General features: G+C 33.6%; 80 protein-coding genes (1 of these 80 running past the window's edge). 43 read left to right on the top strand and 37 right to left on the bottom strand.

The genetic code is table 11. The features are described 5' to 3' along the window. A protein-coding gene (locus QWY92_RS18630; RefSeq protein ID WP_290274391.1) for a porin family protein crosses the window boundary here: on the bottom strand, positions 1–232 show its start. Its footprint begins 419 nt before the window's first position; 232 of the gene's 651 nt are visible here — the first part of the coding sequence; the start codon lies at positions 230–232; its stop codon lies off the left edge, out of view. 103 nt (positions 233–335) lie between these two features. Here QWY92_RS18630 and QWY92_RS18625 point away from each other — a divergent pair, with 103 nt between their 5' ends. Next, positions 336–458 (top strand): hypothetical protein, encoded by a 123-nt coding sequence (locus tag QWY92_RS18625; RefSeq protein ID WP_290274388.1) that lies wholly within the window; start codon positions 336–338, stop codon positions 456–458. 129 nt (positions 459–587) lie between these two features. Further along, a complete protein-coding gene (locus QWY92_RS18620) occupies positions 588–2,108 on the top strand; it encodes a GH3 family acyl-acid amido synthetase (protein WP_290274385.1) in 1,521 nt (506 codons plus the stop codon). A gap of 7 nt (positions 2,109–2,115) precedes the next feature. On the opposite strand, the gene QWY92_RS18615 is transcribed toward QWY92_RS18620, so the two are convergent. The 8 genes from QWY92_RS18615 to QWY92_RS18580 form a co-directional block, all read right to left on the bottom strand. After that, the gene (locus tag QWY92_RS18615; RefSeq protein WP_290274383.1) at positions 2,116–2,682 is read right to left on the bottom strand and encodes a hypothetical protein; all 567 of its coding nucleotides are present in this window, start codon (positions 2,680–2,682) and stop codon (positions 2,116–2,118) included. Between the two features lie 56 nt (positions 2,683–2,738). Continuing rightward, complete coding sequence (gene cls / locus QWY92_RS18610) at positions 2,739–4,160, bottom strand: cardiolipin synthase (RefSeq protein WP_290274380.1); 1,422 nt, start codon at positions 4,158–4,160, stop codon at positions 2,739–2,741. A gap of 115 nt (positions 4,161–4,275) precedes the next feature. Further along, positions 4,276–6,531 (bottom strand): translocation and assembly module lipoprotein TamL, encoded by a 2,256-nt coding sequence (tamL, locus tag QWY92_RS18605; protein WP_290274378.1) that lies wholly within the window; start codon positions 6,529–6,531, stop codon positions 4,276–4,278. Further along, complete coding sequence (locus tag QWY92_RS18600; RefSeq protein WP_290274376.1) at positions 6,528–11,537, bottom strand: translocation/assembly module TamB domain-containing protein; 5,010 nt, start codon at positions 11,535–11,537, stop codon at positions 6,528–6,530. Before QWY92_RS18600 ends, tamL begins: the two co-directional genes overlap by 4 nt. Before the next feature lie 438 nt (positions 11,538–11,975). Continuing rightward, positions 11,976–12,287: a Dabb family protein gene (locus QWY92_RS18595; protein WP_290274374.1), complete on the bottom strand. Its 312-nt coding sequence runs from the start codon at positions 12,285–12,287 to the stop codon at positions 11,976–11,978. A gap of 27 nt (positions 12,288–12,314) precedes the next feature. Then, positions 12,315–13,559 carry an FG-GAP repeat domain-containing protein gene (locus tag QWY92_RS18590; RefSeq protein ID WP_290274373.1) on the bottom strand — a complete coding sequence of 415 codons (1,245 nt, stop codon included), beginning with the start codon at positions 13,557–13,559 and terminating at the stop codon, positions 12,315–12,317. 11 nt (positions 13,560–13,570) lie between these two features. Further along, the gene (locus QWY92_RS18585) at positions 13,571–16,750 is read right to left on the bottom strand and encodes a DUF7133 domain-containing protein (RefSeq protein ID WP_290274369.1); all 3,180 of its coding nucleotides are present in this window, start codon (positions 16,748–16,750) and stop codon (positions 13,571–13,573) included. Positions 16,751–16,781: 31 nt separating this feature from the next. Beyond that, the gene (locus QWY92_RS18580) at positions 16,782–17,342 is read right to left on the bottom strand and encodes a 3-keto-disaccharide hydrolase (RefSeq protein ID WP_290274367.1); all 561 of its coding nucleotides are present in this window, start codon (positions 17,340–17,342) and stop codon (positions 16,782–16,784) included. A 339-nt stretch (positions 17,343–17,681) separates the two neighbouring features. On the opposite strand from QWY92_RS18580, the gene QWY92_RS18575 reads away from it, so the two are divergent. The 9 genes from QWY92_RS18575 (at position 17,682) to QWY92_RS18535 (ending at position 27,976) form a co-directional block, all read left to right on the top strand. Further along, a complete protein-coding gene (locus tag QWY92_RS18575) occupies positions 17,682–18,824 on the top strand; it encodes an AraC family transcriptional regulator (RefSeq protein ID WP_290274365.1) in 1,143 nt (380 codons plus the stop codon). A 296-nt stretch (positions 18,825–19,120) separates the two neighbouring features. Then, positions 19,121–19,531, top strand: coding sequence for a response regulator (locus tag QWY92_RS18570; protein ID WP_290274364.1), 411 nt, complete (start codon positions 19,121–19,123; stop codon positions 19,529–19,531). Beyond that, positions 19,532–20,071, top strand: coding sequence for a heme NO-binding domain-containing protein (locus QWY92_RS18565; RefSeq protein ID WP_290274362.1), 540 nt, complete (start codon positions 19,532–19,534; stop codon positions 20,069–20,071). Further along, a complete protein-coding gene (locus tag QWY92_RS18560; RefSeq protein ID WP_290274360.1) occupies positions 20,071–22,047 on the top strand; it encodes a PAS domain-containing sensor histidine kinase in 1,977 nt (658 codons plus the stop codon). Before QWY92_RS18565 ends, QWY92_RS18560 begins: the two co-directional genes overlap by 1 nt. Before the next feature lie 2 nt (positions 22,048–22,049). Beyond that, on the top strand, positions 22,050–23,183 hold the full coding sequence (locus QWY92_RS18555; RefSeq protein ID WP_290274358.1) for an FIST signal transduction protein: 1,134 nt from the start codon (positions 22,050–22,052) through the stop codon (positions 23,181–23,183). Continuing rightward, positions 23,183–24,256 (top strand): sensor histidine kinase, encoded by a 1,074-nt coding sequence (locus QWY92_RS18550; RefSeq protein ID WP_290274356.1) that lies wholly within the window; start codon positions 23,183–23,185, stop codon positions 24,254–24,256. The genes QWY92_RS18555 and QWY92_RS18550 overlap by 1 nt, the downstream gene beginning before the upstream one ends. Continuing rightward, positions 24,237–24,560, top strand: a complete 324-nt coding sequence (locus QWY92_RS18545) for an Hpt domain-containing protein (RefSeq protein WP_290274354.1) — start codon at positions 24,237–24,239, stop codon at positions 24,558–24,560. The genes QWY92_RS18550 and QWY92_RS18545 overlap by 20 nt, the downstream gene beginning before the upstream one ends. 10 nt (positions 24,561–24,570) lie before the next feature. Further along, a complete protein-coding gene (locus tag QWY92_RS18540) occupies positions 24,571–25,281 on the top strand; it encodes a LytR/AlgR family response regulator transcription factor (RefSeq protein WP_290274352.1) in 711 nt (236 codons plus the stop codon). Between the two features lie 109 nt (positions 25,282–25,390). Then, entirely contained in the window at positions 25,391–27,976 is a 2,586-nt protein-coding gene (locus QWY92_RS18535) for a DUF6923 family protein (protein WP_290274350.1), read from the top strand. Positions 27,977–28,702: 726 nt separating this feature from the next. Here the strand turns inward: QWY92_RS18535 and QWY92_RS18530 are convergent. Continuing rightward, positions 28,703–30,763: a tetratricopeptide repeat protein gene (locus QWY92_RS18530; RefSeq protein WP_290274348.1), complete on the bottom strand. Its 2,061-nt coding sequence runs from the start codon at positions 30,761–30,763 to the stop codon at positions 28,703–28,705. Between the two features lie 187 nt (positions 30,764–30,950). Here QWY92_RS18530 and QWY92_RS18525 point away from each other — a divergent pair, with 187 nt between their 5' ends. Both QWY92_RS18525 and QWY92_RS18520 read left to right on the top strand, forming a co-directional pair. Beyond that, the gene (locus QWY92_RS18525) at positions 30,951–32,204 is read left to right on the top strand and encodes an oligosaccharide flippase family protein (protein WP_290274345.1); all 1,254 of its coding nucleotides are present in this window, start codon (positions 30,951–30,953) and stop codon (positions 32,202–32,204) included. A gap of 118 nt (positions 32,205–32,322) precedes the next feature. Beyond that, positions 32,323–33,540, top strand: coding sequence for a glycosyltransferase (locus QWY92_RS18520; RefSeq protein ID WP_290274342.1), 1,218 nt, complete (start codon positions 32,323–32,325; stop codon positions 33,538–33,540). Here QWY92_RS18520 and QWY92_RS18515 read toward each other — a convergent pair. The 3 genes from QWY92_RS18515 to QWY92_RS18505 are packed head-to-tail and all read right to left on the bottom strand — an operon-like array spanning position 33,533 to position 39,344. Next, entirely contained in the window at positions 33,533–35,044 is a 1,512-nt protein-coding gene (locus tag QWY92_RS18515; protein WP_290274340.1) for a glycoside hydrolase family 2 TIM barrel-domain containing protein, read from the bottom strand. The two genes, QWY92_RS18520 and QWY92_RS18515, sit on opposite strands and share 8 nt — an antisense overlap. Next, the gene (locus QWY92_RS18510) at positions 35,038–36,255 is read right to left on the bottom strand and encodes a hypothetical protein (protein WP_290274337.1); all 1,218 of its coding nucleotides are present in this window, start codon (positions 36,253–36,255) and stop codon (positions 35,038–35,040) included. Before QWY92_RS18510 ends, QWY92_RS18515 begins: the two co-directional genes overlap by 7 nt. Then, positions 36,255–39,344: a putative glycosyltransferase family protein gene (locus QWY92_RS18505; RefSeq protein WP_290274335.1), complete on the bottom strand. Its 3,090-nt coding sequence runs from the start codon at positions 39,342–39,344 to the stop codon at positions 36,255–36,257. The genes QWY92_RS18510 and QWY92_RS18505 overlap by 1 nt, the downstream gene beginning before the upstream one ends. Positions 39,345–39,522: 178 nt before the next feature. On the opposite strand from QWY92_RS18505, the gene QWY92_RS18500 reads away from it, so the two are divergent. The 8 genes from QWY92_RS18500 to QWY92_RS18465 all read left to right on the top strand — a co-directional run bounded on the left by QWY92_RS18500 (position 39,523) and on the right by QWY92_RS18465 (position 46,784). Continuing rightward, entirely contained in the window at positions 39,523–40,710 is a 1,188-nt protein-coding gene (locus tag QWY92_RS18500; protein ID WP_290274333.1) for a response regulator, read from the top strand. Between the two features lie 241 nt (positions 40,711–40,951). Further along, a complete protein-coding gene (locus tag QWY92_RS18495; RefSeq protein ID WP_290274329.1) occupies positions 40,952–41,581 on the top strand; it encodes an SDR family oxidoreductase in 630 nt (209 codons plus the stop codon). A gap of 135 nt (positions 41,582–41,716) precedes the next feature. Beyond that, positions 41,717–42,622 carry a YihY/virulence factor BrkB family protein gene (locus tag QWY92_RS18490; RefSeq protein WP_290274328.1) on the top strand — a complete coding sequence of 302 codons (906 nt, stop codon included), beginning with the start codon at positions 41,717–41,719 and terminating at the stop codon, positions 42,620–42,622. Positions 42,623–42,729: 107 nt separating this feature from the next. Beyond that, the gene (locus QWY92_RS18485) at positions 42,730–43,770 is read left to right on the top strand and encodes an AI-2E family transporter (protein WP_290274326.1); all 1,041 of its coding nucleotides are present in this window, start codon (positions 42,730–42,732) and stop codon (positions 43,768–43,770) included. A 155-nt stretch (positions 43,771–43,925) separates the two neighbouring features. Continuing rightward, complete coding sequence (locus QWY92_RS18480) at positions 43,926–44,567, top strand: NADPH-dependent F420 reductase (protein ID WP_336622108.1); 642 nt, start codon at positions 43,926–43,928, stop codon at positions 44,565–44,567. A 50-nt stretch (positions 44,568–44,617) separates the two neighbouring features. Beyond that, a complete protein-coding gene (gene hpf, locus QWY92_RS18475) occupies positions 44,618–44,917 on the top strand; it encodes a ribosome hibernation-promoting factor, HPF/YfiA family (RefSeq protein WP_290274323.1) in 300 nt (99 codons plus the stop codon). A gap of 118 nt (positions 44,918–45,035) precedes the next feature. Then, on the top strand, positions 45,036–45,344 hold the full coding sequence (locus QWY92_RS18470; RefSeq protein ID WP_290274321.1) for a hypothetical protein: 309 nt from the start codon (positions 45,036–45,038) through the stop codon (positions 45,342–45,344). Positions 45,345–45,389: 45 nt separating this feature from the next. Further along, positions 45,390–46,784 carry an NAD-dependent succinate-semialdehyde dehydrogenase gene (locus QWY92_RS18465; protein ID WP_290274318.1) on the top strand — a complete coding sequence of 465 codons (1,395 nt, stop codon included), beginning with the start codon at positions 45,390–45,392 and terminating at the stop codon, positions 46,782–46,784. Between the two features lie 153 nt (positions 46,785–46,937). Here QWY92_RS18465 and QWY92_RS18460 read toward each other — a convergent pair whose 3' ends face one another. Further along, complete coding sequence (locus tag QWY92_RS18460; RefSeq protein ID WP_290274315.1) at positions 46,938–48,293, bottom strand: NAD-dependent succinate-semialdehyde dehydrogenase; 1,356 nt, start codon at positions 48,291–48,293, stop codon at positions 46,938–46,940. A gap of 199 nt (positions 48,294–48,492) precedes the next feature. On the opposite strand from QWY92_RS18460, the gene QWY92_RS18455 reads away from it, so the two are divergent. The 13 genes from QWY92_RS18455 (at position 48,493) to QWY92_RS18395 (ending at position 56,953) form a co-directional block, all read left to right on the top strand. Next, positions 48,493–48,822: a YtxH domain-containing protein gene (locus QWY92_RS18455; RefSeq protein WP_290274311.1), complete on the top strand. Its 330-nt coding sequence runs from the start codon at positions 48,493–48,495 to the stop codon at positions 48,820–48,822. 14 nt (positions 48,823–48,836) lie between these two features. Beyond that, the gene (locus QWY92_RS18450; RefSeq protein WP_290274308.1) at positions 48,837–49,184 is read left to right on the top strand and encodes a hypothetical protein; all 348 of its coding nucleotides are present in this window, start codon (positions 48,837–48,839) and stop codon (positions 49,182–49,184) included. Further along, positions 49,184–49,390 (top strand): DUF6327 family protein, encoded by a 207-nt coding sequence (locus tag QWY92_RS18445; protein WP_290274305.1) that lies wholly within the window; start codon positions 49,184–49,186, stop codon positions 49,388–49,390. The genes QWY92_RS18450 and QWY92_RS18445 overlap by 1 nt, the downstream gene beginning before the upstream one ends. A gap of 240 nt (positions 49,391–49,630) precedes the next feature. Then, complete coding sequence (locus tag QWY92_RS18440; RefSeq protein ID WP_290274301.1) at positions 49,631–50,080, top strand: ferritin-like domain-containing protein; 450 nt, start codon at positions 49,631–49,633, stop codon at positions 50,078–50,080. A 167-nt stretch (positions 50,081–50,247) separates the two neighbouring features. Beyond that, positions 50,248–50,409 carry a DUF1328 family protein gene (locus tag QWY92_RS18435; RefSeq protein ID WP_290274298.1) on the top strand — a complete coding sequence of 54 codons (162 nt, stop codon included), beginning with the start codon at positions 50,248–50,250 and terminating at the stop codon, positions 50,407–50,409. Positions 50,410–50,489: 80 nt separating this feature from the next. Then, the gene (locus QWY92_RS18430; RefSeq protein ID WP_290274296.1) at positions 50,490–50,681 is read left to right on the top strand and encodes a hypothetical protein; all 192 of its coding nucleotides are present in this window, start codon (positions 50,490–50,492) and stop codon (positions 50,679–50,681) included. A 118-nt stretch (positions 50,682–50,799) separates the two neighbouring features. Beyond that, positions 50,800–51,144: a hypothetical protein gene (locus tag QWY92_RS18425; RefSeq protein ID WP_290274293.1), complete on the top strand. Its 345-nt coding sequence runs from the start codon at positions 50,800–50,802 to the stop codon at positions 51,142–51,144. A gap of 272 nt (positions 51,145–51,416) precedes the next feature. Further along, complete coding sequence (locus QWY92_RS18420) at positions 51,417–51,968, top strand: helix-turn-helix domain-containing protein (protein WP_290274290.1); 552 nt, start codon at positions 51,417–51,419, stop codon at positions 51,966–51,968. 15 nt (positions 51,969–51,983) lie between these two features. Next, positions 51,984–52,430 carry a response regulator gene (locus QWY92_RS18415; RefSeq protein ID WP_290274287.1) on the top strand — a complete coding sequence of 149 codons (447 nt, stop codon included), beginning with the start codon at positions 51,984–51,986 and terminating at the stop codon, positions 52,428–52,430. Between the two features lie 182 nt (positions 52,431–52,612). Beyond that, entirely contained in the window at positions 52,613–55,180 is a 2,568-nt protein-coding gene (locus QWY92_RS18410; RefSeq protein WP_290274284.1) for an ATP-binding protein, read from the top strand. Between the two features lie 402 nt (positions 55,181–55,582). Continuing rightward, positions 55,583–55,729 carry a hypothetical protein gene (locus QWY92_RS18405; RefSeq protein WP_290274281.1) on the top strand — a complete coding sequence of 49 codons (147 nt, stop codon included), beginning with the start codon at positions 55,583–55,585 and terminating at the stop codon, positions 55,727–55,729. A 21-nt stretch (positions 55,730–55,750) separates the two neighbouring features. After that, on the top strand, positions 55,751–55,897 hold the full coding sequence (locus QWY92_RS18400) for a hypothetical protein (RefSeq protein ID WP_290274278.1): 147 nt from the start codon (positions 55,751–55,753) through the stop codon (positions 55,895–55,897). Positions 55,898–55,921: 24 nt separating this feature from the next. Beyond that, positions 55,922–56,953 carry a helix-turn-helix domain-containing protein gene (locus QWY92_RS18395; protein ID WP_290274275.1) on the top strand — a complete coding sequence of 344 codons (1,032 nt, stop codon included), beginning with the start codon at positions 55,922–55,924 and terminating at the stop codon, positions 56,951–56,953. 138 nt (positions 56,954–57,091) lie between these two features. Here QWY92_RS18395 and QWY92_RS18390 read toward each other — a convergent pair whose 3' ends face one another. The 3 genes from QWY92_RS18390 to QWY92_RS18380 all read right to left on the bottom strand — a co-directional run bounded on the left by QWY92_RS18390 (position 57,092) and on the right by QWY92_RS18380 (position 59,643). Continuing rightward, on the bottom strand, positions 57,092–57,553 hold the full coding sequence (locus QWY92_RS18390; RefSeq protein ID WP_290274273.1) for a hypothetical protein: 462 nt from the start codon (positions 57,551–57,553) through the stop codon (positions 57,092–57,094). Between the two features lie 309 nt (positions 57,554–57,862). After that, the gene (locus tag QWY92_RS18385; RefSeq protein WP_290274272.1) at positions 57,863–58,888 is read right to left on the bottom strand and encodes a T9SS type A sorting domain-containing protein; all 1,026 of its coding nucleotides are present in this window, start codon (positions 58,886–58,888) and stop codon (positions 57,863–57,865) included. Between the two features lie 116 nt (positions 58,889–59,004). Further along, a complete protein-coding gene (locus QWY92_RS18380) occupies positions 59,005–59,643 on the bottom strand; it encodes a hypothetical protein (RefSeq protein WP_290274269.1) in 639 nt (212 codons plus the stop codon). Between the two features lie 422 nt (positions 59,644–60,065). Here QWY92_RS18380 and QWY92_RS18375 point away from each other — a divergent pair, with 422 nt between their 5' ends. Next, on the top strand, positions 60,066–60,740 hold the full coding sequence (locus QWY92_RS18375) for a hypothetical protein (protein WP_290274266.1): 675 nt from the start codon (positions 60,066–60,068) through the stop codon (positions 60,738–60,740). A 122-nt stretch (positions 60,741–60,862) separates the two neighbouring features. Here QWY92_RS18375 and QWY92_RS18370 read toward each other — a convergent pair whose 3' ends face one another. The 20 genes from QWY92_RS18370 to QWY92_RS18275 all read right to left on the bottom strand — a co-directional run bounded on the left by QWY92_RS18370 (position 60,863) and on the right by QWY92_RS18275 (position 109,622). Next, the gene (locus QWY92_RS18370) at positions 60,863–61,354 is read right to left on the bottom strand and encodes a Dps family protein (RefSeq protein ID WP_290274263.1); all 492 of its coding nucleotides are present in this window, start codon (positions 61,352–61,354) and stop codon (positions 60,863–60,865) included. 155 nt (positions 61,355–61,509) lie between these two features. Beyond that, complete coding sequence (locus tag QWY92_RS18365) at positions 61,510–62,610, bottom strand: DUF748 domain-containing protein (protein WP_290274259.1); 1,101 nt, start codon at positions 62,608–62,610, stop codon at positions 61,510–61,512. Between the two features lie 10 nt (positions 62,611–62,620). Continuing rightward, positions 62,621–64,066: a DUF748 domain-containing protein gene (locus QWY92_RS18360; RefSeq protein ID WP_290274256.1), complete on the bottom strand. Its 1,446-nt coding sequence runs from the start codon at positions 64,064–64,066 to the stop codon at positions 62,621–62,623. A gap of 36 nt (positions 64,067–64,102) precedes the next feature. Further along, positions 64,103–64,513 (bottom strand): arsenate reductase family protein, encoded by a 411-nt coding sequence (locus QWY92_RS18355; RefSeq protein ID WP_290274254.1) that lies wholly within the window; start codon positions 64,511–64,513, stop codon positions 64,103–64,105. A 262-nt stretch (positions 64,514–64,775) separates the two neighbouring features. After that, positions 64,776–73,118, bottom strand: coding sequence for a T9SS type A sorting domain-containing protein (locus QWY92_RS18350; protein ID WP_290274251.1), 8,343 nt, complete (start codon positions 73,116–73,118; stop codon positions 64,776–64,778). Between the two features lie 28 nt (positions 73,119–73,146). Continuing rightward, positions 73,147–79,545, bottom strand: a complete 6,399-nt coding sequence (locus tag QWY92_RS18345; RefSeq protein WP_290274248.1) for a leucine-rich repeat domain-containing protein — start codon at positions 79,543–79,545, stop codon at positions 73,147–73,149. Between the two features lie 649 nt (positions 79,546–80,194). Next, entirely contained in the window at positions 80,195–81,757 is a 1,563-nt protein-coding gene (locus tag QWY92_RS18340; protein WP_290274245.1) for a sulfatase-like hydrolase/transferase, read from the bottom strand. Positions 81,758–81,769: 12 nt separating this feature from the next. Next, complete coding sequence (locus tag QWY92_RS18335) at positions 81,770–84,124, bottom strand: glycoside hydrolase family 95 protein (protein ID WP_290274242.1); 2,355 nt, start codon at positions 84,122–84,124, stop codon at positions 81,770–81,772. 452 nt (positions 84,125–84,576) lie between these two features. Beyond that, positions 84,577–85,626: a glycoside hydrolase family protein gene (locus QWY92_RS18330; RefSeq protein WP_290274238.1), complete on the bottom strand. Its 1,050-nt coding sequence runs from the start codon at positions 85,624–85,626 to the stop codon at positions 84,577–84,579. Between the two features lie 86 nt (positions 85,627–85,712). Then, positions 85,713–88,256, bottom strand: coding sequence for a glycoside hydrolase family 2 protein (locus tag QWY92_RS18325; RefSeq protein WP_290274237.1), 2,544 nt, complete (start codon positions 88,254–88,256; stop codon positions 85,713–85,715). Between the two features lie 73 nt (positions 88,257–88,329). Then, complete coding sequence (locus QWY92_RS18320; RefSeq protein ID WP_290274233.1) at positions 88,330–89,304, bottom strand: family 43 glycosylhydrolase; 975 nt, start codon at positions 89,302–89,304, stop codon at positions 88,330–88,332. Between the two features lie 301 nt (positions 89,305–89,605). Continuing rightward, complete coding sequence (locus tag QWY92_RS18315; RefSeq protein ID WP_290274230.1) at positions 89,606–91,105, bottom strand: sialate O-acetylesterase; 1,500 nt, start codon at positions 91,103–91,105, stop codon at positions 89,606–89,608. A gap of 193 nt (positions 91,106–91,298) precedes the next feature. Then, a complete protein-coding gene (locus QWY92_RS18310) occupies positions 91,299–92,522 on the bottom strand; it encodes an efflux RND transporter periplasmic adaptor subunit (RefSeq protein ID WP_290274226.1) in 1,224 nt (407 codons plus the stop codon). A 4-nt stretch (positions 92,523–92,526) separates the two neighbouring features. Next, positions 92,527–96,861: a CusA/CzcA family heavy metal efflux RND transporter gene (locus QWY92_RS18305; protein WP_290274223.1), complete on the bottom strand. Its 4,335-nt coding sequence runs from the start codon at positions 96,859–96,861 to the stop codon at positions 92,527–92,529. A gap of 235 nt (positions 96,862–97,096) precedes the next feature. Then, entirely contained in the window at positions 97,097–97,408 is a 312-nt protein-coding gene (locus tag QWY92_RS18300; protein WP_290274221.1) for a DUF6660 family protein, read from the bottom strand. A gap of 17 nt (positions 97,409–97,425) precedes the next feature. Then, positions 97,426–98,217: a 4'-phosphopantetheinyl transferase family protein gene (locus tag QWY92_RS18295; RefSeq protein WP_290274219.1), complete on the bottom strand. Its 792-nt coding sequence runs from the start codon at positions 98,215–98,217 to the stop codon at positions 97,426–97,428. Beyond that, entirely contained in the window at positions 98,210–102,193 is a 3,984-nt protein-coding gene (locus QWY92_RS18290; protein ID WP_290274217.1) for a non-ribosomal peptide synthetase, read from the bottom strand. Before QWY92_RS18290 ends, QWY92_RS18295 begins: the two co-directional genes overlap by 8 nt. 309 nt (positions 102,194–102,502) lie before the next feature. Beyond that, entirely contained in the window at positions 102,503–105,373 is a 2,871-nt protein-coding gene (locus QWY92_RS18285) for a BspA family leucine-rich repeat surface protein (protein ID WP_290274215.1), read from the bottom strand. Between the two features lie 179 nt (positions 105,374–105,552). Further along, entirely contained in the window at positions 105,553–107,088 is a 1,536-nt protein-coding gene (locus tag QWY92_RS18280) for a YifB family Mg chelatase-like AAA ATPase (RefSeq protein WP_290274212.1), read from the bottom strand. A gap of 1,280 nt (positions 107,089–108,368) precedes the next feature. Then, positions 108,369–109,622, bottom strand: a complete 1,254-nt coding sequence (locus tag QWY92_RS18275; RefSeq protein WP_290274210.1) for an alginate export family protein — start codon at positions 109,620–109,622, stop codon at positions 108,369–108,371. A gap of 502 nt (positions 109,623–110,124) precedes the next feature. On the opposite strand from QWY92_RS18275, the gene QWY92_RS18270 reads away from it, so the two are divergent. The 8 genes from QWY92_RS18270 to moaC form a co-directional block, all read left to right on the top strand. After that, a complete protein-coding gene (locus tag QWY92_RS18270) occupies positions 110,125–111,303 on the top strand; it encodes a molybdopterin molybdotransferase MoeA (protein ID WP_290274208.1) in 1,179 nt (392 codons plus the stop codon). Position 111,304: 1 nt separating this feature from the next. After that, positions 111,305–111,643 (top strand): winged helix-turn-helix domain-containing protein, encoded by a 339-nt coding sequence (locus QWY92_RS18265; RefSeq protein WP_290274205.1) that lies wholly within the window; start codon positions 111,305–111,307, stop codon positions 111,641–111,643. Positions 111,644–111,726: 83 nt separating this feature from the next. After that, complete coding sequence (locus QWY92_RS18260) at positions 111,727–112,467, top strand: sulfite exporter TauE/SafE family protein (protein WP_290274202.1); 741 nt, start codon at positions 111,727–111,729, stop codon at positions 112,465–112,467. Between the two features lies 1 nt (position 112,468). After that, a complete protein-coding gene (mobA, locus tag QWY92_RS18255) occupies positions 112,469–113,047 on the top strand; it encodes a molybdenum cofactor guanylyltransferase (protein ID WP_290274199.1) in 579 nt (192 codons plus the stop codon). Further along, entirely contained in the window at positions 113,038–113,271 is a 234-nt protein-coding gene (locus QWY92_RS18250) for a MoaD/ThiS family protein (protein WP_290274197.1), read from the top strand. The genes mobA and QWY92_RS18250 overlap by 10 nt, the downstream gene beginning before the upstream one ends. A gap of 17 nt (positions 113,272–113,288) precedes the next feature. Continuing rightward, a complete protein-coding gene (gene moeB, locus QWY92_RS18245; protein WP_290274194.1) occupies positions 113,289–114,383 on the top strand; it encodes a HesA/MoeB/ThiF family protein in 1,095 nt (364 codons plus the stop codon). Positions 114,384–114,387: 4 nt separating this feature from the next. Further along, positions 114,388–114,831 (top strand): molybdenum cofactor biosynthesis protein MoaE, encoded by a 444-nt coding sequence (locus QWY92_RS18240; protein ID WP_290274192.1) that lies wholly within the window; start codon positions 114,388–114,390, stop codon positions 114,829–114,831. A 28-nt stretch (positions 114,832–114,859) separates the two neighbouring features. After that, positions 114,860–115,343, top strand: a 484-nt coding sequence (moaC, locus tag QWY92_RS18235) for a cyclic pyranopterin monophosphate synthase MoaC (RefSeq protein ID WP_290274189.1), incomplete at its 3' end; no start/stop codon positions are given.

Raw genomic sequence — 115,343 nt, 5'->3', positions numbered from 1 at the left:
CAGGTTGAATGGCTAAGAAATCGGTTATCGGTAACATAACAAACAAACCGGCATTAAAACTTGTTAATACGTTATTATCATCTACATCTTCTGTGTACATGTTTGAAAAGTTAGCACCACCTTTTATTCCGAATTCCGCTTTTGGCGCATCATTAGATTGTGCATGTGCCACTGTGCATGTTGCCCCAATAGTTAAAAATAAAGCTGCAAATAATTGAATTTTCTTTTTCATAATAATTAAAATTTATTGTTTATTTTTCTTACTACAAAGTTGCAACAAGTCTTCAAGTTTTATATTATATAATTTTTTGAATGTTTTACATAATTACCGTTTTATGCTAATAAATTTTATTGAAAACTCAGAAATTATCATTTCAGTTAATCAAAAACTCAATAAAGCACACCACAGTAATAACCGAGGTTTACCTTTATTACAACTTAACTTTACCGATTTATAAAAAATATTAATGAAGAAGTTGAGTAACAAAAAAACACGCCATTAACCCTTAGCTTTTTTTTGTTAAATATTGATTACAGCAATCAGAGATCAGTAAAAAACATCTCTCAATTTATTTAAAATTAAATTTATGAATATAATAGGTAACCTAATAAAAGGCACGATCGATTTAACAGAAAAGTTAGTAACTGAAGCAAGCCATTCAGAAAATCAAAAAAAAGTACTAAAGCATCTATTGAATACTGCTAAAGATACTGAATTTGGCAAGTTTTATACTTTTGATACTATTTTAGAAAGTGATAATCTTGAAAAACGTTTTGCGAATGGAGTTCCTTATTTTGATTATAATCAAATTAATGAAACGTGGTGGCAAAAACTTCACGATGGCAAAACCGATGTTACATGGCCAGAAAACCCCGATTATTATGCATTAAGCTCTGGTACAACAGGAAAAACGAGTAAGCGTATACCCGTTACTAAAGATATGATAGACAGTATAAAATCGGCCGGAATTGCACAAATTATAGCATTAAGTCATTTTGATTTGCCAGCCTCATTTTTTGAGAAAGGCATATTAATGTTAGGAAGTTCTACCGATTTGGTTGAAAAAGACAATCATTTAGAAGGCGAAATTAGCGGTATTAGTGCTAGTAACATTCCAACATGGTTTCAAGGCTATTATAAACCAGGAGAAACCATTGCCCAAATAGACGATTGGGATGAGCGCGTTAGAAAAATTGCAGAAAAAGCCAAAGATTGGGACATAGGCGCCATAAGCGGGATTCCTTCATGGATTGAACTGATGCTTAAAGAAGTTATTACCTATAATAAGGTTGAAAACATACACGACATATGGCCAAACTTAGAAGTCTATACATCTGGAGGAGTCGCTTTTAGTCCTTATGAAAAAAGTTTCAACGCTTTATTAGGCAGACCGATTACTATTATAGACACTTATTTAGCTTCCGAAGGTTTTATTGCCTTTCAAGCAAGACCAGAAACCGACGCCATGCAATTGGTAACCGATGGTGGAATTTATTTTGAATTTGTTCCTTTTAAACCAGAATACATCAATCCAGATGGCTCTCTAACCCCTGATGCGCCTTCTCTAACTATAGACGAGGTAGCATTAAACCAAGATTATGTACTTATTATTAGTACCGTTTCTGGTACATGGCGTTATATTATTGGTGACACAATTGAATTTACCGATATTAAAAGAGCTGAGATTAAAATAACAGGACGTACCAAATTTTTCTTAAATACGGTAGGCTCACAACTTTCTGTAAATAAAATGAACGATGCTGTGAAGCACTTGGAAGATACCTTTAATGTTAAAATAAAAGAGTATACTATTTGTGCAAAACGATATGATGATGAGTTTTACCATAGTTGGTATTTAGGAATTGATGATGATGTAGATACTAATTCATTCTCTAAAACATTGGATGATTTTTTACAAAATGCAAATAAGAATTATCGTGTAGCACGCAGCAAAGCTTTAAAAGGAATTAAAGTGAATACTGTACCTACCTCGGTATTTTATGATTGGAATGCAGCTAATAAAAAGAAAGGTGGCCAAGTTAAAATGGAACGCGTTATGAACGAAGATAAGTTTGAAGTTTGGGAAACCTTTGTAAAAAAGCAGTAATAATGGCTTAACTAGAAAGCGTTGCCTTTTCTTCCCGTTCGTCTACTATAATCATAATTTCTTCTGGCGAAAGATAATAACGCTTTATTCTATTTTTATAAATTTCAGAAAAACCAGCTTCATTTAAAATGAAGTTTTTGGTTGCCAAAATATAAGTTTCCATGCCGTGCAAAACAGCAAAAGTATCTGCTCTACGCTCGGCATTTTTCATAGATTTTTCTGAAAACAAATAGCCTAAACCAAACCCAATTAAATTGAATCCGCTTCTATGTTGGTAATCCATAATATGCCCTAACTCATGTCCGAGCCATCCAATAAGCACTTCCGAAGGCATGCCTTTTGTGTCATAAATGGTATCTCCAATTATAAAACTCTCACTAATTAATACCTTATACTTTCGTTTAGACTTACTGCGGAATACACTCCAAAATGTGGGTTGCGCCTGCATTGTTGATTTTCTAATCTTACTTTTGAATTTAAATTCTACAGCCACGTCTTCAAGTTCTGGATAATGTGATAAAGCCGTTTCTGCTTCAATAGCAATAGATTTTGGATATATATGTTGTGCATTCAAAGTCAATAGGTTTAATGTTAATAAGAGAATGAAGTAGATTTTTGTTTCGGATTGAATCATAACAACGGACTGAAAAATTTAACAAGACCTTCCAAAAACTTTTGACTTTTCGGTCTGTTTTTAAAGGTTTCGTAGGATAATTTAGTAGCATCGGCGCATTCCAATTTAAATTCCTCCAAAATTTCAGCAGTAATCTTTTTATCGTATATCACAGCATTTGATTCAAAATTATGTTCAAAGCTTCTATAATCAAAATTACCAGATCCTACCGATGCTATTTTCCCATCGATAATTATAACTTTACTATGTGAAAAGCAATCGCGTAAAAAGATATTAATACCGACTGATAAAAATTCTTCAAAATTAGAAAACATAGAATATGTTACCAATGTAGAATCCCCTTCTTTGGGAACTAATAAATTAACTTCAATGCCACTTTGTGCCGCAATAATCAATGCTTGCAATACTGCACGGCCAGGAATTAAATAGGGATTGGCAATAAAAATACTAGTTTCAGCCAGATTGATCATGGCGATATACTGTTGCATGATAACAGGTTGATTTGAATCCGGTCCGCTAGTTACAATTTGTACTGGTGAAGTTCCTTGCACTTTTTGTGCTGGCAGATACTTAGCATCGAGAAGCAATTCTTTTTTACTCGCAAAATGATAGTCTTTAACAAAAATACGTTGTAAACTATTTACAGCAGGACCTTCTAATTGTAGATGCAAATCTTTCCAAACACCTAAGTCGGATATAGGCTTAATATAATTATCAGACACGTTAGTACCACCAATAAACCCAACTTTGCCATCGACAATAATTATTTTACGATGATTTCGATAGTTTAAGGTAAAAAGAAGGTTTCCGAATCTAATAGGCATCATAGGGTAGGCTTTAACACCAATTTCACGAAAACGTTTTTTCAACCTACCACTAAAAGAAGAACTTCCAAAGGAATCATAAATCATTCTTATTTCTACCCCTTCCTTTTCTTTTCTTTTAAACAATTCATAAAATTTATCCTGTAACTCCCCTTTTCCAAAAAGGTAATACTGCACATGTATAAATTTTTCAGCTTCTGAAATCGCTTTAAAAATAGCATTAAAAGTTTCTTCACCATTATTAAGCACGGCTACTTTATTTCCTTCAGAAGCATATAAATTGGTGCCATTAAAGATTAGTTTTGAAAGTTTTTTTGATTGTGTTGATGAAAAATCGCATTCTAATTCCTCGTGTAACTTATCTTCATTATCTAAATTATAGAGGTCTTTTATTTCAGATTTTTTCAGCCTGAAAAATTTAAACTTCCTTCTATTAATTCCAAATAAATAATATAATAGCGCGCCAGCAAATGGAAAAACGATTATTGTAAATAACCAGCTTAACGATTTTGTGGGCCTTGAACCATACATAATAACATTATATATAGCCCATAAGCTTGATAAAGCATATAATATGATGAGTATATTAGACATATAGTTAAATGTAAGGCTAAACTCGTATATTTCAAAAAAGTTGGATTCTTTGAGGTATTTTAATATCCGATTGGATTAAAATTGAGAAGTAAAATGCAGCTAGCTTAAAGATTGTTTAAAAAGGATAGCCAATAGCAAAATTAAAAATACCATCTGCGGGTTCAAATTTATAGGTGCTGGTTTGATTAAATTCCGGTTTATGAACAGGCGCAGCCCAATCTAAACGGAGTACAAAACTTTGTATATCTACGCGCAAACCAAAACCTGTGCCTATAGCGAGTTCGTTTATAAAATTTGACGAAAACGTTCCGCCCACTAATTCAGTATTCTCGTTACGCAACCAAACATTACCGGCATCAACAAAAAAGGCGCCTTTAAGATAAGAGTACAATGGAAAACGATATTCTATGTTTGCTTCTAATTTTATATCGCCCGATCTATCAAAAAAGGAAGTAGTATTCGTGCTTTCTGGCGTGTAGGTTCCTGGGCCTATTGATCGTGTGCTGAAAGCTCGAATACTATATGGTCCTCCAGAAAAAAATTGTCTTGAAAATGGTAATACATCAGAATTTCCGTACGCATAACCTAAACCTCCGTATAATCTAGTCACCAAAGATTGCTCGTTTCCTAAATTAAAATTTACTCGGGCATCGACATCTATTTTTGCATACTGCGCAAATTCAACACCAAGAATTGTTTTCTTATCCTCGGCATTGTTTGAACTCGCAAATAAACTTAAAGTATTTCCTGCTAAATCGATATTTGAAGTAAAGAAAAAAGTATGTTTCTTACTTGAACTCCCCATTTCATTGTAGGTGAAATTATAAGTTAGACCAGAGATAAGTTTTTGGTCAAAACTATTTTTAAGAAAAGGATTATCATCTAAAATAGCATCAAACTCTGGAGTGCTATTAGATAGTCTAATATAACTCGTGCTTATTGGATTTATGGTATGATACACATAATTATTGCCATTCCATTGATACCCAAAACTCGCATTAAAACTACTTAAAGTATACAATTTACTTCGATTTAAGTATTCAATTCCAGTACTTATTTTAGTCTTTGGTATGGTATATTGAAACTGTTCGGACAACTTCATAGGAAATAATAATCGTGGAAATATCAAATCTGCAGACAACCTTAGTTGCGTACTACTCAACCCTGTATTTCCGCTAACATTTCCCCCGCTTTGGGTTTCGTAACCTACTTTACCTGTTATTTTCAAAATCTCACCACCTTTAAATAGGTTTCTATTGGTATAACTTAACGCTAACGCTGGACCCGTAAAGCCACTAGATTTTGTATTCGCTTGCAGTTCTGCACTCAATGCCCGTTTATTCAATGGCGATAGATATACATTAGTATTTAAATACCCTAAGGTATCTTGTTCTGCAACTTCTTTTTCATCGAACTGTACATTTACAAATTTGTAGGTTCCAATGGATGACAAGCGTTTACTTGTTGCTCTAAATTTTACAGGATCGTAAAGTTGCCCTTTTTCAAAAAGGATGAATGGGCGTAATCGTTTTGATTTAAAAAATATTGAATCCTGTAAAAAGTTTACACCTGCAACTGTAGTGGTATCTACCTGATTTGTTTTTTCACTTAGAGCATATTTGGTGTGTACATTTACAGGTCCTAATTTATAAGGAATTAGCGCTTTTTGTGGCACATTTTTCTTTAAGCGTAAGTACAGATCAAACCGTCTCGTTTTATACTGATTAGTGTCTAACTCAAAAATTAAAAAATCGGCATTGAAATTATAATACCCCTGCGATTTTAGCTTATAATCAATACGTTCTCTTTCTATTTTAAGCTTAGCCAGATTAAAACGTTCTCCTTTTTTTAAAACAGATTCATTTAGCGTTTTTTTAATTTCTTTATAAATAGCCACGGTATCTGAATCTAACTGAAATGTTTCCATTTTAAAAGGTTCTTTCAATTTAACAGTATAGACTACCTCACTCTTTTTAGTTCCTTTTTTAATTTCTGAATTTACGGTACTGTAGAAAAAACCTAAATTTTCTAATCTATTTATAATTAAGTTTTCCGTTTTAGAAACATCAACGCTAGATTGATAAACTGGCGCTTGTCCTATTTTTTTATCGATGAAGCGATACAGAAATCCGGGCTTGCCTTGTTCTACTTTATATCGTGCTAATAATCCTAATTTTGAATCATTGGGTTGCGGACTTAATACAGCTTGTAATTCTTCTTCAACACTCTTAATTTCTTTTATTTTTTCTTCCGAAGCCATTTTAAAAGTAGCTCCGGTATAAAGTGTTTCATTCTCGGGTATAAAACGTTTTATACCACAAGAGTACATTAATAATAGAATTGTAAAAATGAAGAAAATTTTTAATCTCATTGTTCAGTATGCTCTTTTATAGGTTGCGTTTCTTTCTTTTTATTAGAAACTTCTTCTTCTACTGCTTTAGCAAAAAGTTCTTGGAATTTATTAAATTCCTGATTAAATATTAAAGCAATACCTGTGAGTATAATTTGCCCATCAATAACACTTTCAAATTCATTTTTTCGGTAAGCTTTTAATCGCCATCGGCCATTATCATCGAACAAATATTGAATATTTACAGTACCTACCAGCGGTGTTGTTTCACCAGCATTTTGCGAATCTTCTTGTACATCTACACCGCTGCCTACCTCTACAATAAGTTTGTCGTTAAACAACCTCTTTTTAGCATTAACTTTTAATTCCGTTTTATTAGACGGTGCATCTCCTTGATAATCGACATAGCTGTCTATTCCAAAATCTAACTCAATTCCTGAATTCCCCAAAAGCTTATTTGAAAAATTATTAAGCTGATCTGAAAGTACGTTATTTACGTTGTCTCTAGCAATGGATAATGACCCACCACTACTGCCGTCAGTACTAGATGATGGAAAAAACTGATTGAGCACCAATAATGAAAACACTTGTTTATTAAGCTCTTCTTCCTGAGTGTTCAATTGTTGTACTTGGCTGTAAACAGCACCTCCTAATTCGCCTTGTTTATCTTCTGGAATATCCAAATTAAACGAAATCTCAGGTTTTAAAAGTTCACCATCTAAATTGAGGTACACTAGAAACGGAAGCTTTTGACGGAACTTTTCTGAATTAGAAGCGCTTTCACCTGTAAGCTGACTCGCCATTAATCCAGAAGCCGATGTTTCCACTTCATAAATAGCACGAATATCCATATCTGCTTCTAACGGGTTGCCACGCCATACAATATTACTCCCATCAGCGATATCGAAACGTTTTTTTATGAGATTATACAAACTGACTTCGTAATGTCCATCGGCCACTTCATACTTCCCAGATAGTGACATATCACCATTTTTAGAAATTCCAAAATTGAAATTACCAGCGCCAGAAACCGATAAATTATCACCCGAACGTTCATCTATAACAATGGTAAAAACAGCCTTCTTTGCAATGCGTAATTGCACATCGATATCATACCCTTTTAATACTCCCGAAGATGTTAGACTGTCCGTTTGTCGTGTTAAAATATCATCAGGATTTTTCTTATTTACAAATAATACGACACCTTCCTTTTCAACAATATCAACTTGATCTTCCGGAATAATATACGTAAAGTTTGAAGCTTCATTTATCATTAAATCCCCGCTCACTATAGGCAAGTCTAAATTACCTCCAATAGTAATATCGGTATCAAGATTTACTTTACCATAAAATAAATCATTGTCGGCCTTACTAGAGTTGAGCACCTCTATATTTTTAGATTTAAGCGTTAATGCAAACTCAGGGTTTGTAAGGGTTTCGGTGTTGACTTTCCCATTAAGAATAAACGGATTTTTATTGATATCCAGCATTTTGAAATTATCAAAATAAACTCCCGTATTGTCTAATCGTATGGTTTCTTTTGGAAAGGTAAATGCCGCGTTTAAAGCGTTTATAGTTGCATTCGATCCATTAAAATGAATACCACCTAAAAATTCAGGTGCGCTTGTAGTCCCTGTGACTTTTACATTTCCAGAAAGACTTCCACTTGTGTTGGAAACATAGGTGCTCATAATAGGCTCCATAGCCTTTAGATTAAGACTTTTTAAGTCTATATTAAAATCTAAAACAGCAGCAATAGGGTCTGCCTCATAAGTACCACCGATATCAATATTTAAATTATCACCGGCTATGGCTAAATTTAAGTTATAAGCCGCATTTTCTAATGATTTTGCACTCAAGGTTAAATTACCTAACGGAATTTCCATGGCGCGCAGATTAAACACCGATGCGTTAGCAACAATACCGGTTTCTGCAAAAGGATTTTCAATAACAACTTCTCCATTAAGACTACCAGCAACAATTCTTTTTTCTTGATTGAATAAGGTGGTTAAGGTGCTTAGTTTAAACTCGTTAAATTGAAACCCAATATGAGATTTTGTTTGATTAGGAAGCGATGTGCTTATTGTAATCTTCTGGTCTCCGTTATATAAACTAAAATCTTCAACACTTAAAAAATCAGAAGCCATAACTATTTTGTTTTCTGAAAGCATCGTCCATTGTAATTTATTTAAAATTAAATCTTTCGGATTAATATGAACTGAAATAGTATCGCCTGATTTTTTAGTTTCAGAAGCAATATGTAGCAGAGTTTCATCACTATTCATGGCTTTAAAATCTGAAATCAAAACCTTTTCTTTTAAATTTCCGGTCAATGCTATTTTCTTAACCGCAAGTGATCCTGCACTTAAATTACCAACATTAAAATTAAAATCTAACTTATCTTTTTCAGCTTCTAATACAATATTTAGACTATCTATTCTATTGCCCCCATAAACCATGTGCGGCGCATTAATTTTACTAGATAGTGTATTTAAACGCTCATTAAAATCTATTCGTATTTCTACAGGTTCTAAAGTTTCTAGCTCAGAAAAAAACAAATCTTTAAAAATAGGAGCTTGTTGTATGGTACCATTAAACTGCATTGTTACTGCAGACGTATTATCTTTTTCTTCGGAAATGGGCACATCATTAAAGTAATTCTGAAATTGCTCTTGCATCGCAGTTGCCAAACTTGTTACATCTGCATTTGCTATTAAAGATGCCGTTACAGGATTACTGGCAATATTAAAACTGGTGTTTTTTTCGTTTAAAACACCTTCAAAAGAAACATCTCCAAGAATATATGGCTTTTTGTTTTTTACAGCAACAACTTCTGAAATTTTTCCATCTAGGCTTATATTAGTGGCATCATTTCCAGTAATATCTAAAACCACTTTAAACTTAGCTCTTGTATCTTCTTCTGAAACACCTAAGGCTTTAAAATTGACACCATGTACATCCAAAACCGACTGAAATTTTGAAGCTACAGAGTCTAACTTAACTGTGGTTAAAAAATCAACATCTAAATTGGCATCCTTAAAATTTAAACTAATATCACCGTTACCATTTGTAATTTCTCCATTTAATTTCAGGTTTGAAAAATCGTAGTTATTGTATTCCAGTTTTCTAAAATCTGAAGTTATTGCAGCATCTAATGTATTTAGATCTGTTCCGTTACCATTAATTCTCGTCGTAAATGAATACGTGCCTAATTGATCATTATTAAGAATTTTTCCAAGTTCTAATTTTTCAACATCTATAACACCATCAAAAGCCATGGTATTCGTGTTTTTTAAATTTACTTTAAGGTTAATGGTGCCTTGTGTTGTACTTAGATTTAGATTTGTTTTAAAATCATCCAACTTTCCTTTAATATTTCCTTGAAGACGCAGCGTTTCTGGCACATCTACACCTAATTCTTTTGAATTTATAAATGCGGTAGCATCTTCTTTTGTTGTAGCAAAATCTATCTGTTGAATATTCAAATTCAAATTTTCAGTTTCTAAAACATTTGCTACTGTACCTCCCAATGTAAGCCGCGTATTTGCGCCCCAATTAAGATTGGTTTTTGCAATGGTAAAATTGTTTATTTCTCCTTCTATATTTACGTTTCCTGTTATATTCTTTTGAGAAAACGCAACTAAAGCTTCATTATTTTTAAGCTGTGGCGAAAAGAAAAAAGCATCACTCGCATTCATTTTAAGAATTGATAATTGGCTAGAAACTCGGCTTTTATCCGGTGTATTTAGGAAGGCATTAAAAGAATCATATTTCAAGTTAACAGCTCCATTAATACTATTAAATTTTGTAGCTATTGCCAGTTTATTTAAACCTAGTGATGTATTGCCTACTTGAAGTTGTGTTGCTAAATTTTCTAACTGAAAACCACTTCGTTCTTCAAAAGAAATCTCAGTAATAGAACCTAGAATACTTTGTGGTTTGTAAGCTATATTATTCGCCTTAAAATTGAAAGTGCTCAACTGAATGTCTTCTGCATTAAATACCTTTTCTTCTGAAATAGTATTTCCGGTTTTTGCTGCAATTTGATTATTTTCAAAATCCATATTAGTTATTGAAACCGTCCAACTTGGCCACTCAAAAGCTTTTGACTCCACAGTAGATTCTTCAACAACAGTTTTAATTTGTTCAAATTTGATTTTTGATTGCTTTAAGTTGATTTCTGCAATTTCTAATTCTTGTTTAGTTAAATCTAGAAGTGGTAATTCTAAACTAAAATCATCTAAATAGACATTCATATTCAAATCATCTGGATCTGATTTATAAGAAATATTCGACTTTTTAACATCTATATTTCCAATAGAAATAAAGGGCAATTTTGATGTGGTTTCGTCTGTGCTTTCTGGGAGTGATTTTGTTTGATGATAACTTATTAAAGCATCGTTAAGTGAAATCTCATCTATATTAAAGGTGTTTGTTTCTAGGTCTAAGTCGTTAGCTTCAATATCAAAAGCATTGAATTTTATACCGCTCTCTATGCCCATAACGGCATCATTATATCCAACCTCAAAATCTTTTAAATGTATTTTACCTAGTGCAATTTGCATAGGTTTACTATCTTCTTTTACTGCGCTAGTGTCTTGTGAAACTAGAGCATCGATTAAAAAATCATAATTAAATTTAGTGATACTATCCTTTCTATGCACATTAACTTTAACGCCTTCCCACTCTAACGACTTTAAGTTAAATGCTGTTCCCTTAATTAAAGGCATTATGGCAATAGAACTTTCTAACTTTTTAGAAAAAATTAAGGTATCGCCTTTTTTGTCTTCTAGGTAAAGGCCTTTTAATAAAATATTTCCCGAGAAAGTGATATACAACTTTTCAATTTCAACTTTAGTATTGGTCTTTGTAGATATATACGACGTGGCTTTAGAAACAATAATATCTTGCCCCCATTGACTTCGAACAAAAAGTATAAGTGCAACAAAAAACACTACTGTAAAGAGCGCTAATCTCCCGAGTATTTTTAAATAGAAAGCTTTATTATATGGCTTTTTTTTGTTCATTATATTTCCTAAAGTAGACTTTTATATAAATTTTATTTCTTAAAATAATTGCCGGTTATACATCTTCTAAAATTTAGAGCCTCCAACTATAATACGCTCCAAAAATGATAATTACTTTACGAATTACAAAAGATATTAACTTCTGTTTTTTTAATCTTAGGAGTATCGATCTGTATAACTTTAATTATTCTAGACGAAGATATTACTTTTTCCTTTTGTATATCATTCTAAGTTTGCTGTTGAATGAGTAGACAATGTGAGATTTAAAATTAGAAAATGAGAGCACTTCTATCCCTTTGAACCTTTTAAATATCAATGCATATTGCATCAATTTTTATAGAAAGGCCCTTCTTTAATTAGGTGGAAAGTTATAGTTTGAAATAAAAGAATGTAGCTTATAAAGTTATATCACTACAAAACGTTTAGTCGTAAGTCCGGCTAAACAGTTATTTTTTTAACATTAAAATCGAACACAAGTACCCGTTCTAGTTTTGGAATAACCAAATCTTTCACTTTTTCGTGTATCGGATGTGGTAAATACGCTTCTCTAGCTTCCGGGCTATCAAAAGTCATTATAAAACCATGGGTATAATTATCGTTAAGCCCTTCGGTACTATCGTAAGGCCCATACTCCATATCTAATAGTCCTGGTATTTTTCCAACCATCAATTTCATAGTCTCAAAGCAGTTTGTTATTTCGCCATCACTAATTTCTGCTTTAAACTGAAATACCCCAAAATGTCTAGTCATAACTTTATTGTTTTAGATCTACTTTTTTTAATTCTGAATAAAAGCAAATACTCCCTTTTTGTTTGCTGTTACAATATCTATTTTCCCATCATTATTCAAGTCTCCAGTAGAAATTTGTCTACCTACACCTGAATCATCGTCTATTTTATAAGGCGCAAGTTCTACAGAACCATCTAAATTCCTAACAGTCTTGAACCAATATAAAACCGCTGGGTCTTCCGAACCAGGATCCCGTCCATTGTGCGCGTAATAACATTTTCCTGTAACAACATCTAGTATGCCATCATTATCCAAATCTGCACATGCAAGTGCATGCAATTGACTAAAACTAACCCCATACGGATTGTCTTCTGTTTTATCAGTCATTATTTTATGTTCCTTAAAAGAAATCTTCTTATCATCATTTTGTTGCTCAAACCAAGAAAACCCATAACCATGTCCGTTCATAGCCGTTACAACGTCGGTATCACCATCACCATCTACATCATAAACGAACATTTGCGCCCCGCCTTTACTAGATGAAAAAGGGTATGAATGGTACTTCCACGGTGTCAATCGATCCCAATTTTTAGGTTGTTCCCACCAGCCGGTTCTTTCAATCACATCAACAAGGCCATCCCCGTTAATATCGCCAGCACCTAAACCATGAGAATACTTCGAAAAACGCTTTGGATCATGAAGACTTATCGGTAATACGTCCCAATTTAATTCATTGCCAGAAGAAGGAATTCCAATGGTGATATACCCTTTGCTAAAAGCTAAAAGCTCTTTTTTATCATCTCCAATGATATTTACAAATGATGGAGACTCATGACATACATTTTCTTGGGCGTTATATTGTATTGGTTCTATCGAGATGCTTGAGCTTGGCACAGGTTTTTTACCCGGATTTTCAACCCATTTACTATTAGTTCCTGGTAATCCTATTCGCAATAAATCTATCCATTCGTCGGTGTCAAAATGATCAGGAAATGTGAAAAAATTATCAGCATAACCTTTTAAACCTGGGCCAGAAATCGGAAAATATTTTACCGGTACGTATGCAAAAGATTCTTTAAAACTAGGACCTTTCCACCATAAGGCTCCAGCGATGATATCCATATAACCATCATTATTTATATCTGCAATAGAAGCGCCTTCAGTTATGTATTTATCCAACAATTGTATTTTTTTGAAAGATACGTTTGTTTTTGAAGGCTCTTTTATTTGAGCATTCATCGAAATAGAAATCAAACACAATATCGGCACTATAATATTTTTTAAAGAAACCATTTATATATCGTTTATTTTAATGTTTTGATATATGCGAGCAAGTTTGAAACCTGTTCATCAGTATAACCATCTATAAGCCCTTTTATCATAAAAGATCGTCCACCGATAAATCCTTGCTTCATGATATCTTTAGATTGAATAAACATTTCGCCACCACCAATAAATCCTAAAGTTGTACCTCGATCATCTTTCTTCACCAAATAACCTTCCGCTTTTGTTCCGTCTTTATTAGTAACACTATAAACAGCATAGGAAGCTTCCATAGCAGCATCCGGATCTAATATAGCTGTTAACAAAGCTTCATTTTCTCGCATAGCCGAACCATCTAGTGCCGGAGCAAACTCGTATCCTTTATTGCCCACTGAGTGACATTGCAAACATATTTGAAATAAATTTTCACCAGCTTTTGGATCGCCTCCTCCCTTTTCAGCCAAGGTCATGTACTTCTTAAGTTTCGCTTCAAACCCTTTTCGTTCTTCATTTAATCGATGTTCAACATCCTTCATTAAAGCTATACCCGTTTCATTTTTCGCATTGATTTGAAGTACTTTTTCAGCACTAGAAATATCAAAAGCATTCCCTTTTAATACACCATCCTTGTAAGATTTTTTAAGAAGCTCGGCACCTGCTTTACTTCCTGAAATTTCTTTTGTAATAGCACGCAGCTCCCGTTCGTCAAGATTTGCTGCCCAACTTTTTAGTCCAGCAACAGCCTCTCCCATATTTGCTTTCGAAAGTCCTTCTAACGCAGACGCTCTTAAACGAATGCTTAGCTTCTCGTTATCAAACAATTGCTTAAGAACTTCTTTATTGTCTTTAGGTTGATTTTTAATTGCTCGTAAAACTAATCCAAGTGTTTTTTCTGAAGATTTATCATTCGCTAAATGAACGACCTTATTTTTAAGGGTATTAATCTTTAGTTTGCCCACTGCTTCTAATCCAAGGTTCTGTTCCAATACATCATCACTTTCCAACAAATCTTGAATTGGTTTCGTTAATAAACGTGTTAATTCATCAGATTGCATCCGCCCAATATTATTCAATACAAATGAAACATGCGTGGCTGCTTTATTTTTTTGATGCAGCACCGGCTCTACAGCTTTTGAAATAGCCTTATTCCCTAACATTTCAGATACAATAATGAAGTTTGCCTTGTCTAATTCTTTATAATCTGCTTTTTTCCAAAGGGATAAAAACGTTCTTTCTTTTTCCTGTTGAGGCAGTGCTTGACTTGCCCAAATAAGATTGGACACATCATACTCCCCTGCTTTAGATGAATTCATGAATGCATAAAGTTCTTTCGGATACAACTCTAATGCTTTACGGGCTAAATAACGTTCAAAATTACGTTCATAAGCACCACCAAGCGCATTTCCTTCAAGTGGCGGTTTACAGGCATCAACCAAAAGCGCTATGATTTCAGTATTTGCCACAGCCGCTTGATCCAAGGTTCTCAATACCTGAGACCTCACCATAACATTAGTATCTACAGACGGCTTTTTTAATAGTTTAGCCAAATTTTCTGCAGAAAGCGAAAACGACACCAAAGCACGAACTGCTTCCCTTCTCAAATTATCTTCAGTAGAATTAAGTAAATCCATCATAAGTGCTTCATTATAATGTTTTATTCCTTCCAAAGACCATAGTGCCGCAATACGAGTAACCTCATCTTGATTTTTATCAGCTGCTAATGCAATCAAATCATTAGCGAGTATTTTAGTTTCTTCAATAGGTCGATCTGTTATTTGATGCCAAGCCGCTTGTTTAGCCCAAAAAGATGGCGATTTTAGATAACCTACAAGTTCATTTGTTTTCAATTTATAGAAATCGGGTATTTTAACCGGCTGTTGCGATTTATGACGAATACGCCAAATACGTCCATGTGATTTATCGCGGTCGGGATGTGTTGTTGAAACTTCGTTATGCGACACTATTTTATTATACCAATCTGCAATGTAAAGACTTCCGTCCGGTCCAAACTCCATATTAACGGGTCTAAACCAATCGTCTTCCGAAGATAAAAAATCAGGAAGATGTTCTGAAGAAACAGTACCATCAGGGTTTCTTATAATTCTAACGGCATTAATAGTGCTACTTATAGGGTTCGCCAAAAAGGCTACATTTTTCCATTCTTCAGGAAATGAACCTGCAGTATCCTCAACAAAGGCAAGTCCTGAAATACCAGTCCCTCCCACACGAAATGAATGTACTTCCGGCATCCAAGGCTGATACGGACGTATACGTTGACCTCCAATTCCTGAAAAACCTGTACCTACTTCCATGGGGGCCACAGAATATCCTTTATCATTGGCTTCGCATCCGAACCATTGTCCATTATTACGCATTTGAAACCCCCAAATATTATTGAGCCCAGAACTTACTATCTCTATTTTTTTTGCATCCAAAGAAAAACGCGCTATTTTACTGTAGTCAATCCGTGTTTTGGCATCACTTACTAGTGAAGAAACCTCTCCTTTATTTAAGGCGCCATGGCTAAAATGAATCCAATCGCCAGGACCTCTTTTCATGGTGTGTGCCATAGTATGGGTATCCGTATAGCCAAAACCAGTAAACATAGGCGTTCTCGTGTCTGCTTTTCCGTCGTTATTAGTATCACTTAAAAAAAACAATTCAGAACCCTGAGCCACATAACTTCCGTTTTTATAAGGTAAAATCGATTGAGGTATCGCCAAACCATCGGCCCAAGTATTTACTTTTACTGCATTATCATAAAGACCAGAAAGTACCAAGATTTTATCATCTCCCTTAATATTCCCCTTATACAAATCTGAAATTCGTTTAAAATTAGGGTTCTTCTGTTGTGCAACAGGGTCTTCTATTAATTTCATTACTTCTCTAAAAGGAATACCAGCAACGGGATCTAGAGGATACATTTTTGCTGTCTGAGTCCATAGTCTTCCACTATCGTCAAACGTAAGATCGATGGGATTAACAATACCATCTTTCTCACTAGCCACAAGTTCTATTACGAAACCATCTGGAACAGTAAAGCCCGCGAGTTCTTCTTCTGGAGAATAGACTTCTGTTCTTGCAGATTGTGTTTTTTTTGTTAGATTAAATATTGTTCTGGTGTTATCTTCCTCTTTATATTTATCAGTTTCCTCGCCACATCCAACATTGAAAAACACCACTATGCAACTCAAAAAAAACAACTTACTTCTATTCTTCATTATTTAAAAATTTCGTTTGAATATTAGCCTTCTAAAGCTTTGTTATGGTAATATTTTTAACTTCTATTTTAGCATTTCCTCCTTTATGTAATTGGAAAGCGATAACTCCTTCTGAAGGAATATCTTTATTCAGTTCTTGATATTCAGTTGTTTTTACACCGTTAATATAAAGCTCGTGTACATCGCCTTTACAGCGTACAATATAGCTATTCCAACCATCGTCGTTGAGCAACTGTTTTAATACACTCATGTCTCCGTCTATCAACTTTTTTCGACGGTGTTCATCATAAATATCTCCCCAATAGCCTTTACCTATATCGGCTTGATAACCAGAAATTTTGTTTCCTTCAACAATAGAACGGTACTGGATTCCGCTATTAATGAGTCCTAAATTATGGTCTCCTGTCAAACGAAAAAGGCATCTCAATTCGAAGTCTTTATAAGTTTCTTTGGAACTCAAATATGTATTCACCGGTATTTTCTGTTCTCCAGTTCCACCAACCAAAGTACTATCAGTCACAGTCCAAAAATGTTGATTATCTGGGTTTACAGCTTTCCACTCATTTAAATTAACGACGACTTCCTTACTCACTACCTGACTGAGACAAGTCTGCGTTAGAAAAACAAGAAAAAAGCAACAACTATATTTAATTAGATTCGACTTCATATATTATTATATTATTTTCAATATTAAAGTTTAGTAAATATTTCTATTGGATTGGGCAAAAACATCCAAGGTATATTTTCATCATTATAAATGTTCTAATTTTATATCTAAACATCATGTCTTTCTGATGGTAATTTCAATATACATTTATTGAAAAACAGATAAATCAAAATTAGTAAAATGAATGATTTAACAAATATACATGAGAAAGGGCTATGTTGTTTATAACATTATGCTGTTCTTTGTAGATATATTACCATCAGCATGAGCGAAAAAGTTGCCCTTTTAATAGAAACATCAAATGCCTACGCAAGAGGCCTTTTAAGAGGTATTCATGCCTACATTAAGGAAAACACGCATTGGTCTGTTTTCATGGGGGAATTTAGCAGAGGGGAATGCCACCCAGAATGGTTAAACGACTGGAAAGGCGACGGCATAATTGCTAGAATAGAAAATCCACAGATGGCTAAAATTATTCAAAAAGCAAACCTCCCCACTATTGATGTTAGCTCGGGTCGGTTTATACCATCTATTCCATGGGTTGAAACAGATGATAAGGCCATTGCAAAACTTGCATTTGAACATTTGAGAAGTTGTGGTTTTAAAAATTTTGCATTTTGTGGAGTTCCCTACAACTGGTCATACTGGCGTCAACACCATTTTAGTGAGATCTTAAAAGAAAAAAACTATAACCTATTTGAATATCATTTTTCAGAAAAAAATGCTGGTGTAAAATGGAATACGCAACTAGATCTCCTTTCCGAATGGCTAAAACAACTCCCCAAACCCATTGGTATATTTGCACCATACGATAACCTGGGAAGACAAATTATAGAAATTTGTCAATTAACCGGTATATATGTTCCAGAAGAAGTTGCTATTATAGGTGTGGATAACGACGAACTTATCTGTGATTTATGCAAACCAAGACTATCAAGCATCCAAACGGACCCTTACCGAATTGGGTATTTATCTGCAGAATTACTCAACCAAATAATGACTGGCAAAACGTTGTCTAGTACCGAAATTAGAGTAAAGCCTATACAGGTTATTCAAAGGAAATCAACCGATATTAAAGCTATCCATGACCCTATAATATCCGAAGCACTTCACTATATTCATGAAAATGCATTGAAAGGCACACTAACTATTGACGAGATTATAAAAAATATACCAACCTCTAGAAGAGTATTTGAGGCGCGGTTTAAAAAAGCTATTGGCAGAACTCCTTTTGAAGAAATATTACGATTAAAAATAAATCGAATAAAAGAATTACTGATAGAAACAGACATGTCTCTTTTAGAAATTTCAGAAAGAGCAGGAATTGAGCACCAGAGTTATATGGGCTATATTTTTAAAAAAGAAATAGGTATTTCTCCTAGCATTTACAGGAAACAACGTCGATAGATTTTTTTGAAACAGTAATATTTTTCTTTTCTTAATTCATTCTTTCTTCTCTTTTGAATGTGATAAAAACAAAACTATTTAAACGTTACGTTTAGTTTTTTTCTGGTTTTTAAGTGTCATCACCATTTAAATTAACCTTCATAATACCGCTCCATTTCTACCAATAAACAATCATTACAAAACCATTCGTCTATACCTATCTCCCATTAATCTACACTTAATTTAAACTTAACTAAAACATCTCAAAATAAAAATCAATAGTAATATCTTTAATCATAAAAAAAACCTACATAAAAATGAAAGCTCTCAAAATACTATTAATAGAAGATGATATGATTGAAATTATGAAACTGAATAGAGCTGTTTCATCTCTCAAACTTGATCATAAAATTATTGAAACCAATAATGGTGAAGATGCTTTGACATTTTTAGAGAAAAAAGAAGAATTACCTGACATAATTTTATTAGATTTAAACATGCCAAAAATAAATGGTATCGAATTTTTAAGTATTCTTAAAAAGGATGACGTATTAAAATATATACCTACTATTATTTTAACCACATCTAGTAATCAAAAAGACTTATTAGAATGTTATCGAATTGGTATAGCCGGTTATGTTTTAAAACCCTTAAAGTATGAAGAGTACGTATCTAAAATCGAAAAACTTTTGGCCTACTGGAGTATTAATGAATTAAAAAACATATAAATGAAAGGCATCGTTTTTACCGAATTCTTAGATTTAGTTGAAAACAAGTTTGGCTTGGCAATGGTTGATAAAATAATCCACGAATCAAACCTCGAAGCAAATGGCGTTTACACTGCGGTTGGTACATATAAATTTTCGGATATGTTACAACTTTTACAACATTTAAGCGCTAACACAAACATTTCAATAGATGATTTATTACTAGTCTATGCCGAACACTTTTTCAGCGTACTTGCACAAAGTTACCCAGGTTTAATAGACTCTTACAAAGACCCCATAGAAATGCTGGCTTCTATTGAAAACCATATACATATTGAGGTTAGAAAAATATATCCAGATGCAGAGTTACCTACTTTTGAAGTCTTAGAAAAAACAGATAAATCGCTCATAATGATTTATAAATCTAGCAGAGCCATGCACTATTTTGGTCTTGGTTTAATGAACAAAACTTTCGAGCACTTTAATGCCACAGCAACTATTGAGCTAGAAAAAATTAAAGAAGACGGTACCGAGGTTAAGTTTATAATTAAGCAAGACTAATGGATCAAGACCAAATAGACATACTAAAACGAGCCTTAGCAAGAGAACGTGCCGCTAGAAAAGAAGCAGAAAAAATTCTAGAAAGCAAAGCGGCCGAATTATACCAAGCCAAGCAACAGTTAGAAAAATCGTATTCGGAATTAGAGCTTTTACTCGATAAAAAAAACTCACAATTACAAGGTGTTTTTGAAAACATTGTAGATGCTTATTTAATTATGGATTTATCGGGAAGTATTTTAAAAATGAATGATGCCGCCGTATCCTTATTAGGTTTTGAAAACGATAAAGTGGACGTTAACCTCATGAGTATGGTAAACCCAAAGGACTATGAATATGTGTCAAACTCATTTCAGGAATTATTTCAAAAGGGTACATTAACAGATTTTGAAATTAAAATAAAAACTAATCTCAATTTAGAAAAATTACTACACATCAATGCCAGTATTATTTACGACAACGGTAAAGCTGTTGCTGCACAAGGCATTATACGAGATATCACAAAAGATAAAGAAGCGGAGGAACGCCTCGTGGAATCTGAAAACAGATTATCTACTTTAATTTTAAACTTAGATAGTGGTGTTGTATTAGAAAATGAAAATCGAGAAATTGTACTAACAAATAAGAAATTTACAGAACTTTTTAATATTGATATTGCCCCAGACGCCTTAAAAGGTGTCGATTGTAAAGCAGCCTCTAAACAAAACAGTGTTCTATTTAAAAACCCAGAACATTTTATAACAAGAATGCATGATATTGATAAGAAAAAAGAAGTTGTCTTAGGCGACGAACTAGAAATGGTTAATGGCCGAATCTTGGAACGCAATTATATTCCTATCATTCAAGGCAATAAATCGAAAGGATACTTATGGACATTTAAAGATATTACAGAACAAAGAAACTATAGAAAAAGTTTAGAGGCAGAAAAAGAAAAATACTCTAGCATTATCTCTAATATGAATTTAGGACTTGTAGAAGTTGATACTAATGATAAAATTTTGATGATAAATCAAAGTTTTATGAACATGACGGGGTATACTAAACAAGAACTTATAGGTTTTAAAGGAGCCGATATACTCCCCCATCAGGAAGACAAAAGTATTATTGAACAACAAATTAATGAAAGGAAACTCGGAAAAACGGAATCATACGAACTTAGAATAAAAAATAAACAAGGACAAACCAGACATTGGCTAGTAAGTGGCGCTCCAAACTACAACCTTAAAGGCGAAATAATTGGTTCTATTGGTATAAATTTCGATATTACAGAAATTAAAAACCTTCAGCTTCAAAAAGAAAGTTTATTAAAAAAACTAGAAAAAAGTAACGATGAATTACACGAGTATGCCCATGTGGTATCTCACGATTTAAAATCGCCCTTGCGCAGTATTAATGCTTTAGTTAGTTGGTTAAAATCAGACAATAAAGACAACCTAGATGCTGCTAGCCTACAAAATTTAGCACTTATTGATGATACCCTAGAAAAAATGGAACAACTTATTACAGATGTTTTACACTACTCAAGTATAGGTTCCGAAAGTACCGAAAAAGCAGACATAGACCTAAGCCTTTTGGTTAACGATTTATTAAAAACCTTATATATTCCGGAGCACATAAATATCAACATCCCAAATACGCTTCCGGTAGTTATAGGTAATAAAACCAAACTCCAACAACTTTTTCAGAATCTAATAAGTAATTCTATTAAATTTATAGATAAAGAGGTTGGTAATATTGAAATTGGAATTAAAGATTTAGACACACATTATCAGTTTTTTATTAAAGACAATGGTATTGGTATTGATAAAAAATTCCATGATAAAATATTCAAAATATTTCATGTTTTAAATAAAAGTAAAGATTCTACAGGAATAGGCTTATCTATTGTAAAAAAAATCATCGAATTACACGAAGGAGAAATTTGGTTAGAAAGCGAACCAAAAGTAGGTACAGTATTCCATTTTACATTAAAAAAATAAACATGAAAACAGTTCAATTACAAAAACATAAGAATAAAAACTGGGAATATTTAACTTCAAAACAAGAATTAAAAAATCCATTAGTTTTGGCTTTTGGAAATAGATACCTATTAGAAAGTCCTACTATTTATAACGAAATAAGAACTCTTTTTCCCGACGGACATATTGTATTCGGTTCAACATGTGGCGATATTGCGGGTAATACGGTTGATGATGAAAGTATTTCAATTACAGCCATAGAATTTGAAAAAAGTACCTTTTCAATAAAAACAAGCAATATTCTAAATACCGAAATGGATAGCTTTAAAACTGGAAACAATCTTATAAAACAGTTTCCTTCAGAAGGCTTAAAATTTGTTTATGTTATTTCCGAAGGTAGTTTTGTTAATGGCAGCCAATTAACAAAAGGCATGAATGCCGCAGCAGAAAACGCGACTTTAATTACTGGAGGCCTTTGTGGAGACGAAGCCCGTTTTGAAAAAACCTTAGCATCATACAACGAAAATCCAAAAGAAGGAGAGCTTATCGCTATAGGCTTTTATGGAGAAACATTAGAGGTTACCTTTTCAATTCATGGCGGCTGGACTCCTTTTGGCCCCGAACGTATTGTTACAAAATCAAAAGGTAATATGCTTTATGAGCTAGATAATCAACCCGCATTAGATTTGTATAAAAAATATTTAGGTGATAAATCTAAAGAATTACCAGGCGCAGCTTTACTGTACCCATTAAATGTTAAATCTTCAGACGAAAGTCAATCTATTGTACGAAGTATTTTAAATATTGATGAAGCAGAAAACGCCATGATTCTAGCCGGAGATATACCCGAAAATTCCAAAGTACAACTCATGATGACTAATGTTGATAATATTGCGAATGCGTCGGAACGTGCCGCAAGACAAGCTTTAGAATTAAGAGCCAAAAAACCCGAATTAGCCCTTTTAGTAAGTTGTATTGGTAGAAAACTTGTACTAGACCAGCGCGTTGAAGAAGAAATTGAAGAAGTAGTTAATGTGGTTGGTGATGATATTACCATTTCAGGATTCTACTCATACGGAGAAATTGCTCCCTTTCATGGCGAAAACAACTGTCAGTTACACAACCAAACCATGACTATAACGCTAATAAGCGAATAATGAACTCATTACTAAAACGTCAAATTCGAAAATACCTCACCGACGCCCAAACTACGGATAAAAATCTAGAACAATTTCTAGATGCTGTTGATAGATCGTACAATAATTTTGACGAACAATTTACCATGCAACAGCGCGCCATGGGCATTAGTTCCGAAGAATTGTTTCATGCCAATCACCAATTAAGACAAGAAACAGAAGGACAACAAGAAGTTATTGATAAATTAAAACGCGTTATTGAAACGCTTAAATTTTACGAGCTTCCAGAGCACACCAATACCGATAATTTAGATTTAGACGAGCTAAAACTTGTTGATTATATAGATAATCAAACCAAAGAAATTATTAAAATTAATAAACAACGCGAAAAACTACTAAGTGAGTTGGCTCACCAAAACCAAGAACTGAACGATTATGCGCACATGATTTCTCACGATTTAAAATCTCCTTTACGTAGTATATATACGTTAACAACATGGTTAAAGGACGACTATGAAAATAGTATTGATGCAAAAGGAAAGGAAAGTCTAAAACTAATTAGAAGCAATGTTGAAAAAATGGATTTACTTATCAATAGTATTTTGGAGTACTCTACAATTAATAAAACTGAAACCACATTTTACAATGTAAGTATAGATAAATTAATAGACGACATTGTAAACACTTCTGCCGTTCCTAATCATATTTCTATTTGTAAAAAACAAACGCTTCCCATGGTTAAAGGCGATAAACACCGATTACACCAATTATTTGAAAACTTAATTTCAAATGCCATAAAATATAATAATAAAGAAAAAGGACTTATTGAAATTGGCTTTAGCGAAGACGATACTTTTTGGAATTTTTATATAAAAGACAATGGAAAGGGAATAGACAAAACATATTTTCAAAAAATATTTAAAGCTTTTAACAAATTAGAAAATAATCCAGAATCTACAGGAATGGGCTTAGCCTTGGTGAAAAAAATCATACAAGTTTTTGGAGGTACTATTTGGCTAGAATCGAAACTAAAGGAAGGAACAACATTTTATTTCACACTAAAAAAAGAACCGCATGGAACAGGAACAACCTAACTTATCATACATACACAACATGTCGGGTGGCGATAAAGCCTTCGAACAAAAACTGATCGACATTATAAAATTAGAATTTCCGCAAGAAAAAGAAGTGTATTATGATAATCTTGTAGCTAAAAATTTTAAACAGACAGCAGAAAATGTGCACAAACTTAAACATAAAATTAGTATTTTAGGCCTTGAAAAGAGTTATGAAATTGCTGTAGCATTTGAAGAAAACCTTCTGGAAGGCCGTACCGACTTATTCCAACAGTTCGAATCTATTTTAAACACCATAACTAATTACCTACAAAAGATTTAAATAGGCATTTATGAACTGTATTATTATTGACGACGAAGCCACCGCAAGAGCTATAATTAGCCAATTATGCTCGAATGTAGACAGCCTTAACGTTCTAGAAGAATTTCCTAATGCCATCCAGGCCATTAAATTTTTAAACCAGAACCCCGTCGATTTAATATTTTTAGATATCCACATGCCCGAATTTACGGGCTTCGATTTTATTGAAACTATAAAAAACCCGCCCAAAATTATACTCACCACATCCGATGCTAATTTTGCAATACAAGCTTTTGAATACGAATGCATTGTAGATTATTTGGTAAAACCTATTACGCTCGAACGTTTCCAAAAAGCCATCCAAAAAGCTGAAAGTGTTTTAACAAAAGTGGCCGAACCTATTGTTTCAGAAAAAGAAGTAGCAACCTCTGGCAATCACCTTTATATAAACATTGACCGCCGTCTTATTAAAATAGACATTCCAAGTATTTACTTAATTGAAGCTAAAGGCGATTATATTCAAGTAAAAACAGAAGACAAAAACCATACAGTACATTCTACCTTAAAAAAAATACACGAAAAACTACCCGAAGATTTATTTATAAAAGTACACCGTTCCTTCATTATCAATATTAAAAAAATCGTTGATATTGAAGATAATAGCGTCCTTATAAAAAAAGATGTTATCCCGGTAAGCCGATCAAACCGACCAGAATTAATGAAACGCTTAAACCTACTTTAATCAATTAACTTGTAAAAGACACCATTCGTCTACACTTAATTTTCGTCCACCGAAAATTAAATTTCAGAGCCTCTTAGTATTCTATTTTTGTGATATAAATAATCGTATCATGAAAAAATTACTACTCTTACTTATCTTTGGTTACACTACAGTACAAGCTCAAGATATCCCTTTTAACTGCGATTTCAATGCGTACCTTTTTCAATATAACGATGTTTATGCAGTAGATTTAGCCTCTGGAAATTCTTATACTGTAGCCACCGATGTTACCGAAGGTAATATTAACGCTACGGCATACAATCCAGCCGATGGTTTTATTTGGGGTTCGTTAACAAGTCCAGACAAAACCATAGTACGTATTGGAAAAGACTTCAAAACAAAAACATTCTATATTGATGAGTTACCATCTACAAATCGTTATGTTGGAGATGTAAGTGCTAAAGGCATTTACTACTTGAAAGGTGGCGGAAAAACATATTACAAAATAGATTTAAACCCAGAATCAGATAGTTATTCAAAATACTTAAGTACCGCTGATTTATCTCAAAACATTAGTGTTCACGACTGGGCATTTAATGCTGTAGATGGTTTTTTATATACTGTAGAAAGAAAAACAAACATATTATTCCGTATAAATCCAGAAAATGGAACCGTACTGTCCTTAGGAATTGTACCTATATTATCTAATTTAGATTACACCTATGGTGCTGTTTATTTTGATGCTAGCGGACGTTTTTATGTATCGGCAAATCAAACAGGTACTATTTATGTAATTCAAAATGTACAAGATTTAACAGGTACCAATAGTATGGAATCTAACCTATTCGCCTTTGGGCCTTCGAGCTCTCAAAACGATGGTGCCCGCTGCCCTACTGCCCCTGTATTACAAGAAATTTGTGATAATGGTATTGATGATGATGGAGATGGTTTAATAGACTGTGAAGATCCTTCGTGCTCAGGATACGCAGGTTGCCCAGTTATAGAAACCACCTCTTCTTCTAGTGCAAACGCCGGAGGTTTAGAAAGTAACAACAGATTATCAGAACAAATTAGCAAACGTAACTTTAACAGAACAAAAACCAGTTATAAATTTGATCAAACAACAGCTAAGCCTTTAATGAAGTCGAATACATATGGTAGAGCTACTTCAGGAAAAGCAACGATACAATTATCAGATTTTGTGCCTTTAGAAATTATTAATGAAGACAGTGTTATCGAGTCTTCTCCAAAAGATTTAATTGGTATTACCAATGCCACCGAAGTGTACTCGGTAGATTACATGAGAGGATCTCAAGCTATAGCCTCTATATTAGTTCTTGAAACTGAAAAAGGTGTTTACGAGCATACAAAATACATTTGCGACAGGTTATTAGGAGCCGAATTAGTTTCTGTTTCTACCATCGAAATTAAAGAACAACAATTTATAAAAGCACTTATTAAAAATATTGATGGTTCTTTAGAATTTGTTTTAAGCTTATCGGCAAAACCAACCAATAACAATACCAATTTCGGAATTGAAAGCCACTGGAATATAGATAAATATGAAAACAATGTGAAATTTTACAACTTTCAAATTTGGTCTAATTCCTTAGATGATTTAATACACCTTGGTGAAGAAGTAGTTACCTTATTAGATATAAAAAAGCCTGTTACAAGCTATAATAACTCAACACCACCAACGGTATTTGTAAAAAAAGGAAAATACTTTAACGGAAAGTTGAACCTACAAATAGTAAACACCAACAGAAGCACATCTGTAGCGTTCGACGGAGGCTTAAGAATGACAGAAACCGATGGTGTAGAAAACGTATCGTCTACCATAGATTTAAATGGAAATTATATTTCTAATGTAGAAGTAGATGCTGGTAGTCTTTTTGATATTGGTTTTAGAATTGGTGATGGTATAGCTACACCAGACGATTTATTTATGTCTGACGGACCTTGGGGATATGATGATGCTGCACCTAGCACTACCGTTACAAACTACACCGTAGACACTAACGAAAACACATTTAATGATAACGATTACGCAGTAGAACGTAACATTAATTTACAGGCTACTACTAGCGAATACATTGCAACCTACAGAGCTTTAACGCCAAAGTTTAACCCAATAGATTTAACAGCATATAATAGTTTTAACTTTCAAGCTAAAGGTACGGGAACTATGATAATACGATTAGTAAAAGAAAGTATCGGCGCTTGGGAAATGCAATACAAAAGCACTGTAAATCTTACGGAGACATTATCAGATTACAGCATCCATTTTTCGGAATTTGAATCGAGTAATGGTGAGCCATTCGAAGTAAACGACATAACTACAATTGTATTTACTATGCTGGCTGAAAATGGAGAAAAAACCATTAAAGAAATGACTTTAGAGCAACTTCGTTTTACCACTGCCGTAAGTTTATCTATTGCTAATGTTGAAAACAACGCATTATTAAGTCCTATTGCAGTACCTAACCCTATGATCACTAGTACTAACATACATTTTACAACGCAACAAGCAGAAACTGTAACACTTTTAGTGTATAACCAATTAGGCGCTCTGGTAAAACAAATACCTTTTGAAGCCGTCGCTGGTAAAAACGCCATCCTTTTAAATAGAAATAATTTGTCAACCGGGCTTTATTTCTGCAAAGTAAAAAGCAACCATGCGCAATACGAAATCACAAAACTACTCATGGAATAATTAATAGCAAATTACCCTGTAGTATGGCAAAAGACGAAAGTTTTTTGCCATTTTTGTTTTAATAACAAAATACTTTTCATGACATATAATCTTCTTTTGGTGAGGATTAATATTTAAATCATAAATTAGTTTTTTAATAGGCAAGCTTTCTACATAAATACATTTTACACCCGCTTTTGAATTACAAAATAGTATCTGATTCTATTACATATTCAATTTCTTACATTCATTAACAAACATGCACAAGATCGGCTTGCTAAAAAACATATCACGAACATTTCAAAAGCTTATGTTACGCGATGGGTCATTATTTAACAATAATACTATTATTGGCTATAAATAAAATAACCGAATGACTTAGGTAGTAAAAAAATAGTAATTAAAATAGATGAAACTAAAATGATAAAAAGCCCCCCTTTTTGGAAACCAAAGTTAACTTCTGAAGCTTTTTTCGGTGGAACGGATTTTAAATACAAACATGGGACGACAATAATAATTTGGTTGAAGTTGAAGTTGAAGCCAAAAGAAGCGCATGGCAGTACTCTAATCCGGTAACTTAATGGAGAAATTAATTTGCCTGTAATAATTTTTCAGCATTTAGATTTCCCTTTCCTATTCTAGCAAATACCTTTACTTTTTTCCTACTAGAACCCGAAAACATTTTATATAATAATGGCTATCGATATTCGAAACAAGCCATTAACAGTAGGATAATATTCAAAATAACTACTTCTTATAAATATGAGTATCAAATAAATACCATTTTAAACGCACCCCCACTTCAGTAAAAGTAAAACCAGCCGCTGTTGCAGATGCTATATTACTTCGTGTTCCGAAAAAGTTAGCCATGCAACGTTCAGAAAATTTATAACCTAACTTCCCTTGTATTCTATAGGTGCTTTGGCTGCTATCATTTTCAATATATTGCAAACCTGTTGCTGCTGTTAGCTCGTAAAACCATTCTTTTGGTTTACTAACCACTTCATCTTTAATTAAATTAACAAATACCTCGGCAGCATTAAATTTTTCAGGACTAAAATAAATGGTTGGTACTTGGTTTTTAAACGTAATGTATTGGTAATTTAAGCCCGCTTTTAAACCGGGTTTGCTCAAAAGATTATAATATAGGGAAGTGAAAAGTAAATTCCGGCTATTATCATCGTTTTGCGACGTGTAATAATATTGCGTAAACCAGCCCAAGTTAAAATTTGTACTTAGGTTATAGTTGGCGTAATAGTGATTCATAACAATTTCCCGATCTAATAAATCGGCATTAAAGCTTTGTATTTCACGTTTGTAACCGATATCTAAAGTTTGAAGTTTAAAAGGTTTTATATTAAACGATACATCGGCTAATAGCTGTGAATAATCATTGGTTTCTGCCTTTGCAGAAGATATTCCTGCAGAGCCTTTAAAAATGATATTATTAAGTAATTGATAAGATAAACCAACAGATGCATCGTTGGATGTTGCTTTATTATTGGTAATTGCATTACTGGTAGTTCTATAATTATAATTTCCTAAAAGTTTAAATTTTATAGAAAGTGGAAACTCTACAGTATTTTGAAGAGAAAATGCTTCGTTATCTCCATTATCAAAACTATAGCTTGCTTTCCCCTCATAAAAAGGTGTAAAAGTGGTATTTAATGTTTTAATAAAGTTGGTCGCATCTTTTTGGTTATCGTAAAACGTTAAGGTGTTCTCTGCCGATTGATACGCTTCAGCATAATAACCTAGGGCTTTTTTAGCATTAGCCTTTCCTAAATTACCATCAAACGATGTACTATCGTTTACCAAAATTTGATTATAATCTGAAATACTCTTTTTGAAATCACTTTTGTAGATATTTAAAGTGGCGCGTAAGGCCAGCAACCAATTTTCATTAGGTTTACTTTCGATTAAATTAGAGATAAGTGTATTTGCCGATTTAAATTTCTTGTTCCAAATTAAGGCTTGTATGTAACGCTCTGTTGTAGGTTGTATGAACTTTACATTAGTATCTGCATCTAAACTTTGAAAAGCTTGCTCACTTAATACCAAAGCGTCTTTTTCTTTACCATCTAAATGAGACACTAATGCCAAACCATTTAACGAAATCCATTTGTTTTCTGGAGTCTCAGCTAATAAATTGTATATTTTTTTAGCATCCTCTAGCCTGTTTGCGATTAAATATAAATTTGCTAAATTGGTTAAAGTGTCCGTATCATTATCAAAAATTTTCAGGTTTTCTTTTAAAAGTGCTTCGGCTTCATCAAGCTGTTGCGCTTGTTGCTTTTGATAAGCATAGCCCAAATACATATATTTTTTAGAGGTTAATGCATTAGGGTTTCCTGGTAAAACGTCCAAAGCTGTATTTACATAAACTAAAGCGTCGTCGTATTCCTTTAAGTTAGATAGTGTATTGGCATAACTTAGTAAAGCAGGAAAATTTTTAGGATCTTCCGTAATTAAAGCCTTGAAATATGTTTTTGCGGTATCAAATTTTTTATTCCAAAGTAAAGATTCTCCGTAATTAAGCTTAACCTCAAAATCATTTGGAAAATCTTTTAATAAATCTATAAAAAGTGTTTCTGCTTTTTCCGAGTTGTTATTTAAGCCAATAGCTCTGCCATAACATAAGCGTGCTGTTTTGTTTTCTGGAAAGTCTTTTAATATGGTTTTAAAAAAAGATTCTGCTTGTTGGTATTTACCTGTTTCTAAGTAGGTAAAGCCTTCTTGCATATCTTGCGAAAAACCGAAAAAGGAGAAAAAAACGATTACTAAAAAGGAATAAAATTTGAGTGTCATTGGTTTTTATTTAGGATACTGCAAGTTAAGCATTCGTTTTAAATCATTCATCTACACCAATCGTCTTCTCATCGAAATATACTCTAGTTTAAGCGTTTATTGCGAGATATTTGTTCCAGAATTAAAAATATAAAGCCACAAATTCATAATTAGTCAAGCGTAGATTAATTTAAAAACACATCATAAAATGCAAACTATTTCTATTTCAAAATTGAAAAAAATATCTCCAGAGCAATTATTCATGCTTAGTGTTTTAGCGGTAAACGGTGGGAATTATTTATACAACCTTATTTTGGGTCGCTTATTAGGACCATCAGAGTTTGCTGATGCTGCTGTACTTATTACATTTTTGTTGGTGCTGTCTTTTGCAGCCATGACCTTCCAATTGGTTACGGCTAAATTTTCTGTTATTTTTGAAAACAATGTATTGCGAAATTTTATTTCAAAAGTTTATAAAAATGCCCTTATAGTCGGAATCGCTCTAGGTGTTTTAATTATTGTACTCGCAAAACAACTACAGTTACTTTTTAATACATCATCGTCTAATATGTTTATCATTTTTGGTATTGGTGTGCCGTTATATTTTATGATGAGTGTTAATAGAGGCGTTTTTCAAGGTAAGAAACAATTTAAAGCCTTATCTATAACTTATCAAGGTGAAATGTTAAGCCGTCTTGTTATTACTTTAGGGCTTATTTTTATGTTTAACATTCAGTCTTCCGTAGTTATTGCCATCGGCATTCTAATCTCTTTTGTTTTCGGGTTAGTGCCTTTTAAAACCAAGCATATTTCATTCAAAAAAACCTTTATTGATTCTTCTAAAAGCAAACAAGTTAGAAACTTTTTTATACTCACTGCCTTTTACGAATTAACTCAAATAATTATAAACAACAGTGATATTTTATTGGTAAAACATTACTTTGATTCGTACAATGCCGGCCTATACGCCTCTTTAGCTTTAATAGGACGTATTGTATATTTTGTGGCCTGGATGTTTGTAATGTTACTACTACCTACCGTAGTGCAACTCAATAAAGAAGGTAAAGAAACCGCGCCCGTTTTATTTAAATACGTGGGATATATTGCAGGCATTGCATCGGCTATTGTAATTGTTTGTGCTATATTTCCAGAAACGGCTATTACGTTATTATTTGGAGACAGTTACCTAGCTATGGCTCCATTACTTTGGAAATACGCTTTAGCCACTGGTATGTTCGCGGTTTCAAACATATTTGCTTACTACTACCTTTCTTTAGGTAAATATCTTCCGGTAATTATTTCTGGAGTATTTGGCATGTTGCAAATGCTTTTAGTTATTTTCTTTCACGATAACTTAGAGCAAGTGGTATTCATGCAAATTATAGCCATGGCCTTATTATTAATCATTCAAATAGGATGTTTTATTTTCGACTACAACATTTCAAAACCTAAAAAGGCTTAATCTATAGAAAATCACCATTCAACTACAGTAACTAACTGTCCAACCAAAACACCTCAAATTCTTAATTTATAAATAGCAAATTTGTAGAACAATTAAGAACCAAAAAAAACCTAAATACATGAAACTAGCAATTGTAACAGCCTACCCGCCAAGTAAAGTAACACTAAACGAGTACGCTTACCATTTAGTTAAACAATTTAGACAAAAAGAAACGGTTACCGAATTAATTTTATTAACCGATAAAACTGAGGGTGAAAAAGATCTAGAATTTACCGAAGCTGGATGTAAAATTACAGTAAAATCTTGTTGGGAGTTTAACAGCTACACCAATATATTTAGTGTTACCAAGGCAATTAATGCAACGCAACCCGATTCTATTTTGTTCAACCTACAGTTTATGAAGTTTGGAGATAAAAAAATAGCAGCAGCTTTAGGTTTAATGTTGCCATTGGTGTGCAAATTAAAACGCATTCCGAACATTGTTTTGCTTCATAATATTTTAGAAGAAGTAGATTTAGGAAACGCCGGGTTTACATCAAACAAAATCATGCAAAAATTATATGGTTTTATAGGTACTACTTTAACGCGTTTAATTTTACAAGCCGATACAGTAGCTGTTACCATGGAAAAATATGTAACCATTTTAGAAAACAAATACCAAGCTAAAAACGTGAAGTTAATTCCTCATGGTACTTTTGAAATTCCTGAACAACCTCAATTTGATATTCCAAAAGCACCCATGCAAATTATGACTTTTGGAAAATTTGGAACTTACAAAAAGGTAGAGTCTATGATTGAAGCTGTTGTAAAAGTGAGAGCAAAAACAGGTTTAGATTTAGAAGTTGTAATTGCAGGAACCGACAACCCCAATGTGCCTGGTTACCTAGCTCAAGTAAAAGAAAACTACAAACACGTTCCACAAGTGCGTTTTACTGGATATGTTGAAGAATATGAAGTACCAACCTTATTCAACGAAAGTGCTGTTGTGGTATTCCCATATACATCTACAACCGGAAGCTCAGGTGTTTTACACCAAGCCGGTAGTTACGGAAAAGCTGTTGTAATGCCCGATTTAGGCGACCTTGCTTTGTTAGTGAAAGACGAAGGTTACCAAGGTGAATTTTTCGAACCAACATCAGTAGATAGTTTAGCCTCTGCAATAGAAGCTATTGTTACAAACGACGATTACAGAATTGAACTAGGAAAATCAAATTATAGAGCTGCTACTGCATTTCCAATGGGGAAAATAGCCGATATGTATTTGAATACTTTTGAAAATATAATAGCTAAAAAGTCTAAAAACAATGTAATTACAGCATCTAAGGCTGTTATTTAATATATTTAAAAGCTTCTTTTTTCATCCCATTTTCATTTATAAAACCAAAACGTTTTTGAGTGTTACGACGCCAAGGTCTTAGACCAACAACGTCTTTAGGTACGTCGACAAAATCATATAAAGTCCAAGACATAAATTGCAACTTATTAGAAGCAATAATCTCTTGGATTTTTTTGTGGTAATTAGCTTGATCTTCTTCGGAAGAACCTAAAGGTTTCCAGAAACCACTATAAGAAGACAATCCAAACTCCTGTAATACCAACGGTTTATCCGGAATATTTTTGCGTATTTTTTTTACAGCAGCATCGAGCTCATTTAAATCTTCATAATAATGAAATGAAACAATATCTACTTTATCGTTTAAAATAGTTGCACTTTGTGTGTTAGACCAACCAATAGTTACCGGATGTTGAGTATCTACAGATTTTACTAAATCGATCATATTATCCAACCAAGCGATAACCATGTCTTTTCCTCTAGACTCAAAATCAAGGTTTGGTTCGTTTTTAATATCCCAAGCAATAATAGCGTTGTGGTCTTTAAAAGTAGACACTATAGTTTCTGCGTGACGTTGATTTAAGGTCCAATTCATTACAGAATAATCACCATAAAAATCAAATAAGGTTAATACTACTTTTAGGTTTTGTTCTTCCGCAGCATCTAAAGTTTGTTTTAATTTTTCTAGTTTTTTAGGATCTACATCAGCTTTTCCAAAGTCATCATATTGCACAAAAATCCTAACCGAATTTAAGCCAGCTTCTTTAATAACTTTAAAGTCGTTGGCAATTGTGTCTTTCGCAAAAGCGTCACCAAACATGTTCCAAGGTGTTGCTTTTGGATAGTAATTAATCCCTTTAATAATTAAATTATCGGTTTCAATTTTTGCTGTTTTTGCTTCAAAAGGATTACTGCTTTCTTTTACCAAATGTCTAATACGCCAAAAACCATCTTCTAATAAAAACACCATTTTGTAAGTTGAGGTTTCTGTTGTTTCTAGTACTAGTTTTTCAGCTTTAAACACTCGTTTATACTCTACAACATTTCTATCTGTAATAACAGCAAGTTGCCCGTCTTCACTAAAAAATTCCAAAGTTGGATTGTGGTTTAAAGTGGTTGCTTCAATGGTTGTATTTTCAGCTTTGTTTAATTCTATAAATGCATATAAATTTTCTCTGGCGCTATCGGTATAATAATCTTTTATACCAGCAGTTTTGTTGGTTTTGTAGGCTACTTGCTTGACATACCAAGCATCTAAATAGTCATTTTGTAAGGCATTTAGATTTTCGGTATCCATTGGGCGACCTTCCTTGTTTAAAGGTTCCCAAATTAATTTTGGAGCGTATTGTTCAACTTTTTGTATGTCGGTATGTAGCATCGTGCTTCTGTCTGCTCCAGTATTTAAGTAGCTAAAAAGCGCACTTATACCAGATATAATCAAGGCTACAATCATAATATATGAGATTATTAATATGGTACGTAATATGTTTTTATTGAGACCTACCATAGTTTTTTGTTATTAAATGTTTTATTTATTCCAGCAGTTTCAACACTAAAACTATACGTGTCGTTTTGATAAACAGCAGGCTTTAAATTAAAAGTAACATACCCATTAAAAGATGTTTTTATAATGTTATCAATAAGCACATTGTCTTTGTAAATTGAAAGCTTAACGTGTAAGCCATCCGGAATCATTTGTTCCATAAAACTTTGTAAAGGACCAACTAGAATTTCACGGTTTTTATTAGCAAAAGCAACGTCAAAATCTTCAATAACACTTTCATAGTTTAAGGTAATCGTATTGCTTTCTGCCATACCATCTACATAGGCTTTTATGCTCCAGTTGTCTTTAAAATCAGGATGAATGATCTTAGAGTGTGCAACTCCATCAATAGTCGTTCCTGTGGTTTTTAAAATGTTTCCGTGGTCGTTGGTTATAAAAAAGGTAACAAATGTGCCATCGCTAACCACATTGTCTTGCTTGTCTTTTAGTACAGAAGTATTAAACGTAGTCACTTGATTGCCGTCGGCGTAGTTATGTGGTCGTTTTGCCGAAATTTTAAAATCTGTAGGAATTGCAGCCCATACATTAATGGTAAATTCTTTAGAGTTAATTCCTAAACTTTCAGAAGATACTAACATGCGTCCGCTTTCTCGCTTAGAATTTATGTTTCTCCAGGCAATTAAATTATTAGTAAATATATCGTCGTTTTCTTCGGAATCTAAAAACTGAAACTTCGCATTTACCTTCGTATTTGTTGGTACTGGATTATCTAAAGAATCTGTAGGTATAACAACTAACATCGTGTAATCTGTTCCTCCGGCTTCAATACTTGGCGGACCAATATAGGTTTCCATGGTTGCCACTTCTGCTTTTGGATTTATGTTGAATTGACCTGAAATCGCATTGGCTTCATCTATCAATTTCCAATTAACAACACCTATTTTATTAGTAATGTTTTTAGGAATTTTATATTGAATAAAATTGTCTTTTAATTCAGCCGAAACTAAAGTTGAACCATAACTATTAGAGCAATACAATAGTGGTTTTTTGCCTTCTGAAGCCGTAAATTTTAAAACAATAGCATTACCAACTTCAAAATCGGTTTGTGTTGTTTGCAATGCAATGGGAATAGTCGATTCGCTTTTCTGCGCAACAGCAAATGATGATAATAAAATCAGACCTATAACAAATATGTATGTGTGTTTAAAATGCATTAATTAGGGCTTCCTATGTAGGTGTTAATTTCTATTTTAATATAACTAAAATCAGGATGATCAATTTTTTGTAATTGGGCATCGCTATGGGTTTCAATTCTGTTAGGGACGATTTTTCCAGAAATGGCATCGTTTGGTAAACCATTTACAAAAATGTTTTTCATGTCTGTATTTACTATTTTTATTTGACCATTTTGTAATATGTGGTATTCAAAATCTTGCTTACGTTGTTGTCTTACACCTTCTTTTACAAATAGGTGATCTACCCAAACCATGTCTTTATTTTCGTCATAGTAAGTTACTAAAAGTTGAGGTATTGTTATTTCCTGGATTCCGCTATTAAATAAGTTTCCGTTTATAATACTGTCTTTAATGCTAATGGCACTTAACACCACGTTTTTGTATAAGTCAGATCCCGAAACATTTCCTGCAACTTGTAAGTTGAATTTTGTTGGTTGTTCTTCAAATTCAATAGGAGTAAATTCATCTGGATTAAACGTGTCTGGAATAGAATCTTGCGATCTAGACCAGGCAATACCTTCAAAGTTAATACGGAAACTACTAGATTCTTTGGGCATTAATTTATGCTTTACGTGGTACTTTGCATTATACGTTGCCAGTTGCTTGTTCTTATCGTTGTAAAGTGTTCCTTTTAAAATAACATCTGCAGGGACATTATCTACGTTTTGGACTTCTCCAATTATAGCATAGCTACCATCATACTGCACTAATGTAGCTGAAACGACTTCTAAAACAGGTTGTTTTAAAATATCTTCATGGTGTGTTTGCTCTGTTGTAACCCTTCTTCTCCCTTGATTAAAATACTTGGTTGCATTATTAGAATATAGTTGATCTGGTGGTAAATCGCTATTTAAATCGTCTGGTTGTAAATACCATTTTCCTTTGCGTTTGGATAACGATTTATAATCCACTTTTTCAATTTTCTCTAAAGGCGTAATCCATTGGCTAGTCACTTTTGCCGAAACGGTACTATCGTTGTGTTTGGTAATTTCGGTTTCAATAGCATCCATTTTTGCATAGCTACTTAGCAAACCATCGGTTACCGATATCTCTAGCATGTATTGTGCTATTGGCAAGTTGTTTTCTGGATCTATTAAGCTATACGCTTTTTCAAATTCTTTAAAATCTAAAGCATCATAATATGCGATAATGGCATTTTCTGGACTGCGTTGCGAATCGTTTTTTAGATAGAATAAGTAGATGCCATAAAACACCGCTATGGCAAGAATTAATGACCAAACGTGAGTGATTCTTAAAACATTCCTATTAAATTTATTATACGTAGTCGGAAACTTTAAAAAGTCTGGAACTGGTTTAATACGTGTTTTTAAAGCATTAACCCAAAGCATTTGTATGTTTAAAATAAAGGCAATTAAAACTGTTAAAAACGGAATGATTCCCCACATTATTTTGAGCCATTTGGCAACATCTTCTTTAGGTAAAATAGATGAAACTGGCGGAATGTTGAGGCGTTCCCAAACCATGATACCATTTTCTAATTGTCGTAATCGTTGCCAACCACAGAAATAAAGGATGGGATCGTAAAATTTATCATTAGAAAATATGTACTTCAGATTATATTTTTCAGGAGTAGTTAAAAATTGCTGTAGTGATCCAATTCCGGCAACACCTTTAAATTTTGAGTTTTCTAAACGCTCTATTGGTCGTGTGGTTAATTCTGGTAATCGTCTTGCGGAATGGTAGTTTCCATCGACAGTCATGGCATTTGTTTGCGCACTTAACCAAGCCATTTGATCGCCAAAACCTAATGTTAAAAAACGCCATTTATCATGATCATCTTGATTTAAGAAATTCACGATAGGTAACATCTTTATTTTCTGTGGTTGTGACGGTCTAAAGTAGTTTAAGCTCATGGTGAAAACGACCATAAAAACCATTAATCCTGCTAATATTCCACCAATAATACGATGGTAAATAGCACCAAATTTAGACTGAATAAGATCCTTTAAATCACCTTCAACAAAGCGATATGTAAATTCGCCCATTAACGGAATAGATAATATGGAAGCCCAAAGTGTAAATCTATCTAAGGTTAAAATGTTAAATGCAGTTTCGCCTAGCATTTTTAAAGGTATAGGCGTGGTTCCTCCAGTTCCTAAAATGGTACAAATGGTTATGGATAAACCAAAAAACAAATAACGTTTGCTATAATACCTGTAGAATATATATGGTAATAATACGAGTAAAATCCCCCAAGGAATTAAAAAGAATACTAATCCTGATGACGTAATTTCCAAGAAATTATCTCGAGAACCATGAGGAATGGGAACCTGAGTAATCGGGTTGGCTTTAGAGTTTAACCAATACGGAAAAATACAACCTATTATTAATACCAACGATAGCATCCCGAAGCTTACAATTCGCTTAAATAACTTAAAAAAACTATTCAAAAAGAGCTTAAAAGTTACTTCTTTCATCGTGTTGACTTGCTCACGTGAAACATCCATAATCACCATTCCTATTAAAGGAAATATAAAAAATATCATCCCAAAAATAGGTGTAACATGATGTGATGTTACTGTTACGGCAATTAAAGATAAGGAGGTTGCTAAATACCATTTCTTACCTGTTTTTAACCACAAATAGATCTCAGGTAAGGCATGCATTAAAACAGAAACTCCTATTATACTTGGTAATTGTCCGAAAATATGAAGTGTTTCTACAAAAGAAGATGAAAACACAGCCAAAACGGAGGCATAACCTGCAACTTTTTTGCTAGCGGTCATCATGAGTGAAAAACGATAAGCCCCCGTAATAAATAGTACAATAGCAATTAGAGCAACGCTAAACATTCCAAATTTCAAACCGCCAATCATAGATAACAATGCTATAGATTGATGCACTAACGGCGGATAACTCTGCACTGTAAACCCAGTATACCACTCGTAATTCCAAGGTTCGAACCAGCTATTTGCATAATGATCTGCAAAAAACAAGTGTATAAGCGCATCATAGGTGGTTTCTAAAGTAAAAAATATAGAACTACCATGAAAAGCCATCCCTAAAAGGATAGCTGCGATTAAGTATTTATTTGAGGTTTCCTTCATTTAAAGCCTAAGCTGTTATGATCTTGTAAATATAATTAATTTAAACAGTCCGCCGTTTTTAATTACCTACACCAATCTACCATTCGTCGACACTTAAATATCGATTAAGCTAAATTAAAAATTCACAAGGGCTTTCTGTAGTATTTTTGATACATCAATAATAATAAAATAGCTTATCATGAAAGTTTTAGCAATAGATGACCAACAATTAGTATTACTACCTTTACAAAAAAGATTAACCGAGCTGGGATATGATGTAAAAATTGAAACTGATGCTACTAAAGGTCTTGAAACTTACGAATCCTTTCAGCCAGATTTAGTTATTGTTGATATTAATATGCCTGGAGTTTCTGGATTAGAAGTTGTAAAGCACATTAGAATTACAAAAAACGCTCAAACCCCTATTATGGTTTTATCTGGAGATACAAAAGACGAAACCATTACGGAGGGTTTCGATTTAGGTATTAACGATTACATGAAAAAACCTTTAAGCTTGAACGAAATTAGTGCGCGTACAAAGCGATTAATTGGAGCTCCCACAGTACAAAATAAAGTATCTAAAAGTAATGTCATGATTCAAGAACGTTGTGTTGGTGTTGTTATCCCCTGTTATAATGAAGAAGAGCGTTTATTAAGTGAAGATTTTATTACTTATATAGATAAAAACTCAGGATACCATTTATGTTTTGTAAATGATGGAAGTAAGGATAATACCTTAGAAGTTTTAAAACAATTACAAAAAGGAAGAGAAGATTTTATTACCGTTTATGACTGTGATAAAAACGGAGGAAAAGCAGAAGCGGTACGCTTAGGTATGCTGCACATGGCTAAAAAAGAAGATTTAGATTACATAGGCTTTTTAGATGCCGATTTATCGACAGACTTAGCTGATTTTGATGATTTAGTGAAGACTATTGAAACCTCAGACTTTAAAATTGTTAGTGGATCACGCATCTCAAGAATGGGCGCTAATATCACTAAGGAATCTGCAAGAAAAATAATTAGCTTAACCATTAACTTCATAATCAGAAAGATTTTAAAAATGGACTTTAAAGACACACAATGCGGTGCTAAAATTTTCCATAAAGATGTTATTGAAATCGCTTTTGGGAAAAAGTTTGTAACACAATGGATTTTTGATGTAGAGATCTTTAAAAGAATGAGTATACATTTTGGATTAAAGAAAGCTAAAGCCATGCTTTGCGAACAACCATTAAAAAGATGGATTCATGCCGATGGTTCTAAATTATCAATGAAAGACTCTGTGAAAATAATATTTCAATTAGCCGAAATCTCTTGGGTTTACAGAGGAAAATCTAATAATAAGCAACAAAAAAACAATACTAGTTTAGTTTTGAATTCGTAAGAAACCTATAAAAAAACACAATCTCCCATAAAATACAGTAACGATATTCTTTTCTAAATTAATACGAGTAAACAGATCTTCAAAAATCGGATTAAAATAGATACCGTAATATTAATTTATAATTTCTTATTTGACATTATAAAAAATAGAATTCATCCCAAAATCTGCATTAGCGTCAATAATTAATGTTTTTGAATTAAGGCTTATATTAAAATTATAGCACCTTTGAAAAAAACAAATTATGGAAAATATACTTGTAGCTGGTGCCAATGGTACTACCGGAAAGAAAATAGTAAACCTTTTAAACGCTTCACAATATTTTACGCCCATTGCCATGGTGCGTAAACCTGAGCAAATTGAGCAATTTAAAAAAGATGGTATAGAAACTGTTTTAGGCGATTTAGAACGTGATATAACACACACTTTAACCGCTGTAGACAAAGTGATATTCGCAGCAGGTTCTGGAGGAAAAAAAGTGATAGAAGTAGATCAAGAAGGTGCTAAAAAACTAGTTGATGCTTCGAAAAAAGCATCCATTAAAAAATTTGTTATGTTAAGTTCTATGGGGGCAGAAAACCCTGAACAGGCCGATGATTTAAAAGATTACTTAAAGGCAAAACATAATGCCGATGAGCATTTAAAAAACAGTAACCTGACCTACACTATTGTTAGACCAGGTATCCTAACAAACCAAAAACCAACAGGCCATATTATCCTAAAAAAGAGTTTAGACCAACGTGGTTCTATCAGTAGAGACGATGTTGCTCAAACTTTAGTGCGCTCCCTACACGATGATGCCGCTATTAATCAAACTTTCGAAATTATTGAAGGTGATATGCTTATAGGAAAAGCGCTAGATACCCTTTCATAATATCACGTTTTACAGCATAATACCTGTAGGTTCGTTTTACTTTTAAGACTTGCCTACAATTTTTTTAGATGAAATAAAACTGGTACACCATTCTTTTTTCACTCCTAAAATAAATGTAATAAACGTACGCTATAAATGGAAACATTACACCCCACACATAAATTTAAAATTAAAGAATTACCTTCTTTAATTAAAGAAACCTACCAATCATGGATGGCCGACGATCCGTTTAGGCTAAGCGCTATTGTGGCCTATTATACCGTATTGGCTCTCCCCGCTTTGTTGGTTATTATTATTAATGTTGTGGGATCTATTTGGGGTATTGATATTATTCAAGGGCAACTCACAAATGAAATCACTGCCGCCTTAGGAAAAGATGCCGCCGTAGCCATAGAAAGTATTATTAGCGAAACACAACATTCTGAAAAAAACTTAGCCTCTACCATCATCGGTATTGGCACCTTACTGTTTGGAGCTACTGGAGTTTTCTACCAATTAAAAATATCCTTAAACGAAATATGGAAAATTAAACCCAATCCGAAAGCCAAAGTTTGGAAAATTGTGACCGATCGTGCCTTAAGTTTTGCTTTTATTTTGGTTATCGGCTTTTTATTATTAGTTAGTTTTATAGTAACAGCAGCCATTAGCGCCTTAAACACATATATACGAGACGCCTTACCAGATGTTTTATTATACCTTGCCTATATCTTAGATTTTGTACTATCTGTTAGTCTAATCTCAGTACTTTTCGCCTTAATGTTTAAGTATTTACCCGATGCTAAAATAAAATGGAGCACCGTATGGATTGGTGCCATATTAACCGCCATTCTTTTCGTAATTGGAAAATTACTACTAGGTATTTATTTTGGACAAGCTGATCCAGGATCTACTTATGGAGCTGCTGGCAGTATCGTATTAATTCTACTCTGGGTATCTTACTCTTCACTCATTTTATTTTTTGGTGCCGAATTCACTTATGTCTATGCCAAACGCTATGGCAGCGGTATCGAAGCCAAAAATACGGGAGTGATTAAAGATTAATTCCCACATTTTTCCGCGTTAATCTTTTAATCGATACCATTAATCTATGTCTTAATGAATTATCAATTTTGAACACATGGTAGCACTCCAATGGGCACCTCTAACTTATGAAACATATTAGTCCAAACATTATTCGTCAACTTTTTGTTCTGCTTCTCATACTCTTAATGGGAGCCCTGATATTTCAAGAAACACTTCCTTATTTAAGCGGTGTTCTTGGAGCAATTACCATTTATGTTATTTTACGTAAACCCATGAAAAAACTAGTCGAAAAAGGCTGGTACCCAAATCTTGCAGCATTGTTTTTAATGTTCCTTTCATTTTTATGTATCATGATTCCTTTAGTAGGTTTAGGTCTTATGATGGGGAGTAAAATTCAATATGCGGTAGATAATTCGCAAAAAGTAATTAATGCCATAAAAGATCAAATAGCCAAAGTAGAATCGTATTTTAATATCAATACGACTTCGGAAATTGATACAGGTGCCATCACCTCTTGGTTATCCGATGAACTTCAGAATTTTGCAGGCGGCACGTTCAACATGGTAATCTCCGTTACATTGATGTACTTTCTACTATTTTTTATGCTTACCAACAGAAAAAAGCTTAAAGATGCCTTATTTGCATACATCCCAATTAAAGATGAAAACCTTAAAACTATAAGTAAAGAAACTAGTGCTAATGTAAAAGCGAATGCCCTTGGAATCCCTTTAGTAGCCATAGGTCAAGGACTTGTAGGCTTAATTGGTTTTTTAATTTTTGGGGTTTCCGATCCCTTTTTCTGGGCAGCCATTGTTACCGTAGGTTCCATGATTCCTTTTGTAGGAAGTGCCTTAGGAACACTCCCCGTGTTTTTATTAGCGCTTTCCAATGGCGATAGTTTTCAGGCATGGGGCATCTTAATTTATGGCGTTGTAGCCATTGGAGCAACCGATAATGTGTTTAGATTATATATTTTAAAACGTTTAGACGATGTGCATCCTTTAATAACCTTATTAGGTGTTTTAGTTGGTGTACCGTTGTTTGGTTTTATCGGACTTATTTTTGGACCATTATTAGTCAGTCTCTTTCTAATCGTTATTCGCATTTATAAAAATCAATACGGCGAAGCTCAAGAAAAAACATCAAATCACACTTCAATTGAGTAAAACAAATTCATTTACTTAAGAAACCTATAAGCTATTATGGATAGCGTCAAAAAGGAAAGTGAAGCAGTTAACCCCAACTATAAACAATTCGTAATATTGAAGTAGAAAGAAAAGTAACCCATTCTGATTTATTTCAGAATAAAAAAACTACAATTATGAAAATAGGAATAATAGGAAGCGGAAATATTGGAGGAAATTTAGGAAAACATTGGGCACTAGCTGGCCATAATGTTCTTTTCGGATCGAGACACCCTGAAACATTAGGAAGCCTTGTAAAAGCAGCAGGAAGCAATACAAAAGCCTTAAACGTGGCCGAAGTTTTTGAAGCTAACGCAGACGTATATGTACTCGCTATGCCATTTAAAGCCATTGATGAAATTGCTGAACTATACGCCGGCGAATATGGCGATAGCATTATTTTAGATGCCACAAACCCATACCCAGAACGCGATGGTGAAATGGCACAACATGTGCGCGATGCTAATTATAATGCTTCGGAATATACAGCCATGAAATTCGCTACTGCAAAAACAGCTAAAGCTTTTAATACTATACAAGCAGAGCATTTAAAAAATCGTGCCTTTAGATTGGAAGATAAATTATCGGTTCCCTTTGCGGCGCAAGATCAAAAAAGTAAAGCCGTTGTAGAAACGTTAATAGCCGATATTGGTTTTGACCCCGTGTATGTTGGAGATTTAAGCGAAACCAAAATCATGGATCCCGATCAAGAAATCTACGGTATGTCGGTTTCTAAACCCGAACTTTTAGAAGCAATACATTCTCAAAAATCATTTTAACCCCTTAATTTCTTTACATATTTAAAAGAAATTAACTAAAACATAAACATATGCAAATTATATATGAATATCACGATGTGTCCGCAAGCAGTAGCTTAGAGGCCATAGCCAAAGACAAACTAGAAAGCTTACAGAAAAAATTCAATTTCGTCCACCGGGCAGATGTCTTTTTTAAAGTACAAAACCGAACAGATGATAAAGAACAAATTTGTGACATACGTTTAAGTTTACCTGGCCCAAGGATATTTGCATCTACAAATGCAGAAACATTTGAAGCCGCTATTGCTGAAACTATAAAAGATTTAGAAATTCAGCTAAACAAGACAAAAGATAAAATGGGAGCGAGATAAACGCTTTATCAAATATAACTATAGGTGGTTAGAAATGGTCTTGACAAACTTTTGGATGTTGAGACCTATTTCTTTTACAGCCGTCCCATTTTCACATTAACCCTTAAAACATAACATAATGAAAACTTCAGAAAATATAAAAAACACAGATTCAACCTATAATTCTAACATTACAGAAGATGACATTAGTGCCTTACGAAAAAAAGGGCTGAGAGCAGACTCTGAAGATGATAGATTATTATTAGACCGCGAAGAATCGGTAGATTTTGAAGGCAAAGATTTAGACATACCAAAAAGCCTAGAACCCTATTTAAAAAGCAAAAAACAACTTACTGATGAAGAAAACACTTTATTTGGTCAAGGTGGTGAAACTAAAGAGAATTTAGAAGCTCCAGAGCGCGCTAATGAAAGTAGAACCGAGAAGTAGAAAGCGCCTGAGCCGTAAATTAAAACTTTAAAAGAAAGAAAAATTATGAGTAATACAAACGATAAAACCAAATTTGAGACTATTAATCCCGCAACAGGAGAAACGATAGCAACATATAATTATATGAACAGCAAAGAGGCTGCCAACAAAGTAAAGGACGCCCACAATGCATTTTTGAAATGGAAATTAACGTCTTTAGATGAACGAGCAAAAATTATAAAATCCATAGGTAAAACTTTAGAGAAAAATAAAGACGCTTATGCTAAACTAATGACTCAGGAAATGGGTAAACTCATTTCTCAGAGTTATGAAGAAATAGAATTATGTATTGGTATTTGCGAGTATACCGCTACAGAAGGTTTAAAACATTTAGAAGATGAACATAGACCACTTTACGATGGCGGAAAAGGGACCATACACTACTCCCCAATAGGTGTTATTTATGGTATTCAACCATGGAATTTCCCGTTATACCAACCTATCCGTTATTCTATAGCCAACTTAATGGCAGGAAACGGTATTTTACTTAAACACGCCAAAAACGTCACAGGATCGGCTATTAAATTGAAAGAAATATATGAAGAAGCAGGACTTCCAAAAGATCTATTTCAGGTACTCGTCATTAATCACGATGTATCGGATGAAATTATTGCCAACGATGCCGTTAGAGGTGTTACCTTAACAGGAAGTTCTGGTGCCGGAAAACACGTGGCTGTAAAATCTGCCGAAGTATTAAAGAAAACCGTTTTAGAACTTGGTAGTAATGATGCTTATGTTGTTTTAGACGATGCTGATATAGACTTAGCTGCAGAAGTTTGCGCCAAAGCTAGAATATACAATAATGGACAAACTTGTGTTGCCGCTAAACGATTTATAGTAGTTGATAGTGCATATAATGCTTTTAAAGAAAAGTTTGTAAACCTTATGGAAAGTATGGAACTTGGTGATCCCACAAATTCGGATACTGATTTAGGGCCCATAGCTCGAAAAGATTTAAGAGAAGAATTACATGATAAAGTAACAAAAAGTGTTGAAAACGGCGCTAAAATTTTATGTGGTGGAGAGATACCAACAACAAAAGGGTACTTCTACCCTTCTACTGTTTTAGATAATGTAAAACCTGGGCAACCTGCTTATAGCGACGAGCTTTTTGGGCCTGTAGCGTCTTTAATTAAAGCAAAAGATAATGAAGATGCTATGCGCATTGCCAATGATAGTAAGTTTGGTTTAGGTGGTGGTATTTTTAGTAAAAACGAAGAGAAAGCTTTAGAGTTAGCCAAAAATCATTTTGATACAGGAATGATACACATTAATTCTTATGGCTTAGCGTACCCTAATATGCCTTTTGGAGGCGTTAAAGATTCGGGTTACGGAAGAGAACACGGTGGCTTTGGTGTACGAGAGTTTACTAATGCAAAAGCCATTACGCAACAAAAATAATAGACTTTATTTGAAGATTCTTTCAAATTATATTAAATAACAAAAATCTCATCTTGAATGACTTTCAGGATGAGATTTTTTTATACACTAAACATAAAAAGAGCCCTAATTACGGGGCTCTTTTTATATCACTTAATCTATTTGTTTCTGCTTCTATTTCTTGATATATACCGTTTTCTTATTCACAAATTCTAGTATGCCTTCCTGTGAAAGTTCGCGTCCATAACCAGAGGCTTTGGTTCCTCCAAATGGCAATTGCACATCAGATTTTACCATTTCGTTTACAAAAAATGCACCATCCGGAATATCTAAAATGAGTTTCTTGGCTGCCTTAATATCTTTTGTAAAAATCATGGTACCTAATCCGAATTTGGAGTCAGTTGCTACAGTAATAGCTTCTTCCTTATTTGCCACTCGAATAAATGCAGCTACAGGACCGAAAAGCTCTTCTTCAAAGGCTGGCATACCGGGTTTTACATCTTCTAAAATTGTGGGCTCAAAATAATTCCCTTTAATAGTATTTCCATAGGTTACCTTAGCTCCTTTTTCAACAGAAGTTTTTACTTGTTTTTCTAAAGTGTCTACTAAATCTTTTCTGGCCATAACGCCCATTTCTGTTTCCGAAGCCATCGGGTCTCCAGATTTAATTTGGTCTAATCGGTTCTTAAAAGCTTCAACAAATTCATCATAAATAGCATCTACAACAACAAATCGTTTTGCTGCAATACAACTTTGCCCAGCATTTTGCATTCGTGCCATTACTATAGTGTCTATATGTTTTTCTAAATTGGCATCGTCCAGTATAATACAGGCGTTATTTCCTCCCAATTCCATAACCGATTTTTTCAAATGTTTACCAGCTAAAGTTGCAATGGTTCTACCTGCTTTTTCACTTCCTGTAAGGGTTACACCTGTAACGGTTTCGTGTGCAATTATGGTTTCAATAGCATCATGCTCTATCAATACGGTTTGAAAACAATTTTTCGGATATCCAGCATCTAAAAACAATTGTTCTATAGCTAAAGCACAACCTGTTGTATTAGATGCATGCTTTAAAATAGCCGTATTTCCTGCGGTTAGTGTTGGTGCTGCAAAACGCATAACTTGCCAAAACGGATAATTCCAAGGCATAATAGCTAAAATAGTTCCGGAGGGATCATAACTTATAAAACTCTCTTTGGCATCGGTTACTATTAAATCATCAGCTAAAAAATAGGCTGCATTTTTGACGTAGAAATCGCACACCTGACTGCATTTTTCAATTTCTGCTAAACTTTGGCTTATGGGTTTTCCCATTTCCTGAGTCATTAATTCTGCATATTCTTGTTTTCGTTCTATTAATAATAAGGATACCTTATGTAATAAATCGGTACGGTTTCCTATAGATTCTGTTTTCCATTGCTTAAAAGCTTCGGCAGATTTCGAAATAATTTGTCCAATATCATCATTATCATGTAATTTATATTCTGCTATAATCTTATTATTAAAGGGGTTTTTCGTCTTTATCATTATATTTCATTTTTAATTAATAGAGCTCCAAGTTATACCGTTAAAAAACATAAAGATAGCACAATAGCTTTTCTTATTAACCCAAAACCTATTTGTCTTCTAAGTTAATATTTTATGCGTTTGCGTCAATACAATTTGTTATTTGTTTGCATCTTTGTAACAGAAACAACACATAATATTAATTTTAAAATTTTACAACATGAATAATAACGGAAACACACTTTTAGGTATTTTAGCAGGAACAGCAATAGGCGCCACTTTAGGTATTCTTTTTGCTCCAGATAAAGGATCGGCAACTCGAAAAAGAATTGCAGAACAAGCGGAAGCTGCTAAAGAAAGTATTACAGAAACCACTTTAGATATTAGAGATAAAGCCGCATCAACGGTAGCCTCTAAAAGAGAATCATTGGATACGCAATTGGAAAACATTGTATCGGATGTGAGCCATAAAGCAGAAGATGTAATCTCAACGTTAGAAACTAAATTAGCAGATCTTAAAGCGAAGAATAAAAAACTTCAAAAATCATAAAAAACACATTATAAATGGGAATCATTGAAGCATTAGACGAGACCAGCTCAAAAGCTGTTAAAACAGGAGAAGACTATGTGCAAACCACAAAGCATTACTTTGAACTTAAAGTATTTCAGCAGTTGGCCATACTTACTACTTCAACCTGCAAATTAGCGGTCTATGGTATTCTTTCCACGCTTGGACTTATATTTTTAGCCATTGCAGGAGCGGCCGCCTTGAGCACCTATTTTGGTAGTACCGCATTAGGTTACCTATGTATGGGCGGCATATTTTTTGTCTTAGTTGGCTTAGTGTACTTGGTTAGAAAAAAGATAGAAAAAAGTGTTATTAAAAAACTCTCTAAAAATTATTTTGACTAATGAAAAAGAAAAATTATAGTTCCTTAGAGGAAATTAATACAGAACTACATCTATTGAGTCTTCAACGCAAGATTCATATGGAAGAGCTTAAATTAACTAAACATCAGTTAAAAGAAGATTTAAGTCCTGCCAATTGGATAAACACGGCCCTACAAGGCATTAAAAAATATGGCATTCTAATGCTACTTCGGAAAATTATAAAATAGAATAAGAGTTCCAAAATTTCCCCTATAATGGTAAAACACCATCCAATCGAATAATCGATTAGATGGTGTTTTTTTTGCAGTAAAGTGAAATCAAAATTTCCATAAAACCCTTTTGCATTTGAGTTAATAACAAAACGTATGGCGTCAATGTTAGTCTTGCTTTACGTGTAAATTTGAATATGATATTAAACGGACAGTATCTTAAAAAAAAATGTCCTCCTAACTTAAATTCACAAAACCATGAGCACTTACACAGAAACCGTAGGAAAAAAATTAAACAATCTATTAGAGAAAACATACGACGCAAAAAAAGGTTACGAAACAGCAGCCGAAAACACCGATCATACATTATTAAAACAATACTTCAAAAAACGTAGTTTGGAACGTATGAGTTTTGGGCAAGATATTAAAAATGAAATTTTGAAATTTAGCGAAGAACCAGAAAAAGATGGTAGTATTACAGGTGCTGTACACCGCGCCTGGATGGATACTAAAGCACTTTTTTCTGCAAATGATGCAGAATCGATGTTAGAAGAATCTATAAGAGGAGAAAAATCGGCCGTGCAAGAATATGAAGACGTTTTAAAAGACACCGCATTACCCGTGAGTACCGCAACGCTTTTATCGAAACAATTACAGACGATTAAATCGGATTTAAGCACCATTAAATTTTTAGAAGATTTAAGCTAATACGCTAAACCTTATAATAACTCGCCGAGATCAAACCATTTCAACTATAAGCAAATGGATTAACAATAGAACGGATAACGGCAATACAAACGCCACTTAAATGGCATCTTTGTATAAAGGAAGTTAATAAAGCATTAACAAACCTATTAATCTTAAAACACAAAACTATGTTACGTTGGACAGTCACTTTTATCATATTAGCAATTATTGCAGGAATTTTTGGATTTGGAGGTATTGCAGCAGGAGCCGCAAGTATCGCTAAAATTTTATTCTTCATTTTTATCATACTATTTATAGTATCTCTAATTAGAGGAAAAAAGAGTATTTAAAATATCCTCAAACTTGAAGCAATTCAAGGCTAATAATAGCATTAAATAAAACCAAATAGAAACCCTTAAAACAAAAAACAATGAAAAAATCACTGATTTACCTAGTATACACCCTATTATTCACCATGTCACTTTCAGCTTTTACAAGTTGTAGAGATGAAAAATCAACTTCTGAAAAAATAGAAGAAACTATTGACGACGCTGGAGACAACATCGAAGAAGGCGCTGAAGAAATAAAAGATGAAATTGACGATGCCACGGACGACAATTAATAGCAATTTGACTTAACAGCATTAACGGGCATTTCTGTAAAAGGAATATGCCCGTTTTTTATAACAATTAGCGCATGTTGGAACATTAAAAAACGAATATGCCAAAAAACGAAAAACTATGAAAAATACAAACTTAGAAAGCGAGAAAGACTATATAACGGCTTATCAAAATAAAGGTTACACCCATAATTTCATGATGGTAAACCATCAGTTAGTGTCTACAGACACAAAAAAAGCCTACTACCCTATAGATGTACAAGTTGTTGCAGAGCACCGTTTTGAAGGTATGAGCAACCCTGCAGACATGTCGGTGTTATACGTTATTGAAACTAAAAGTGGCTGTAAAGGTACCGTACTGGCAAACTACAGTCCAACAAGCAATACAACTACTGCCGAATTTTTTAAAGCGGTACCTAAAGAAAACATATCTCAAATAGCGAATATTTTAGGTGTAGAACTGTAATGTTCTTCCCTTAAATATTTGCCTAAAAAAATCACCGCTTTAAAATCTTTCCTTTAAATGCTAATTCCATCTAAAAAACAACAAAAACCACTTAATACCAGTAGATTATAATTTATCAAGCTTTCCGAAGCCACTTCCATACATATTTCTTTTTGTAGGGTTGTAAAAAAAATTAGACATATCAATAAAAACCCTATATTTATCGAAATAATTTATAGTCAAAAAAAGACTTTTATTTTATCGACAATTTAGATCCAAATTAGTCTGGTTTTATGAAAATGAATATTAAGTTTGATTATAACATCATCTGTAAAGCCGTTTTACAAGAACAGCTCGATGGCTTAAACCTAAAGTATAAACTTAATAATTTAGGTGAAATACATTTTAACAAACACCTTACAGCTAAAGAGTTAGAATCACTAACGCTTGCTTTCGGAAAATATGGCATTGAAATATTAGCCAATCCGCAAAACGTTTTAGTAGAGCGCATCAAAGATTTGATAACCGAACTTATTAACGATTCTGAGAAATCAAGAAAGTATAATGTGTCGCATTATTTATCCGATACTTTAAACTATTCTTACGCACATTTGTCGTCTATTTTTTCAGAAATCACTTATTCTTCTATCGAGAACTTTATTATTCTGAAAAAAATTGATTTGGCTAAACAGCTTATCATTCATAAAAATTTAACTTTAACAGAAATTGCTCACGAGCTAAATTACAGCAGCGTGGCCCATTTATCGACGCAGTTTAAAAAAACGACAGGTCTTACGCCTTCCGCTTTTCAACGCATTATAAAAAAAAGACAAGAGATTGAATAATAAAACAATAAAATTATGCCGTTAAGTATTATGAATATCGTCCTGGCCGATGATGATGAAGACGACCGCTTATTATTCGATGAGGCTATTACTGAAATCGATGTAAAAACAAAATTATCATTATTTAATGATGGTAAGGCCCTTATGGATTATTTATTATTGCCAGAAACGGTACTACCAGAAATTGTTTTTTTAGATTTAAATATGCCTATTAAAAACGGTATGCAATGTTTAAATGAAATTAGAAAGCACGATAAACTTAAGGAATTATGTGTGGCTATTTACTCCACATCATCTTCCGAACAAGACATCGAAAATACTTTTGTAAACGGTGCTAACGTATATATTAACAAACCCAATAGTTTTTCTGCATTAAAAAAAGCTATTGATAAAGTATTGAAAATTAATTGGCAATACCACACCTCTGCCTTAAATAGAGACAACTTTTTATTGCGTTTATAACACGCTTTTTCTGTTGTCATTTTCTAGGTTTCTATCATGTTAGCCATGTTGTTATGCAATATTGTGCTCATACCCTTTTTTTATTAACGCAATCCCTTTCGGCATTAACCGAATCGCGCTTTTAAAAAATAGTTTCCTTATTTTAGCGAGGTTATCAACCATACTAAAAATCAAATTAGAACGTGATTAAAAGATACAAGATATTTATTGTCCTCCTTATTTTAGCCCTATCGGTACTTACTTTTTTAGGGAGCAATAGTTATAAGCAAATTAGAGAACTCGAGAAAACGGCCGAAATGGTGGTGCATACCTTACGTATTGAAACCGAAATAAATAGTTTGTTTTCGCAGTATGCCATGATGCAGTCTAGAACGTTTGAAAACAAACTGCTAAATATCGTAGACCACAGCGATTTTTTCGACATCCAAAAAGATAGCACCTTAAAAATATATAATCGCCTAAGTGCATTAACCTCAGACAACCCCAAACAACAAGAGAGTTTAAAAGAATTAAAAGTTTTACAAAAAGATTTCTACAGCACTATAATTGCCATAAACTCCAACGCTACAACCGATAGAGAACTTGGAAATGCCCTTTTAACAGACGTTTCGGCTTTAATGCGTAAAATTGAGACCATTAAGGCGAGTATGTTGCAGCATGAGGAAATATTATTAACACGTCGCCAAGATCAATTTTCAGAATCGCGCCGCTTAAACCCTATAATGACCTTAATGCTAGGCATGTTCGCACTGGTTATCTTTATAATTTCATTCTGGCAAATTAATAAGCAACGCAAAAAAAATGATAAAACCACGCAGTTCCTAGAAAGCGTACTAAAAAACACCGAAAATATTGTAAGCTACTATACCCCAATAATGGATGAAAACGATACCATTATTGATTTTAAAATTGTGTACGTTAACGAAAATATTGAAGATGTTTTAGGTGTTCCCGCTCTTGTTTTAGAGGGGAAATTACTGTCGGACGTTATGCCATCACATTTTGAAAATGGCGTTTTTGAACATTTCGTGAAATGCTATACTTTAGGTGAAACACAACGTTTTGATAGAACCCATAAATTTAAAAATATAAACTTCCGTTTTAAAACCAATGTTGTTAAATTAAACGATGGCATTTTGGCAACAGCCATTGATACTACTGAAGAATACAGCATTAAACAAAATCTACTTTCAACTAAAGATCAGTTAGAAAATCAGAATCTTTTACTCTTAGATAATCGTGCGTTTTTAAGTAATATTTTTAAAAGCACTTCCAATATTGTAATGCACTTTAAATCTATTAGAAACGATATTGGAACCATAGTTGATTTTGAAACGCTCTTTATAAACGATTCTATAAGTGATATTATTGGAGATATTCCTGCCGACGTAAAACATAAAAAGGCTTCTGAAATATATCCTAACATATTCGAAAATGGCGTTTTCGAAAAAATGGTTACCTGTATTGAAGAAGAACGTCAAATTGAATACGAAACACAATTTGATAAAAATGGAGAAACCATTTGGTTTCATGCCACAGCAGTTAAACTGAATGATGGCGTTACCGTAACTTCTACTGATATTACGCTTGAAAAAAATAGAGCCGAAAAATTAAATATTTTAAATGCCGAACTTGAAATTCAGAACTCCATATTTAAAGATGCCGAAGGCGTTGCAGATATTGGCAGTTATGTGTGGTATTTAGATACCGGATCGGCTAATATTTCCGATAACTTTTATCGCATTTTAGGTTATAGTCCTAATGCATTTGACGTGACCTTTGACAGTTACCGGAAGTTTGTACATCCAGACGATTTGGAACGTTACGACCAACTAGGTCAAGAAACGGTAGAAAACGGAAAATCTGACATACATACTTACCGTATTATTACTAAAGCAGGAAACATAAAACATATTTATGTTAACGGACAAAAAGTGGTTAAAAATGGTAGATCGGCCTCTGTAGGCGTGGTTCAAGATATTACAAACCGTATAAAAACGGAAGCAAAATTAAGAACTAAAAATGAAGAACTTAAACGTTCTAATGCCGAGTTAGAATCTTTTAATCGTGTTGCCAGCCACGATTTACAAGAACCTATGCGGAAAATTCAAATGTTTGTATCTCGCTTATCGGAAGGCGAACTAGAAAAACTATCGGATAAAGGTAAAACCTATTTCGAAAAAATTGATAGTTCTGCAAACCGCATGCAAAAGTTGATTAAATATTTATTGGCTTACTCGCGAATTAACCGAACTAAAAAAGATTTCGTAAAAATCGAACTTAATGACACCTTAGAAAAAGTATTGGGCGATTTGGAAGAACGCATTGAAGCTTCAGGTGTCGATATTGCCGTAGATACACTTCCGTCTATTAAGGCTATTCCGTTTCAAATGGAGCAACTGTTTACCAATTTAGTGTCCAACGCTATTAAATACGGTAGCACTACTGAAGCTCCTAAAATTGTTATTGATTGTAAAAAACTGTCTCGAAACAAAATTTCAGAAGTATTTGATAAAAAACGAAAAAACTATTATCGTATTTCTATCATGGATAATGGTATTGGCTTTGATCAAGAAAATTCAGAAAAAATATTTGGACTTTTCGAACGCTTGCATCAAAAAAATGAATATTCAGGAACTGGTATCGGTTTAGCCATTTGTAAAAAAATTGTATTAAACCACAAAGGACATATTGTAGCACAAAGTGAATTGGGCAAAGGTTCTACCTTTTGTGTTTATTTGCCAGCATAAATAAATCCGTTTCATTTTCAAACCTTTTACTGTAAACGAAACCTGAATAACCCATCCTTTTTCCTATTATGATAGGTTGTAACATCTCCTTATTATATATCTAATAACTATCTTCTAAAAAAGCAAGCGCTATTAAAGTTATCCATTCTTTGGTATTTGTAAACATTCCAAACTGGTTTTAATCCATTTTTATTCAAAATCCAGTAGGCTTTAATAGCTTATAGCTAGTCTGCGGAACAAAACGACAGATTGCTATAAATTCTTCATTTGCATCAAAAATTTAATGTTTTGGCCTAAAATTATCCGCTTTCCCATAATTATATAACATAATACCAAAATTGTATAACGAAAAAGGTGTGTCTATTTCTGAACTTTGTATCAAACAAAAACAACACATCTATTATGATAAATACAAGCCAAAATCATCTAACAAATTCGAGAGTGGGCCGCATATGGTCGAGAGAAACATTAAACGATAAAGAGAGCGAAGGTTCTAATACGTCTATTATGAGTTCTAGAGAAGACTCAAAACAAAACACACGTTACTAATTATTGATATTAAATAATACCATGTCTAAAATATTAAATGTATTGGCATTACTCCTTTTAGGAGGTTGGGCTATCGGATTTTTTATCTATAACCTCGTTATTTTATCACATGTATTATTAGCACTAGCAACACTTTTATTAATAATAAAAGTACTTAAAGAAAAGTAATAACCACCCTTAAACCGCAACATTATGAAAGTTATAAATCTTAATACAAACCATTTAGAAGCAACCTTTAATCAATTTAAAGCAAACCTTGGTGGCCGTTTAGATGTTTCACAAAAAGCATACGCTTTAGAACTTGATAACGATATCGCTAAAGGAGAAATTAAAGGGGTATCAGTTAATGAAAACATCTCTTTTTTAGAGTATAATATAACGTTTGAACAGGATACGGTTATTACTAGAAACACCCCAACAACCAACCCGATATACTTCTTGTATTGTGCGGAAGGGCAAATGAGCCACGGTTTTGGAGTAGAGGGTAAACAACGTGCTTTAAATCAGTTTCAGACGGGTATTTTTGCTAGTGACCCACATAAAACTAGTTGTTTCTTTTTTAGAAAAGGGCAAGCGGTAAAATTTTCAAACATTAGCTTTGATACAAAATCTAGTGATGCCAATGATGGGTCTATAAATTTATTGCAAAAGCAACTTTTAAAAACCTTTATGCCAAAAGGAGACAAAGAAATCTTTGCATATATTGGATCGTATAATTTGAAAATAGCCGAAAAAATTCAACAATTAGAAGCTATTCAACAAAAAGGTGTGGTAAGACAATTACTAACAAACGGTATTGTACACATGATTTTAGCTTTAGAAATTGAGCAACACAATCAAGATACTAAAAATGGTGTAAGCAACTTCGGATCGCTTACCAGAAGTGAAATGGACACCATAAACGAGCTTTCTAACTTTATACAAAATTACCCTGAAATTAAATATACGTTAGCTTATTTAAGTAAAAAAGGCGGAATGTCTCCAGCAAAATTACAAGAAGGTTTTAAATTATTACACAACCGTACCGTATCTGATTATATTAGAAACACCCGTGTTGAAACCGCTGAAAACTTATTAAAAACAACAGATTTAAATATTTCGGAAATTGTTTATACCGTAGGGTTAACAAGCAGAAGTTACTTCTCAAAAATATTTAAGGAAAAATATAATTGTAGTCCTAAATACTATCAAGAAAACCAATACTCGGTAGCTGTAACAGCCTAATTAATAATCCATTCTTTTTTCGGGTTACCACCTGGAAATAACACAAAAAAAATCCGCTAGTTTAGCGGATTTTTTTCTTTTTGTTGGCTTTGCATTATCGATTTAAGTTACGTAAAAAAACACTCAAATATCAATAAATTATATATTTCTCAAAATCCATCTTACACATTGCTGATAAGTTATTCCTCCTTGTTGGCTTTGGGGAGGAACGTTTTTCTGACTATTAAGCCTTCTAAGTACCTGATTTCTATTACGACCACCAAAATTGATACGGGTCTCTCCCAATCCACCAAATTTTACATGTTCTGCGTGATGAACATGCCAAAAGGCACCTTGACCAGCGTTATAAGCATTCCCTCCATTTGCCAATTGAACCACCTGCTGTTGAGAACTATACTTATTCGCCATTGCTTGCAACTGCACTATTTGGCTCATTTTTGAGGCATTATTAACCATCTCTTGCTGTTTTCTTTGCATAACGACTTCAGGCCTATTGTCTATAAATTGAAAGGTAGATTGACCTCTTCTTTGATTCTGCGAAACAGCATGCTCCTCGAAATGGCTTTTATGCTCTTGTATTTTGTCTGCGTGAGTTTTCATTGTTCTTATTTTTTTAAATTTTCAGTTTACAACTTAATTATAGCTAATTCGTCTGCTATATGGCTGATATTTAATTAAAACAACACATAAAGACAAAAAAATATACTGAAAACCAATTACTTACAAAAACAATATATTAAATTAAATTGGATAATTAATTTAATATTTTAAAAAAATAAACCATTATAATCAATTAGGTCATTCTAAAGTACGTTTATACAAATTTATATGCATAAAAAAAGAATAAGCTTTTAGATAAAACTTATTCTTTTTTCATTTCTCGGTCTTACTTTACCAAGTTATTTAAAATTATTTTACAAATTTAAAAGTTTTTTTATTATCCATATTTAATAAATATATTCCTTTTGATAAATAGCTAATATCAATTGAACTATCATCCGAATCCACTTCTTTTACAACTAATTGAGAACCTGTTAAGCTATAAATTTTTATTTCACTATTCAGATCCGTTAATCCGGTAATAAAAATATTATTGTCATTATTATGAAATGATAGATCAATTAGTTGATCGGTTTCATTAGTTACAGATAATGTTAAGTCTTCTTTAGATACAATTTTTCCAAAGTTTTCTTGTGGCATATATAATTTATTTCCACTAATTACAACATCTCTTAAAAAATCGGTACTACTTCCTGTATCCATAGCTTCTGTGGTTATATTAGTAGAATTAGAAAATTCGGTTTTCTTGATAGTTCCACCATCAGAGAAATATAAAAAATCATTATAAACATAAACCCCTCTGACGTTTACGCCACTAACAAAAGAAGTGAGCGTTGGACTAACTAATAAAACATCAACGGAATAAATCGTATTAGCATCTCGATCGCCAATGTAAAGTGTACTTCCTTTAAATTCCATATCCTGAGGATTTGTTAATCCTGTTAAAACGGTAAAAACTGGAGGATTACTAATGCTTATATCAATTTTTTTAAGAGATGTTCCGCCACCGGATAAATCCTCATTTGTAAAATAAAGTTCACCATTATATACGTCTATAGCAGAGACATAACCTAAGCTTGAAACGATATTATTTAAAATTGTAGGCGTACTAACATTAAAACTAGCCAAAGTACTTTCTCCTGTATTATCATTTACGTATGAAATATAAAATGTATTGCCTTCTTTTATAATATTACCAATGCCAATAGAGTCTATACCTACGGGCAAGCTATTAAATAAGACACTGGCCGAGGGCAACGAACTACTCAGGTCTATTTGTACTATACCTCCTGGTGTAGCACCCCCTTTTACGTACAAAATATTGTTATCAATAATAAGACGGTTTGGTTGGTTTAGTCCTGAAAATAAAATCATCTACTTGAGCTTGTGAAAAAAAAGATGTCATTAAAAATGTGAAAAATAGTTTTGTTTTCATAATTTAAATTTAAGTTACTTTCAATATTAGGAGTTAAAAATTTTTAAATAAAAGGCTAATCATACCTAAGATTTTGGTTCGTATTTTCTATCTCTTTCAGTATGTTTTTTGTACGTATTTTGTTTATTTTTTCTGCGTAAAATAAAATCACGAAATCATAACTTCTAATTAAATCTGATTTAGAAATTCCTGTGGAACAATTCAACCAACCTTTAGATTTGTTTCCATAATAAAAGAGTATCTCTTCTTTTTTAGACAGATCTGTTGGAATGTTGGTTCTCGAATTAAAACTACCAGCCAAAATTTTAGATAAATCAATATTTTGAACAGGTTTTATACCAGGTAACGTTTGTCTCATGGTTAACATATCCTTATTCTCAAAGAAATAGAATCGATGAAAAACTGTAGTGTCCTTTCGAGCAATGTGATGGTTAATTCTTATGCCATTATCTATTTGAAAATCTTCTATAACGTGCTTTTTTGCTTTCAATTTTCCGTTTTCAAATATATCGTAGCTTATAGATATATACTCACCTTTTTTAAGAGCAAAAGGATATTTAAATATGTAAATACCTTGTCCTTCAAAAATACTTTTTAGGTCTTCCGAATCAATATCATAATTGTTATTTTCTCCTTGCCCAAAAATTGAAATATTGATAAACATTAAGACTATAACAAACAGTGATTTTTCCATCTTGTTTTTGCTCTATTGCTACTTAAACTTAAGTATTATTTTTAATTGATTCTTATTTAGTCTGTTCAAATTCGCCATATTATGTTATACTATTAACTTGATAACTATTAAACACCTAAATTAATAAAGATAATATAAATAAACTAACAGTCAACTCCTTACACAGATAAATAATTAAGTTCATTTAATAGTTTTTTTTTAAAAAAAGTTATATTCAAAAAAGAATGAAAAAATTACACCCCTAAATTATCACAAGAAAACAACATATTTGCTCTGGTTTATTTAATAAATGTATTGCTTTTTAATTTTATGTTCTCTAATTATTACAAACGAGTGTTTAAGTATGAATTCCTCCTCAAATATCATAGGCCGCTGTTGATGTTGTTTTTATATTTTTGTACCGAGCCATTTAAAATTAATTTATGAAAATCTTAGTTCTATTATTTCTCTTATCATTTTCATTTATTTCACTTGAAAACGTGCCTAAAAAAGTATCTCATTCTGAAATAAATCAAACACCTAAACCGAAAATTGCTAAAATTAAAGAAGCGAATTTCGACATACGAAATGACACGGTAATTTTTAATTCTGGAAGTATTGAAAATTTTGATAAGGCATCCCATCCTATTGATGTGTATTGGATTGGAGAAACTAGAGACACCGTGGTAAGGTTACAACATAAATACGATAAAAGTAAAAACCTGGTGGGCACTGAAACCTACCAACACGGCAAAAAAACACCATATATAGATACAATTTATGTTAATACTAACGGATTAAAAGTGATTGAGTCATTCGATTCTGATCATAAAGTTTCAAAGAAATCTATAATTACAACCGATAAAAATGAAAACCCGGTACTTAAAACTTATGAGAACGGAAAAGGTGAATTTCAGGGATTAGACAGCTTGTTTTTTGATGCTAAAAATCGTGTAATCAAAGAATTTCACGAAGACTCAAAAGGCAAACGTTATGGAATTATTCTTTCATATAAATATATAAAATCGGACCAATATGGAAATTGGACAGAAAGACACATGTACGTTGGAGAAACTCTAAGCCAGAAGCAAACCCGAGAAATAACGTATTATAAATAAAAAGGATTTCCTAGTATTATAAAACCGCTCTATTTTGAGTAGCAAACGGTATAAAATAAAAAAAACGGTAAGCGTTTCCGCTTACCGTTTTTTTTGTTTTATAGCAATTTACAATTTTAGTACTATTTAAAGGTTTTTAAAGACGAACGCAGCATCCAAGCCATTTGTTCGTGCATTTGCATGATAGCTGTTATAAAATCGGCTGTACCTTCATCATTATGTGCTTCGGCGTTTTCGCCAATATTTTCTCTTATAAATTTAATCACTGTTTCATGATCATCTAATAATATTTTCATGAAACTAGCACTATCATTAGTATCAGGTCCATTCTCTTTTAAAGCCGACAGTTCTATAAACTGTTGCATGCTTCCGGGAGAATAAAATCCTAACATTCTAATACGTTCTGCCACTTCATCAATCGTATTTTCTAGTTTTCCGTATTCTTCTTCAAAAAACACATGTTTTGCATGAAAATCAATGCCTTCCACGTTCCAGTGTGCGTTTCTGTATTTTGTGTACATCACGTATTCATCTGCAAGTAGTTGTTTTAACATTTTAACTACTGCTTTTCTATTTCCTTTTTCTATGCCTATGGCTGCAGTTGTAGTTTCCATTTTTCTTTATTTTTTTTTAATGATTATAGTATAAAGATACTAGTAATCAACAGCTTCTATTAACGTAAAACATTCAATAATTGACGCTAAAAAATCAGGATGGTAAACAACAAGTTTTCTTCTTAAAATATTAAAAAGTTTAGTACCGTATTTAATTACCTTTCCTTCTTTTCGCTTGCTTTTTCAGCATCTTCAAAATCAATTTCATTATCTACAACTCCTTTAAAAGCTTCTATCCAGCCATTTTTAAAAATGTTAAACACACTTGGCCATACTTTAGTTTCTACATTATTTAAATCGCCTGAAAGCGGCACTTTTGTTGCCAAAGTATTGTTCCCTTTATTTTTAAGCACAAATTTAAAGAAGCCTACAAAGCCTTCCCAAAGTCTATTAAAAAACGGATCTTGCTCGACGCTTATCAATTTAGAGTCTTTCAAAAAAGGTTTTATATAACCCGTTAAAAAACCGTTAGCTATAGCAATTTCACTAAATACATTAAAACTTCCTTCGGTAAAATCTATACCCGCATAATGGTTTGAAAAATCGTTTAGCCCCGTAATCGATGCATCTTCTAAAGAAAAGGAAATATCCATATCTGGAATTTGCTTTACCAAATCCATTTTACCATCCAAGGTAAAACGGCCTTGCCCTATAGATACGGCTTGTGCCGATATTTCCGAAGGCAATTCGCGCTCGGTACGTTCTACATTTCTAAGATTGGTCGCATTTAACTGAATTTGATTTAAGTTCAAGTCGATATTGGGGTCTGATGTAAGTTGCACAAAGGCGGCTTTACCATCTATAATTTTAAGATTATTGATATCAATGGGCACCAAATCGGTTAAAGCTTTGGTCCAATCATCAAAATCGGGATCTTCAGCTTCATCTTGTTGCTGATCTTCAAAAACGTAAATAAATTGGGGACGGGTTAATACAATTTCGCTCACTACCCTACCCTTAAACAAGGCGCGCCATTCTATAGAAATATCTGTTTCGTCTAAATTTATAAAGGGTACTTCCGATCCGGCATCGACCTTATTTAAATACAAATTATGAATAACATAAGCGCCTCGAAACAACGAAATATCGATTCCTGAAACTTGACCATAATACCCCGGAATATCTGCAAGTACGCCGTTTACATACTTTTTTACCATAACAGGTAGCAACAACCTTATTAAGATTAAAACCCCAATAATAATTAATGGTAGCGTATATCTTTTTTTTCTAAAACCTCTATTTTTATTCTTTCTCATGCTTGGTCTCTTATTTCTTTCCGTTGCCTACCACGGTGTTTTTTAATCCGTCTTTGGTGTTTAGCCACAGATAATTAAAAAATGATTTTGTTCTATCTCGTTCTACCGCAATACTTCCATATCGATACCCATTAGCATCCGTTTTAGAGCCATCATTTGTTAAAATATTAACCAAGGCACTTAGTGTTTTATTAATCCCTAATTGATCTTCATTCAGAATAGTGAATTTAAAATCTTCATATTTCATTTTCATTTCTCCTTTAGAATTGAAGTCATTACCATAAAACGTAAAATACATTTCATGAATCCTCCCTAACGCTCTAACATTAGCCTGCGATTCTAAAAACGGATTAATCGTAGACGCTTCTAAATCTTTTAAAATTGCCGATGCATTAAAAACATCCGATGGATCAGATGTATTAAAATCCCAATGAAACTGTAAAGGCGCTTTACCCATAAGTTTGGCGGTAACATCAATAATGGTTTTCTGTTTATTGGTGTTAGAAAGATTCTTGATTTCGGCATCTAAATGTTCAAATGAAATAGAAACCGGATCGATATCCAAATCTACTTTTTCGGAATAAAAGACATTGGTGTTTTTAATAAAAAAGGATTCAACATTTAGTTTTATCGGAAGATTCTGCAGTCTAGAACCGTAAAGAGTTTTCACCGTAAAATCATCAGGTAAAAGTTTATTTCTGAATAAATGTAAGTCGCCATTATTTATATTGAAACGTGTCGCTGACACTGAAAAACTATCGTTAACGGTTGCAATTTCAAAATCTTGAAAGTCGCCTGATGGCACCGTAAATTTGACATGATCGCGTTCTTGGGTTAACCGTTTGGAAAGTGTTTCTTTATCGTACTTTGAGGCGATTGATAAATCTTCAAACGTCACATTTTTATTATTAAATAATACATGTGCAACGTTTAGATGTTCAAAACGGCTTAAATTTAAGTATAAATCATCCAATGAAATATCTATCGATTTATATTCGAATGGAATTTTATTCTGAAGTAACGCCTTGTCGGTTTTTACATCATATAATTTAAAGGACATTTTATTAATAGAAAATTGAACTTCATCCGATTCCTTTTTAAACATGGTTATTTGAGCATTTTCAGTACTCAAATTATCAGCTTGAAAACGTTCATGTTTCCAAAGCGACCAATAACTAAAACCACTAACTTCAAATGTTTCCGCAGTAATAAAGGATTCTGTTTTTTGAGATTCCAATTTAACAATTTCACAATTAGCACCTTCTAACTGCAAGGTTCCTGTAAAAATATTTAAGTCTAAATCGTCATACGTTAATGTAATATTTTCGGGTAGTTTTTCGTCAATAAGTTTACCAACCTTATGTTTGGCATAAAGTTGCAACCCAAAAATTGATATCAAGAACACGCCAACAATTACCAAAATTATTTGCAATCGTTTTTCTTTAATAGTAGTCATTATCGTATTAGATTTATCCGTTTTAGTCATCCCTGATTATTGGTTTGTTGTAGAAATTTTATCCGCTTCATTTCCCGACTCTAGGTACTTCACAACTTCCGAAGCACTTTTAATTTCTATATAATCGTTTCCATTAATGATGATAGGATGTTTAAGTAACAGCGGCATTTTTTCTAGTATTTTTAGCCAATCGTGCTGCTCCATAATTTGTTTATCCTTGCCGTAATTTTGAATAAAATCTGGATGCTCCTTATTTATTAAATCTGAAATATTTTTACCCAGTTCTGTAGCTAATTCTGCCCATTGAGATCCTGTAACTTTGGTTTTAGAAATATCTACAGCGTGTAGTTTTTTATCCGATGCATTCACATAAGCATGCGTTTGTTTGCCTATAGAATTTTCTGAATGGTAATAAATCGTAATTTTTATTTTATGTTTTGAAATCATGCCCATAATCTTTTTAGTTTAAGTGGAAAGATACCATGAAACACCTTTTTAAATTAGCGTTATCCGTTTCTTTTGTAACTCAAAAACTCAAGCACGTTCTAGTTTAACAGCCTATTAACAAGATTTCAACAGGTTCTAAAATAATGAAACATAGCACATAACATCTTATAATTTTATCCCAACTATTTAAAGCACAAAGGCAGGATATTTAATTTATAAATATCCTGCCTTTAATGTGATTATGGGGTTTTTCTACTTCCTTTTAATGAATTACAAACTTGAAATGTAATTTTTCTTCACTATTTGAAAGGATTAAAAAGTAGGAACCAGAACTCAAATTAACATCTACCTCTTTTACCTTACGCATGGTATTAATGTCATTTTCCTGATAAATTTGTTTTCCTGTAACATCAAAAATGGCTAGTGTACAATCGCTTAAAATGAAGTTGGTATGAATACTGAACTTGCCTTGATTAGGCACTGGTGAAATGAAATTTTTATCTGCAACCACCTCATCATCATCTACACCTAATGAAATATAATCCACCATCACATCAATTGTTTCTGTTAACGTACAACCTAACGGCGTTTGATACCTAAGAATTAAAGATTGTGCACCCAGTTTATTCCATTTTACTGATACTTTATTATTATCCGTACTTAATATTTCACCATTAATTATAATCCATTCATACTTGCTCATATTGGCATCGGCCGTGTATTCGTAGGTATCCAAAAGTACTGGATTTTCCTCTCCTGAAATACTAACAACATAATTTTCAGCACTTCCCAAAATAGCACTTTCTGTTGAAAAACCACTGAGACCACTTAACTTTTTAGCTATTTTAGTTTTGTCTATTTCTAACACCACATTACCATCAATGGGGCTTTCTATACCGTTTAAAATATAATATTTATCAGTTACCTTTTCTATAGTCACATTGTTTTTTGGAATGCTAATACCTGTTACTTTTAAATTAAAGGCATCACTATCAAAAGTATTTTCATCAATATCTTCAGAAAATTTCACATTAATATAATCGAAATCGGAACAATCATTACTAAGCTCATCTACCAGTTCAATATCAATGATTATATCTGTATAATCTAGATAAGCCGTTAAAATTTCAGCATTGCTTCGGCGACCTTCAGCATCTGTTGCCACGACTTTAAACTTTTTAGCTCCAGTGTAACTAGTAAGTGAAATACCGTGCGTACCAGTTTCCGCTCTGAATTGAGTATCGATTAATTTTTCGCTTGTAGCCAACAACTCGTACACCTCAACAGTTACATTATCTAATAAAGTGGTATAGAACAACTGAACATCATTGCCCGACGTAATATTATCGGTATCTGAAATTCCTCTATCTGGTGTTAATTTTAAGTTTGAAATAGCAACTATAGCATCGAGTCTTACCGTCCATGAGGTTTCAGCAATACCTTCGCCTAAATTATCGTTTTCATCCCTAAAACTCGTTTGATCGATGGTAACACGATAAGTTCCATTGCTAGATGTATCACCGCCCAAGCCCAAAACAGAATAATGTAAATCGTCTATTTTCTGAATCGTTATAGGAATCGATATATCTTGCCCATTTTTAGTAAAGTGAAATGCCGAAGCTTCAATATCTGAAACTATTGGCCTGCTCAACTCAATCTCTAATGCTGTAATAATTTGACTATCTATCGCCCCTTGACTTACCCTTTGTATACTTTCCACTTTTGGCAAATTATTATCGACTTCCCAAGTGAATGTTTGTAAGGCCAAACCAGAAATACCATCGGTAGCTTTAATATTAGTAACATCAATAGCCATCGTATATTCCCCATTGTCCTCGTTTAAAGGATTAATTCCAGAAATACTATAGTTATAATCGTCTATTTTATCTATGGTAAGTCCATTGACTGCAGCATCGTTAATAGTGATTTTATCCTCAGTAAATTCCTCGGTTCTAATTGGTTTATTAAAAATTACATCGATACTATTTACAGGGTTCTTTTTTAATTGATCGGATTCAAACTTCAGTATTCCCAATTCATTAATAAACTGTAACCAGCCTATTTTTTTTCCATCCTTACCTTCATTCCCTACCAAATCTTTTATACCTAAGGCTTGCACCGTCAATTCATAATAGCCTGATTGTGCCGTAACATCTTCTATGTTTATAGAAAAGGTGGTTGGGTTTATTTTCCCAATTAGAATATTTTCTACCGGCACTTCAACACCTTGATGTATGAGCACAATATTATCCGTTGTGAAGGTATTAAAGTCTATTTCTTTATTAAATTCAACCGTTACCAACTCGACAGGTACGGTATTGTATTCGGCTGGCGCATCAATAAATTCTACAATTTTCGGGATATCCCCATCGATAGGTGTAAAATATAAAGTGTAGGTTTCTACTGCTGTTATTTTATCTAAAACGTGTAGCTTATTTTCGTATTTGGGGTTTAAGCCATCTTTAAGCGTTACGTGAGTTTGCCAGAAATTTTGAGAAGGAATTTCAAAATTATCACGATCTCTAATCACTTTTTCTAATTTGTAGTTTGCTGCCGATTCATCTAAAATATTACCATAATTCCAACCAGTTGTTATTGGGTTTATTTGAATTTTGGCCGTTAATGTTCCTGGTGTTACAGCTTCAACAATGGAAACAGCCTCTGCTTTAGACACAGCTTCCGAAGTACCATTTGATAAATAAATCATATCTGGTGTATCATAAACATCCGACATATCATTAACTAAGAAGTCGGAAATATCATCACTATTATCACCATAAGCTTTTACACTTCTAACCAGTTCATGAATATAAGCGCCTTTTATTAAACTTAAATTGGCGTTTCCAAAACTACTGGTATGATTCACTTTTACATCGTACTCCACAAAATGACCAATAAGCGAACTAGTAAAGTACCACTGGCCCACAGCCGCTGTTTTAGGTTGAATATCTCCAAAATCGACATTTAATAATCCCATTTGTGTAGGTTCATTATTAAAATTAGAACCTATCATTTCGAAATTAATTAACAAACCTTTTTCATTATCTACAATTTTGGGTTGCATGGATTCCACATTAACATCATTCGCCAATCCGAAACCATCGTTTATAATCATTAATGATAATTCCGCAGGTATTGAAGGTTCAATAACATCCTCGGTAAGCGCATCATCGCCTAAAATGTCTCGTTGCATAAAGTAATGCAAAATTAAATCTGGACTAGGGTTAACCTCCAATGTTACGGGGTTAAGCGTGATACTTACTTTTTCTCCAATTTCTGGGTCGAAATAAGACAAAATTCCACCGAAAGAATAAGATTTGGCCACCTCGGGCGCTGCTTCTTTCGTTGGTATAAAAATGACTAAACCTTGTCCGCTCTCATCGGAGTTTACAGTTCCGTTTCCGTTTAAGAATTCTTCTTTATTAATTTGAAATAAATGGGTTTTGTTTTCGCCATTTTCATCTTTAACAACCAGGTCTAAATGAATTTCAGTAATCGACTTAGCACTGGCATTGTTAATATTTAATGTCCCTTCAAAAGCTTCACGCGTCATGGTTAATCGCTGCGGAAACTCAATAGTTACGGTGGCACAAACACTAGCTTCATCTTCACTTTTAGCTTTAATAAACTCATCCATAGCTACTAAATCAGAATTATACATATCGGCTACTGAAACAAAACCGCGAGTAAAAGCATGACTTACCAAATCGGCTTTTATCTGATTATAATTATCAATTTTTGTTTTATCAATGATATTTGGATACTGCGCATTTGGAGACAGCACGTTTGCATTCCAAGCAGCAACCGAGGTGTTCCATCGGTTTACAAAACTATCGATATAAGCTTCACTAATACTTGTTTCGGCCATATCGTTTTTTAACGCTAAAATATCTTCAGAAGTTAATACGCCTTCCGAATCTAGAACAGCTCCAATAGTATTTAAGAAAAGAGCCAAATAATCGTTATTACTTTCTAAATCTTCATTTTGAAAATACTCTGACAATAAATCCTCTTGAGCTACTTCAGCCTCTGATATCTTTTCAAAATCTTCAAAAATAAAGTCGAAATTACCACCAGAACCGGCTAAACTGGCCTTACTAGCATTGGTTTTTAAACTTCCGCTAGAACCACCGCCACCAAATGAAGGAAAACAGTGTCTTAAATCGATAATAGCCAGCGCACAACCAATACGCCCCTTAACACAACCCACTGCAGCCTTTCCGAAACCGACTAACCCTGTAGAAGTTAACATTGAAAACGCACAACTAAGCGCAGACGTATATGGATTACAGCTTAAAACCGTTGATGTTACCGCATTTAAACAAGGATCACAGAAATCTGGGAACGACGTTAATGTGCTCGTGCCTGAACCTGGCCCAAAGCCAGTTCCTGTGCCACCGCCGCCGCCACTTACGCCGCCAGGCCCACAAGAATAACAGCCGTCTACAATAATTGGTCCTCCTCCTCCGCCTGTTGATGCACAGGTGTTAACGTAAGCAGTAAAGGCAAACATTTCTTTTTCGGTATCGCAAATATACACGGCACGCAACGTTACCGGAACATTACAACTGCCTCCTCCTGCTTTAGTTGCCGACGCCTTCCCTAATCCTGAAGGACGTTCGGTGCCTATAATATTTTTGATAAGAACCGGCACAGTAACTGCCGATTTTGCATTTAGTACATCTAACGAGGTAATTAATGGTTTTATGGTATACCCATCGGCTTCGCCTGTACTAATACTTACATTTTGTGCGGCAATTAAACCATGATTTGTTACCGTAATATAGGTCATTCTAGATTCTCCTGGGTTTAAATCTAACTTCGGATTATCGATTTCCATAACAATTACGGGTAACGGCACATTGGTTTCAAACTTGACTTGTAAAGTGATATCGTACTCATCCAAAATTTCAATAGGTTGCACATCCCACGAATAAGTTACCGCTTGGTATGGTAGAAACGCCGTTACTCTAGTGTCTTTTCCTGGATCAACCAAAATGTTATTCTGATATGGGTTATGTTTTTCCGCAGTTACATTTACCACATACCAACCTTCATTAATATCTGGAATTTCAAATAAGCCCGAAGCATCTGTAAAACCTTCAGCAATTATCGCTCCTGTAAACGGATGTTTTACAACCACTTTTGCTCCCTCTAAATGTGGCGCACTGCTGGTGTTATAGGTATATTCATCTGTAGCATCTACAATTAATTTACCGGTAGATTCCGATACGGTTTCTAATTTAAAAGGAATAGATAGCCAAGGTCCTGTGGTTTGTTTTGCGACTAAATTACCAGTAATAGGCACATTAACCTGCTCCTTTACTGTTGGCTTAAATTCTAATACAATTTTAATTTCTTCATCTGGTTTTATACTAGCAATCAACGGTTGCGAGTGTAAACGCAACCAATCTAAATCGGGTAATAAAAGTTCGACATTTTCGGCATTTACAGCACCCACATTTTTAATAGTAAACTCATAAAGTCGGGTTTCATCTTTTGCCATAGTGGTGTTTATCGAAATAGGATTTGCCACCAATTTAGATACTTGATTTTTACAGTAATAGTAAGCCCTTTCGCTATATAGTGCGCCTTCGTTAGATTCAATCTTGAGTTTAAATTCAGTATATTTTAACTCTGCACTGGCATCCATAGACACCACATCAAAAGGAAATACAATGGTAGCTCCTGGCTCAATATCCATAGGAGTTTGATCGATAGAGAATTCAGAACCTTCTGGTATGTTAATCATCACACCTGTTAACCTCGTATTGGTATTGTTTTTTAACCTTAACTCCTTTCCTAAAGATGTATTGGCTAATGTTTCCCATTTTATAAACTGTGGTTTCCCGATAATTTCAAAACCTAACAATTCAAAACTAGCTTGTGGTGCAATGGCTTCTCCCGGAAAACATGCGGTTACGTTGTACGAGCCGTTTTCATTCTCAAACGGTAGGTATTCAAAAACAAAATTTCCACTAGCATCGGTCGTGATTGTATAATCCTTTTTAAATTCAGTATTTTCAATTTTTAAAGCAATTTCTGCATTTGGTACGTTATCACCTGATGCTGTTTTTGCGGTTCCAGAAACTTCGACCCTTTCGTTCGTATTATAAACCGATTTGTTAAGTGAAATTTGCACAGCATAAGCTGGTGAAAGACTCAACGCTATCTGGTTCTGATTGTTTTCATAATCTAATTCTGTAATAGAATAATCGCTATTTATGGCCGCAATAAGGTGATAATCTCCTGAGAAATTAGGAAGCTCCACATCTTCAATATGCTCATAAGTGGCATCTACCGCAATAGCTTTATTAATTATAGTAGATACAAAGGGTTTTAAGATGCCAATATTAGCGGTTTTAGATAAATAATAATCTATTTTACTATTAGTAGGAAAGCTTACATTCCCTTGGTTTTGTATAAAAGTATGTACAGTAATAGTTTGCCCTGCTTCTGGAGTTTCAATGGTTGTTATATCTATAATTGAAGCATCTGGTTTATTCTGATTTGAAATTAGAATCCATCCATATCCCGTAGTATAATCTGTGGCTTCCGCCTGAATTCTCACACTTTCATCACCCGTTTGATTTGGGTCAATACTAGTGTTGAAAGATAGCTCTACAGATTTTTCTCCTGCCGGAATAGTCACTGTACTTGGAAGTTCCACAATATGTGCTAAATCGTTTGAAAGTGTTACTTCTACCGGATCTTGAAGAATGGTTGGGTTATTGGTGTTTCTAGAAACAATGAGCTTATTATTAACGGCTCCTGCTTTTATGGTAGATGGCGAAATTTTTACACTTAAAGCTAACCCGTCGTTATCCAAAATAGTGATATCGCTGCTTACCGACGCATTTATATCGTTAGCATCAACACAAGCACAACCGTCAAATTTAATTTGAGATGTTACCGTAACAGTACGTTCTCCTTCAACTTCAGAATTATTGACAGCACCAATATTAAATGTTTTTTCAGACTCGCCAACTTTATATAAAATTTCCGAAGGTAAAATTAATTGGTTGGCTATACTGGCACTAATTTTTACTGTCGCCGTTTTATCTAAATGGTCTGTTCTTCTTAAGGTAAAATACGACGCTTTAATGCCATCGCCTTCCGAAATTTGACTTGGACTGATATCTAATGTGAAGTTTGGAATGTTTATAGAACCTAACTGGATGTCTTTAATAGCCGTGATATAGCCGTCTGCTTTAGCAAAAACATTAGCAGCTGTAGCCTTATTGATAGCTCCCGTATCTTTAATACTAGCATCAAAAGAAACACTTTGTGTACCTGCTAATAACGTTACGGTGCTTGGCAATGCCAATCGCCCAGATTTATCTGTAGAAATATCGATAACCTGATCGCTGTTTACACTAAAACTCGCATTTAGTGTAAATGGTATAGTGCTACCAACGGTGGTGTTATATGTTTCTGGATGGCTTAAAGTAAGTATTACTTTTTCGTCGTCTAATAATTTTAAATTTACTAATTCTTCGGCGTAGCCTGAACCTATGGCTTGTATTTCTATATCTCTATCGCCTTCATAAGACGCATTATCAATAGGATTTACATATAAAAAGTTAGACGAAGCATTTTCTGCAATAGTTAGTGTAGCGGGTAAATTAAAAGCCCCCGTTGCTGTTGTTGAAATGGTAAAATTTTCTGCAATTTCCGTATTTCCACTTCTTTTTAAAGTGAAACGTAACAAATCGTCCGAACTTTCAATAATTTGTTTTTTATCTAATGTAAAAATCAAACGCTTTAATAAGGTTTTTGTTTCCGCTGAAACTGCAATATTATTCTCTTTAGCACTCGTAGGCTCTTTAACACCCGAATTGGTAACTAAGGAAACTTCAATCTTTACATCGCCATCAAAACCGATAATTTGTGGAATGTTAACCTCTAAAGATCTGTCTATTGATGCGCCTTCTAAAAGAGTATTATTATAATATGCATATCCGATAATATATTTTTTCCCGTTGGTTTGAGACACTAACGCTACCTGTTCTCGCCATCCGCCAATAGCTGCTGCTAAACCAACATTTTCAACATTCCAACTAATATTACTTACGGCATTAGGCAAAATATCGGCTTGTAAAACACTAATAGCATCCACTTCTAAATCGGGATTTTCGCCTTCAACAATAGTTAAAACACCATCTTGATGATTACTTCCTAAATCTTCCCCATTGCTAGAACTCACAATAACATCTAAAAGTGTGATATTGTAAGTTTCTCCAGCTTGATAATTTAATGGAATCTCTATTGGAATTTCAATTAAACCACCAGAACTCCCAGTAAAGTTGGTGTTTGTTCCTGAGAACCCTAACAATAAATATGTGCCATTACCCAAAGCTTTAGGATAAATAACATGATTGGAAGCTCTTCCTGTAAATACGGCTTCTTTTTCTTTCAATATTAAACCGTTAGGCACCTTAATTTTAAATTGAAACCCCGAAATATTATCGCTGTTTTCCAACGCAATAATCACCTTTGTATTTTCGCCAGGTGCGGCCTCCAAGTTTTCTATAGTAAGGCTGTTTTGCCCGAATGCTGTTGTGATTAGAGACAACAGTAATAAAGTAATTTTAATAGCTTTCATAATCGTTTATTAGTTAGTTATCTTAATGTTATTCAATAGTCATTTTTCCTTTTAAAATTGTTCTGGCTCCATTGGAATTTATGTGATAGAAATACATACCTGATGCCATTTGCTTCCGTTTAAAACGGTATTGATTTTTCCCTAAAGTCAGGTTTTTCAAAATTATTTTTTCTACCAGTCTACCGCTCATATCATAAATAGATAATGTAGCTTTTGAAGATGCGCTTTCAATGTAAAAATCAAGCGTGGTTTCTACTTTAAACGGATTTGGGAAATTGTATATATTAGAGGTGTTTAACATTTCCGATACATCGGTACTTAACGTAGATTCCATAATTTCAGATGAAATTTCATCCGCATTAACATCAGATAAAATAACCGACTTAATACTTATGTTTTCAGCATCGATCTTAGCCAATTCAATTTCCCCATTTAGAATGGCATTAAACCCATAGGCAATCATGCTAACATACTCACCTTTATTCACCAGGTTTACCGTAAAACCAAGCGACGACAGACGTTCTGTAAGCGCTTCTTTGGTTGTTCCTTTTATAAGAATTTCTAAACTTGCCACATCATTTCCATTAGTATCAAGCCATAAAAGACCATTTTCTATTCTTAATTTTGAAACGGGACCGTTACTTGTTTTTCCTATAACAGCACTTCTATTCTCCGGTACCACTTCTTGGCTTTGAATAATATTAACTTGTTTGATAACATCTAAAATGCTGATATTATCATCACCATCAATATCGGCAGCGTTATAGTTGAAGTAATACACATAATTATTCAGAATATAATTTATAGACGTTTGAATATCTAAAACATTCAGGTTGCTATCAAGGTTGGAATCGCCAGCTTCGTATTGCAAGTAATAATTGATAATACTGTTTTTGGCGTCTCCAGAAACCTGCCTTAATTCCACTTTTTCATTACTCGGAATTTTCCAAACTCGAATTAAATCTATTAATTTAACACCTGTTTCTGCGAGGTTAACGGTGCGTAAAAAACTACCGATTTTCAAATTATAAGTCTGATTATTAAAACCTTGTTGAGCGTGATTGTATCTATTTAAACTGAAATCGGTAATAACGGTTTCCTTATTCAGGTCGATTTCACCAACATCAACCACTTGGCGGTCTAAACTCACATCAACATCTGCTGGTAAAACCGCAGTCATTGTCGTGATATGGTTAGATGATAAATTCAATTTATTTAAATACGGTAAATCGTCAAAAATATCTGGTACCGTATTGGATAAATTATTACCACTTAAATCAATGGCTACAATGTGCCCATCATAAGTGCTAACGCCATACCATTTGTTGCTGTGTAAATCATTAGATGTGGTATCCCAAGAATTCGTCCATTGATTGCCTCCTAAACTGTTATAAAACGAAACCAAAGCTTGATATTCTGTTGCCGTAACGGGGATATTCGATTTATCTTCAATACCTAAATAATTGAATTCGGTATTTCTAAACGTTCCCGTGGTTTGGCGAATCGATATTTTTGCTTCCGAAGGAATTTCACCAACGCGAACATTGGTAAATATTATTTCACCTAAGTCGTTTGTGGTGGTTGTGGTATGCGTTACATCGTCTACTAAAAGGACAAACGTGTTTTTAGCCTCGAAATTATTGTTTTCCAAATCATAGGTTGCCACATTACCCAAATCAACTATTAATTGATCGCCTTCAAGGCTTAAAACCGTATTGGTATTAATAATTTGGTTTCGTAAATCGATATAAGTATTGGTATAATCGTAGTACAGTTTTTTATCTACATGACTAAAACTATTGCTCGAAATATCCAAATATTCTAACACTGAAAAATCGGATAAAACAGCTGGAATAGTTCCTGAAAACTGATTATTTCCAATGGCAAATTTCTTCAAATTTTGTAATTCTGAAATTCCTGTAGGAATTGTTCCAGAAATCATATTAGAGCTTATATCCAAACTTTCTAGTGCTGTAAGTAAATTGATACTTTCCGGAATGCTTCCGCTAAGATTGTTTGTACTTAATATCAACGTTTTTAGATTTGGTAAACCTGTAATATCTTCAGGAATAATCCCCGTTAAGTTATTATTAAATAAGTTTAGAGATACTACATGGCCATCCTTAATACTAACCCCAAACCAACTTTCAATATGCAGGTTGTTTTCGGAAATGTCCCAAGTATTAATCCACGATCCACCATTGGTTTCATTATATATGGTTTTCAGAATTTCAAACTCTTCGTCTACTAACGGAGCTCCAAATGTTACGCTATCATAATATATATTTGAATACGCTGATAGGCCGTTAATTTGATAAACTCTCAATTTATCGGTAACTTGTAAATTGAGTAAATTAATATTAGAAAACACTAATTTCCCGTTGTTTGAAAAGCTTGTTTTTTGATAAACATTATTTACATATAATTGAAATTCGTTAGTTGCATCCAACGTGACTACTTCATCATTAAGCGCAACAGTTAAAGGTATTGGTAAATCTATATTAATTTCGTTTGCTCCAATTTCGATACTTTCAATTTGAATATCTTGGTAGTTAAAATTTAGCTCTGTTAATGGCAATGACGAAAAATCGGTATCTGAAGAGTTTATAGCATTATAACTTAGATTTAATGACTTTAAATTAGTTAAATAGCCTAAAGTTGCAGGAATTGCGGTTAAATTATTTCGAGAAAAATCGATAGATTCTAATAAAACCAAGTTACCAATCTCACTAAAAACAGCACCTTCTAGTGTGTTATTACTTAAAACAATATGTTTTAGATTGGTTAATTGCGACCATGAACTTGGAAGCGTATTCGCTATTTTACAATAGCTTAAATTCAACTCTTCCAAACGCTCTAAGCCCGATAAATTGGCTAAATCGGTAGTACTTAAATTGTTATTATAGTAGTTTGAATAACTAGAACTTAAATCTAATTTTTTAAGAAATTTTAAATCACTAAACGATAATGGAATAGCTCCATTAAGTCTATTTTGTGGCAAATTAATTTCAACAATATGCCCCTCCTCAATCACTAAACCATGCCATGCGCCCATATTAAGGTTGTTAACACTCACATCCCATTTGGTTTGCCAAAAATCTACACCTCCTGTTGCATTATAAAAATCGACTAAGGCTTGATATTCAATATCTGCTACTTCTTCTAAATCGACTGTAGTTTGGGCAAACGTAATAAGTGATGCGCTGGCAGAACCAGAAGTTTGGTACAACGACACCACTTTATCTTCCGTTAAGGTGTTTAAATAATCTTTAGGAATTAATAAACTACCATCGGCATTCATGGTAAGATAGGTTTGAATATTACTACCATCTATTCTAAAGTAAAAACGATTTAATGCTGAAAAATCATTCTTATTCCGATCATAGCGTGTAATATTTGGCAAATTGGTTAACAGAATTTCTTCACCATTGTAAACAAACTCATCCAACGTTATTCTTTGTGAACTGACAGGTACATACACACTAGTTGGTAAAAAAGCTTCGATATCCGAAATTTCATTAGAATTTACATTTAAAGACGTTAAACTTGTTAAGTCTTCTAGTTCTTCTGGTAATACCGTAAGTTTATTATATGTTAAATTGAAGGTATTCAGATTAACTAAACTTCCTATGGAAGTTGGAATTGTAGTAAAACCATTGTATGAAAAATTGATATCTTCTAATGCTGTTAAACTACTTATCTCATCAAAAATAGGGCCTTCAAAATTGTTGTTATTTAATGTTAACGTTTTTAAATTCACTAACGCTCCGAAGGATGATGGCACCGCTTCGAACTGATTATATGACAAGTCAATACTTTCTAATGCTGTTAAATCTCCAATATCACTAAATACCGTTCCTGAAAAGGTATTATGACTAAGATTTAAAAATTTTAAATTGGTTAATGCCGACCACGAATCCGGGACGTTTCCGCTAAGTTTACAGTAACTCAGGCTTAAATCTTCTAAACTTTCTAAGCCTGATAAATGATCTAAATCGGTAGTACTTAAATCGTTTGCATAATAATTAGTTGTAGATGTTAAATCGAGTTTTCTTAGAAATTTTAAATCACTAAAAGAAGCTGGAATAGCACCATTAACCCGGTTTCTAGGCAAATTAATTTCAACAATATGCCCATCCTCGATCACTAAACCATACCATGCTCCCAAATTAAGGTTGTTAACGCTCACATCCCATTTAGTTTGCCAATTAGTATCTCCTCCTGTAGCATTATAAAAATCGACTAAAGCTTGATATTCAATTTCTGGTACGCCAGGTAAATCTACTGTGGTTTCAGCAAAACTAATTGTTGATGCACTGGCCGAACCAGAAGTTTGGTATAACGACACCACTTTATCTTCTGCTACAGCACTTAAATAATCTTTTGGTATTAATAAATTACCATCGGCATTCATGGTAAGATAGGTTTGAATATTACTACCATCTATTCTAAAGTAAAAACGATTTAATGCTGAAAAATCATTCTTATTCCGATCGTAACGGGTAATGTTTGGTAAATTAGTTAGCAGCACATCATCTCCATTATACACAAACTCATCCAATGTTATTACTTGCGAACTTACGGGTAAATAAACACTGGTAGGTAAGAAAGCTTCTATATCCGAAATTGCATTGGAATTTACAGTTAGAGACGTTAAACTCGTTAAGTCTTCTAGTTCTTCCGGTAATCCTGTGAGCTTATTATATGTTAAATTGAAGGTTTTCAGATTGACTAAACTCCCTATGGAAGTTGGAATTGTAGTAAAACCATTGTATGAGAAATTGATGGTTTCTAAGGCTGTTAAACTGCTTATTTCTCCAAAAATGGGGCCTTCAAAATTGTTGTTATTTAATGTTAACGTTTTTAAATTCACTAGCGCTCCAAAGGATGATGGCACCGCTTCGAACTGATTATATGACAAGTCAATACTTTCTAATGCAGTTAAATCTCCAATACCACTAAATACCGTTCCTGAAAAGGTATTATGACTAAGATTTAAAAATTTTAAATTGGTTAATGCCGACCACGAATCCGGGATGTTTCCGCTAAGTTTACAATAACTCAAGCTTAAATCTTCTAAACTTTCTAAGCCTGATAAATGATCTAAATCGGTAGTACTTAAATCGTTTGCATAGTAATTAGTTGTAGATGTTAAATCGAGTTTTCTTAGAAATTTTAAATCACTAAATGAAGCCGGAATAGCACCATTAACTCGGTTTCTAGGTAAATTTATTTCTACAATATGCCCGTCTTCAATAACCAAACCATACCATGCACCTAAGTTTAAATTATTAACGCTCACATCCCATTTGGTTTGCCAAGTAGTATCTCCACCGGTAGCATTATAAAAATCAACGAGGGCTTGGTATTCGATATCCGTAACGTCTTCCAAATCGACTGTGGTTTCGGCAAACGTAATAATTGATGCATTGGCAGAACCAGAAGTTTGGTATAATGACACCTCTTTATCTTCCGTTAAGGAATTTAAATAATCTTTTGGGATTAATAAACTGCCATCGGCATTCATGGTAATATAGGTTTGAATATTACTACCATTAATTCTAACGTAAAAACGATTTAATGCAGAAAAATCATTCTTGTTCCGATCGTAACGGGTAATATTCGGCAAAGTCGTTAGAAGCACGTCTTCTCCATTATATACAAACTCATCCAATGTTAGCACTTGCGAACTTACGGGTAAATAAACACTGGCTGGTAAGAAAGCTTCGATATCCGAAATTGCATTGGAATTTACATTTAGAGACGTTAAACTCGTTAAGTCTTCTAGTTCTTCTGGTAATCCTGTAAGCTTATTATAGGATAAATTTAAAGTTTTTAACTTGCCTAAATTCCCTATGGAAGCCGGAATAGTTGTGAAGCCATTAAATGATAAATTAATAGTTTCTAAGTCTGTTAAATTCCCTATCTCACTAAAAATAATACCTTCGAAGGTGTTATAATATAAATTTAAGTTTTTAAGCTTGGTTAACTGCGACCAAGAACTTGGGATAGTTCCAGATAGTTTGCAATAACTTAGAGTTAAATCTTCCAAACTTTCTAAACCGGACAGATTACCTAAATCAGTGGCACTTAAATCATTTCCATAAGATCCCGAATTAGATGTTAAATCTAGTTTACGAAGGTGTTTCAGGTTGCTAAAAGTTGAAGAAATAGCACCAATAACTCGATTTCTAGGTAAAATAATTTCAACTACATGTTCGTTTTCAACCACAACCCCATGCCAGTCTGTAGTGTGTAAATTATTTGTAGTAATATCCCATTTAGTAATCCAATTATCACCTCCCATAACATTGTAAAAATCTACAAGTGCTTGGTATTCTACGGTTGGTATCGGATTATTTTGTGCACATAATGGCGATAAAAAGAATACAAATAAAAATTTCAGTAAGACGTACTTTTGCTTCATATTGCTAAATTTGAATTGTTAAATATCTACGCTGTGTTTCTATGCTATTTTATCATTTACGTCACATTTTGAAAACACTCTAATAATCACAATATGACCATTTTTAAAAAACATTGAATCACTACTAAGTGCATTTCAACATCGTGAAAAAATCGTTTTTTGTAATGAAAACCTTTTGTTATGAATAATTTCAAAGTGTGTATAACAGGATTCTAAATATTCATCATTTAGAACCTTGTTTACTTTGGGAGAAGATGTGAATTCACCTTTTTAAATGGCACTATTTTCGTGTCCATTTAACTAAGATAAATCGAGTTGCTATAAACTATATCAAATATAAATTTCCTTTTTAAAATAGGATATAACATATGTAACAAATGATATAAAATATGTAACACTACAGTAATATCAAGTGGTATCAGAGAAACAAGAGACATTTTAATTAAGCGTCACTTAATATTACGATAATGTTCTTTTATTAAAAATTCTCTTAAAAAAATTTATAAAAACAGCTTTTTTATGGTGCAAAACACAAAAAAGCAGAACAACTTATTTTACAAAGTTATCCTGCTTTTTTTATTGTTTCGCTTAAATGAAAATCATTCTAGCACTAGCTCTAAATGGCTTTACATCACAACTATTTTCGTTGTTAGGTTTTATTAGGTTTTACATGATTAGGCCCTAAACCATTTCTCCAATTGTTCCCACAGGCTTTGTATAGCAATTGCTTTAAGGCTTCTGTTTTTTCAGGATATTCTGATGATAATTCATTGGATTCTTTATAATCATCGGGTAAAAAATAAAGTTGAAACACGTCTTTTTTAAGAAAATAACGTAATTTCCAACCGTCGTTAGTTACTATAGCAGGGCCCAACGTAGACGCATAAACCGTATATTCTTTTTCTACACTTTTTTCTCCAAAAAGCGTTTTCGCATACGAGATAGCATCTTTTTCTTTTAGAGGTTCTGCGCCCACAATTTCGGCTAACGTATTCAGAAAATCGTAATTATTTACCAATTGAGTCGAAATAACGCCTGGTTCAATTTTTCCTTTCCAATACCAAAACAATGGTACACGCACGCCCCCTTCCCAGTTAGAGCGCTTAATGCCTGCCATGCCATTATTACCGTCAAAAACATCCCCACTTAAATCACTATAAAATTTAGTGCTAACATTGTTATAAACTTCTCCCGTTTGCACGTTCCGTTTCTTGTCCGTTTCTCCTGGTTGTTGATAATAGAGTTCATGCCCATTATCAGCCGAAAAAACCAAAATGGTATTGTCTAGAATATCTAGCGCTTCCAATTTTGCATAAATTCGTCCCACATCGTCATCCAACATTTTCACCATCGAAGCATATTCTTTTTCAAGTTCCGTAAGATCAGGATTGTTTTTAAACTCGGCCGCAACCTCAGGTATTGCAATTGGTCCATGCGGTAATTGCGAAGGAAAAAACACAAAAAAAGGTTGCTCTGTTTCCTTCTCACTTTGAACATCGAGATAATTTAATAATTTATCCATGATGATATTTTCCGAATAAACAGCCTTCCCTGTCATATCCCATCGTTTTTTATAATTTTCTGGAGATTCTGGTTCTGGATGCTTTCCGCAATCATCAAAAACATTTCCTGGAATATCAAATTTCTTTCCATTTTCAAACAAAAATGGCGGATAAAATCCATGACAACGCTGGTGATCGTAATACCCAAAATGGTAGTCCCATCCATGGCGTTCAATCCGTTCGGGAGTTGTTGCAAAACCCCATTCCAACTTACCAAACTCGGCTGTAGTGTAACCCGCATTTTTAGCCACTTGTGCCAAAAAAACATCATCTTTTTTAGCCGGCATGGCTACCTCATGAATACGTTCTTTTATTTCATCAAAAGTTAAACCTTTATCCAATTTCTGATATATTCCTGCTTGCGTAACATTGTACGCATCCGTTCTACAATCGTTCATACCCGTAATTAAACTAGCGCGAGCAGGCGAACAATAATAACTTCCGTAGGCATTATCAAAACGTATCCCTTCACTTGCTAATTTATCTATGTTTGGCGTACTAATAATTTTCTGCCCATACGTTCCCAACAAACCACGTCCCAAATCATCAGCATAAATAAAGATAATGTTGGGTTGCTTTTCTTGTGCTACCAAGAAATTACTAACCATTATGGTAATAATAACAACAAATTTCAATCCTCTGTTTTTCATAATAGACTTATTTTAAATTTGCTTTAATTCCCCATTAAAACTAAAAACGTCATCTTTTTGGGTATCCACTTCTATCTCCTTGTCATAATAACGTAAGTTTAAAGTATTTCCTAATTTTGAAGTAATCTCTAAGGACTTCAATTGGCCTAATTCCCAGGTGATATCAATTTCGAAACCTTTTCTAGCCATAATACCTTGTATACTTCCCGATGCCCAAGCTGCTGGTAATGCTGGTAGAATGTGTATTTCTCCGGTATGACTTTGCATGAGCATTTCTGTTATTCCGGAAACGACACCAAAATTTCCATCAATTTGAAATGGAGGATGTACATCTAATAAATTTGGTAAAGTAGATTTACGTTGTAATGCCAAAATATTCTCGTAAGCTTTATTGCCTTCTAACAAACGTGCGTAAAAATTGATAATCCAAGCTCGGCTCCATCCTGTATGGCCACCACCTTTAGACAAACGGCCTGCAATAGTTTTTTTTGCAGCCTCGAAAAGTTCTGGTGTTTTCAACTTTGAAATTTGATTAGATGGATGCAAAGCATATAAATGCGAAATATGTCGATGCCCCGGCATAGCCTCTTCCAACTCGTCTACCCATTCTAATAACCGACCATCCTTACCAATTTTAAGCGGTGGCATTTGTTTAATTTTACTTTTAAGTAAATCGCTAAATGCTTTATCCATATTTAAAATTTCTGCGGAAGCAATACAGTTATTAAATAATTCTAACACAATAGCACGGTCCATTGTGGGACTTATGTTTAGTGTGGCCTTTTCTCCTTCTTTGGTTAAAAAGTTATTTTCGGGTGAAATAGATGGCCCCGTAACCAGAAGCCCAGTTTTCGGATCCTCAACCATGAAATCGACAAAAAACAAAGCCGCTTCTTTCATAATAGGATACGCCTCTTTTTCAAGATAGGTTTTATCTTCCGTGTATTCATAATGCGTAAATAAATGCTGAGCACACCAAGCCGCACCCATAGGCCACATACCATATCTGGCTTTTCCAAAAGCCGCTGTAGAATGCCAAACATCACTAGTATGGTGCGCTACAAAACCTCTCGCGTTATAAGTTTTTTTTGCCGTAATACGCCCCATTTCTCGCAAGTTTCCTATAAATTCTAAAAAAGGTTCGTGGCATTCCGCCAAATTTGTCATTTCGGCCATCCAATAATTCATTTGAACATTGATGTTAATATGATAATCTGAATTCCAAGGTGGCGTAAATCCATTTGCCCAAATACCTTGTAAATTAGCTGGTAATGTACCCGGACGTGAACTACTAATTAATAAATATCGGCCAAATTGATATTGAAGCTGCGTTAAATAATTATCTACAGCACCTTCCTTTACTTGCTTTAAGCGTTCATCAGTTGGTAAAGCTTCTCCTGTATCATCCGATATTTTGAAAGCCAATCTATTAAACAAACTTTGATAATCCTGAGTATGGCGCTCGAATAGTTTTTTATATGATGTAGAAACTACGTTTTTGTACATTTCGTTACAATTTGTTTCTGGGTTAGAACCACGGTAATCACTAGCTGCAATAACTTTTATAATGACTTCATCAGCATTAGAAATTACGACTTTTCCTTTTTTAATTTCAGAAAAGCCACCTTTAGTTTCAAAATGAATTATAGCATGAAACTTTACACCGTGACCATTACCCACATGTTCAAAAAACTCAATTTTGTTATCAGATACTGAAATTTCAGTTTGTTTATTACGCTTTACCCAAGCGGATAAATTAATCTCACCTTTTTTATCTGCGGAATACTTATAAACCATGACTTTATCTGGAAAACTAGAAAAGTAATCGCGTTTAAAATGAACACCTTCATTATTAAAAGACGTTGTTACCAACGATGTTTTAATATCTAGCTCACGCTTATAATTTGATAATGAATCTAAATTTGGAGTCTCAATAAAGAGATTAGCCAACATTTGATAAGTACTTTTCCCTGCAGGTAAACGCTCGGTTAAAATTTTATCCTGAACCATGGCTTCCGCATCCATATAATCTCCATCAAAAAGTAGTTTTTGTATGGTATCAATGTATTTTCCGGCATCCTTTTTATCCCGGTTATAATCTTTGCCACCTGTCCAAATCGTTTCTTCATTTAGGCAAATAATTTCGTTTTCTGGGTTTCCATAAATCATAGCTCCAAGACTTCCATTACCTATTGGTAGTCCTTCATTCCACTTTTCAGTAGGCTGATTAAACCATATTTTTAAAGGGCTTATTTCCTTCGCTTCTTTTGTTTGATTACAGCTAAAAAAAGTGAATGCGACTAACATTAAACAAGTTAATTTACTCGATAATTTAATTAGGGCTGTAATGTATTGCTGTTTTATCATATTTGTTTGGTTGTTTAGTTGTGGTTTGTTTTTAATAAATATTTTAATTTACTTTTTTATTTATGACTGAAACTAAAGACAATCACACGTTTTTCATGAAAAGAATTATCGTGTTGAATAACTAACCTTCAGCTTATCAAGGCTAAGATTACAGCGCCTTTTCAATTCCTTTTAGAATCCATTTACTCAACTTTTTACAGCCTATCTTAACTATAGCGTACATATAACTGTAGTTATTTTTCTGTATTTCTTCATTTCTAGATTATTTGATCTTATTTGCTTTGCGTTGATTAAATTACTGCTTTTTATATTAAAAGAATGGCCAATCTATAGATTGGCCAAAACTGTTTACTTATTTATCAAACTAAATCGTTATTAATATTTTGAGGTTTAATACGCATTACTTTATTTGATGCTGTTATACACTATAACCAAAATATTGCTTTCTGATTTTACTCAAAATTTATTTTAAACACATGAGAACTACTACCATAACCTGGTTTTACCTGAACTCCTGTCGCTAAATACAAATATGCAGGCTTATCATCTATAAAAAGTATTTGTGCACGCTCTAAATGGCCATCTTTTTTACCTCGATATGAAACAGCATCTTTTAAATATTCTTCACCAACATAGTGTAACAAATCTTCGTAAGCACGTTCTGTTTTTTCAGCAGGAAAAGAAAATCCATCACCCGATTTCCATAATAGACCACCACCGCTATTTCCTAAAGACGCTCTAAAATCACGACTAATCATGTATACAGAATCTTTCATTGTAAACGCATAAGCATCCTCAAGCGGCATTTTTTCTTCGGTTACTCTTGTTGGTTGATGTATATATGGGCCTTCAACATTATCGGCTACCACAACACCATAAGAATACACATAACCTTTAGGTTCTTTTCTAACTACAGATTTATGATATAAAAAGTACTTACCGTTATATTTAATTAATGATGGGTTGGAAACTCCTAATCTGGCCGTGTAATTCCAAACTTCAGGATTTTTAGTTTGACGTAAAATAGTACCATCGGCTTCGGCTCCTTTTGCTGGTCGCCAAGTATCGTTTAAATCATCGGCAACATACATCACAATACGTTGTGTTTTTAAATCGTTGTTTTCGTTAACAATAAAACAAAGTTGATATTGCCCATCAATATTGCTAATTGTTGGGTTATGTGGTGAATTAAACAAACCATCTTGATCTTTCACTGCGATACCAACATATTCAAAAGGTCCTTCTGGACTATCGCTCACATAGTGTCCAATTTCGCAATCTTTAAACCAGCCGCTAAAATCAGATTGTGTTGCGGTAGACCATTGTGCCGAAAACAAATGCGTTTTGCCATCCTTATCTTGTACAGGAGAAGAACCCCAAACATGCATATCTTTTTGTGCCGCAGCATTGCCTATATATTCAAATTTCATTTTTTGAGCTTGGCTATTACAGCTAAAAATTAAAAGCAATAATGTTAATAATGTAATGTGTTGTAATTTCATTTTTGTTTTGTTTTTGTATTCTATCTTTAATAATTAAGTTGATTTTCAAATAACACTCTTATTTTTGTGTTTTCTTCTCAAATTTTTTATTCACTCTTTAACTCTTGCGTCCATTCACTCGCAAATCCCCACTGTTTAATAACTCTCATTTTAAAATAAATAGGAGTTTCTTTTTTAATATTAGGAATATTAAGAACTCCCTGTACTTTGGTTGTTAATTTTTTATCATACGTGTTTGAACTAGTCCCATAAAGGACTTCATATAAATAATCGTAAGGACTCACACTGTAAGCTATAAAAACGCCATTTTCAGTATGTTTTGTATTCCAAATTATTGGTGGTAATTCATCTTCATCTTTTGTAAGCTCTTTTATTTCTGAAGGCATACTCTCTCCTTTGTTGTTCAAAGCTATGAGTTGATATTTCCAAACATGACCTTGTTTTATTTTTTTATCTTCAATATCAATAAAATTATTTGTTGTTTTCTTAGTATTGAAAACCGCATCATCTTTCTCATATCGAACATAATACGCCTCGGCATCTTTACTTTTTTCAAAAAAAACCCGAATACCATTGTTAGCTGTATTGGCAAATGTAATAACAGGCTGTTTCGGAACTTGAAACTTAACAACATCTGTGTAAACTTTGTAACCTTGCGGATCTAAGAAACTAACTTCTATCATGCTTAAGCTGTCTTTTGCACTCCACTCTAAGAAAACATCAAATGTGTTATCTCCAGGAAAAATAGTTTTAATAATTTCTGTTTTTGTTTCTACAGGTTTAAAATCCGAATCAAAAAGGGTGTACTGTAGCTTATAATCTCTCAATATATTTGCAGGAATATCTAAACGCTCTCTTGGTTGAATAGTGACTTTTGCATTTCCTTTTGCAGTGTTTATACTGGATACTGTCAGGTTTTTTATGGGACTAAATTCTTTTTGAACGCTATAAAAGCCTTTTTTCTTGTCTCTAAAAGAAGTTACAATTCCCCAAGCTCTGTTTTGAGAAGGAGGCGTTTTCCATCCGTCTTTACCATGATACGTACTTCTGTAATCATTAAACGTCCATAAGGAAGCACCTAAAACATATTCTTTATTTCGTAGCCCATCCATCATTTTTTTAACAGGAATATCTCCTAAGTTTGGGTCTTCCGAATTTAGTTCTTTACCAAACTCAGACATAAAAATGGGTTTCTTATGGTTTTTCCAAGTACCATCTGCCTTTTTACCCCAATTCTGATATCCATTTAGCATTGCTAAATCGGAGTACATCGTTGCTTCTTTTGGTGAATTATTAGCCGAATTAGACACGGAAACAGCGATTCTATTTGGATCTAATTTTTCAGCCATCTCTATAGCCCCCTTTATATAAGCATCTACTTTTGGGTTTTTAGATGCCATACCCAATTCATTACCTACACTCCATCCTATAACTGCTGGATGATTATAATTATTTTCGATGATTCTTTGTAACCATTCTTTTGGTTTTGGATGTTCTGGATCTACTAAAATATCTTTTCCCCAAAGCCCAACTTCTTCAAAAATCATAATTCCTTTTTCATCCAAATAATCGATGTATTCTTTGGGTAAATTTACATGACTCAATCGAGCCATATTGGCTCCCAAAGTTTTCATTAAATCAACATCTTCTTTAATACGTTCTATAGGTAATGTATTTCCTGTAAATCGATCTTCTGGCACTACATTGAACCCAACCGGCCTTATACTTTCTCCATTTAATAGTAATTTTAAACCATTTATTTCTAATTTTCGAATACCAAATCTATCCGAATTTGTATGCAAAATTTCTTTATTTTCTGACAAGGTAACTGTAGATTCATATAAATTCGGAAAATCAAAATGCCATAAATTCACTTTAGATTTTGGTAACTTATGTGACCAGTTTACAATGTATCGATTGGTATTTGCAGGGATTGAGGCTTTTACTTCCCCTTTTGCTACAACCTTGCCTTTATGTTTAACATTTACATTAAATAGCACGTTTCTAGGCGTATTGCTAGAGTTGCTACTCACAATTTTCACATCTAATTGAGCCGTTCCTTTTTTTAGGTTAGGCACTGCATCAATATGTTGAAACTCGATACGTGCTTTAGGTGTTAACTCTAACCAAACTGGCCTTCTGATACCTCCCCAATTCCACATAGCACCGCTTTTAAAAACGTTATTAACCAGTACGGTTAACCTATTTTCTTTTCCAGGATTTACATATTCCGAAATATTAAAATGAAAAGGTAAAAAACCAAAATCATGTTCTCCAACTAAATGCCCATTTACCCAAACCTTAGAATTGTTGTACACAGATTGAAACACCAAACGCAGTTGCTCTGTGCTTTCTATTTCTTCAACATTAAAAGTTCTAGTGTACCACGCATCTCCAACATATTCAGAATATTCGTTTACCAAATCCCAATTACCAGGAACAGTCATAGTATCCCAAGACGCCGTATTTACATCTTTTGCAAACCATTGAGAAGATTCTCCTTGCGCATAAGGATCTGTTTTAAAGGACCATTTGCCATTTAATGATATATTCTCATTGCTTTGGGCATAACTAAAACTTGTGAATACAAAACATAAGATTCCTATTAAAATAGGTATTTTAAAATCCATTAAACTTTTTATCATTTTTACTTCGTAAGAATTCAAATTATATATCCGATTGATAAAACACTTTATCTTTTTACTAAGGATTTCCCGGAACCTCCTTTAAATCGAATCTTTCAAGAAACTGTCCCTTTTTATTAATAACTCGCTGTACACCCCATTCTATCAACTTTCCATTACCATTATCTATAAACGCTTCAGGACGATATGCTCCAGGAGCAAGTGGTACATTTTTATTTGTAAAATGGTGTGTTTTTTTAAAATTGAATCCATCTTCGGCATACATAATGGATTTACGTACACCCTCAGGTCCTTCTTTTCCTATAAGTGTGGCAACACCTTTGCCTTGAGGCCAAACTAATACTTCATGACCACCTTTTACAACAGGATTATTTTCGTATTTCACATACGGTCCTTCAGGATTATCGGCTATAGCAACACCCATTTTAGTTTCACGTGGCGATTTACCCCATTGGCGTCCTTTGTAGTATAACCAATACTTTCCGTCACGGACAATTACACTAGCATCGTCAATTCTGTGACTATCAAACTCAGTAACATTATCACTAGGAACCATTATAGGATTAGTTGGAAGTTTTGCCCAAGGACCATCAGGAGAATCGGAAACAGCTATGCCTATCCTTGTTTTAGATTTATCAAGATCCTTAGTTTTATATGGATTATTAACTCCTGAATAAAAAAGATAATATTTATTTTTAGCAACTAAAATACCAGGTGTAAAACAACCTTCATCATCCCAACTGCCATCTTTTCCAGGAGGTAAAACTTCTCCTTTTTCTGTCCAAACAAATCCATCTGGTGAGGTTGCATACCATGTTGCCCATCTTACATGATCTCCTACTTTCCAATACCAAACATAATACAAAGATCCTACTTTTATAACATCACTTGGGTCGCCTCGTTTTATGCCCTCTTCAAAACCTAATGCTTCAATTGGAGAATATGATGCTGTTACCGATTTAAAGTTCGATTGAGAAAAAACATTACTTATCCCCAAAAACAAGATACCGATAATTACAAAAATATTTTTCATTAGTAATAAGTTATAGTTTGTTATTTATAAAATGATAATAAAACCATTTTGTTAAGTAACATTCTAGATAATTATCAAAGTTAACCTAAAACAAAAACATATAATTATCAATTTGGGGGTATAAATGTTGAATTTAAACCAAAAAACACCTATAACAAGATTCACTTAACACCTATAAAAACCTTAAAAACAATAACATATAAAAAAAACCTAATTTAAACCACATTCTATGGAAGACGACGTAAGTAGAACTTAAAATTATAAAAAAAAAGTACTAACTATTACTTCAAAAATTAGTGATTTAATTTTTTAATTGAGTAATTGGTCTCCTATCAAAGCTTAAAGCGCCAATATTATTTTCACTTCCGGATAGCCAAGGCCCATTATAAATATCACGAGTGCCTACATAAAATTTACTTGGCAGATAGGTAATATATTTGTAATTAGAAGCCTTTTTTAATGTAAGAATAAGTGAATTACCTTCAACCTTTATCTTATTTACTTCAAGATTAATTTGTTTGGTATTTGAATCTTCCGAAGCAAAAAACTGATCTTTCAAATAATGAACTACACCATCAACCGTGCTCTCTTCTTCTAAAAGTATAGGTTGATCGAAATGTAACACCATACGTTTTGAGCTTTCATAATTAGCCTCTAACAACTTAGGAGGTGTTATGGTAAAACTTGGTTTTTCGTTATAATAATCGCGCGCTACTAACGGATAAATACGCTGTGCAAATTCCAAATAGCCTTCATAAGCAAAATGACAGCCATCATGTCCCGTAACACCTAAAGTAGACATGATATTTACCATATCATATTTTTGATCAATCTGGTTTTGAACTTCTCGCATTTCAGATAGGTAAGATATTGGATTGCGTCCACACCCCGGATGTAGTTGAAATAAATACACCTTTTCTAGGTTAGTATAAACCCGTTTCCAATCTTGTAAAAGCGTATCGAAATTAGTAGCATAAGACTGATAGCCTTCTATAGTTGCAGCATTCGATTCTCCTTGATGCCAGAAAATAGCTTTAATTTTATCTTTCAATCCTGCCTGGTCTACTCGGTATGCTAAGCGACCAAAACTAGTTTCTAATGATGGTTTTTCTGGATATAACATATTTTGTTCAATTGACGACGAACCACTTCCTCCATTAATAATACAAACAGGTATTTGATGTTTTTCAACAATAAGTTTCATTAATTCCATTCCCCAAACACCAACACCAAATGGATTTATTTTAAACCATCCACCAACGCCTTCTAAACCTTCAAGATTACCAGTTGCCATGCCCCAGCGCACTTTTTTCTCTTTATCATTATACGCCTTATACCCCGTTTTAACGCCAAAACTTCGGCAATAAGGATTGCTATAAGTTGATGCACTACTACTCGGGTGCGAATTAGATTGCCCCGTAATAATATAAGCATCTCCACAAACAACATCATCAGCCTTAAAATAAAGACTATCTATTCCCTTTTTATTGATGTAAAACTCGAATCGGTAGGCGTGTAATCCTGCTTTAATAGTTGAAGAAACAGAGAACTTTTTATTCTTTAAAGTGTCACTCTTTGTATCGTAAAGAGCATTATCTTTAAAAACCTTTAAGGTGAATGCTTTAAAATCGGGTTCTCCTTTAACTTCTCCAGAAACAGCAACTTCTGCTGTATTTGAAGTGTCACGGGCATAAAGCTGAAGATCTTCTGGAGCTTCGTTTAACCTAATTTGTTGTGCAAATAAACTCGTTGCTAAAAAAGTAAAGGCGAAAAAAAAGTAAAGTATTTTATTCTGTGTCATATTCCTATTAATTGAAGCCTAAAAATACTTTTATTTTTGAGGGCAAAAAAATATTATAGATTGAATTGTAAGAATAACATTAAGCCATGAATAAATGTTATTCATTTAAACCCATAAAAAAACCAGCCTTGCTTGAGTAATTTACTTATACAAGGCTGGTTTTTAATTTTAAAACTTTCAGTTGATTATAATACTAATGCGAATGTTCGGCTTCTCCTTTTTGCATTTCAGCACTTAAATAATAAGCATTATTATAAGCAAATTTGATACCTGGAGCCAATTCATTTTTGAATATAACTTCTACCCAATCGCCATCTTTAGCTCCTAAAAATACTTCCACAGGTTTAAAACTCCAATCTTCATTTTCTGGTTCAACAGAAAACACAAAAAACGAGTCGCCTTTTTTAAACACAGCACTTTCTGGCAATGCTTTAGTTTTAGAATTTTCAACTTGAATTTTCCCCGTGATATACATTCCAGGAATTAAACGGCCTTTTTTGTTTTCAATTTCAGCATGTACATGCACCGCTTTCGGATCACTTTCAAAAGTTTTACTCACCGAATAAATTTCCGCGATTAATGCTTCATCAGGAAGCGATTGTAAATTAAAAACAACTTTTTGACCCTTTTTCACTTTAAAAACATCTTTTTCAAATACCATTAAATCGGCATGTACATGATGGGTATTTACAATTTCGAACAATTCCGTTTGTGGCTGTACATATTGTCCCGTTTTCACTTCTACTTTTTGAACAAAACCTTCTATCGGGCTGCGTAACGAAATGCGCTGTGCAATGCTCCCATTACCTACCGATGTTGGACTTATATTCAACATTTTCAACTGTGCTCCTAAACCATTAACCATGGCTTTAGAGGCGTTGTATTCCGCTTCTGCTTTTTGAAAATTAGCACCAGAACTAACTCCAGCTTCATATAGTTTTTGTTGGCGTTCAAAATTATTTTTCAAAAAATTACTATTGCTAAAAGCGTTTAAATATTCCGTTTGCATTTGAATAATATTTGGATGCGAAAGATAGGCAACCACTTGCCCTTTCTCCACTTTGTCGCCTTCTATAACATTAATTGAAACCACATTTGCGCCAACAACCGAAGTAATCGCAGCTTCATTTTGTGGCGGCACTTCTAGAGTACCATTGGCTTCCACATAACCACTCATATTTCGAAAAGCTATAGTGTCCGTTTTCATCTTTAAAGCTTCAAATTGCTGCTGACTTAGCATGACTTCTGCGCCATGATCTTTCGTTTTTTCTTGATGTAAATCTGATTGTTTTTCGTTGGTTTCACTGCTATCGTGATTATGTCCATCATTTTCATTATGACTATTTTTTCCACCACAGGAAACCAAAATTAAGGTTAGAAAAACGAATCCTAAAATGTTATATATTGTATTTTTCATATTCTTAGTTGTTAAAATATTGTAATTCAAATCTACTTTCCAAATAATTCATAAAAGTCTTTTGTGCATCTAATTCAGATTGTACCGCCTCTTTTATCAACTGTGTAAACCCAGGGTAATCTAGTTCCCCTTCTTTATAAGCGAATAATGCGCCCGTTTTTTGAGATTTAGTTAACGGCAAAACATCATTTTTATAAAACAACCAAGCTTTTTGCCATTTGAAATAAGTTTCTTTAGCTTGAAGGTACTTCGATTTCACTTCTCGTTTCTTGAATGCCATCGCACTTTCAGCAATAGCTTTATCTATGCGCGCCGTTTTCACATTAGCTTTATTTATACCTGATAAAAATGGAATGGATACGCCAGCTTGATAGGTGTAAAAACCAGAATTACCATTAACCTTTTGCAAACCACCTTGTAAATTTAACTTAGGCAAATTGTTTGCTTTTTTGGCTTTATAACTAGCTTCTGCTTCGGAAAATTGAAGTTCTGCAAGATTATATATCGGATGAGATTCAGCATTAAATTCAGCTGTTTCAATATCATTTTCTAATTCTAAAGTATCTGAAATGGTGAAAAACACATCGGACACCAACCAAAAATTCAACTGTTGCAAAGCCAATTGATAATCGCTTTTCGCTTCCATTAATTTATTATGAATTTGTAACGCCTGATTTTTAGCGGCCAAATATTCTAATTTAGAAATGGACTCAACTTCGTAATTCAAGGTAACCGCATTTTCAAAATTGGAATAAATGGAATCTAATTCTTGATATAAATAAACCTTGTTTTTTTTCTGAAAAGCTAACGCCCAAGCCTTTTTTACAGCCAATTCTAGTTCTAATTCTGATAATTGAAATGCTTTTTTAGAAAACTGAAGGCGCTGTTTTTGCAATTCTTTTTTAGCAGAAATACCAAAAACATCAATATTAGATTGCCCAAAACCAACGGTTGTGTAAACACCACGACCACTATCCAACTCTTCTCCGCTTGTATAAATTTGAGTGGTTCCAAAATCGTAAACCGTACTTTTTAACTGCTCTTGTTTGGTAATTTCTAACTGTTTTTGTTTTAATAATGGATAATTTTCTTTTGATAATTTAACCGCTGCTTCCATCGAGATTTCAGGCATAGCGTTCCCGATTTTCTGAGCATTTATAGTATTAGAAAAACCTAAAAAAACAACTAAAATAGCTGTAGTAGAAATTACTCTTTTATTCAGATTAAATTTTAAAGATTTCGTTTCTACCCAATGATATAAAATAGGAATAATGAACAAAGTTAACAATGTTGATGTGAGCAAACCTCCAATAACTACTGTAGCTAACGGACGTTGTACCTCTGCACCTGCCGAAGCAGATATAGCCATAGGTAAAAAGCCCAAAACATCAGTAAAAGCAGTTAACATAATTGGGCGAATACGGCGTTTTGTGCCTTCGATAACTCTATCTTTTAAGTTGGTTACGCCCTCCTCTTTTAATTCATTTAAACCACTAATCATTACCAAACCATTTAAAACTGCCACCCCAAATAACACAATAAAACCAACACCTGCAGAAATACTAAAAGGCATATCGCGCAGCCATAACGCTACGATTCCGCCAATGGTTGCCATGGGAATAGCGATGTAAATCATCAAGGTTTGTGGCAGCGATTTTAATGCAAAATAAATGAGAACAAAAATTAACAGTAATGCTATAGGCACTACCGTTTTTAAACGATTACTCGCACGTTCTAAGTTTTCAAAAGCCCCTCCATAGCGAATAAAATAACCTGATGGCAATTCGAGTTTGGCATCTAATTTCGACTTGATTTCGGTAACTAACGATTTCACATCACGGCCTCTCACATTAATCCCTACATAAGTCCTCCGATTGGTATTATCGCGACTAATTTGCATAGGACCTGCTTTATAAGTAACATCTGCAATTTCACGAAGCGGAATTTGTACGCCAGACGGTAAATTGATATACAAATTTTGAACATCTGTAATATCGCTTCGGTTGCTAGCATTTAACCTAACTACTAAATCAAATCGTTTTTCACCTTCGAAAATAGTTCCGGCTATTCCACCAGCAAAAGCCGATTGTACAATTTGATTCAGCGTATTAATTTGCAGCCCATATTGTGCCAATTTACTACGATTATATATTATGGTCATTTGTGGTAAGCCTGTTGTTGCTTCGGCTTTCATATCGCCAATACCATCTGTACCTGCGATAATTTTTGAAATTTCTTCCGCTTTTTCCGATAGAATATTGATGTCTTCACCATACAGTTTTATCGCAATATCTTCTCGAACCCCTTCCAGTAATTCATTGAAACGCATTTCTATGGGTTGCGTAAACTCGTAATTTACACCAGGAATAATTTCAACAGCCGCTTTCATTTTTTCGATGAGTTCGTCTTTTGAGCTTACTGTAGTCCATTCGCTTTTCGGCTTTAAAATCACGATAACATCAGCCAAATCCATTGGCATCGGATCGGTAGGGATTTCAGCAACACCAATACGACTCACTATTTTTTCAACTTCTGGAAATTTAGCTTTTACAATTTGCTCAATTTTCGTAGTCGTTTCAATGGTTTCTGTCAGAGAACTTCCAGGTTTTAAAATAGCGTGAAATGCAATATCGCCTTCATCCAACTGCGGAATAAACTCGCCTCCCATTTTGGTAAACATAAATACCGCTATTCCGAAGCAAACTACAGAAACACCTATTATTAGTTTTCCTTTTTTCAAAGACTTCTCTAATAATGGTTTGTATTTGTTTTCTACCCAACGCACGAACTTATCACCATAAGATAGTTTCTCCGATTTTGGAGCTCTTAAAACCAATGCTGACATCATAGGCACATAAGTTAAACAAAGTACCATAGCGCCTATCATTGCGAAAATAAAAGTGAGCGCCATAGGTTTAAACATTTTACCTTCGATACCTTCGAGAGCTAATATGGGCAGAAATACAATAAGAATGATAAGTTGTCCAAAAAAGGCTGCATTCATCATTTTTTTTGAGGCTTTAGAAGCCACTTTATCGCGTTCTTCCGAAGTTAATTTTTTCTTTTTTAAAACTTGAGATGCAATTAAAAACACTGTGCTTTCAACAATAATAACAGCACCATCTACGATAATTCCAAAATCAATAGCTCCTAAACTCATCAAGTTTGCCCAAACATCGAATATGTACATTAAAATAAAAGCGAATAATAATGATAAAGGAATTGTTGATGCCACAATGAGTCCGCCGCGCCAATTTCCTAATAAAAAGATCAGCACAAAAATGACTATCAGTGCGCCTTCCACAAGGTTTCCTGAAACCGTAGATGTGGTTTCGGCAATGAGTTTACTACGATCTAATAAAGGTTCTATAATAACGCCTTCTGGTAATGATTTTTCAATTTGAGCCATTCGCGCTTTTACATTCTGAATTACCTCGTTAGAATTTGCGCCTTTAAGCATCATCACTAAACCACCAACCACTTCGCCCTCGCCATCCTGGGTTAAGGCACCGTAGCGAATGGCTGAACCAAATTGTACCGTGGCAATATCTCCAATAGTAATCGGGATATTGTTACTAGTTTTTATTGCTGTTTTTTTTATATCGTCTAAACTCCGCACCAAGCCTTCGCCACGAATAAAATTCGCCTGATGATTCTTTTCGATATACGCGCCGCCCGTATTTTGGTTATTGGCTTCGAGAGCTTCAAAAATATCGGTAATGGTTAATCCGATAGCTTTTAACTCATTCGGATCTACGGCCACTTCATACTGTTTAATTTTTCCACCAATGGCGTTCACCTCAACAACACCTTCGACCATAGCCATTTGGCGTTGTACAATCCAATCTTGCATGGTACGTAAATCGGTGATCGAAAATTGGTCTTTAAACTCTGGTTTTACTTTTAAGGTGTACTGATAAATTTCACCCAACCCCGACGAAATAGGGCCCATAGCAGGTTCGCCAAATCCCTCAGGAATTTGCGCTTTAATGGCGTTTAGTTTTTCGGCTACCAATTGTCGAGGCAAATAAGTACCCATATCGTCATCGAAAACAATAGTAACAACCGAGAGTCCAAAACGAGACACCGAGCGAATTTCTTGTACATTAGGAAGATTACTCATGGCAACCTCAACGGGATAGGTTATAATTTGTTCGATATCTTCCGTACCTAAATTTGGGGCTTGGGTAATAACTTGAACTTGATTGTTTGTAATATCTGGAACGGCATCGATGGGCACTTTGGTAATGCTCCAAATCCCGGCTCCTATTATGGTTAGCGTGAGCAAACCAATAATGAATTTATTATGGATTGAAAAATCAATGATTTTGTTAATCATGGAAATAGGTTTTAATTCAGTTAAACTTTTCCGAGACCTTTCATATTAAAACTTAGGAGTTGGTGATAAACATTTAAGACCGTAACGCTACAGGCGTAAAGACTATATTCTAGCATCTTTACAAAAGTAAGCTGTCTTTTTATCAGGCTTCTAAAAATTTTAAAATATGAGTGACTCAAAACGAAATGAACCAAAAGGTTCAAAATAGGATATAGATATCCCTCGAAAAACTTAATTATGCCCGTGGTGGCTGTAAAATGGAAGTATTAAAATCTTTTTCTAACTGGTTTAAGTAGAAAAAATCTTGAGTAGAAATGAAAGCCATTTCAAACTTAATAGTTGCCGTTTTTAAGTTAGTAACATTAATATGGCAACATTGGCAATTGCAAAAAGGAGAACATAAATCGGCGTCTTGATGTTGACTATCATGATTTAAATTCTGAGAAATTTCAGTTTTAACATCATCATTAACCACAACAGAATCATCGCAAGCTGTTAAGTTCAGTGCGAAAATATAAATGGATAATATGAATGCTAAAAATTTCATTAGTACAAATATAGAGATTATTTTGTATTATTATTCCTAAGCATCTTTAATTCGTCAAAAGCAATTGGAACAGGATAAAAATGAAGTTCCTGATTGTTTTTAATGTTCCCTGTGAGTGCAACGGTTCCCATATAATCATCATCCATTTTAAAACTAAAAACTTCTATATTATTAATTTCATTCCATATTGAAGTGTTTAAAATATGCTTACCATCTAAAGCGGGTACTTTTGGAAAATTATCGTCGATGCCCTGGCCTGTCGCTTTTACTACCGCCTCTTTCCGTGTCCAAAACTTGTAAAATACATGCTTTTTATCATCAGCATTTAAAACAGCATCAATTTCTTGCGCATTAAAAACATGTGCCAAAACGGCTTTAAAATCAAAATTTTTAATACTATGTTCAATATCGACCCCAACGGGTTTATTAGCAATAGCTATGACGGCATAATCCCCGGCATGAGATAAATTAAAATGTAAATTGGGGTGGTTTTTCAGAAGTGGTTTTTTGTGTTTAGTAATTTCAAATCTTATTTCAGAAACAGGAATTCCAGCTTCTTGAGCTAGAATAAATTTTAATAACACTTTACTGATTATAAACCTATTCCTATCTTTTTCTTGATAATATTTATCGGCTCGGATATTTTCTTCAGGTGTTAAAAACGATCTTAACACCGCTATATATTCAACATACTTTGTAAACTTTATTTTGAAAAGTTTTACATTAACATCCTCATCAAGCTTATGATATGTGTTGATAACATCAATGCTTAATACACCTTTGTGGACCTTAATTTTAGAATTATTCATTACAACCATCTAATACAGCTTGTAACACATAGCCTAGTTTTTTTTCATTTGGATGTTTAAACATATTCATATGATTTCCAGGAATCATGTGCCTATTTATTCCTCCTTTTGCCAAAGGTTCCCATCCTAAATTTTTAGTATCGTGGGCGTAAAAAACATCATCCACTTCAACTTTTAAGAGGTCTATCTCAATATCATCTGGCTTCATATAATGATTATCAACTGCTATTTTATGTTTCCGATCTAAGGCTTCGGGCCAAGGACGAGATCCTTTTTGTTCTTCTTTATTACCTAAATTAAATCTTAAAAACACCCTATTAAAACAGCCTTTAACAATATCTATTCTTCGATAAAAATTTTCTCTATCGCTTAACATTTTTCGTATAAAGAATAATAAATTCCCTGCCTTATAAGCACATAAAGCCATTTTCTTTTTAATAGGATTTTTGAAATAATAATTAGGATACACATAACTATCTAGCATAATTAGTGTTTTAACCTTTCTATTTTGAGTTTTTAAAATCCGGGCCATTTCATAAGCAATAATACCACCAAATGAATAACCTGCAATGGCATAAGGCCCTTTTGGATTCGCTTGTACAATCTCCGAAATATAATGTTCCGCCATGGCTGTAATAGAATCATGAGGTTCATCATTAGCGTAAAGTCCTTTTGCCTGTAAAGCATAAACCGGTTGCTCTTTATCTAAATTTCTCGCTAATGTTTCAAAAATTAAGACGTTATGGTCAGCACCATGAATAACGTACAAAGGATCTTTATTTCCTTCTGGTTTTATAGGTGTTAAGCAATTCCATTGTTCGATTTCTGTATTAGAATCAACAAATTCTGCCAATTTCTCAATAGTTGGATATTCTAACAAAGATGAAAGTGGCAGATTTTTACCCGTTTCTTTTTCTAAACTGACCATAACCTTAATGGCAATAAGCGAATGCCCACCAAGTTCGAAAAAATTGCTACAAATATCTATTTGTTCTCGATTTAAACAAGCTTTCCAAATGGTTGTTACAATCTGTTCTGTTTTGCTCCGAGGTGCTGTAAAATGGGTTGAAACGGCTTTAGACATGGTATTTGCCAACAAAGTCTTTCGATCAATTTTTCCGTTTAAGGTTTTTGGGAATTCGGTTATCACATGATAATCCTGTGGCACCATATAATCTGGAAGTTTAGCATATAAATTTTCTTTCCAAAGAGCTATAGTTTCTTTTGGCATATGCCCTGATTTCTCAGGAATAACAAATGCCATTAAGTGATTTTCATTTACCAAAACCACCGAAGATTGAACACCTTGCTCTTCATCTAAAGCTTGCTCTATTTCTCCCAACTCTATACGATGACCTCGTAATTTAACCTGATGATCTATGCGTCCTAGGCACAGAATTTCACCATTTGGCAATAACTGCCCTAAATCTCCGGTACGATACAATTTTGAGTTTGAATTTAAATCGCAGGTGTTTGTTATAAACTTTTCCGAAGTTAAATCTGGACGTTTCCAATACCCTAAAGCAACACCGTCTCCAGCAATACAAATTTCTCCTGTTTTACCCGAATCTACCAATACGCCTTGTTCATTTAAAATAAACACCTGCGTATTGGCTATTGGTCGCCCAATAGTTATTTGCTCATCGTTACTTTTTATTTGCTTTACGGTAGACCATATCGTAGTTTCTGTTGGGCCGTACATATTCCACAGACTTTCAACACGTGTTAGTAGTTTTTTTGATAGACTTACCGGCATAGCCTCTCCTCCGCAAAGTGCTTTTATGGGTAGTGGGGATTCCCAGCCCACTTCTAACAACATTTGCCAAGTGGATGGTGTGGCTTGTAATATCGAGATGTTTTCTTGCTTTAATAGCTTTAGTAATAAACGGCTATCTCTTGCTGTTTCATCATTAGCAATTACTAATGTTGCGCCTACTAACAACGGCGTAAATAATTCTAACGCCGCAATATCGAACGATATGGTAGTAATGGTAAGCAGCCTATCCGCTTCATTAATACCAGGCTCTTGCAACATGCTATGTAAAAAATTGACCAAATTTTTATTTGTTACCGCAACACCTTTTGGTTTACCTGTAGAGCCAGACGTAAAAAGCAAATACGCCATACTGTCTGTATTAACATTTCTGTCAATCGGACTTTTAAAATAGGTGCTTAGGTTTGAAAAAATATCCTTGACAAATAATGTTTTACAATTAGATTTTATATGTAGCGCTTTTGATGCAATTAATAAATTAGATTGCGAATCTTCTAACATAAACTCCAAACGATCTTCAGGATAATTGGGGTCTAACGGTAAATATGCCGCACCACATTGCATAATAGCTAATAGAAGAATTACCAGTTCGCTAGATCTAGGCAAAGCCACTCCAACAATATCGCCAGAACAAACACCTTGTTCTACCAAATAATGCGCTAACTGATTAGCTTGTTGCTCCATATCTTTATAAGAAATACCACTTCCGTTAAACTTTAAAGCTTGTTTTTCAGGAAAATTTTGAGCCATTTTGGCTATTAAATTATGTAGCAGTACATCGGGATATGCTGTGGATGTATTATTTAATTGCTGATATGCAACATCCTTAGATTTTATAACTTCTCCAATAGTAATCTCAAGACTATTTGTGATAGTAACGAGAATTTCTTCAAACGAAACCATCATTTTTTTTACGCTTGACTCTGCAAACAGAGCCGTGTTATACGACCATTCTAAAACCAATTCACCATCAGACTTTAGAACGTTTAGAGATAATTCAAAAGTATCAAAAGCTTTCGGATTATTTTTTAGTTGAATGTTTAATCCTTCGAAAAGAATTTTATTCTCACGCTCCATATTGAATACCACAGGAACTAATGGTACCCGCGACGAATCTCTTGGTATGGCTAGTTGCTGAAGTAATTGTCCAAAACTAAACTCTTGGTGCTCTAAAGCTTTAGCAAATCCTACTTTTCGATAATATAAATATTCTAGAAACGTTGTTTCTGCTGAAATTTGACTTCTTAAAGGTAAAAAATTAACACAATGCCCTACGGTTTGAGGTTTTTGGTGAAATTCTTGCCCTGCGGAAAATAAACCAACAACTAAATCGGTTTGCCCTGTTTGTTGATACAAAAACACTTCAAAAGCAGCCATTAGAATGGTTACTAAATCGGTGTTGTTTTCAGTACCTATTTTATTTAATTTGTCAACTATATTAGCTCCAATAATAGCTTTGAGAAACTTACTATTATATGTTCTTAAAGTTGGTCTGGGATAATCGGTAGGTAAATTTAACGCTGGAATAGCTTGCGCATATTCTTTCTTCCAAAACGTTTTAGATTTTGAATACTCCTCGCTTTTTAAATATGTAATTTGCTTATCAGCATACGAATAGAAATATTCTGCTTTTGGCAAAGTAAGCGTTTTATTCAAAATTCCTCCAGAATAAATTTGTCCTAATTCTTCTAATAAAACACTTATCGACCAATCATCACAAATTATATGATGCGCTGTAAACACTAACTGATATTCTTGATGGCCCAATTTTATTAAGCCTACTTGAAACAATGGTCCCTTTACTAAATCGAAAACATGGTTTACGTTTTCATTTAAATAATTTGAAATATGTTGCGCTTTTTCGTCATTGCTAAAGCTAGAAAAATCTAAATGTTTTACGGAAAAGTCAATACTTTTATAAATATTCATCTCCATTCCTGAAGTACTGAAATTAGATCTTAAAGTATCATACCTATTCACTAATTTTTGAATAGAAGTTTCTAAAACATAAATATTTAAATCCCCTTGCAGCTCCAAAGAAATAGATGTATTGTATGCCTTATTGGCATTATCCCCTCCCATTTTACAAGAGATCCATATTTCGGACTGAGATTGCGTTATAGGGATAACTTTTTCCTTAATTTGGTTTTCAAAAGGATTATGAAGTAAATATTTAGTTCTGTTAGTAGTTGATTTGCTCATTATCCTAAATCCGTTTTTACAGGTTCGACTCGGAATTCCAAATTAGAAATAGATGCTTTTATCAAACCTCCAAAACCTATGTGATTTTTTAATGATAACAGGTTGGTTAAGCCTTTATATATGTTTAAAATAATCTCTGACATGTTGTTAAAAATAGAGTTTTTTCTCACAAAAATTGAATTAGTTTCGAATTTAGTCGTAATATTTTTAATTCTTTACAGAAAATTAATGTAAAAACATAAAACCTACTTTAAAGGCTTCTAAAATCATATATTGTTTAGATGAATTATTTTTTTACTAAATAAAAAATTATCGAACTAAACTAAAATGCCCATTTTGTGTCGTTCCATTTTTATAAAGTATAAGATACCAATAACCACCACTTGATACAGGAGCCCCATTAGAATTGCCCTCCCAGCCTTCTGAAATATTCTTTATTTCCTTTAAAAGTTTTCCGTAGCGATTATAAATTAAAACCTTTGAGATTTCGCTTAATGGGTCTGGAACTACCCAATAATCATTAACACCATCGTTATTTGGTGTAAAAAACTTTGGAGGTAAAGCACTTGTGTCTGTTTTAGCGGTTGTAAAACTTTCTTCACTACAATCTTTTGCATTTCCGTTAGAATTATAGGCTACCACGGTAACATAAACAGTTTTATTCTCAGGTAAGTTTTCGGGTAAATTATAACTCAAAAAATTTCCAATATCCTTGGAGTTTAAAATATCTGTTCCTTCCGAAAATGTTCCAATAGATAATTTATAACCTGTTGCATCAGGTGACACATTCCATGATAAATTTGTTGCTGTAGATACATTTATCGCTTCATTTAATGGCGCCGTTAATTCGCTACAAAGTGGTAATACCCCGGCTGATTCTGTTGTAAAAAACGCTTCTGAACAATCTACCGCTTCTCCGTCAGAATTATAAGGTATTACCGTTACAAATATAGATGTGCTTTCAGGTAAATCTGTTGGTAAATTATAAATAGTTTCATTACCTACGTCAAATGCATTTAAAACATCTGTTCCATTAGAAGTGGTGCCTACAGTTAATTTATACCCTTTTGCTTTATCTACTTTACGCCATGATAAATGTGTATCTGTAGGGACATTATTCGCATTAGGTAATGGCAATAATAATGTAGTACAATTGGGGATAGTTGTTATTATTAGTTCAAAATCTTGTTCTTCACTGCAACCCGAAATGCCTTCATCGTAAATATATAAAGTTAACGGATATACAGGGAAGTCTGAATAATTTATAACGTCTCCAGCACTATAAGCAACTCCTTTACCTTTAGACGCAGTGTAATATTTTTCATTTCCTGAAAGACCATAACCTGTAATTATTGGTAGAGTATAATTATTTGATGCTACTTTCCATGCTAAATCATCTATATAATAGTTTAAAATACCACCATCTGAAATAATCCAATTATCTGTAATTCTAGAAAAATCGGTAACATAATTATTAGCTTCCATATTAGCTCTTGCTGTTGTGGCTGCACAATATTTACTATTTCCTCCATGAAAATTTACATTAGGTTGTAAATCTAGAGTATCCCAACCAATAAGTAAGTTATCATAATTTAAAACCGATAAAGTTACCCCTAAAAACATGTTTTTCATTTTGGTAACTTGAGCTACATCCCAATTTCCTAAATCTTGATCAAAAGCTGTAGCACCACTAAACATTTCTTCCATGTATATCACGTTACTCACATCCCAACCACTTAAATCTTGATTAAAAGCTGTAGCTTCTTTAAATAGAGAATTCATCCATTCTACAGCACTAACATCCCACTTTCCGATATATTGATTAAAGGCGGTAGCACGTAAAAACATAGAACTCATTGTTGTTACACGACTTATATCCCAGTTGGAAATATCTTGATTAAACACTACTGTATTAGCTAGCATAAAATCCATATTACTCACATTACCCACATTCCAACTACCAATATCTTGATTAAATGCTAACGCTCCATCAAACATGCCGGCTAATGAAGTAACATTGCTTACATCCCAGCCACCGATATCTTGATTGAATGTTCTTGCTTTAGAAAATAAATTTGCCATATACACCACATTACTAACATCCCAATTACTTATATCTTGGTTAAATGATATGGCTCCTGAAAACATGTTATTCATACGAATGACATTAGTAATATCCCAATCGCCTATATCCTGATTAAAAACGATTGCTCCAGAAAACATATCGTGCATTCTGGTTACACTGCTAACATCCCAACCACTTAGATCTTGGTTGAATGCTGCTGCATCTAAAAACATACCGTACATATTAGTGACATTGCTAACATCCCACTTGCCAACATTTTGGTTAAATGCTTGTGCGTTTGAAAACAACTGACTAATATTGGTTACGCTACTTACATCCCAACGACTTATATCTTGATTAAATGATGTTGCACGTAAAAACATTTCTGATATATCCGTTACTCGGCTTACATCCCAGCTTCCAATGTCTTGGTTAAAAAAAGATGGAGGCGTTATATTAGGGCACTCCGTTTCTTCAGTATAAAACAAGCGATACATATTTGTTACCTGACTCACATCCCAATTACCTATATCTTGATTGAATAGCGGAGTTTGCTCAAACATTTGTGAAATATCGGTTACCGTACTCACATCCCAATCACCGATAGGGTAATTAAATGCTTTATTGCCAAAAAACATACCTCGTAAACTGGTAACATTGGATAAATTAGGTGCATCGGTAAAATTTCCTTGTAATTGTTTACAGCCCGCAAAAGCATATTCCATAGAAGTCCAAGCATTATCGCCCCACTGCTCTATGGTTAATAGCTTATCACTATTTAAAAATAGTGATTCATCATACAATTCATTAAAATATATTCTAGGAAAAACCCCTGTTATGCTCACAGTATAAATTCCTGGGGAAGCATAGGTATGTGTTGCATTTCCTGTTTCAACCGTGTTTGGAGTACCATCACCCCAATCTACCGTATAGTTATAAGTTTCAAAAACATAAGTTGGTATAGTAATGCTATTATCGGTCCCTGAAGTTCCTACCCCCCAAGTGGTAATAAAAGGTGTTGTTCCCAAAGCCATAACGCCATAACTTCGGCCTATTATAAAAAAACCTATGATGAAAAAAGAAATACAACGTTTGTCTAAACTGAATTTTATCATGACGAATTTTATAGCAAAAAAATAACGCTATACAATATTATAAAATAAGAGCACAAATTAATGTAAATCTACATTCGTTATATATAAATTATGGCTTATTTACCCCATTTTTAAACGAAGCTTCTAAAAGCTTCAACAAATTTTAAAATTAAACAAATTAAAACCTTCTCCTGAAAATACTACCCCAACCATCCCTCTCTATCTAAACTTCTATACTGAATGGCTTCTCCAATATGAGATCCATTAACATCTGGAACGCCTTCTAAATCGGCAATGGTTCTGGATACTTTAAGAATTCTATCATAGGCACGAGCCGATAGATTTAAACGCTCCATAGCAGTTTTTAATAATGTTTTTGACGCTTCATCTAATACGCAATGTTTTCGAATTTGTTTCACATTCATTTGCGCATTATAATGCACTTTATCTGAATCTTCAAACCGTTTAGTCTGTATTTGTCTCGCCTGAGTAACACGCTTTCTAATTTCTACCGAACTCTCACCTTTTCTGTCATCCGACAATTTATCAAAAGGCACTGGTGTTACTTCGATATGAATATCAATTCTATCCAAAAGTGGCCCCGAAACTTTACTTAAATAGCGCTGCATTTCTGCTGGACTTGATGTTACAGGTGCATTAGGATCGTTAAAATAACCACTCGGGCTCGGATTCATACTCGCCACCAACATAAATGATGATGGGTAAGTAACCGTAAATTTCGCTCTAGAAATGGTAACCTCCCGATCTTCTAAGGGCTGGCGCATCACTTCCAGAACTTCGCGTTTAAATTCGGGTAATTCATCTAAAAATAAAACACCATTATGCGACATCGAAATTTCACCTGGTTGCGGGTAACTTCCGCCACCAACTAAAGCAACGTTTGAAATCGTATGATGAGGACTTCTAAACGGTCTTTGAGCCATAAGCCCAGTATCTTTAACCCTTCCAACTACCGAATGAATCTTTGTAGTTTCTAAAGCCTCATGTAACGTCATAGGCGGTAGAATACTCGGCAAACGTTTGGCTAACATGGTTTTTCCTGCGCCTGGCGGACCTATTAAAATAATATTATGGCCACCTGCAGCCGCAATTTCCATACAACGCTTAATACCTTCTTGCCCCTTGACATCCGAGAAATCGAATTCAGGAAAATCTAAATTTGCTTCAAATTCTTTTCGAGTATCTATTATGGTTTGCTCTAACGGTACTCCTTTATCAAAAAAGTCAATAACTTGTTTTATGTTATCAATGCCAAAAACCTCCAAATTATCAACAATTGCAGCTTCTTTTGCATTCTGTTTTGGCAGAATAAAGCCTTTGTAACCTTCTTCCCTAGCTTTAACCGCAATGGGTAATGCGCCTTTTATAGGCTGTAACGTTCCATCCAAAGAAAGTTCTCCCATAATTAAATACTGCTCTAAACCTTCGGCCTTAATTTGCCCTGTTGAAGCCAAAATTCCAATAGCTAAAGTTAAATCGTAAGACGAACCTTCTTTTCTTAAATCGGCAGGCGACATGTTGATGATAATTTTTTTCCCTGGAATTCTGTAACCATTATTCTGAAGTGCAGCAGCAATTCTGAAATTACTTTCTTTAATAGCATTATCTGGCAACCCTACAAGATGATAGCCCACGCCTTTATCCACGTTCACTTCAACGGTAATTGTTGTGGCTTCTACACCAAAAACGGCACTTCCAAAAACTTTTTTGAGCATATACAACTAGGTTTTATTCTTAAATGTAATAAATCTATTTTAAATTTTATAATTATTTAAGAATCAAGACCGTATTAATGCATCATTTTAGTGATGTGAAATATGAAATAAAGAACTTCATTATTAGGTAATACCTCTTTTAAATTTTCATTTTTATAGAAAAACAATTTCGTAACAGTCAAATAAATGTCCCGCTTAAGTATAAGTATCAGTGAAAAATACTGCTATCCAAACAAAAATTTTAATCAACAAACATGGTAAAAATAACTTCAAAACGGGAAAAGAGAATCTTTATTCAAAAACAAAGATTTGTTAAAAACCATCCCGTATGGTTAGAACAAAAGGTGATACGCTTTAAAGAAAATAAATATATTCAACTCGAAAAAGCTCTTAAATATTCTAAATTAACAATAAATTTTATAGGAGCCTTCGATAAGTTGTCTGACTATTTGATAACTCACAACTTTTTAAAAACTAAAACACTCTTTCACTAAAATCAACACAAAAAAAACTTAACAAACAGAATGTTACAAAACAAAAAAAGATATATCACTTTTTGCGACATTTCTAAATTGTTAAAAACATGTTGACAATGTTTATAAAACACCCTTTCATTATCAAGTGCTTAGCTTTACCTTTACCAAAGGAAAAAGCACCTCGTGAGGCGCTTTAAAGTTCTTTAAAATGAAGGTTTTTAAATGGTCTCATTAACCATTATAGAATCGAGTTTAATATACTCAACTTCAATTAGGGTTTTTAGATGGTCTCATTAGCCATTTTCAAAACGAGTTTAGTATACTCAACCTCAGTAAACCTTTGAATGACTCTAACAACATATATAGAGTTGAAAGAAATTAGACATTACATCATTAGTAATTAATCTAAAAATCCAAAAGAAGGTTAAAAAAGCGTCAATGTTACTAGTAATAACATTGGCGTTTTTTATTTTTAAAATATCCTCTATTACAATTACTCGCAATTCTTTTACAAAAATAAGCAATTCTTAAAACTAATAACATCTTTAGCTTTCTTTATATTAACAAAATTAATTAGTACGAATTAAAGTCTATAACCTCCGAAAGTCTTAATTATAATAGCATATTCAATCAATATAGCATATTTATTCTTAGCTTGTTATTAACAATATTTTTCAATAATAGTTAGATTTTTAAATCTATTTATAGTTAATCTTCCTGTATCTACTAAGGAGTTTATTTATGAAAAACAAAAAATCCCGCCATAAGCGGGATTCGTATAAATATATTTTCTTTTTAAATAACTTAGTTTAAAAACTTAGGTTTAATCACTAACATAGCCCAAGCCCAATTTTGCATATCGGCAGCATCGCTTTTAGTTACTTCTTTAAGTTCGTACATACCATCGTTAGCAAACATTTGAGAATACCCTAATTTTAAAGCATAACCTTTAAATTGTTTTGAATAGACTAAATCTAATTCGGTACCTAAAGATTTCTCTCCACTTGCCAATTCTTGCTCACCGCTAAAATTTAAAGCTTTTACCAATAAGCTAGACGTGTCGTTCAGTTTAAAATTGGCACTCACATGAATATCAAATAAACCTACTGAATTAGCATGATTCCCCACATAGAAATAATCCATAAAACCATTAAATTTATGATTGGTACCATATAAAGGAAAAAACGCTCCCGTCTCTCCTGCATCAGCATCGTTACCACTAATAATTTCCAACCCGGCACCTAATCCCACTTTGGCAGATGCTTTATACGTAACATCTAAACCTAATAAATGTGCGCCTTTTACGGCCACTTCATTTTGGCGATCTCCAGTTTGAATAAAAGCATTTACAGCCACACCAAAAGCACCTGTTTTATAATCTAAATGTGTTCCGAAGGTTTGTAAATTACTGGTTCCGTCGACTTCCTGAAATCCGTTATTCAACACTAATAAACTTCCAGAGAAACTATCCCAAGCTTGTTTTAAATAAAGGTATTGCATGGTTTTATAAGAAAAATTTCCTGTGGTAGCATAGGTTGTAGACGTGGATTGAAACCCTGCAGGACTTTCGTAATCTTGATTAAAAGCCAAACCAACATCCATCATAAACTTGCCTTTATTATACTTTAATAAAGCGGCATCATGATTCCGACCTTGTTGCGCCCAATCTAATCCTCCGAAAATGCGCTGATCGTCGTAAACAATAGATTGACGCCCCAGTTTAGTTGAAAAACCTTCACCTAAATTCAATTCTGCCCAAGCTTCAAAAACTCCGAAAGAATTATTACTATCATCAGGAACTATTTGTTTATTTTCTCCCCAAACCATCACATCCTGTAAACTCACATAAAACTTGTAAGCATCGGTTGCATAGCCCGCATTTAAACGCATTCTCGTCGAAATTCCAAAGCCCGCATCGGCAGCATCTGGAATAATACCTCCATAACCGTTACGGTATTCTGCTCTTGGCCTAAACTCGCCATCTAAAGTAAATTGTGCTTGTGCAAATTGCATGGTTACCATCAATAAGGCTAAGATTACATATTGTTTTTTCATCATTATTAATTTTAAAAATTATTTATCTTTCGTTTTTCTAAGGACACGAGCACAGCAAATATAGAAGTAGCAAGCTGTTGGTAATATGATATATCTCATGTTCGATTTCAATTTTAGTAATTTTCCTACTGTTTAAATGTGTCTTATAAAAAAATGTAAATCTTTAAAAAAATTTATTTTCTGTAAAACCACTTACTAAACAGTTTTTATCAATAAGACAAATATAAGTATTAATACTTATGCAAAAACTAAGTATTTAATTTTTAAGGAGTTCTCAAAAACAGCTTCAAATTTTAACTAAAACGAATAAATAGAGGCTTTTATCTATTAAAAATGCAATTAGAATTTATTTCAAATGAAATTTATCAATTTTCCACATAAAAAAATCACATTTACACACTTATATATACGTAGATTAATATTTGCAAAATGAAAAAACCGAAAACCAGTGGTAAAATAAAATACAGAACCGTTATATTTGTAAAAACATAACGCTATTTATAATATGATTTCCATAGCACAAGCCATTAACGCCGTAAAGCAACATGCTAAACCGTTATTTAAAAAAACTGTAAAAACCGCTGAAAAAGCAGGTGGATACTTACTTTTTGAGGATGTACACTCCCCTATAAATATGCCTCCATTCAGGCAATCGGCCATGGACGGTTACGCTTTAAACTTGCACGACGATTTCACATACAAATTAATAGGCGAAGTTCAGGCTGGTGATGACAGGCAACCCGTACTAAAACCCGGTGAAGCTATACGTATTTTTACTGGGGCTGCTGTACCTGCTACCGCAAATGCTGTCATTATGCAAGAACAGGTTACTGCGGAAAAAAAACAAATTCGCATCAATAAAGAAGTCAACGAAAATCAAAACATTAGGCCTTTAGGCGAACAAGTTAAGCAGCATGAACTTGCTTTAAAAGCCGGCACAAAACTAACGCCTGCCGCTATTGGTTATTTAAGTTCCTTAGGAATAACTACTGTTACAGTTTATAAAAAACCAAGCATTGCCATTGTTTCTACAGGAAACGAATTGATTGAACCAGGAAACGATTTAAGCTACGGACAAATTTACGAGAGCAATTCTAAAATGCTTTTAAGCGCCTTATATAGCTTGAAATTTTATGATGTTACCATCCATAATGTTACCGATAATTATGGAAAAACACTGGCTAAATTAAAATCGGTTATTAGCGAGAATAACTTGGTTATTATTACTGGAGGGATTTCGGTTGGCGATTACGATTATGTTGGAAAAGCTTTAAATGAATTACATGTTGAAGAAATATTCTATAAAGTAAAACAAAAACCAGGCAAACCTTTATTCTTCGGAAAAAAGCAAGACACTCAAATTTTTGCTTTACCCGGAAACCCTGCTGCTGCACTCACCTGTTTCTATGTTTACGTCTATATAGCCTTGCAGGGTTTGATGAATCGAGAGGATCTTGAATTACCACGCGTAAAAGGGCAATCAATATCAAACTTTATTAAAAGAGGTGACCGACCACAATTTTTAAAAGCCATATATACCAACGGTAAGGTTGAAATTTTAGAAGGACAAAGCTCTGCTATGCAACAAACCTTTGCGCTTTCTAACGCTTTAGTTTTTATGGACGAAAATGATACAGAAGTTACCATAAATGATGCATTAGAAACCATTTTATTACCCGTTTAATATGTCTTACAAAATTAAAAGCAGAATTTGGATTGAAGCCAATAACCATGTCCTTTTAGGTGAAGGGCGTGTGCATTTACTGAAAGCCATTGAAGACACAGGATCATTATCTAAAGCGGCAAAATCGCTTGGTTTATCCTATAAAAAAGCTTGGTCGCTTATAGATTCGGTAAATAAATCGGCAAAAAAACCTGTAACCATAAACAGTACGGGCGGTAAGGGAGGCGGTGGTGCAACACTTACACCTTACGGAAAAACATTAATAACCACATTCGATGAAATAAATAAAAACTGTTGGAAATTTCTAGACGAACAAGTTCGCAAACTTGATGCGCTTTAGTATGCAGTAAAAACAATTTTCAGTATCCAAAAACTAATAACCCATAACCATTAAGTAACAACTAATAACCACAAACCAAACCCATGCTCCAAACCGAGAATATTACGCTTTTTTTAATCATTTTGCCACTCGTGTCGTTTCTATACGCTAGTGTTGGTCATGGTGGTGCAAGCGGATATTTGGCACTTATGGCTTTGTTTTCTTTTGCTCCAGAAAGCATGAAACCCACTGCCCTACTGCTTAATTTGTTTGTTGCAGGCATATCGTTTTATTACTATTATAAAGCTGGTCATTTCAACAAAAAATTATTTATGGCCTTTGCCGTTGCTTCCATTCCGTACGCTTTTTTAGGCGGCACTATTGAAGTTGACGCCTCTATTTATAAAAAAATATTAGCCATATTATTAGTTTTTGCTATTTTAAAAATGTTAAATGTTTTTGGAAAAGAAAGCAAAATTATAAAACCTGTAAAACTTTGGCAAGGTCTTATTATTGGAGGTGTTATCGGTTTTTTCTCAGGACTCATTGGCATTGGTGGAGGCATTATTTTGAGTCCTGTAATTTTACTTCTACATTGGGGAAAAATGAAGGAAGCCGCAGCCGTTTCTGCACTTTTTATTTGGGTGAATTCGGCTTCGGGCTTAATCGGGCAAATTAGCAGTGGTGTTAATCTAGACAGAGCATCTTTTTTATTAGTTGCCATTGCCCTTATTGGCGGGGTTTTGGGTGGCTATTTTGGAAGCAAAAAGATAAACAATAAACAACTACGCTATATTTTGGCTTTCGTGCTTATTATGGCCTGCGGTAAATTATTTTTCATTTAATATGATAGACAAAAAGCACATTACAGGCATTATTCTAGCGGGCGGAAAAAGCTCGAGAATGGGTACGGATAAAGGTTTTTTAAGCTTCAACGGAAAATCGTTTATACAATACAGTATTGATGCTTTACAACCATTAGTTTCAAAGATAATTATTGTTTCTAATTGTGCCGATTATGATGTTTTTGGCTTAGAGCGTATTGAAGACACTATTGAAAACAGTGGTCCTTTAGCGGGAATTTATTCAGGTTTAAAACATTCTGAAACCACCTATAATTTGGTTTTAAGTTGCGATATTCCATTGATACATTCTCAAATTTTAGAACGATTAATTTCTGAAGTTGATAACGGTTCCGAAGTGATTCAAATAGAAAGTAACGGCAGAAGAATGCCATTAATTGCGCTTTATAAAAAATCTTGTGAAAGCCGATTTCTAAAGCTTCTAAATTCAGGTGAACGCAAATTACAGTTTGCCGTAAATCAATGTAAAAGCAAAGTGGTTTCATTAGAAAAACATGAACAAAAACTTACAACTAACATTAATACTAAAGACGAATTAAAACAGATAACACCATGCAAATAACCATAAAATATTTTGGGCAAATTGCTGAAACAACAAAAAAAACCGAGGAGATTATAAACTTTGAAGGAGAAACGATATTCGAACTTTTAGAGCTTCTTTATATAAAATATGATAGCCTAAAACATAAAGAATTTCAGGTTGCTCAAAACGAAGAATTAGTTTCCGAAACCACAAAAGCAACCGGCAAAGACATCGCCATATTACCCCCATTTGCTGGCGGATAATTTAGTTGAAAAACAAAATGAATAACAGATATAGCAGACATATTATACTTTCTGAAATCGGAGAAGCCGGTCAAAAGAAACTTGCACAAGCCAAAGTATTGGTTATTGGTGCGGGTGGCTTAGGCTGTCCGATTTTGCAATATTTAGTCGGCGCAGGTATTGGCACCATTGGTATTGTAGATTTTGATTTGGTAGAGCTTAGTAATTTACAACGGCAAGTACTATTCGGAAGATCAACCTTAGGAATAAACAAAGCTATTGCTGCGAAACAACGCTTAGAAGATTTAAACGATTCTATCATTATAAATGCTTATCCTGAAAAACTAACGCATAAAAATGCTCTAGAATTATTTAAAAACTACGATATAATTATTGATGGTACCGATAATTTTGAAACCCGATATTTAGTCAATGATGCTTGCTTGATAACCAATAAGCCACTCGTTTTTGGTGCTATTTATAAGTTTGAAGGTCAGGTTTCGGTTTTCAACTATCAAAACGGACCCAGTTACCGTTGTTTATTTCCTAATTTTCCAGAAGAAAACAGTGTTCCTAATTGTTCAGAAATTGGAGTTTTAGGCGTGCTTCCAGGGATTATTGGTAGTATGCAAGCCAATGAAGTTTTAAAAATTATTTTAGGAATTGGCGAAGTACTTTCAGGAAAAATATTGTTTTACAATGCGTTAACGCTTCAAAATTCAACTTTAAAAATAAATAGGAATGATGCCATTATCCAATCCGTTTTAAACGAAAAAGAAAACTTTCAATCTAAAAAAAGCGATTTTAACTGTGAAATGACTAATGAAACAGTTTCTATTAAGCTCATTTTAAAGAAAAAAAACATTCAACTTATTGATGTTCGAGAACCACATGAAACACCTAAACTAGAAGGTTTCAATGTGATAAATATTCCGCTATCTCTATTAGAGCTTCAGATTAATAAAATAGATTCAAATAAAACAAACTACCTATTTTGCCAATCAGGAATGCGCAGCAAAAAAGCAGTTTCTATTCTGAAAAAATTAAACATAACCAATTGCTTCAGCATAAAAGAAGGTATTTTAGACATTCATAAATTATCAAAAGACTTAACAAGTCTAAGTAAAATATAAAATCATGGAACAAAAGAAACCAAAAAGTGTATTTCAGCAAGGTGCTATTTCATCAGAATTTATTGGGAATTCTATTGCTAAACATCAAACTAAAACCAGTATTGGTGCCCATAATATTTTTCTGGGCCAAGTTCGTGCAGATGTTATTGAAGAAAAAACTGTTGCAGCTATAGAATACACCGCTTACGAAGAAATGGCAAATGCTAAATTTCACGCCATTCGTGAGTCGGCTTTTGAAAAATTCGATCTTACCTGCATGCATATTTACCATAGTTTAGGTACTGTAAAAGCTGGAGAAATATGTTTATTCGTTTTTGTATCATCACCTAGACGCAAAGTCGTTTTCGAAGCTTTAGAATTTATAGTTGAAGCCATAAAAGCTGATGTTCCTGTTTTTGGAAAAGAAATTTTTGAGGACGACACGCATCAATGGAAGGTAAACAAATAGTTATTTTTTTTAACCCTAAAAACAAAAAATGGTAGACATCACACATAAAGCAACAACCCTAAGAACTGCGGTAGCTCAAGCTGTTGTAAAGGTTAGTAAAATAGAAACAATACAAGCAATAGAAAACGACACCGTTCCGAAAGGAAATGTCTTCGCCATGAGTAAAGCGGCAGGGTTATTAGGCGTAAAACGCACACCCGATATTTTGCCCGATTGCCACCCCTTGCCTATCGAATTTACCAGCGTAGAATATCAAGTTAACGGCTTAGAAATTACGGTCGTTTTTACAGTAAAAACAATTTACAAAACAGGTGTTGAAGTTGAAGCCATGCATGGTGCCAGCGTAGTAGCCTTAAATATGTACGATATGCTGAAGCCAATTGATAAAGGCATTGAAATTCATGCTATTAAATTATTAGAGAAAAAAGGCGGTAAATCAGATTTTAGAGACCGTTTTAGAAAGGATTTGAAAGCTGCTGTTGTAGTGTGTTCGGATACTATTTCGGCCGGCC

The sequence above is a fragment of the Algibacter miyuki genome, from assembly GCF_030409805.1.
Taxonomy (GTDB): Bacteria; Bacteroidota; Bacteroidia; order Flavobacteriales; family Flavobacteriaceae; genus Algibacter; species Algibacter miyuki.
The sequence above is the reverse complement of the archived record's forward strand: the minus strand, read 5'-3'. Positions and strand labels throughout refer to the sequence as shown.

Bases quoted from the DNA above. Each gene is read 5' to 3' on its own strand.
- QWY92_RS18625 (WP_290274388.1), top strand. From the start codon at position 336: ATGCTAATAAATTTTATTGAAAACTCAGAAATTATCATTTCAGTTAAT.
- QWY92_RS18620 (WP_290274385.1), top strand. From the start codon at position 588: ATGAATATAATAGGTAACCTAATAAAAGGCACGATCGATTTAACAGAA.
- cls (WP_290274380.1), bottom strand. From the start codon at position 4,160: ATGTCTAATATACTCATCATATTATATGCTTTATCAAGCTTATGGGCT.
- tamL (WP_290274378.1), bottom strand. From the start codon at position 6,531: ATGAGATTAAAAATTTTCTTCATTTTTACAATTCTATTATTAATGTAC.
- QWY92_RS18600 (WP_290274376.1), bottom strand. From the start codon at position 11,537: ATGAACAAAAAAAAGCCATATAATAAAGCTTTCTATTTAAAAATACTC.
- QWY92_RS18595 (WP_290274374.1), bottom strand. From the start codon at position 12,287: ATGACTAGACATTTTGGGGTATTTCAGTTTAAAGCAGAAATTAGTGAT.
- QWY92_RS18590 (WP_290274373.1), bottom strand. From the start codon at position 13,559: ATGGTTTCTTTAAAAAATATTATAGTGCCGATATTGTGTTTGATTTCT.
- QWY92_RS18585 (WP_290274369.1), bottom strand. From the start codon at position 16,750: ATGAAGAATAGAAGTAAGTTGTTTTTTTTGAGTTGCATAGTGGTGTTT.
- QWY92_RS18575 (WP_290274365.1), top strand. From the start codon at position 17,682: ATGAGCGAAAAAGTTGCCCTTTTAATAGAAACATCAAATGCCTACGCA.
- QWY92_RS18570 (WP_290274364.1), top strand. From the start codon at position 19,121: ATGAAAGCTCTCAAAATACTATTAATAGAAGATGATATGATTGAAATT.
- QWY92_RS18565 (WP_290274362.1), top strand. From the start codon at position 19,532: ATGAAAGGCATCGTTTTTACCGAATTCTTAGATTTAGTTGAAAACAAG.
- QWY92_RS18560 (WP_290274360.1), top strand. From the start codon at position 20,071: ATGGATCAAGACCAAATAGACATACTAAAACGAGCCTTAGCAAGAGAA.
- QWY92_RS18555 (WP_290274358.1), top strand. From the start codon at position 22,050: ATGAAAACAGTTCAATTACAAAAACATAAGAATAAAAACTGGGAATAT.
- QWY92_RS18550 (WP_290274356.1), top strand. From the start codon at position 23,183: ATGAACTCATTACTAAAACGTCAAATTCGAAAATACCTCACCGACGCC.
- QWY92_RS18545 (WP_290274354.1), top strand. From the start codon at position 24,237: ATGGAACAGGAACAACCTAACTTATCATACATACACAACATGTCGGGT.
- QWY92_RS18540 (WP_290274352.1), top strand. From the start codon at position 24,571: ATGAACTGTATTATTATTGACGACGAAGCCACCGCAAGAGCTATAATT.
- QWY92_RS18535 (WP_290274350.1), top strand. From the start codon at position 25,391: ATGAAAAAATTACTACTCTTACTTATCTTTGGTTACACTACAGTACAA.
- QWY92_RS18530 (WP_290274348.1), bottom strand. From the start codon at position 30,763: ATGACACTCAAATTTTATTCCTTTTTAGTAATCGTTTTTTTCTCCTTT.
- QWY92_RS18525 (WP_290274345.1), top strand. From the start codon at position 30,951: ATGCAAACTATTTCTATTTCAAAATTGAAAAAAATATCTCCAGAGCAA.
- QWY92_RS18520 (WP_290274342.1), top strand. From the start codon at position 32,323: ATGAAACTAGCAATTGTAACAGCCTACCCGCCAAGTAAAGTAACACTA.
- QWY92_RS18515 (WP_290274340.1), bottom strand. From the start codon at position 35,044: ATGGTAGGTCTCAATAAAAACATATTACGTACCATATTAATAATCTCA.
- QWY92_RS18510 (WP_290274337.1), bottom strand. From the start codon at position 36,255: ATGCATTTTAAACACACATACATATTTGTTATAGGTCTGATTTTATTA.
- QWY92_RS18505 (WP_290274335.1), bottom strand. From the start codon at position 39,344: ATGAAGGAAACCTCAAATAAATACTTAATCGCAGCTATCCTTTTAGGG.
- QWY92_RS18500 (WP_290274333.1), top strand. From the start codon at position 39,523: ATGAAAGTTTTAGCAATAGATGACCAACAATTAGTATTACTACCTTTA.
- QWY92_RS18495 (WP_290274329.1), top strand. From the start codon at position 40,952: ATGGAAAATATACTTGTAGCTGGTGCCAATGGTACTACCGGAAAGAAA.
- QWY92_RS18490 (WP_290274328.1), top strand. From the start codon at position 41,717: ATGGAAACATTACACCCCACACATAAATTTAAAATTAAAGAATTACCT.
- QWY92_RS18485 (WP_290274326.1), top strand. From the start codon at position 42,730: ATGAAACATATTAGTCCAAACATTATTCGTCAACTTTTTGTTCTGCTT.
- QWY92_RS18480 (WP_336622108.1), top strand. From the start codon at position 43,926: ATGAAAATAGGAATAATAGGAAGCGGAAATATTGGAGGAAATTTAGGA.
- hpf (WP_290274323.1), top strand. From the start codon at position 44,618: ATGCAAATTATATATGAATATCACGATGTGTCCGCAAGCAGTAGCTTA.
- QWY92_RS18470 (WP_290274321.1), top strand. From the start codon at position 45,036: ATGAAAACTTCAGAAAATATAAAAAACACAGATTCAACCTATAATTCT.
- QWY92_RS18465 (WP_290274318.1), top strand. From the start codon at position 45,390: ATGAGTAATACAAACGATAAAACCAAATTTGAGACTATTAATCCCGCA.
- QWY92_RS18460 (WP_290274315.1), bottom strand. From the start codon at position 48,293: ATGATAAAGACGAAAAACCCCTTTAATAATAAGATTATAGCAGAATAT.
- QWY92_RS18455 (WP_290274311.1), top strand. From the start codon at position 48,493: ATGAATAATAACGGAAACACACTTTTAGGTATTTTAGCAGGAACAGCA.
- QWY92_RS18450 (WP_290274308.1), top strand. From the start codon at position 48,837: ATGGGAATCATTGAAGCATTAGACGAGACCAGCTCAAAAGCTGTTAAA.
- QWY92_RS18445 (WP_290274305.1), top strand. From the start codon at position 49,184: ATGAAAAAGAAAAATTATAGTTCCTTAGAGGAAATTAATACAGAACTA.
- QWY92_RS18440 (WP_290274301.1), top strand. From the start codon at position 49,631: ATGAGCACTTACACAGAAACCGTAGGAAAAAAATTAAACAATCTATTA.
- QWY92_RS18435 (WP_290274298.1), top strand. From the start codon at position 50,248: ATGTTACGTTGGACAGTCACTTTTATCATATTAGCAATTATTGCAGGA.
- QWY92_RS18430 (WP_290274296.1), top strand. From the start codon at position 50,490: ATGAAAAAATCACTGATTTACCTAGTATACACCCTATTATTCACCATG.
- QWY92_RS18425 (WP_290274293.1), top strand. From the start codon at position 50,800: ATGAAAAATACAAACTTAGAAAGCGAGAAAGACTATATAACGGCTTAT.
- QWY92_RS18420 (WP_290274290.1), top strand. From the start codon at position 51,417: ATGAAAATGAATATTAAGTTTGATTATAACATCATCTGTAAAGCCGTT.
- QWY92_RS18415 (WP_290274287.1), top strand. From the start codon at position 51,984: ATGCCGTTAAGTATTATGAATATCGTCCTGGCCGATGATGATGAAGAC.
- QWY92_RS18405 (WP_290274281.1), top strand. From the start codon at position 55,583: ATGATAAATACAAGCCAAAATCATCTAACAAATTCGAGAGTGGGCCGC.
- QWY92_RS18400 (WP_290274278.1), top strand. From the start codon at position 55,751: ATGTCTAAAATATTAAATGTATTGGCATTACTCCTTTTAGGAGGTTGG.
- QWY92_RS18395 (WP_290274275.1), top strand. From the start codon at position 55,922: ATGAAAGTTATAAATCTTAATACAAACCATTTAGAAGCAACCTTTAAT.
- QWY92_RS18390 (WP_290274273.1), bottom strand. From the start codon at position 57,553: ATGAAAACTCACGCAGACAAAATACAAGAGCATAAAAGCCATTTCGAG.
- QWY92_RS18385 (WP_290274272.1), bottom strand. From the start codon at position 58,888: ATGATTTTATTTTCAGGACTAAACCAACCAAACCGTCTTATTATTGAT.
- QWY92_RS18380 (WP_290274269.1), bottom strand. From the start codon at position 59,643: ATGGAAAAATCACTGTTTGTTATAGTCTTAATGTTTATCAATATTTCA.
- QWY92_RS18375 (WP_290274266.1), top strand. From the start codon at position 60,066: ATGAAAATCTTAGTTCTATTATTTCTCTTATCATTTTCATTTATTTCA.
- QWY92_RS18370 (WP_290274263.1), bottom strand. From the start codon at position 61,354: ATGGAAACTACAACTGCAGCCATAGGCATAGAAAAAGGAAATAGAAAA.
- QWY92_RS18365 (WP_290274259.1), bottom strand. From the start codon at position 62,610: ATGAGAAAGAATAAAAATAGAGGTTTTAGAAAAAAAAGATATACGCTA.
- QWY92_RS18360 (WP_290274256.1), bottom strand. From the start codon at position 64,066: ATGACTACTATTAAAGAAAAACGATTGCAAATAATTTTGGTAATTGTT.
- QWY92_RS18355 (WP_290274254.1), bottom strand. From the start codon at position 64,513: ATGATTTCAAAACATAAAATAAAAATTACGATTTATTACCATTCAGAA.
- QWY92_RS18350 (WP_290274251.1), bottom strand. From the start codon at position 73,118: ATGAAAGCTATTAAAATTACTTTATTACTGTTGTCTCTAATCACAACA.
- QWY92_RS18345 (WP_290274248.1), bottom strand. From the start codon at position 79,545: ATGAAGCAAAAGTACGTCTTACTGAAATTTTTATTTGTATTCTTTTTA.
- QWY92_RS18340 (WP_290274245.1), bottom strand. From the start codon at position 81,757: ATGAAAAACAGAGGATTGAAATTTGTTGTTATTATTACCATAATGGTT.
- QWY92_RS18335 (WP_290274242.1), bottom strand. From the start codon at position 84,124: ATGATAAAACAGCAATACATTACAGCCCTAATTAAATTATCGAGTAAA.
- QWY92_RS18330 (WP_290274238.1), bottom strand. From the start codon at position 85,626: ATGAAATTACAACACATTACATTATTAACATTATTGCTTTTAATTTTT.
- QWY92_RS18325 (WP_290274237.1), bottom strand. From the start codon at position 88,256: ATGGATTTTAAAATACCTATTTTAATAGGAATCTTATGTTTTGTATTC.
- QWY92_RS18320 (WP_290274233.1), bottom strand. From the start codon at position 89,304: ATGAAAAATATTTTTGTAATTATCGGTATCTTGTTTTTGGGGATAAGT.
- QWY92_RS18315 (WP_290274230.1), bottom strand. From the start codon at position 91,105: ATGACACAGAATAAAATACTTTACTTTTTTTTCGCCTTTACTTTTTTA.
- QWY92_RS18310 (WP_290274226.1), bottom strand. From the start codon at position 92,522: ATGAAAAATACAATATATAACATTTTAGGATTCGTTTTTCTAACCTTA.
- QWY92_RS18305 (WP_290274223.1), bottom strand. From the start codon at position 96,861: ATGATTAACAAAATCATTGATTTTTCAATCCATAATAAATTCATTATT.
- QWY92_RS18300 (WP_290274221.1), bottom strand. From the start codon at position 97,408: ATGAAATTTTTAGCATTCATATTATCCATTTATATTTTCGCACTGAAC.
- QWY92_RS18295 (WP_290274219.1), bottom strand. From the start codon at position 98,217: ATGAATAATTCTAAAATTAAGGTCCACAAAGGTGTATTAAGCATTGAT.
- QWY92_RS18290 (WP_290274217.1), bottom strand. From the start codon at position 102,193: ATGAGCAAATCAACTACTAACAGAACTAAATATTTACTTCATAATCCT.
- QWY92_RS18285 (WP_290274215.1), bottom strand. From the start codon at position 105,373: ATGATAAAATTCAGTTTAGACAAACGTTGTATTTCTTTTTTCATCATA.
- QWY92_RS18280 (WP_290274212.1), bottom strand. From the start codon at position 107,088: ATGCTCAAAAAAGTTTTTGGAAGTGCCGTTTTTGGTGTAGAAGCCACA.
- QWY92_RS18275 (WP_290274210.1), bottom strand. From the start codon at position 109,622: ATGATGAAAAAACAATATGTAATCTTAGCCTTATTGATGGTAACCATG.
- QWY92_RS18270 (WP_290274208.1), top strand. From the start codon at position 110,125: ATGATTTCCATAGCACAAGCCATTAACGCCGTAAAGCAACATGCTAAA.
- QWY92_RS18265 (WP_290274205.1), top strand. From the start codon at position 111,305: ATGTCTTACAAAATTAAAAGCAGAATTTGGATTGAAGCCAATAACCAT.
- QWY92_RS18260 (WP_290274202.1), top strand. From the start codon at position 111,727: ATGCTCCAAACCGAGAATATTACGCTTTTTTTAATCATTTTGCCACTC.
- mobA (WP_290274199.1), top strand. From the start codon at position 112,469: ATGATAGACAAAAAGCACATTACAGGCATTATTCTAGCGGGCGGAAAA.
- QWY92_RS18250 (WP_290274197.1), top strand. From the start codon at position 113,038: ATGCAAATAACCATAAAATATTTTGGGCAAATTGCTGAAACAACAAAA.
- moeB (WP_290274194.1), top strand. From the start codon at position 113,289: ATGAATAACAGATATAGCAGACATATTATACTTTCTGAAATCGGAGAA.
- QWY92_RS18240 (WP_290274192.1), top strand. From the start codon at position 114,388: ATGGAACAAAAGAAACCAAAAAGTGTATTTCAGCAAGGTGCTATTTCA.